The sequence below is a fragment of the Nocardia grenadensis NBRC 108939 genome, from assembly GCF_001613445.1.
Classification (GTDB): domain Bacteria; phylum Actinomycetota; class Actinomycetes; order Mycobacteriales; family Mycobacteriaceae; genus Nocardia; species Nocardia grenadensis.
Genome location: NZ_BDCJ01000013.1, coordinates 171222 through 256974 on the forward strand (window position 1 = coordinate 171222; position 85753 = coordinate 256974).

The following is an 85753-nucleotide window of genomic DNA, read 5'->3' on the forward strand; positions in this document are numbered from 1 at the left end:
CTTCTCGAGCATGTGGATATCGAACGTGTCACCGTAAGGGCCCGTATCGATTTCGGGATGGCGAACGGTGACCTTGCCCGCATCCAGCAGGTCCGCGACCAGAACCGTCGCGATACCGATCGGCAGCCGCAGTTCGGCCGCGATCTCCACCACCGCGGTGGGTTGCAGGCACATGGACAGGATCGCCGCGTGTTCGTACTGCATGGCCGGAGCGGGCGCGCATTCACTGACCACCAGGGTCACCGGATCGAATTCGTCGGTGGCGGGGGCGGCGCGACCACCGGTGAGCGTGTAGAAACGGTCGGGTTCGTCGTCGCGGCCGGGGCGGTTCACAACAGCCTCGCTCGACTCCCTCGCGGCGGTGCGGACAGATACTCCCCGACCTGCTCGATCAGCGCCGCCATCTGGGCGCCGACCAGACCGGCGTCGGCGTCGTCGTCGGCCAGCACCGCGATCTGGGCGCCCGCGCCGGCACCGACGATGAACAGGATGCCGCCGTAGAACTCGGTCATCGACTGGCGGACCCCGCCGCGGCCGTTCCCGAACTCGGCCGAGGCACTACCCGCCAGCGCCTGCACCCCCGAGGCGATCGCGGCGAGCCGGTCGGCCTGGTCCATGGAAAGTCCCGCGGTATGGCACATCTGGATACCGTCCGCGGCCAGCAGCACCGCGTGCCGCGCGCCGGCGGTTTCGCTCAGCAGCCGCTGCAACAGCCAATCCAGTTGCGCTGGATCCGATGTCATCGTCATCGATCGTTCTCCCAGTCGGTTGTCATGGAGTGCCGGGACGGTCGCGCGGCGCCGCTGCCGGGCGACTGGATCGGTCCGCCGAAGGGCCGGCCGTCCTCCCCGGCACGGCCGGTGACCGCCCGCTGGAAGGCTCCCAGCGACGATGCCGACGACCGGCGCTTCGGAGCCGGATCGTGCGTGGCGGCGCCCTCGAAGGAGTCGGGATCGGGCAGACCCCCCGGATGTGCGGCGGCCAGGGTGCTGCCCCGGCGCCGTTTGGGCAGCACGGTGGTGGCGGTCGCTTCGGTCTCGGCGGCGGCCACCGCGGGGAATTCGCCGGAACTGTGCTGCGGGACACCGTGCCGACCCGAAACATACTGCGGCGTCGACTGGTTCGTGTCGTTGTACCGGGCACGGTCCGCGGCGGCCGCGGCGGTTTCCGCCGGTGCGGCCCGGTACCGCGCGCCGGTTTCCGGAATCACGGCGAACGGACCGGAATCGAGTGCGTCCCCGGCACCCGGTGGAAGCCCGGCCTGGTCTGCCGAACGACCGGTCGGCAGAGCCGGGGTGGCCGGCGGCTCGATCCGGGCGGTGAGTTCACGCGGGATCATCACGACCGCCGCGGTCCCACCTATCGCGGACGGCCGGTAGCTGACGGTGAGACCGTGTTTACGCGCCAGCCGCCCCACGACCGCGAGACCGAACCGGGTGCCATTGAGCGAGGAGAGCCCCTCCGCCGCGTCCCCCTCGGCGCCGGAAACGGTGAGCTGGGCCCGCTGCAGCGACGATTCGCTCATCACCAGGCCGCTGTCCTCGATGGTCACCACCAGGCCGGCCGGGATCTCCGCGGCGTAGATATGCACCTCGGTGGTGGGCGGGGAGAACCGGCAGGCATTGTCGACGAGTTCGGACAGTGCGTGGATCACGCCCTCGGCCGCGTGCCCGGCAATGGCGATATCGACGATCGCCCGCAGCCGCACCCGCTGATAGCCGCCGACCCGGCCGATCGCGGCCCGCAGAATACGTTCCATGACGATCGGTTTGGCCCAGCGCCGGCCGGTACGGGCGCCGCTGAGAATGGCGATACTGTCGGCGAGCCGTCCGGCCTGGGCGGTGGCATGGTCCATTTCGAGCAGATCGGTGAGTACCGCCTGATCGGCGTAGCGGTGTTCCAGCTCCTGCAGATTCGCCAGCATGCTGGTGGTCATGGCCTGCATCCGGCCGGCGGCATTCGCCAGCGCCGCGATGGCCGCCAACCGGCGGCGTTCGCTGGTCGCGCTGACCTCTGTCTCCGCCGCCACCGCCTGTTCGGCGACCGCGGCCCGCTGCTCGCTGCGGGCGAGCAGTTCCAGCGCTTCGGCGGCGCGGCGCTGCTCGGCGGTGATCAGACCACGGAAGTAGACGGCGGTGGCGACGGCGGTACAGGCCGCCACCACGGGTATCGAAACCCAGACGGCGGTGACCATCCGGTCCCCTGGCGCGACCGACAGTATGGCGGCGGCCAGCAGCCCGATCCCCAGCGTGACCGAGACGCCCAGGGCCAGCGCCGGAGCCACCAGTTGTCTGCGGCCCGCCGCCCATGCCGAGGTCGCCGGCGCTGATTCGTACATAAGTCGGGTCCCCCCGCTCGCGCTTGGTCCTGCCGACCCAAACCCGAGCCCGCATATGGCACCACATCGTGCCCGTTACCGAATCGTCGGACGCAGAATGGTTTCACCCCGGCGGATTCGGGTACGGGCCGAAGCATATCGGCCTAGTCCAACCTCCGCTACTCAAAGAAGCTAAACCTCAGCTAACGTTCCGTGCCCGAGTGGGTGCCGACAGGCAGGCAGATCCGGTGCCGCCGGACGACGCGAGGCGCGGCGAAACCCGCCGCGACCGTCCGGAAATCCACCTCGAACAGCGGGGTTCCGATACGCCGACCGACCCTCAGAACCCCAGCTTGCCCAGCTGTTTGGGGTCGCGCTGCCAGTCCTTGGCGACCTTCACATGCAGATGCAGATAGATTCGGTTGCCGAGAATGTGCTCGATCTGTTTGCGCGCATTGGTCCCGACCTCTTTGAGCCGGGCACCCCCCTTGCCGATGATGATCGCCTTCTGGCTCGGCCGCTCCACATACAGCAGCGCGTGCACGTCGAGCATGCCCTCGTTCTCCTCGCGCGGCAGGATCTCCTCGATCACCACGGCCAGCGAATGCGGCAGTTCGTCGCGCACCCCCTCCAGCGCAGCCTCCCTGATGAGTTCGGCCATCAGGGTTTCCTCGGGTTCGTCGGTGAGTTCACCGTCGGGATAGAACGCCGGCCCCGGCGGCATCCGGGAGGCGATCACATCCACCAGGACCTCGACCTGCTCCCCCTTGGTGGCCGATACCGGCACCACATCGGTTTCCGGCCCGAGCAGCTCGGAGACCGCCATCAGTTGGCGCGCTATCTGGTCCTTGCCCACCTTGTCGATCTTGGTCACCACACCGAGCAGCGTCGTCTTCGGCGCCATCTGCCGCACCTGCTGCACGATCCAGCGGTCCCCCGGACCGATCTTCTCGTCCGCGGGAATACACAGCGCGATCACGTCCACCTCGGAGTAGGTGTCGCGCACCAGATCGTTGAGCCGCTGCCCGAGCAACGTCCGGGGGCGATGCAGCCCGGGGGTGTCGACCAGGATCAGCTGGGTGTGCTCGCGGTGCACGATACCGCGAATGGTGTGCCGGGTGGTCTGCGGCCGCGAACTCGTGATCGCGATCTTCGCCCCCACCAGCGCATTGGTCAGCGTCGACTTACCGGTATTGGGCCGACCGACGAAACAGACGAAACCGGAACGGAACTCACCCTCGGTGGGGTCAGGCATCGGTCGCCTCGTAACCCTCGGCGATATCGAACACCGCGCCCGAGGCATCGGCGAAAATGATTTTCGCTCCGGCGGACACCTCGCGGACCGCGGCCACCCCGGCATCCGCGAACTTCCCGCCGATCACCACCGCGGCCTCGAACCCCTCCGCGCCGCTGGAGATCGCGGCCACGACCGCGGACTGCAGGGCCGTGAGCCGCAACGTTTGCAACCCGACTTCACCGGCGGCGTAAGTGCGCCCGTCGGTATCACGGATCGCCGCTCCCGCCGCCCCGCCGGTGCGGCCGAGCGCGCCCCGGGCGAGCACCAGCAACTTGTTGTCCTCGGCATCCAGTTCACTCATCGGCTGCTCCCTTGTCGTGCCGGGCGGACGGGTTCTCCCGCGCCGGTCCCGGATCGGTCTCCGTATTGTGCTCGGGCGCCCGGCCCACCACCACGGTGTGCACCCGGACCCGCCCACGCGCGTCGGCGCCGCCCTCACCGCGCAACTCCAACCCGTGCGCGACGACCTCCGCGCCCGGCAGCGGCACCCGGCCCAGTTCGTGCGCGAGCAGCCCGCCCACGGTGTCGACTTCCTCTTCGTCGATCGGCAACCCGTACAGCTCACCCAGATCGGCGATCGGCAGCCGCGCCGACACCCGGAACCGGCCCGGTTCTATCTCCTCGATCGGGGGTGTCTCGTCGGTGTCGTATTCGTCGGCGATCTCCCCGACGATCTCCTCGAGCACATCCTCGATGGTCACCAGACCGGCGATACCGCCGTACTCGTCCACCAGCAGCGCCATATGGTTGCGCCGCCGCTGCATCTCGTCGAGTAGATCGTCGAGCGGTTTGGAATCGGGCATGAACACCGCGTCCCGCATGACCTCGCGCACCCGGACACTGCGCCCGCGGTCGGCGTAGGGCACCAGGTCCTTCAGATAGACGACGCCGAGAATATCGTCGACGTTCTCCCCGATCACCGGAATCCGCGAATGCCCACTACGCACCGCCAGCGACATCGCCTGCGCCACCGATTTATCGGCCTCGATCCACACCATCTCGGTCCGCGGCACCATCACCGCACGCGCGGCGGTATCACCGAGTTCGAACACAGACTGGATCATCCGGCGCTCGTCGTCGGCGACCACACCGCGTTCCCGCGCCATATCGACCACTTCGCGCAATTCGATCTCCGACGCGAACGGGCCGTTGCGGAACCCCTTACCCGGCGTAATCGCGTTACCGATCAGGATCAGCAGCCGGCTCACCGGGCCGAGCAGGGCGCCGATGAACTGCAGCGGCAGCCCCGCCGCGAGCGAGATGCTGTACGCGTGCTGACGCCCCAGGGTGCGAGGCCCCACTCCGATCACCACATAGGAGACCAGCACCATCACCACCGCGGTCACCAGCAGCGCCAACCCGCTGTCCAGGAAACTGCTCAGCGCGGCGGCGAGCAGCACGGTCGCGGTGATCTCGCACAGAATGCGCAACAGCACCATAAGATTGACGTAACGCGGCCGGTCGTCCACGATCCGGCCCAGCCGTACCGCCCCGGGACGGTCGCTGCGCGCCATATCGTCGAGCCGGGCCGGGGACAGCGTGTTCAGGGCCGAGTCCACCGCGGCGAAGACACCACCTACGGCAGCGAGCAAGACGGCGACCAGCAGCAGGGTCATCTCGTTCACGCGTGCGCGTCACCCGGCCACGAGCGGTCGCCCTCCGGGGCCGCGAACCCCGTCTTGCCCAGCAGACGGGCGTCCCGGGCGGCCAGTTCGGCCCGCCGCTGCGCCTCCCGCAACTCCTCGTACCACTGTTCGAGCAACCGGCCCTGCAGGGCGAACATCTCCTTCTCCTCGGCCGGTTCCGCATGGTCGTAACCGAGCAGATGCAGCACACCGTGCACGGTGAGCAGGGCGAGTTCGTGATCGAGGGAATGACCGGCCTTGGCGGCCTGGTCCAGGGCGAATTCCGGACACAGCACGATATCGCCCAGCATCGATGGACCCGGCTCGGGACTGTCCGGCCGGCCACCGGGTTCGAGTTCGTCCATCGGGAACGACATCACATCGGTGGGGCCGGGCAGGTCCATCCACCGCATATGCAGATCGGCCATGGTATCGAGATCCACCAGCACCATGGACAGTTCGGCGGCCGGGTGCACGTCCATCCGGTCGATCACGAACCGGGCGACGCCCACCAGGTCTTCTTCGGGCACTTCCATACCCGACTCGTTGGCGATCTCGATACTCACCTGGTCAGCCTAATGGGTGCGGCCGGGCCCGGCCCATTCGCACTCGCGCACGGTCGGGTCACCGCCTCGCGGTGCGCCCCGCCGCCCGCCGCTGCGCCCGGTTCCCCGACATATGCGGCGGTCCCACCGGCGGCCGGGTCTCGGCCTCGAACTTCTCGTAGGCGTCGACGATATCGGAGACCAACCGGTGCCGCACCACATCGCTGCTGGTGAGCTGGGCGAAATGGATATCCTCGATATCGCCGAGGATCTCGGTGGCCGCCCGCAGACCGGACCGGGCGCCGTGTGGCAGATCCACCTGGGTCACGTCACCGGTCACCACGATCTTCGACCCGAACCCGAGCCGGGTGAGGAACATCTTCATCTGCTCGGCGGTCGTGTTCTGCGCCTCGTCCAGAATGATGAACGAATCATTGAGCGTGTTGTGGGTGAGCAGGAAGTCCTCGGTCACGTACAGCGAATCCTGCGCGGCGACCTGGATGCAGACCGCTTCCTCGGTACCGGCGGGCTCGATGCGGTCGATGAACCGCATCGGCCTGCCTCCGCCGGTCGAGTACTTCGCGGCCTTACGCGCGAGCCGGAACGGTTCGATCCCGGCGGGCAGCCGAATATCGACATTGTGCGCGTTGTGCCGGTAGAGCACCGGACGGCCGTTGGCACGTCCGGGCTTGCGCCCCGCGGCGAGTTTGGTCCGCGCATAGGCGACACCACCCAGCGACCGCACCAGGAACATCACATCGTCGCGGAGCCGATCCGAGACGGTGGTGAACTGGATACGGCAGGTACGCCCCTCCTGCACGACCGGGCCGCCATCGGAATCCAACAGACCCTGGAGCACAGCCAGCCGCACCGACGCGTCGTTGTAGAGATACAGCTCCGGCACGAACTTCGTATTCGAGCGGGTGCCCGCGAGCCCGAGCCGGGGAGCGACTCCGGTGATCGGGTTCTCCAAGGTCACCACTTCACCCGGCTGCCGGTCCCGCGTCAACACATAATCGACCCGCGAGGTACGCCGCACCGCGATCCCCGGTACGGCTTCCACCAGCATGTCGACCAGCTCGGGGTCCTCGCTGGAGAAGGAGGGTGTCGTACTGCCGGTGAGGCAGCCGTCGCCGAGCAGGAGCCCGAGCGCATAAGCGTCCATCGGCACCGGACGTGACGGAAGACAGACCGGCTCGCTCAACAGCGGCAGCTCGTAACGGTGATAATGCGCCGCGCGCAGGTTCCCGACCATTTCCCTGGTCTCGAGCACACGCGGTGGTTTGTTCCGGCGGCGATCGGCGCGGGTATACACAGACCACAGATGATCTGCGGACGCGAGCGTCGACGCGCCGTCCTGGGTGTGGACGCGGTAGATCTCCTTCGGCCCCTGCGGGTAGACGCCCAGGACCGGTGTAGGACGGCCGTCCGAGCCGATCACCAGGTCCCCGACCTCCAGGTCACCGATCGGCCGGAAACCTTCCGGCGTCAGGACCTTGGTGAACAGCGGCTGCGCACGACCACGCATATACGCCAGTGGCGCGACCTCGATCACGCCGGCCGCCATCAGCTTGGGGATGGCCTCCGGGTCCATCATGTCGTGCAGCGCGTCGTAGAGCGGGCGCAGATACGGGTCGATCTTCTCGTTCAGGGTGCCCGGCAGGAAACCCAGCCGCTCGCCGGCCTCGACCGCCGGGCGGGTGAGGATGATGCGGTTGACCTGCTTGGTCTGCAGCGCCTGCACCGCCTTGGCCATGGCCAGGTAGGTCTTACCGGTACCCGCCGGACCGATACCGAAGACGATCGTGCTCTCGTCGATCGCGTCGACATACCGCTTCTGGTTCAGCGTCTTGGGGCGGATCGTCTTGCCGCGGCGGGACAGGATGTCCAGGCTGAGCACCTCGGCGGGCGCTTCGGAACTGCCCTCGGTGAGCATCGAGACCGTATGCCGCACCGCTTCCGGCGTGATCACCCGGTTGCGGCCGGTCAGCGCGACCAGTTGCTCGACGACCCGCTCGGCCAGCGCCACATCGGCCGCCGGACCGGTGAGCGTGACCATGTTGCCGCGCACGTGGATATCCGCGACGAGCAGACCTTCGAGCTCACGGAGATTTTCGTCCGCGGAGCCGAGAAAGGGGAAAACCGATTCGGGCGCGAGTTCGATACTGGAACGGACGGTGCGTGCCGCGGGCCCCGAGGCACCGTGCTCGCCCGCGGAGGAATTCTGGTCGCCGCTATCGCCTTGTGATCGCACGTAGTCGCTATGGCCTGCTTTCCGGTCTCGGAGCTGCGGTGATGCGCCGCTGGTGGAGAGGTAGCGAATGGGAGTCGCTGGCACGAGTCTAACTCCCGGCCCCGACACGTCCCAGTGGAATTCCGGCTCACCACGGCGTCACGGACCGCCGCGACCGGCTGTTCACCCGGTGGTCACCAGCGGGTGGTGAGCGCCCCCAGGGCCCCGAGCGCCACCGCGGCGGCCGTGGAGGTGCGCAGCACGGTGGGCCCGAGCCGGACCACCTCGGCTCCCGCCGCGGCCAGTGCGGTCAGCTCGGCATCGTCGAGGCCCCCCTCGGGGCCGACGATCAGAGTGACCGCCGCCGCGGTGCGCCACGGCAGCTCGGTGAACGCGCCCGCGCCCGATTCGTGCAGGGCCGCCACCACCGCGCCCTGGGTCTGCGCCGCGCGGACGGCGTCCACCACCTCCGGTGTCCGGTGCAGGGCGGTGACCTCGGGGATATAGGCGCGGCGCGACTGCCGGGCCGCGGCCTTCGCCGCCGACCGCCATTTGGCGACGCCCTTGTCCGCTTTGCCCTCCCAGTTCGAGACACAGCGCGCGGCCTGCCACGGTACGACCACATCCGCACCGGCCTCGGTCATCAGCTCGACGGCCAGCTCGGAACGCTCGGATTTCGGCAGCGCCTGGACCACAGTGACCGCCGGCGACGCCGGCTCGGCGCGGCGACGATCCCGGACCAGCAGTTCGAGCCGGTTCTTCTGCGCGGCGACGACTTCCGAATCGGCCAGTACACCGCGCCCGTCGGAGAGCGTGAGGGGTTCGCCGGGCCGGATCCGGCGCACGGTGGCCGCGTGCCGGCCTTCGGCGCCGTCGAGTACCGCGACAGCGCCCGGTTCCGGGATCTCGTCCAGGTAGAAGACCGTCGCGGCCATCGGGTCAGCGTCCGCTGAACGACGCGCGCAACCGGGCGAACAGGCCGCTGTTGTGCTCGGACTGCGCCGACATCACCTCAGCCTTGTCCTTGGCCCGCAAACCCTTGTACTTGCGCAGCAGATCGGTCTGCTTGCTGTCCAACTTGGTCGGCACAACGATATCCAGGTGCGCCATCAGGTCACCGCGGGAGCTGGACCGCAGCCGGGGCATACCGTGCCCGCGCAGCACCGAGATCTCCCCGGGCTGGGTACCGGGGCCGATGGTCAGTTCGGTGGGACCGTCCATGATGGTGTCGATCACCACCGTGGTGCCCAGGGCCGCGTCCACCATCGGGACCCGGACGGTGCAGTGAAGATCGTCACCGTCGCGAACGAACACGTCGTGCGGCTGTTCCACGATCTCCACGTAGAGGTCGCCGGCGTGCCCGCCACCGGGACCGACCTCGCCCTGCGCGGCCAGGCGCACCCGCATACCGTTGGCCACCCCGGCCGGGATCGGGGCGGCGATCTCCCGCCGCGCCCGCACCCGGCCGTCGCCGCCGCATTTGTGGCAGGGATCCGGGATGGTCTCGCCGGCACCGCGGCAGGTCGGACAGGGGCGCGAGGTCAGTACCTGACCGAGGAACGATCGCTGTACCGACTGCACCTCACCGGCACCGCCGCAAGTCTCACAGCGCACCGGGCTGGAATTGCCGTTGGTGCCCGCGCCCTGGCACAGGTCGCACAGGATCGCGGTATCGACGGTCAGATGTTTGGTGACCCCTACCGCGCATTCGGCGAGGCTCAGCCGGGTCCGCACCAGCGAATCCGCGCCCGGCTGCACCCGGCCACGCGGTTTGCGGGAGCCGGCACCACCGCCGCCGCTCATCCCACCGAAGAATGCCTCGAACACATCGCCCAGGCCGCCGAAACCGGCACCGCTGAAGCCGCCGGCGCCGCCACCGGCATCCAGCGGGTCACCGCCCATATCGACGATGCGGCGTTTCTCCGGATCCGACAGCACCTCGTACGCCGCGGAGACCTCCTTGAACCGGGTCTGCGCCGCTTCGTCCGGGTTCACATCGGGATGCAGTTCGCGAGCCAGCTTGCGATACGCGCGTTTGAGCTCTTGGTCGGAGGCGTCCCTGCCTACACCGAGCAATCCGTAGTAGTCCCGTGCCACTTGAGTTCTCTTAGTCCTTGGTCGCTGTCCACGGCTCCGGCTTCCCACGGCCGGCCGCGTGGCTCCTGATGGATTTGAGCCGCCCGCCCGTGAGCTTAGTCGGGTCGACTCAACTTTATCTCGGCGGAGAACACGAGCCTAACAGCGTGCCACGCAAGCCCCCTTCCGCGGCGGGCAGGCCGCGCTCCCGGCAGCCGAAATCCACCGGCCGCGCCCGGTGCGCAAGCACCCCGCTGCCGCATCTTACGAGGCCCTCAACGGGTCGAGGCCCGTCCCGCCCTGGCCGAAGGTGCTCGATGGTCGCCCGCTCTGGACGGCCCACCGCATATCGCATGCGGCGAAGCCGCGAGTCGCGAGGCCTTAACGACGGGACCTTCGGGGGTCTCGCCCCCGCGCCGCCGAAGGCGCCGCAAATAAGCACCGACCTACCGCTCCGCGAGAACCTCACCGATGTAGCGGGCGACCGCCGCGACCGAGGCGATGGTGCCCGGGTAGTCCATCCGGGTCGGGCCCAGGACTCCCATACCGCCGAGGACCGCGCCCGCGGCACCGTAGCCGGTGGTGACGACGGAGGTGCCGCGCATTTCCTCGACCTGCGTCTCCTCGCCGATCCGCACCGTCACCATGCCCGGCTGCTGGGCGGCGGCCAGGAGTTTCAGGACCACGACCTGCTCTTCGAGCGCTTCCAGCACGGTGCGCAGGGAGCCGTGGAGACCGAAGTCGCCGGCATTGCGGGTGAGGTTGGCGGTCCCGCCCAGGACGAGGCGTTCCTCGGGATGTTCGACCAGGGTCTCGACCAGAACGGTCGAAACCTTGATCAGCACGTCACGAAGTTTGGGCGGCGCCTGCTCGGGCAGTTCGGCGACGGCGGCGGAGGCGGCGGCGAGACGTTTTCCGTCCATGGCCGCGCCCAGCATGCCGCGCAGCGCGGCGAGGTCCTCGTCGTCGACGAGGGAGCCGAGTTCGACGATGCGCTGGTCGACGCGGCCGGTATCGGTGATCACCACCAGCAGCAAGCGCGCGGGATTGAGGGCCACCACCTCGAGATGGCGCACGGTGGACGCGGACACCGTGGGGTACTGGACGACCGCGACCTGGCGGGTCAGCTGTGCGAGCAGGCGTACGCCGCGGCGCAGGACATCGTCGAGATCGACCCCCGATTCGAGGAACTGCATGATCGCCTTGCGTTCGGCCGCCGACAGCGGTTTGACCTCGGCGATCCGGTCCACGAACTGGCGGTAGCCCTTATCGGTGGGTATGCGGCCGGAACTCGTATGGGGCTGGGTGATGTAACCCTCGGCTTCCAGGACCGCCATATCATTGCGCACGGTCGCGCTGGAGACACCCAGATTGTGTCGTTCGACCAGGGTTTTCGAACCGATGGGCTCCTTTGTGGAGACGTAGTCGGCGACGATCGCCCGCAGGACCTCGAAGCGCCGATCCTCGGTGCTCGACATCGACCCCACCTCCTAGCTCCGCTGCGCGTCGAGGTGGTCGCCCGGCGCACCGCTACCTGTGAACCCGGCTCACATACCGCTGGGTTCGTCACCCAGTGTAATTGCGCCCGACCTCTTGACCCGGTGTGCGTCACAGCATGCCGGTCGGCGTCGGGTTCACGCGGCCGCCACAGCTTTCCTCGAGATGACAAACCGGCCGGTGCGGCGCAGAATCCGGCCAGCCCGAGTACTTCAGAGAGGGGCACGGCCGTTATGTGGTCTGTCGCAGATATCCCCGACCAGCGCGGTCGCCGCGTCCTGGTCACCGGCGCGACGTCGGGGCTGGGCCGGTACGCGGCCCTGCTACTGGCCCGCGCCGGTGCGGCCGTGACGCTGGCCGGACGCGATGAACAGCGCCTCGCCGCCACGGCCGCGGAATTCGCCGCGGACAACGATGTCCGGAACGCGTCGGGCACGGTGGAGACACTGATGGTGGACCTGTCCACACTGGATTCCGTGCGGCGGGCCGGCGACGAATTCCGTGGCAGGCACCGGCGGTTGGATGTGCTGCTGAATACCGCGGGTATGCAGTCGTTCCGGTACGCGCGCAGCGCCGACGGTATCGAGCAGCACCTGGCCACCAACTATGTCGGTACCTTCGCCCTCACCGGGGCGCTGCTGCCGGTGCTCGCCGCGACGCCCGGCGCCCGGGTGACGACGGTGACCTCGATGGTCTACAAGTGGGGCGATCCCGGCGACCTCGCCGCCTGGTTCGATGCCGCGCCGGTGCCGGGCGCCGACAACGCCCCCTCGCAGCGGCTCCGGCACCGGTTCGCCTATTCCAAACTGGCGTACTCGAATTCGAAGCTGGCCGTCGTGCTGTTCGCCGTGGAACTCGACCGGCGGTTGCGGGAGGCGGGGTTGCCGGCGTCCGCCACGGTGGCACATCCGGGCACCACATTCACCGGCCTGCTCCGCGAATGGCCCGCTCCGGCAGCACGCCTCTATCTGGGCACGGCCCGATTGGCTCGCGCCGCGCATCCGATAGAGCAGGGTGTGCTGCCGCTACTGCGCGCTGCGACGGCTCCGGAAACCGACAGCTCGATAATCCACGCGCCCGGCGGCCCGATTCGGGAGCAGGCCGGTCCGCCCGCCACATTCCCGTTCGCCGGGAACATCGCCGAGGCGATCGCCGAGGGCGCGGCGGAGCGGTTGTGGGAGGTCACCGAGGACCGGATCGGGTACGCCGTACCGGTCCCGAGGTCTCCCGGCCGGTGACCACGTGGCCGGCGATCAGCCGACCAGATCCCGGACGACACCGTCGGCCAGCAGCCGCCCGCGATCGGTGAGGACCAGCCGCCCACCGGAGATCGTGACGAGTCCGTCGGCGGCGAGGCGCCGGGCCGTGGCGTTTCCGTCCGCGTCGAGATCGGCCAGTGGTAGCCCGCTGCGCAGGCGCAGGGCGAGCATGACGCGCTCGAGGTAGCGGTCGGCGGCGGTGAGGTGCTCCCAGTCGGCGGCGGGCAGGCCGCCGTGGGCGACGCGGTCGGCATAGCGCGCCGGATGCTTCACGTTCCACCAGCGCACGCCGCCGAGGTGGCTGTGCGCGCCCGGGCCGGCGCCGAGCCAGTCGCCGCCGTCCCAGTAACCGAGGTTGTGGCGGCAGCGCGCGGCGTCGCCGGCCGCCCAGTTCGAGACCTCGTACCAGGTGAGTCCGGCGGCTTCGAGTCGCGCGTCGATCCGCTCGTAGCGGGCAGCCAGCACGTCTTCGTCGGGTGCGGGCAGTTCGCCGCGACGCACCCGGCGGGCCAGCGCGGTCCCGTCTTCGACGATGAGCGAATACGCCGACACGTGATCGACGCCGGCGTCCAGCACCGCGTCCAGGCTGGCGTCCAGGTCGCTGTCGCGTTCACCCGGGGTGCCGTAGATGAGGTCGAGGTTCACATGGTCGAATCCGGCCGCTCGCGCCTCCCGGGCGGCGGCGACGGCCCGGCCGGGGGTGTGGGTGCGGTCCAGTACGGCCAGCACATGCGGAGCCGCCGATTGCATCCCGAGCGAGATCCGGGTGAACCCGGCCGCCCGGATCGTGTCGAAGAACGCCGGTGAAGTCGATTCCGGATTCGATTCGGTGGTGATCTCGGCATCCGGAGCGAGGTCGAACTCCGCCCGGATCGCGTCGAGCACGGCCGCGAGTCCGTCGCCATTGAGGAGCGAGGGGGTGCCACCGCCCACGAAGACCGTCGCCACCGGCGGCGTCGCGGTGGGAAGTACGGCGAATTCCCGGGCGGCGGTCGCCAGTTCCCCGCGCAGCGCCTCCGACCAGGACTGCGTGGACGCCGAAGTGCCCAGTTCGCCGGCGGTGTAGGTGTTGAAGTCGCAGTATCCACAGCGGGTCGCGCAGAACGGTACGTGGACGTAGATCCCGAACGGACCGCCGCCGAAATCACGCAGCACCGGAGTGGCGGCGTCGGTGTGCGAGGCGGTGGTGGCGGCGGGACTCACTCCTCCAGTGTGACCGGGCGTGGATCAGTCCTCGACGATCGGGGTGTTCTGGTTCGCGGTGAGCAGCCAGCGGCCGTCCTCCTTGGCCATGACGTACATGGGGGTGCCTTCGCTGTCGAGTTCGCCGGCGATGGTGAAGTAGCGCTGCCGGACCTTCACCGCGGCCACGTCGGGCCGCAGGAACAGGATGTGTTCGACTTCATAGGTGGCGTGGCCGTGCGTGGTCGCCCCGGGCAGGACCCGGGCGGTGAACTCGGCGACGGCCGCCCGCCCGTAGAGGCGTCGGCCGTGGCCGGTGGTCCAGATCGCGTCGTCGCGAAAGAGCCGGATGAAGCCCTCGACGTCCTCGTCGCGCTGGGCGCGCGCCACGGCCGCGACCACGGCGTGGAGGGCGGCGATCTCGGAATCGGTATCGGCGGGAGTGTGACCGGTGTGCACGGTGTCGATCGTCATGACCGAAGCCTGCAACCTCGAGTGGACTCGAGGTCAACTCCGCCGAGCCCACCCGGCACATCCCCGGATACCCCCACCACAGATAATATGACGACCGTCACAAATAGGCGCGGGGAACCAGGGGATTTCCCGTCTATTCGCGGAAAATACTGGTAGGGCCGTCGAAACGCGGACTCCGACATGGCACAATGAAGGGTATGCGCGCATCGGGAGTCCGGCTTGTGGCACGTCGCCACGTCGACTACAAGCGCGTCTGTAGCGCTTGTTGTCGGCCCGGCTTCGCCCGGTAGCTCAGCGCCCTCCCGGATTTCCGGCCCCCGTATTCAAGATTTCGGTCCGCTGACACCGCGGACGCGAGGCCGTTTCCTCGCGCCCTCAGCACGCCTATGCACCACCACACAGGAGCCACCTCATGACGTCGAGCGCCGACGCCGATCCCACCGCGAAGCCCGAGGCCGCCGCCCAGCGGCCCACGCGCGCCCGTACCGGCAAACCGGTGCGCCGCCGCGCCGAGGGCCAGTGGGCGCTCGGTTATCGCGAACCGCTCAATCCGAACGAGCAGTCCAAGAAGGACGACAACCCGCTCAACGTCCGCACCCGGATCGAGAACATCTACTCGAAGAACGGTTTCGACAGTATCGACAAGGGGGATCTGCGCGGCCGTTTCCGCTGGTGGGGTCTCTACACCCAGCGCGAAGAAGGTTACGACGGCACCTGGACCGGCGACGAGAACATCGACCTGCTCGAGGCGAAGTACTTCATGATGCGGGTGCGCTGCGACGGTGGCGCGCTGAATGTCGCGCAACTGCGCACGCTCGGTGGTATCTCCACCGAGTTCGCCCGCGATACCGCCGACCTGTCCGACCGCGAGAACGTCCAGTACCACTGGATCGAGATCGAGAACGTGCCCGAGATCTGGAAGCGGCTCGAGGGTGTCGGCCTGCAGACCACCGAGGCCTGCGGCGACTGCCCGCGCGTGGTGCTCGGTTCCCCGCTGGCCGGGGAATCCTTCGACGAGATCCTCGACCCCACGCCCGCGATCGACGAGATCGTGCGCCGCTACATCGGCAAGAAGGAATACTCCAACCTGCCGCGCAAGTTCAAGACCGCCATCTCCGGTCAGCAGGACGTGGTGCACGAGATCAACGACGTCGCGTTCATCGGTGTCGAGCATCCCGAGTACGGGCCCGGCCTGGACCTGTGGGTCGGTGGCGGACTGTCCACCAACCCGATGCTGGCCCAGCGGGTCGGCGCCTGGGTGCCGCTGGACGAGGTACCCGAGGTATGGGAAGGGGTCGTCTCCCTCTTCCGTGACTACGGGTACCGCCGGCTGCGCACCAAAGCGCGGCTGAAGTTCCTGATCAAGGACTGGGGTATCGAGAAGTTCCGCCAGGTACTCGAGGACGAGTACCTGAAGCGCAAGCTCATCGACGGCCCGGCGCCGGAACGGCCCAGCCGCCCCATCGACCATGTCGGCGTGCAGCGGCTGCGCAACGGGCTCAACGCGGTCGGCTTCTCCCCCATCGCGGGCCGGGTCTCCGGCAGCGTCCTCACCGCGGTCGCCGACGCGGTCGAGCGCGCCGGGTCGGACCGGATCCGGTTCACGCCGTACCAGAAGATCATCGTGCTCGATATCGCCGACGACAAGGTCGAGCAGCTCATCGCCGAGCTGCAACCGCTGGGCTTGCAGGCGCGTCCCTCGGCCTGGCGGCGCAATCTGCTGGCCTGCAGCGGGATCGAGTTCTGCAAACTATCCTTCGTCGAGACACGCAAACGCTCCCAGGTGCTGGCGCCGGAGCTGGAGCAGCGGCTGGCCGATATCAACGCCGAACTCGATGTGCCGATCACCATCAATATCAACGGCTGCCCGAACTCCTGCGGCCGGTCGCAGATCGCCGATATCGGTTTCAAGGGCCAGCTGGTCGACGACGGCGCGGGGAATCAGGTGGAGGGCTTCCAGGTTCACCTGGGTGGCAGCCTCGGCCTGGACAGTGCCTTCGGCCGCAAACTGCGCCAGCACAAGGTGACCAGCGCCGAACTCGGTGACTACATCGAGCGCGTGGTCCGCAATTTCGTCAAACACCGCGAAGGCGGGGAACGGTTCGCGCAGTGGGCCGTCCGCGCCGAGGAAGCCGATCTGCGATGAAACCCGCGAGCGTCGTGACGGGAGAACCCACTGTGACCACCGAGCAGAAACCGCTGCCCACCAAACTGAGCGCCGATGAACTCCGGGCGCTGGCCGAGCGCGGCGCCGCCGCACTCGGCCCGGATGCCACGGCCGACGAGCTGCTGCGCTGGACCGACGAGAACTTCGGCAGCGGCTATATCGTCGCCTCGAATATGCAGGACGGGGTGCTGGTGCAGCTGGCCGCCCAGGTCCGGCCCAGCGTGGACGTCCTCTTCCTGGACACCGGTTACCACTTCGCCGAGACCATCGGCACCCGCGACGCCGTGGAAGCGGTGTACGGGGTGAACGTGGTCAACGCCCGCCCCGAGCAGACGGTCGCCGAGCAGGATGCGCTGCTCGGTAAGGATCTGTTCGCCCGCGACGCCAACGAATGCTGCCGGCTGCGCAAAGTGGTGCCGCTGCGCAATTCGCTGGCGCCCTACAACGCGTGGGTCACGGGCATCCGCCGGGTGGAGGCGCCCACCCGGGCAGGCGCCCCGCTCATCTCCTTCGACGAAGGCTTCGGGCTGGTGAAGATCAACCCGATCGCGGCCTGGTCCGACGAGGAGATGCAGGCGTACATCGAAAAGCATTCGATTCTCGTCAATCCCCTGGTGGAGGAGGGATATCCGTCCATCGGCTGCGCTCCGTGCACGCGGAAGCCGGAGCCGGGTTCCGATCCGCGAAGCGGCCGCTGGGCCGGCCTCGCCAAGACTGAATGCGGGTTACACGCCTCATGACCGAAGCCATCACCACCGAACGCTCCGTCGGCCTCTCGGATTTCGACACCCTGGCCGCGCTGGAATCGGAAGCCATCCATATCTTCCGCGAGGTCGCGGGTGAATTCGAACGCCCGGTGATCCTGTTCTCCGGCGGTAAGGACTCCACCGTTCTGCTGCATCTGGCGTTGAAGGCCTTCTGGCCGGCGCCGCTGCCGTTCGCGCTGCTGCACGTGGACACCGGGCACAACCTGCCCGAGGTGCTCGAGTTCCGCGACCATGTGGTCGAGAAGTACGGTCTGCGCCTGCACGTGGCGAGCGTGGAGGACTATCTCGCCGACGGCCGGCTCACCGAGCGCCCCGACGGTATCCGCAACCCGCTACAGACCGTGCCGCTACTCGACGCCATCACCGAGAACCGTTTCGACGCGGTCTTCGGCGGCGGCCGCCGCGACGAGGAACGGTCCCGCGCCAAGGAGCGGATCTTCTCGCTGCGCAACGCCTTCGGCCAATGGGATCCCAAGCGCCAGCGGCCCGAGCTGTGGAACCTGTACAACGGCCGGCACGCGCCGGGCGAGCACGTCCGGGTGTTCCCGCTGTCGAACTGGACCGAACTCGATATCTGGCGCTATATCGCCCGCGAGAACGTGGAACTGGCCACCATCTACTACGCGCACCAGCGACCGGTGTACCAGCGCGACGGTATGTGGATGACCCCCGGTGTCTGGGGTGGCCCGCGGGACGGCGAAATGCTCGACACCCGTTCGGTGCGGTACCGCACCGTCGGCGACGGTTCCACCACCGGGGCCATCCTGTCCGACGCCGCCGACAACGAGGCCATCCTGGCCGAGGTCGCCGCCTCCCGGCTGACCGAACGCGGCGCGACCCGTGGCGACGACCGCGTCTCCGAAGCCGCCATGGAAGACCGCAAACGAGAGGGTTACTTCTGATATGTCCGACCTATTGAGGCTGGCCACCGCCGGTTCTGTCGACGACGGCAAGTCCACCCTGGTCGGACGCCTGCTCTACGACACCAAATCCGTACTCGCCGACCAGATCGACGCGGTGACCCGGGCATCGGTGGACAAGGGTCTGTCCACTCCCGACCTGTCGCTGCTGGTGGACGGTCTGCGGGCCGAACGTGAGCAGGGCATCACCATCGACGTCGCCTACCGGTACTTCGCGACCCCGCGGCGGTCGTTCGTGCTGGCCGACACCCCCGGGCATGTGCAGTACACCCGCAACACGGTGTCCGGGGCGTCGACCGCCCAGCTGGTGATCCTGCTGGTGGACGCACGTAAGGGCGTGATCGAGCAGACCCGGCGGCACGCGGCGGTGCTGGCGCTGCTGGGTGTGCCCAAGCTGGTGCTGGCGGTGAACAAGATCGACCTCATCGGTGGGGACGAGCCCAGCGAACAGGGCCGGCAGGCCGCGGCCGCCAAGGTCTTCGCGGAGATCTCGGCGGAATTCTCGCATCTCACCCGGACGCTGGGCTGGTCGGACGAGGATGTGCTGGAGATCCCGGTCTCGGCGCTGCACGGCGACAATATCGCCACCCGCTCGGACAAGACCCCGTACTACAGCGGCCCCTCGCTGATCGAGCATCTCGAATCGGTGCCGGTGGACGCGGACAACTCCGGCGAACACGCGGTGGGGCTGCGTTTCCCCGTGCAGTACGTGATCCGGCCGCGTACCCCGGAATACCCGGACTACCGCGGTTACGCGGGCCGGATCGCGGCAGGTTCGGTGGCTCCCGGCGACGAGGTTGTGGTACTGCCCTCCGGTATCCGCACGACCGTCGAACGGATCGACACCCCAGACGGGGAACTGGCCGTCGCGCAGGCCGGCCGCAGTGTGACGCTGGTGCTGACCGACGAGGTCGATATCTCGCGCGGTGACACCATCGCCTCGCCCGGCGACGCGCCGGAACCCGTCGACACCTTCGACGCCACCGTGTGCTGGCTCGGGGACAAACCGCTGCGTCCCGGCGCCCGGCTGCTGCTCAAGCACGGCACCCGCACCACGCAGGCGATCGTAGGCGCGCTCACCGAACGTTTCGACGAGCAGCGGCTGGCCGCCGAACCGAACCCGGAAACGCTGTCGCTCAACGATATCGGCCGGATCTCGGTACGGGTCGCGGAGGCGATCGCGGCCGACGACTACCGGACCAACCGACACACCGGCAGTTTCCTGCTCATCGACCCGGCGGGCGGGAACACGCTGGCGGCGGGGCTGGTCGGGGATGCGCTCACCGCGGTCGAGGTCGGAACCGAGGCCTGATGTCGGGCGGTCCCACGCTGGTAGCGGTGGCACACGGCAGCCGGGATCCCCGGTCCGCCGCCACCGTGACCGCGCTCCTGGACCGGGTGCGGGCCGCGCGTCCCGGGACTCCGGCCCACCTCGCCTTCCTCGATCTGAACGCTCCCCCGGTCGGACAGGTGCTGGACTCGGTCGCGGCCACGGGTGAAACCGCCGCGGTGGTCGTCCCACTACTGCTGGGCAGCGCCTTCCACGCCCGCGTCGACCTGCCCGCGCTGATGGCCGGTGCCGCCGCCCGCAACCCGCGGTTGCGGCTCACCCAAGCCGACGTGTTCGGCGCCGACCCGCGCCTGATCGGGGTGTTGCGGGAGCGGGTGCGGGCGGTACGCGACCGGCACGGCTGGGAGGAACCACCCGCGCGGCTCGGTATCGCCCTGGCCGCCGTCGGCTCGTCCGCGGCGGCGGCGAACCGCCGGACCGCTGGACTGGCCCGCCGATTCGCGGCCCGGACCGGCCATCCCACCGAAATATGCTTCGCCACCGCGGAGCCCACACTCGCGCAGGCGACAGCACGACTCCGGGCCCGGGGCGCCGACCGCGTGCTCGTCGCTCCGTGGTTCCTGGCGCCCGGCCGGCTCACCGACCGGCTACGCGGCCAGGATCCGCTGCTACCGCATGCCGAGGTTCTCGGTCCGGACCCGGTGCTCGCCGAGATCGTCTGGGACCGCTACGACGCCGCGCTCGCTCGCGCACTGCCGCTGTCCGCCTGAGGGCACCCGCCTACCGCTCCGGCCCGGCACACCGCCGCCGAGAGCGCCGCCGGCGGCCGCCACGCTCACTGCGGACGAAGCGAATCCGTCACCGTCACCGACCGGGTCGGCCACCACCTGCCGAGGCACACGACCGCTTCCGTCCGAGACGGCGTACCGCCGAAACCTGTGTCACATCGGGGCCAGGCCCGAGTGCGGATTCAGAACCAGCGCTCCAGCACCGCGGCCACACCGTCGGCCGCGACATCGTCGGTGACCTCGTCCACCAGGCCGTGCAGTTCGACCGGCGCGTTCGCCATCGCCACCGAATGCCCGGCCCAGGCGAACATCTCGCGGTCGTTGAAACCGTCACCGATGGCCAGGGTGGCCGGACGCGGGATATCGAGCAGGCGGCGCAGATGTTCCAGCGCCCACCCTTTGGATATCCCGTGCCGGGAAATGGTGAGCCAAGGGCCGAATTCGCCGTAGACCCAGCTGACCTCCGGTATTGCCAGCCCCTCCAGCAGCCGGTGCATTTCCTCCGGTGCGCCCCCGGGCCACCAGCAGTTGAGGCGCGGCGTGGGTTCGCTGCCCAGGGTGCGGTCGTCGACCACCACGTAGTCGCCGCCGGCATAGTACTCACCGGGGCTCATTCCGGTGGCCCAGAATCCCTCACCTACCCGTTCGGCGGTGAAGATCATGTCCGGGAACAGCCTGCGCAGCGCGGTGACCGCGGGCGCGGGGTCGAAATGGTGCACCGACACCGGGAGGGCCTGCTCGATATCGATGTGGACGGCGCCGTTGGAACAGATGGCGTGCCCCTGGACGAGGCCGAGTTCGTCGAGCACCGGGCGGGTCGAGATCACCGTCCGTCCGGTGCTCACCACGACGTGCGTGCCGGAGCCGACCGCTGCGCGCACGGCGGCGGCCACCCGGGCGCTCACCCGGGCGCCGGTTTGCAGCAGTGTCCCGTCCACATCGAGCGCGATCAGCCGCGGTGGGCCCCCGTCAGTGTCCACCTGATCGATTGTGCCGTGCCCGGACATCGGCCGGCACCGGGTTTTCCGGAACGGCCCGGCCGGTCGGTCGTGTCCCGGCGTTTCAGCGGTGCGATCCGCCCCGCGAGGACCCACCGCGGGAGTTTCCGCCGCGGGCGGACCCACCGTCGCCGCCCGAGGAGTTCGACCCCTTGGACTTCGACCCGCCGCTGGGCGAACCACCGGCGGAATCCGAACCGGCGGAAGCCGAACCTCCGCCGCCCCATCCCGAATGCCCGCCGAAACCGTGCGAGCCGGCGAACCCGCCGGACTCATCGGACCCACCGGAGGCGGAGGAATCGGACCCTCCGGAGTGACCGGGGGAGGTTCCGCCGCGATCGGCACCGGCCCCGGCGCCCCCACCGTCCGTGCCGCCGAAGCCGCCCGGGGACCCCGAACCGTATCCACCGTCACCGCTGGCACCCGAGCCCGCCCCGGGACCACCGCCGCTGTCGTCACCGGCCCCGGCGCCGCCCGGACCGTACCCACCGCCGGCGCCCGGACCGTACCCGCCGCCGGCGCCGAGGCCACCGCCGCTGTTGTCACCCGAACCGTAGCCACCCGGAACGGGCCGGCCACCACCCGGCAGACCCTCGGGCCGGCTGCCACCGGCGGAGTCGTCTCCGGAGCCCGGTATCTCGATACCGGGCGACCACCCGCCGGCGCCGCCGGATTCGTCCCCACCGTCGGCCGGACCGCCGCTATCCTCGTCGTCCACCGCCGGTGGATCGCTCGGTTCGGGAGCCGTCGGTCCGTCGTCACCGGGCGCGGGCCGATCCGGGCCGGCTCCGAGGCGCGGTGGGATCAGAACACCACCGTGGCCCGCGGGCGGATGGCCGAATCGCGCGGGATCGTCGTGCCGCGACCGGGTTCCGGGGTGTTCGTCCTCCCGGGTGTGGTGTGTGCCGGCCCCGGCGTCCGCGGGCGCTTCGGGAGCCGGCCCGGCCGGAGCGGGTGCGCGGCCGGGCATCGGTGGCCCGAACGGTCGGGTCAGCGCGGCCGGCGTGATCACCGCGGGAGCGCGCAGCGGTGCGTAGGACACCGTCCAGCCGGTGTCCGACCGTTCCACCCGGGCCTCACCGTGGATCTCGAACTGCACCGCCCCCGGGCTCTGCAGCGGAACCCGGTCCTGGTCGAAATGTTCGGTATCCGCCGGACCGCTACCGAGGATGGTGGCCGCGGACATGGCGACCGCCGAGAAGAGGGCGGCGCCGGAGAAGATCGGTGGATGTTTCATTCCGCGCGAGGCCGCCGGTGCCACACTCTCCGCGGCCATCGCCGCGGCGCCGAGTGCGACGCACTGCCCGGAATCGGCGGCAACGGTCACCGGCAGACCCAGTTCGGCCAGGGTTTCGGCCACCTGCGGGGGTCGCGCGGCGCCGCCGACCACCAGTACCCGATCGATATCGGAGAGCGCGACACCGGCCGATCGCACCGCGGACCGGACCACCTCGAGGGAATCCCGCACGTGTTCACGCCGCAGTCCCTCCGGGTTCACGAAGGACATGAGCGATACGGCTCCGGTATCGGGTTCGGCCGGGCCGATGGCCCGATCGCCGGCACAGCGCGCGATCATCGCGCCCAGGGGCCGGGCGCCGAATTCGTAGGAGCGGACCGCATTTCCGACCACCGGGTGATCGGGCCAGTCCGGCCCGGTCCGCACCACGGCGACATCGAGGCTGTTTCCGCCCAGGTCGTAGACGAGCACGAATCCGGTGTCCAACGGCCCGTGTTCGGTATCGAGCCAGTGCGCTGCGGCCACCGGTTCCGGAACCAGCTCGACGTGACCGACCCCGGCGAGATCCAGGCTCTGCCGCAGCAGACCGAGTTGTTTGCGGGTGTATCCGGCCGGGTGGGTGGCAACCACTCCGGCCGCCGGTCCGGCGGCCACCAGCCCCTGGACCACCGAGGCGAAGATGGTGGCCGGTGACCAGATCCGCCCGTCCACGTACACCGATTCCGGATTCCGGCCCAAATCGGCGAATTCGTTGACCGCCGTGGAGAACCGGGTGATCCCCCCGAGTCTCGCGGTGCCCCCGCTGTCGAATCCGACAGCGGTTCGTCGGGTGCGGACCACCGGCCGCGCGTCCTGTCCCCCGACCCACGCCGACACCACGTTCACCGTACCGATGCTGATACCCAGCCCAGAAGTCATCTGCCATCCCGTCAACGCACCGTGACCACGTCCTCGAAAGAGCCATGGGCGCGGTCGTCTTCCAAACAGCGACCACAGGTTAGCTGGAACTCCGGCCGAACACCGAATAATCGAGAAGTAAATCCGAAGTTACAGAGAAGCTTTCCCGCCGCGAGGCAGGGGCACCGACCGGGCGGAGTAGCGTCCGCAGCCCGAAAAGTTGCTTCTGATCAGCTCATATATGGGGCTATAGCGAGGTTTTCGATGTTCGTCCGACCCGCCGGATTCGTAAACCCCGGTGACACCGCGTTGACCGAAGACCGGCCCTACTCGCCGGTAACGGATCGGTAGCCGTACCCGAGTAAGCATTGTCCTGCCGGAATGCCCTCGGCGCCGATACTCTTCGGTCAGCGCACCACACGCCGGGCCATGGATGCCTTCAGACTCCGAATTCGTTGTGCCGGAAATTGTTTCGAGCCCTCCGAACCTGCGGATACGAGAACGTCGGAGTCCGGCGGCACCCTTTCTGATCTCGTGGAATCGGTCATGCTGGACAGTCTCGACCAGTGTTTGCTGCACGCTCTGCAGATTCCGGCCCGGCACGTCGACCCCCCGAGTTCATGGAAACCGCCGCCGAACGTGTCCATATCGCCTGGCTGGAACGAAATTACATGCACGCGCCGGCCGATCAGAGGTTGCCCTACGACCGACTCACCGAGGCGGAGAAGGAAAGGACCGGGTGGTCGTGCGCGCGGCACTGGAGCTGGTGCAGGAGCAGCTCGGCGGCGGAGAAGGATAGGGTGGCGTGGTCCGCCGCGCGGCGGGTTCAGGCGCGACCGAAGAGGCGGCGGCGGGCCGGCTGCCCAGCACGCAGTACCGCTCCGCCCGGCCGCGCCTGCGGTCGGCGGCCACGCAACAGGCCGTCGAATGCCTCCGCACCGCCCGCAGGTTCGGGTAGGCGGCCCGCATTGAAATCGTCGGCCAGTTGCTGCACCGTCTCCTGCGCACAGGACTTGTTGGTACCGATGAAACCTGTGGGCCCGCGTTTGATCCAGCCGGTGACATATGTGCCCGGGAGCACTGCCCCGTCCGGCGCCTCCAGTACCCGTCCGGCCTGGTTCGGGATGACCCCGCGCTGTTCGTCGAACGGCAGGCCGGGTGTGGGCACACCCCGGTAGCCCACCGAGGTGAGCACGAGCCCGGTCTCCAGGAGATCCAGATCGCCGGTGGGCACCGCGCGAACCCGGCCGTCGTCACCGGTCACCAGATCGGTACGTTCCACCTCGATACCGGTGACGGCATCGGGGCCGAGGATACGGCTCGGCGCACTCCGGTACCGGAAGACGATGCGCCGCCGCCCACCGGACGGCCGCTCGGCGGCCCGGCGCAGCAGATCCAGTTTGCGCTCCACCTGGTACGGCAGGCCCTCGGCGGGCGCAGGCACTTCGCCGTCCACGACGATATCCACCTCCGCGCCCAGCAATCCGACGAACTCCGGGACCGTGAACGCCGATTCGGCGGGGCCGCGCCGACCCAGTATCACGACCTCTTCCACCCTGCTGCGCCGCAGCGCCTCGAGCGCGACCGGCGAGATCTCGGTCCCGGCCAGCCGTTCGGGATCGCTGGTCAGAATGCGCGCCACATCGAGCGCGACATTGCCGTTGCCGACGAGGACGACCCGGCGCCGGGAGAGATCGAAATCGTGGTGCTGATGGTCGGGATGACCGTTGTACCAGGCCACGAAGTCGGTGGCGGAGACATTCCCAGCCAGTCCCTCGCCCGCGATACCGAGTTTACGGTCGGTGGACGCGCCGACCGCGTAGACGACCGCGTGATGGTAGGCGAGCAGTTCCTCGTGCGAAATGTGCTTGCCTACCTCGACGTCGAAGTAGGATCCGAATCCCGGCTGCTCCGACATCACATCGAAGAGCTCGGCCACTTGCCGGGTCTTCGGATGGTCCGGCGCCACCCCGTACCGGGCCAGGCCGTACGGGACCGGGAGCCGGTCGAACACTGTCACCTGCACCTCGGGTTGGGTGAGCAGTTCATCGGCCGCGTACATGGCCGAGGGGCCCGAGCCGACCACGGCCACCCGCAGTGGTCCGCGGCCGGTGGTGTCGATCGCCGGCGCCGGCACCGGTGGCGCCAGCAGCGGACGCGGGCGCGTCTGCCGGTAGAAATCGGCGTTGATCGCGATGAACGGCTGCTGCTCCGCGGTCAGCTTCTTCGAGGAGGTGATGGCGTCCACCGGACACGCCGAGGCACAGGCGCCACAGTCGACGCAGGCCGCCGGATCGACATAGAGCATGTCCGCCGTCCGGAAGTCCGGTTCGTCCGGAGTGGGATGGATACAGTTGACCGGACAGGCGTACACGCAGGAGGCGTCGCTACAGCACGACTGGGTGACGACATAGGGCATCGAACCGCTACCCGCCGCTCAGGCCGCTTTGCCGGAGACCGCGCGCAGCGGCTCGGAGCGGTACCGGGTGGTGTGGCCGTCGATTCCCAGCGCCTTCCACACCCGCTTGGCGATCGGGTTCATGAGGCCGATCTCCTTGGCCAGGGCGCGTACATCGCCGAAATAGTCGCTGAAGGTCTGCTTGGCGTCGTCGGACCCGAAGAACAGCTCCTTGCGCACGCTCTCCGGAATATCGAACTCGTCGAAGAACGCCTTGGGCGGCGTCACGATGGCACGGCCGAGGATCCACATGACGATCGGCATGGCCAGCGACAGCACGAACTTGTTGCGGGCCGAGGATTCCGGTACGTGCTTCTTGAGGAACTCGTGGGCGAAGGAGATGTGCCGCGCTTCCTCGGCCACGTGGATGGCCATCACGCCGCGCATGATCGGGTGGACTTCCTCGCCGGAGCGCAGCACTTCCTTCTGGATGTGGTCGATCGGCTCTTCGCCGCCGAGTACGGCCATGAAGAACAGGTTCGGGAAGGCCACCGCCACCGGGACGGCGATATGCCGGATCTGCCGCACCAGCGGTCCCATACCCGGGACATCGACCCCGATCCGGTTCACCATCTCCTGGAACATCAGGGTGTGGTTGTGCTCCTCGATCATCTCGTGGGAGCAGTAACGGAATTCGGGGTCACCGTTGGGCAGGCCGAAGATGTGCTGCATCATGCCGCTGATCAGGATGGCCTCGAACTGAAGGCCCACCTTGGCGACATTGGCCTGTCGGTACTTGCCGAGCGCGATCTTCTTGTCGTGCGACAGCGCCCGGTACCAGGGATGGCGGCCGACCGTATCCCCGGAGACCGGCAGGATCCAGCGTTCCGGCCGGGCATCGGCGGCGAAGTCGGGATTGTCCCAGTCGATATCGGTGAACGGATCGAAGTTCCGGTTGACCGAGCCCTCCGACAGCAGTAACAGCTTCTCCGCGTATTCCTGAGCCTGCGCGACCAGTTGGTCGTCGGAGACCGTGGTGGCTGAAGACGTCATCGTCACTGCCTCTCGTCGATGATTCGGGCTTACCTGTTTCCCATAGTTACAGCTACGTCCAGGTACGTCAACACGGCTACCCGCGGCGGCCGGGTCACACCGGGGACGTGGCGAGTATCACTCCAGCTCAGCACCGGGTGGACAGTGGCCGAACAGGCTCAGCGGTACGGAGTAGAGGTGGCGGCCCGCGCCGAACACCGCGCCCACTCCGGCTGATCGGCGCCGGTGGGCCCACCTGTCCCGGAGCGACCGAGCGGGGATGATGCGCGAAGCCGTCCAGGGGTCGGCGGCCAACGGGAGCTACCGAGCAGAGGCCTGTTCGGGTTGATCGAGGCGGATATCCGCGCGCCTTTCCGGCCGGGCCACGCTCGCCTGTCCGGCACATACGGGCGGTGCGGTGCGCCCTACGCCGGATGGCCGGCGTCCGGGGCCCACCTCGGCCTTGGGGGCGGCCGGGCGAAGAAAGGCGGCGACTCCGGTACCGGAGTGAAGACCCGGGCTCACGAGCGACCCGAACCGCGCGGCGCCGGAGACGACGCCCTCGATCATCGCACCGGCAGCTGCGGAATCCGGGTCGCGCGGGCATAGACCGTCTCCCCCTCCGCCAAGCGCAACGCCTCGGCGTCACCGCGGGTGACCTGGGCGGTGAACAGGTCACCCGTGGCGGCGTTGCGCAACTCCACCCGGACCTCGAACCCGAGCCGCACCACCCGTTCGACCGTCGCCCGGGTGACGCCCGCCGATTCCGCGGTCCCCTCGTAGGCGGCCAGCGCCATATTCGCGTCCCGGCCCACCCGGATATCGTGCGGCCGCACCAGATGCCCGTTGAGCCGCGCCACCGCGCCCAGGAACGACATGACGAACTCGCTGGCGGGCCGGTCGTAGACGTCCTCGGGGCTGCCGACCTGCTCGATCCGGCCGGCGTTCATCACCGCGATCCGGTCGGCCACGTCCAGGGCTTCTTCCTGGTCGTGGGTGACCAGCACGGTCGTCACATGCACTTCCTCGTGCAGGCGGCGCAACCAGGTCCGCAGATCGGCGCGGACCTTCGCGTCGAGCGCGCCGAACGGCTCGTCCAACAGCAGCACCTGCGGGTCCACCGCCAGTGCTCGGGCCAGCGCCATCCGCTGTCGCTGCCCACCGGACAACTGCGCCGGATACCGGTGCTGGAAACCGTCGAGACCGACGATGCCGAGCAGTTCGTCGACCCGTTTCGCGGTCTCCGGCTTCGGCCGCTTCCGGATGGTCAGCCCGAAGGCCACATTGTCGCGGACGGTCATATGTTTGAACGCAGCGTAGTGCTGGAAGACGAAACCGATATCGCGCTTCTGCGGCGGCACCCGGGTCACATCCCGGCCGCCGATGGTGACCACCCCGGCATCGAGATTCTCCAGCCCCGCGATCGACCGCAGCAGCGTCGACTTCCCGGACCCCGAGGGACCCAGCAGCGCAGTCAGCTCCCCGGCGGGAATGTCCAGACTGACGTCGTCGAGCGCGGCGAACGAACCGTAGTTCTTGCGCGCATTGGTCACGGTGATCACGGGCGGCCTCCGGCATACACAGTCGAGGTGTCCTTCTTCGAAGCTGGGCCATGCGGCTCGCGGCGGCCGAGGCGTAGGCGGAGTCGACGCATCATGACGCTTTCCGCTTACGTTCCAGCAGCGTCATCAACAGCAGGGTGATGAGCGCGAGTCCCATCAGCAGAGTGGCGGCGCAGTACGCGCCGAAATCGTTGTGATCGTTGATATAGCGTTCGTGCACCAGCAGCGTCAGCGTCTGCGATACACCCGGGAACCCGGACGACACCATGATGACCGCGCCGAACTCGCCCAGCGCGCGGGCCACGGTGAGTACCACGCCGTAGGTCAGCCCCCAGCGGATGGCGGGGACGGTGATCCGCCAGAACGTCTGCCAACGCGACGCCCCCAGCGTCGCCGCCGCCTGTTCCTGATCGTCGCCGATCTCATGCAGCACCGGTTCCACCTCGCGCACCACGAACGGCATGGTGACGAAAATGGTCGCCAGCACCATGCCCGGCAGCGCGAAGATCACCTGGAAACCCCAGTCGGTGACCACACCGAACCAGCCGTCGACACCCCACAGCATGATCAGCGCGACACCCACCACCACCGGCGAGACCGCGAAGGGCAGATCCACAACGCCCTGTAGCAACCGGCGGCCGGGGAAATCGCCGCGTACCAGCGCCAAAGCGATCACCACGCCGAGGATCACGTTCACCGGCACGACGATCACCAGGATGATCATGGAGAGATTGAAGGCCGAGATGGCGGCGGGCGTACTGATCTGGTCGATAAACGCCCCGATTCCCTGGCCGAACGCCCGGTACAGGATGATCCCGAGCGGCAGCACCAGCAGGACGAACAGGTAGCCGAGACCGAGCACGCGCAGTGTGATCCGGCCGGGAGCGGACAGTTTCATCGGGCCTCACGTTCCTTGCGCGCCGTCCGCTCGGCGAACACCCGCAGCACCAGCAACGCGACGAACGCGATCACCAGCAGCGCCACCGAGACCGCCGCCGCGTTCACCGGCCGGTCGATCTCGATCTGCTGCTGGATGTACTGCGAGGCCACCTGCGTCTCACGCGGGATATTGCCGCCGATCAGCACCACCGAACCGAATTCACCGATGGCGCGCGCGAAGGCCAGGCCGCCGCCGCTGATGATGGCCGGCGCCAGGGTCGGCAGCACCACCCGACGGAAGGTCGTCCAGTTGTCGGCGCCCAGTGACAGCGCCGCCTGTTCCACCTCGCGATCGGCCTCGATGAGTACCGGCTGCACCGAACGCACCACGAACGGCAGGGTCACGAAGGCCAGGGCCACCACCAGGCCCGGCCGAGTCGCGTTGAGATGGATATCGACCGGACTCCGCGGTCCGTACAGGGCCAGCAGCACAATGCTGGCGACAATCGTGGGCAAGGCGAACGGCAGGTCGATCAAGGCGTTGACCAGGCCCTTGCCCGGGAAATCGTCCCGGACCAGGACCCAGGCGATCACCGTGCCCATCACGACGTTCAGCAGCGCCACCGCCAGCGAGACCAGCACCGTCACCCGCAGCGACGCCAGTGCTGTCGGATCGGCGACCGCGCCCCAGAACCCGGACCAGCCGTCGTCGAACGCACTGAAGGTCAGCGCGGCCAGCGGCAGCAACACGATCACGCTGAGCCACAGCATCGCGGTGGCGATACCGAGCGGGCCCACCGAACCGGTGAACCGCAACCACGACCCGAGCGGCCGGCGGGTGGACACGTCCGGGCCGGCGGGCGCGGGTTCGGTGGCAGTACTGCGTTCGGTCACGAGTATCGAGTATCGCGTGTGGGCCGGGTCACCCGGCTACTCGGTCGCGTTGTCGTAGGCGACGGCGATGGTGCCGGAGTCGGGTGCGAACAGTTCCGCTTCCACCGTCTCCCAGCCGCCGAGGTCGGCGACGGTGTACAGGATGGACGGCTGCGGGAAGGCGTCGGTGTACTCGGCGGCCACCCCCGGGTCGACCGGACGGAAGCCCGCGTCGGCCCAGGCACGCTGCGCTTCGGTCGTATAGAGGAAATCGCGGAAGGCGATCGCCTTCTCCGGGTGTGGGGCGTGCTCGAGCACCGCGACCGGATTCTCGATCTTGAAAGTCGTGTCCGGAACGATGTGCTCGACCGGGTCGCCGTGCCGTTCGGCGAAGATCGCCTCGTTCTCGTAGCTGATCAGCACATCGCCGGTGCCCTGCAGGAAAGCCTCGGTGGCCTCGCGCCCCGACTTCGGCTGGACGCGCACATGGGTCAGCATCCGGTTCAGATAGTCCACACCCGCCCGCGGGTCCTGCCCACCCGCGCTGGCCGCGGCATAGGGGGCGAGCAGGTTCCATTTCGCGGAACCGGAACTGAACGGGTTCGGGGTCACCACCTCGACATCGGGGCGCAGGAGATCGTCCCAGGTCCGAATGTTCTTCGGGTTCCCGGAGCGCACCACCAGCGCCACCACCGAGCCGAAGGGCACCCCGCGGGTGGCGTCGGCATTCCAGTCGGGGTCCACCAGTCCGGCGTCGACCAAGCGCGTGATGTCGGGTTCGAGGGAGAAACTCACCACATCGGCCGGCGCACCGCGCGCGATCTTGCGGGACTGGTCCCCCGATGCGCCGTAGGACCGGCGCACCTCGACGCCCTCGCCCACCTCGGTGTCGTTGAACTTCGGGACCACCTCGTCGTAGCCGGGCTTGGGGATGGCGTACGCGTACAGATCGACGGTTCCGCCGCTGCCGTCGGCCCCGCCGCCGCCGACCTCGTCGCTGGATCCGCCGGCACACCCGGCCAGCAGCATCGGCACCGCGACGAGCACCAACAGCAGGCGAGGAACCGGCCGGCCGCACCGCGTGCCGGCCCGCTCACCGAACCCGCGCCCACCCGATACGGACCGGGCACCGGCACGCACGACAGCCCGCGTCACCGGGTGAACAACCAGGCGACGATCACCAGCACCAGCAGTGCCAGCAGTGCCAGCTGCACCCGTGAGCGCGGCATCAGTACACCTCGTTTCCGGCATCGCGGTCACCGTCGGCGTCGTCGCGACCCAGCGCGACGCCCGCCACATGCAGGAGCCGGTCGATCAGGTAGGCGATTGCGAAACTGATCGGCACCATACCCACCAGCACCACGAGGAACTGAGGGATGAACGGCAGACCCGCCACCCACATCTCGAACCCGTCCCACCAGTCGGCAATACGCTCCACGGCGACCAGCGTAGAACACCGCACGGTGGCCACCCCGACCCGCGCCTTGACCTCAACCCGACTCGAGATTGCAGGGTGGGGTCATGACACAGGCACCAGAGGTATGGAACTCCGCCTACGACAACGACACCGCCCCGTGGATTATCGGCGGGCCCCAGCCCGCGATCGTGGAGCTGGAACGCGCCGGCCACATCCGCGGCCGCGTCCTGGACCCCGGAGCGGGCGCCGGTGAGCACACCATCGCGCTCACCGCACTCGGTTATGACGTACTCGGCGTCGATCTGTCCCCGAGCGCGGTCGCCTACGCCCGCCGCAACGCCGCCGCCAAGAATGTGCCGGGCGCGCGATTCGAGGTGGCCGATATGGTCGCCCTGGCCCGTTCCGGCGACAACCCGCTCGGCACCTTCGACACCATCGTGGACAGTGCGCTGTTCCATGTCTTCCTCGCCGATGCCGCGGCCCGGGCCGACTACGTCCGTACGCTGCACCGCCTGTGCGTGCCGGGCGGCCATCTGCACGTCCTGGCGCTGTCGAATGCCGAGGAAGGCTTCGGCCCGCGGATCGGCGCGGAGATGATCCGCGACTCTTTCACTGCGCCCGGCTGGGCGATCCAAGACCTGCGATCCGACCGCTACTACGGCCGGATCACCGAGACGATCGCCGAGCAGGCCGGCGACCTCACGCCCGACGCCGCGGGCCGGGTCGAGGCCGCCGCCTGGCTGGCCCGGATCCGGCGCATCGGCTGAACTGTGGTGGACGGCTCGGGACCGCGCGACCCATGATGGGGTATGCCGAGTCCCGAGCACGCACCGTCGGCCGACGGAAAACCGGGCACCTTCCCGGCCATTCCGCCGGAGACCAAGTTGCCGCAGAGCAACTTCCCGGTCATCGACGACTATGCCTTCCTGTCCGACTGCGAGACCACTTGTCTGATCGCCAGCAACGGCTCGGTCGAGTGGATGTGTGTCCCTCGACCGGATTCGCCGAGTGTCTTCGGTGCCATCCTGGATCGCAGTGCCGGTCATTTCCGGCTGGGCCCCTACGGTCGGACCGTGCCCGCCGCCCGCCGCTACCTGCCCGGCGGGATGATCCTGGAGACCACCTGGCAGACCGAAGCGGGCTGGCTGATCGTCCGGGACGCGCTGGTACTGGGTCCGTGGCACAACACCGACCAGCGCAGCCGCACCCATCGCCGCACGCCGACCGATTGGGACGCCGCCCATATGCTGCTGCGCACGGTGAAATGTGTGAGCGGCACGGTCGAACTCGAACTGAGTTGTGAACCGTCGTTCGACTACCACCGGGCCTCGGCCACCTGGGAATACACCGGCAAGGTGTATGAGGAGGCCTCGGCGGTCTGTGCCGCCGACCCCACGGCCGGGCCCACCCTGGTACTCACCACAGATCTGCGGCTGGGCCTGGAGGGGCGCGAGGCCCGGGCGCGGACCCGGATGCGCGAGGGTGACTGCGCCTACGTCGCGCTCACCTGGTCGGTACTGCCCGCGCCGCGAACCTTCGCCGAGGCCGCCGACAAAATGTGGACGACCATCGAATGCTGGCGGCAGTGGGTCACCCTCGGCGATTTCCCGGACCATCCCTGGCGACGCTATCTGCAACGCAGCGCCCTCACCCTGAAGGGCCTCACCTACGCACCCACCGGCGCTCTGATGGCCGCCGCCACCACCTCGCTGCCCGAGTCCCCCGGTGGGGAACGCAACTGGGACTACCGCTACTCCTGGGTGCGCGATGCCAGTTTCGCCCTCTGGGGTCTGTACACCCTGGGCCTCGACCGCGAAGCCGACGATTTCTTCGCCTTCCTGCACGACGCCACCACCGGACCCGACGGCGAAGCGGTACCCCTGCAGGTGCTGTACGGGATCGGCGGGGAGCGTGAGCTCACCGAGCGCACCCTCGATCATCTGTCCGGGTACGGCAACGCCCGGCCGGTCCGGATCGGCAACGACGCCTACAACCAGGAGCAGCATGATATCTGGGGCACCATGCTCGACGCGGTCTACCTGCACGTGAAATCCCGTCAGCACGTTCCGGAAACACTGTGGCCCATGCTGGAACGCCAGGTCGGCGCCGCCATCGACCACTGGCGCGAACCCGACCGCAGCCTCTGGGAGGTCCGCGGCGAACCCCAGCACTTCACCTCCTCGAAGGTGATGTGCTGGGTGGCGCTGGACCGTGGGGCACGAATCGCCGAGCTGCACGGTCAGTCGCATTCCGCCCAGGAATGGCATCGGATCGCCGAAGAGATCCGGGCCGATGTGCTCGCCCACGGCGTGGACGACCGCGGTCGCTTCACCCAGGTCTACGGTGGCAGCACCCTCGACGCCTCCCTGCTGCTGGTAGTACTCACCCGGTTCCTGCCCCCGGACGACCGGCGGGTCCGCGCGACGGTGCTCGGTATCGCCGAGGAGCTCACGGAGAACGGACTGGTGCTGCGCTACCGCAACGAGACCACCGACGACGGGCAGGTCAGCCCCGAGGGCAGCTTCACCATCTGCTCGTTCTGGCTGGTATCGGCGCTGGTGGAGATCGGCGAGATCGGTCGCGCCCGCAGACTGTGCGAACGGCTGCTCACCCATGCCAGCCCGCTCAAGCTGTACGCCGAGGAGATCGACCCGTCCACCGGCCGGCATCTGGGCAACTTCCCGCAGGCGTTCACCCACCTCGCGCTGATCAACGCGGTCACCCATCTGATCCGGGCCGAGGGCTCGCAGGAGACCGGAACGTTCCAGCCGGCCCACAGCAAGACCGGGGGCGGCACCCCGTGGCGCAGCCGCCCCCGGCGCTGAACCGGCCCGGTCAGGCAGCGACGAAACGGTCGGCCTGTTGACGCAGGTCGCGCAGTTTACCCATCTCGCTGTCCAACCGGGCGAGCCGTTCCGCACCCCGGTCGCCGTACTGGGCGCCCGCTTCCTCGGCGACCCGCAGCGCCTCGTCCGCGGTGCGCAACGCGTCGGTGGCGATATCGGTGAAATGATCCCGCAGCACCCGCTGCACCTCGCGCAGGCGGGTCCGGGATTCCTTGCCGACCTGGAACACCACATCGTCCATCAGCCGCGCCAGCGCCACCTTGGCCTCGGCCTGCCGCCGCTGTCGGCGGGTGCGCCGGCCTTCCCACAGGGCATGCAGGCCGAGCAGAATGCCGGCGCCCGCCGAATACCAGTTCACCAGGGACATACCGAGCAGACTGGTGACCAGGCCAACCATCAGGATACCGCCGTAGGAACCGCGCAGCGCGGACAGGAACTGCTCGGTGACACCGGCTTTCGCGCTCTGGAGCGGCTCCAGCGGCGCGACGTTCTCCAGCAGTTCGGCGGGATACTGCGGACGGATATCGGGCAGATCCGGACGGCGGTGGTCGGCGGGGAACCGCGCGGCCACCTGTTCGCCCAGTTCCTCGGCGCGATAGTTGGCCGTCTCGAAATTCTCCGCGATCGCCTCGGCGATCCTGGCCTCCAGGTCGGTACCGAAGCGGGCCCAGCGGACCGCCGGGTCGGTACGTGAGATCTCGGCCTCGGCGTCGCGCACCAGGATCCGCAGCCGGTGCCGGAGATCGTGTTCGATATCGGCCATGAGTTCGGTACTGCCGTCGGCCAGTGTGATCTGCCAGGTCGCGGTGCGCTGGCGCAGCTGATCGGCCTGGTCCCGGGCGGTGGCCAGCTGCTGGGTGACATGTGCCCGGCGGCGCGGATCGCGCAGCGCGTCGGCCTCGGTGCGCAGCGTGACACCGAGATGGTCGCCGACCAGCCGGATATCGCGCACCGCGGACTGTACGGCCGTCGCGTCGGCGTGGGCGACCACGTAGGCGCGCAGATGTTCGACCAGTTGCGGCAGACCCGATTCGATCGCCCGCTGCTGATCGCCCGACTGCTGCGCCTCCTGGTGGATGGCGGCCGAGACCGGCGCCACCGCGAAACCCAGACCGGCGGCGTCGAGCAGTTCGCGATTGCGTTCCTGCACATGCGTCCAGTTCGGGTTCCGGTCGATCTTGTTGAGCACGCAGATCACCGTGGGGCACACCTGCCCGATCCGGCGCAGATGCTCGATCTGCTCCCGGCTGTACTCGCTGTCGGCGTCGCTCACGTAGAGCACGGCGTCGGCGGCCGCGATCATCGACCAGGTACTGCGGTCCTGCACGGCCGCGCCGGGCGCGTCCATCAGGACGATCCCTTCGGCCAGCAGCGGGCTGGGCTGGGTGAAATCGGCCCGGATCACCCCCTTCGCCATGAGCGCCGGAGCCGGATTCAGCGGATCGACGTGCTGCCGGCGGATCCGCCCGCCGCCCTCACGGCGGATGAGGGTGGCGGAAGGTTCCGGGCCGTACTCCACTATCGCCGGCACGCTGATCGCGCTGTCGGTGGCGCTGATCGGTGCCCCCGCCATGGTATTGACCAGGGTGCTCGTCCCGCTCTTCGGCGGACCGACCACCACCAGCCGTACCCTCGTATCGGCCACCCGGGCCCGCACCATTCCGAGCCGTCCCCGCAGATCGTTACGGCTCGCGGTGCGTGAGACATCCCGCAGCTCATCGATGATCTGGACGAGGGGGGCCATCACCTCCGGGTTCTTCACCGTGGCGGCCCGCGGTCCGGCTACGGCAGACAAGGCCTGCTCCTCACTCTCGGTCACAACATCCCGTCATCGACCGCATTCGGTCGAATCTCCCCCCGTACGACCGAACAGCCCCCCGCCGGTCGTGCATTGTCACATGATTACCCAGTGGCCGTGATCGGCAATCGGGTCCTCGGTCACCGCCACTGTATGTGGCAGCGATCCGCCGGACAGATCACCGGTCAGCCCACCGCCCGCGATACCGAACGCGGTGTGCTCGGTATACGGCGTGACGGCCACCGCGTGCACATCGTACGGAACCGGCGAAATGTGGTCGGCGATCGGCTGCACCTGGGGCGCTACCGGGAGCGGTGTCGGCAGCGGATGTGGCGTCACCGGCACCGGGGCGTCCGGCAGCGTCGGCTGCTGGGTCGGCACGCTCACGGTGGGCACCGGGGCCGACGGTTGATCCGCGGTGGGAACCTGCTGCGTGGGCACCTGCTGGGTGGGGACATCCACCGTGGACGGGGTCCCGTCCGGTGTCGGGTCGCCCGTGCCCGGGCCGTTCGGGTTGGTCCCACCGATCGGGTCGGTGGTGGTACCGCCGGTCACCGTCTCACCGGTGGAGGACCCGGGGCTCGTGGTGGTGACGCCGGTCGATTCGCCGGTGCTGCCGGTGGACCCGCCCTCGGAGGTGGCGGTTTCCGGCGACGTGCTCCCGGTGGTCGGTCCCTCGGTGCCGGTGGTGGTCTCCGGCGAGGTGGTCGATCCGTCCGGCGACGTGCTGGTGGTCCCGCCGATCGACGGTGTGGTGCTGCCGTCCACCGTGGTGCTGCCGTCCGGGGACGTGGTCGTACTGCCCTCGGGGCCGGTGGTCGTGGGACCGGTGGTGGACGTGGCGTCGCCGGTGGTCGTCGGCACGGTGGTCGTCGGCACGATCGGCGTGGCGGATCCGGGGAGGGTCGGCTCGGCCGGCGACTGCCGGTCCGGCGTCGGCGCCTGCGGCGGCCGGTGGAACAGATCCGGGAGTTGTGCCGCGGGCGCGGTGAGCGGCGACGGTCCCGCCGGCGCATGGAGAACATTGGCCATCGGGGTGGTCGCCGCATCGGGCTGGACTGTGGTCTGCAGCGGGGTCGCCGCGACCGGCTGCACCGCCGGTGCCATGGCGGCCGGTGCGACGACCGGCGGCGGGACGGGCGCGGGAGCCACCGGGGCCGGCGCGACCGGGGCTGCGGCCATCGGCGCGGGGGCGACCGGGGCCGGAGCGACCGGGGCGGGTACGCCGGGGCCCGGGGCCATCGCGGCGGCCGGGATCGAACCGGGAGCCGCCACACCCGGCGCCACCGCTGCCCCGGTGCCGGAGACCGCACCGGTACCGGAGGCCGCGCCGGGAACAGCGGCGTCCGCCGCGACACCGGGCTCTGCCCCGCGAGTCTCCGCACCCGCGTTCGTCCGAGCGGCGGCGTCCAGCGGATCACGCCCGGCCGAATGCAACGCATCGGATGCGGCGGCGCCGGACTGCGCCCAGTCCAGGTACTGGTCCAGCCGGTCGTCGAGCAGGTTGCCGTCACCGACGGTGATATCGAGGTCCCAGTCGCTGGCGGCCCAGAACCCGTCGGCTCCCGCCGAGATGTCCAGTCCCATATGCGAATCGATGGCCACCGCATGGCCGAAACCGTCCGCGAAGACCATCCCGCCGCCGACTCCGTAGTCGATGATCAGCTCACCGGTCGGGCCTCCCGCGGAGTCTCCGTACCAGCCGGACGCCGGATCACCGGCCGGGCGGGCCAGGAGATCGGCGAGATCGAAACCCCAGTCGCCGTCGTCCGCGCTACGCGCTACCGACTGCGCCGAGGAATCGGGGCTCAGGTTGAATCGGGGCAGGTCGAAGATATCGGTCTGGAAGGCATCGCCCGGTTCGGGCAGTTCGAATTCACCCGGGGCACCGAAACCTTCGTTACCGGGCAGCGAAAAACCCTGCCCCCATCCGGGGATACCGTCGAAACCCGGGATGTTGTTCGGCGGCAGACCCGGATCCTGCGCGCCGAACTCGGGCATACCCGGGATCTTGGATTCGGGTACCCCGGTGCCCGGCATGAACTCCGACCCGGGCACGCCACCTTCGGGCGCGCCGGGTACCAGTGTCAGTCCCGGTATGTCCTCGGTGTGGACACCGGGATAGTAGTCGTCGAGATCGAAATCGCCGGGCCGGCCGACCTGGATATCGAATGTAGAGCCGTGCGGGAGCGGCATGGTCGTGCTCGCGTCGCCGGCGGAACCCGGCGCTGCGGGCAGCACCGGCTCCGGATCCGGGAAGGTGACCACCGGACTGGGGACATCGGGATCGGGATCGGCGCTGTAGGCCCAGCCGGCGTTCCGGCTGTCCAGTTCACTGGGCGGCGCCGGAACCCCGCCGCCGTTGTTCGCGATCAACGCGCCGCCGGTCACATAGGCGCCGCCGCGGGCGACTCGCGATGTGGCGCTGGCAATGCGATAGGCGGTGTCACCACCGCGTTCGGTGACCTCTTCGTCGCCGTCGAACGGCAGATCACGCGCCATTCCAAACTCCACTCTCGCGTTCAACAGCAACCGCGCCGGGGCCGCCTCGGCGCGGATCGGCTCTCAGCCTATTGTCGACATCTGCGGCTGTCACATTTTCGTTATCAGCCGATTCCGTGGACCGGAGGGGGTCGCCGGAACAGATCCCGCTATCGCACAGCGATATTGCCGTGAGCGGGCGCGTGCGCCGCTACTTCTTGTCCTTCGGCTTATCGGACTGCGCGTCCGAGGACAGCGCCGCGACGAAGGCCTCCTGCGGGACGTCGACCCGGCCGATCGTCTTCATCCGCTTCTTGCCCTCTTTCTGCTTCTCCAGCAGTTTGCGCTTACGGCTGATGTCACCGCCATAGCATTTGGCCAGCACGTCCTTACGGATGGCGCGGATGTTCTCGCGGGCGATGATCTTGGACCCGATGGCCGCCTGGATCGGCACCTCGAATTGCTGGCGCGGGATCAGTTCGCGCAGTTTGGTGGTCATCTTGTGCCCGTAGGCCTGGGCGGCGTCACGGTGCACGATGGCACTGAACGCGTCGACCGCCTCGCCCTGCAGCAGGATATCCACCTTGACCAGCTGCGCTTGCTGTTCTCCGGACTCCTCGTAGTCGAGTGAGGCGTAGCCGCGGGTCCGCGATTTCAACGAATCGAAGAAATCGAAGATGATCTCGGCCAGCGGCAGGGTGTAGCGCAGCTCGACCCGGGTCTCCGACAGGTAGTCCATCCCGCCGAGGTCGCCGCGTCGCGACTGGCACAGCTCCATGATGGCGCCGATGAATTCGCTCGGCGAGATGATGGTGACCTTGACGACCGGCTCGAAGACGTCGCGCACCTTGCCTTCCGGCCAGTACGACGGATTCGTCACGATATGTTCCGTATCGTCTTCCATCACCACCCGGTAGACCACGTTCGGCGCGGTGGAGATCAGGTCGAGGCCGAATTCGCGTTGCAGGCGCTCGCGGGTGATCTCCATATGCAAGAGACCCAGGAACCCGCAGCGGAAACCGAACCCGAGCGCCACCGAGGTTTCCGGATCGTAGGTCAGAGCGGCATCGTTGAGCTGGAGTTTGTCCAGCGCGTCACGCAGATCCGGATAGTCCGACCCGTCCACCGGGTACAGGCCCGAGTAGACCATGGGACGCGGCTCGCGGTAGCCGGTGAGCGGTTCGATCGCGCCGTTGCGGGCGGCGGTCACGGTATCGCCGACCTTCGACTGCCGGACATCCTTCACACCGGTGATCAGATAACCGACCTCCCCGACCCCGAGGCCCTGGGTGGGCTTGGGTTCCGGAGAGACGATGCCGATCTCGAGCAACTCGTGCGTCGCGCCGGTGGACATCATCTTGATCTTCTCGCGGGGCGTCAGCTTGCCGTCCACCACCCGGACGTAGGTGACCACACCCCGGTAGGTGTCGTAGACCGAGTCGAAGATCATCGCCCGCGCGGGGGCATCCGCCTCCCCGACCGGCGCCGGAACGCGCTCGATCACCCGATCCAGCAGTTCGGTCACGCCCACCCCGGTCTTCCCGGAGACGCGCAGCACATCCTCGGGCTCGCAGCCGACGATATGGGCGAGTTCGGCCGCGTAACGCTCCGGATCGGCGGCCGGCAGGTCGATCTTGTTCAGGACCGGGATGATCTCCAGATCCTTGTCCAGCGCCAGGTACAGATTCGCCAGGGTCTGTGCCTCGATCCCCTGCGCGGCATCGACCAGCAGGATCGCGCCCTCACACGCCTCCAGTGCTCGCGACACCTCGTAGGTGAAGTCCACGTGGCCCGGCGTATCGATCAGGTGCAGGACGAAATCCTCACCCTCGTGTTCCCCGGACTTCGGTGTCCACGGCAGCCGCACGTTCTGGGCTTTGATGGTGATCCCGCGCTCCCGCTCGATATCCATCCGGTCCAGGTACTGCGCACGCATCTGCCGGTCCTCCACGACACCGGTGAGCTGCAACATCCGGTCGGCCAGCGTCGACTTGCCGTGATCGATATGCGCGATGATGCAGAAGTTCCGGATCCGCGATGGATCGGTGAACGTCGTATCGGCGAAGCTGGCGGGCACTCCACTCCTCATGGGGTATCGGGCGTACTGACGACCATCGTCCCATGCTGGACCCCGCCCGCCGCCGCCCAGGTCCCGCCGCGGCCCACCGGAGGCGATATCCCCGGCGGCGCCGTGACGTTATCCTCCTGAGATGGCCCGCAGTTGGAACAGTCTCGGCAAGCAACTCACCGCGATCGCGAAACAACAGGGTCCGAAGATCGTCAAGCGGCAGGCGCCGCGACTGGTCGGGGCCCTGCTCGACCGCCGGGGTACCCGCGACGGCTCGGGCCGCGGTCGGCGGCCCGCCGCGCCCGGCGGCGTCCCGGTCCGGCCCGCCGCCTCCACTCCGGTACCGACCGCCCACCGCGCGCGGCGCGTGGTGTACGCCCCCCAACTGGACGGCCGCGCCGACCCCGGCGAAATCGTCTGGACCTGGGTCCCCTTCGAAGAGGACCCGAGCAACGGCAAGGACCGTCCGGTGCTGGTGGTCGGCCGCGACGGGCATACGCTGCTCGGGCTCATGCTCAGCTCCAACCCGGTGCGCGCCGACGATCCGGACTGGATAGGGATCGGTGCGGGCACCTGGGATCATCAGGGCCGGGACAGCTGGGTCCGGCTGGACCGGGTGCTCGATGTCCCCGAGGACGGGATCCGCCGCGAGGGTGCCATCCTGCCGCGCAAACTGTTCGACCTGGTCGCCCACCGACTCGTACGCGAGTACCACTGGAACTGACGGCGCCGGGTCAGACCTCCAAGCTCCGGGAGCGGCCGAAGAGCAGCCGGTACACCAGCGCGCCCAGCACCCCGCCGATCAGCGGGAACACGATGAATGCCCACAGCTGCCCCATCGCACCGACCTGGAAGGGCGCGACCGCCAGGCTCCGGGCGGGATTCACCGAAGCACCGTCGACCGGGATCGCGATCAGGTTGATGACCGCGAGAGTGAAACCGATGGCCAGGCCCGCCTGCGGAATCTCCGAAATCCGGTCGGTCGAGGCCAGCACCACGAAGACCAATAGCGCGGAGAGCATCACCTCCACGATGATCATGGCGGCCATGCCGTATCCGTCCTGGATCACCGCCTGCCCGGTCGGGCCGGTGACCGCCGACGGACTGTGTGGACCCCAGCCGTTGGCACCCAGGCCGTCGGCCGCGCGATCGTAGGAGGGCAGGTTCTTCGCGATCGCGAACAGCACCACACCCGCCACCAGACCGCCCACCACCTGCGCGACGATGTAGCCCACCGCGCTGACCGGGGCCAATCGGCCCATCAGGAACTGCCCCACGGTGACAGCCGGATTGACATGGCATCCGGATACCGGCCCGATGGCGTAGACCAGGAGCAACAGGGACAAACCGAAGGCCAGCGCCACACCCAGCGGGCCCACCTTCTCTCCCGCCAGTACCGCGGTTCCCACTCCACCCATCACCAGGACGAACGTGCCGAGCGCCTCGGCGGCCCATTTCTTGGGATCGGATGGCACCGCCGGTTCGACGCCCTCGAGGATCGCTTCCTTTTCCTGCGCAGTGGGAGACATACTGGTCCGCCTTCCGAGAGGATCGCCGCCCCGCCTGGTGCCGGGGCGCACACCGGGAAACACCTGGGTCCTGCTGGGAAAACCGCTCTGCCGATCGTTGGGGACGTTACGCGGGGCGAATGACGCGCACAACGACATCGCCTCGCCCGCAATGTGACGATCCGCCCACGATTTCGTCGCGCCGCCACGTGCTGGTAACCTGGCCAATCGGCGTTGCCTACCCCGTGCCCGGCCGTTCCCTTGTATGGACGAGCACCAGGGCGGGGGTGCACACAGACTTTCCGACCGAACCAGACAGGAACCAGAGGATACCGGCGTGGCCAATATCAAGTCCCAGATCAAGCGGATCCGCACCAACGAGGCGGCGCGGCAGCGCAACCAGTCGGTCAAGTCCGAACTGCGCACCTACATCCGCGCCTTCCGGGCCGCCGCCGCGTCCGGTGACAAGGAATCCGCCGCCGAGCGCCTCCGTTTCGTGAGCCGCAAGCTCGACAAGGCCGCCTCCAAGGGCGTTATCCACGCCAACCAGGCCGCCAACAAGAAGTCGGCGATGGCGACCGCGCTGAACAAGCTCTGACCAACTGATCCCCTTCGACGACCGGCCGCCGCGGCATTGAGGACCACGGCGGCTTTTGGCGTTCCCGGCCCCCGGTCAGCGCGGCTTTTCCGGCCGTTCCCGGATGGCGCCGGACCGGTTGCGCGCTTCCTGCCGTAGCATGCGGCCCATGGTTACGGTGTATGCGAACCAATCGGTAGTCCAAGCCGAGGACCTGCCCGGTGTGATCCGGGCCGCCGAAGTCCTCGGTATCGGAGTCAAGATCGAGAACGTGCTGGTCTCGGCCGATGATGACGGCGGCCCGGTGGTGGTCTGGATGGTCACCCGGGACGAGGAGACCCCCGTCTACGAGGAGTGGGACGGCCGCTACGACGAAGCGGCCGAAGAGGCACTGGGCCTCAGCGCGGTCGAATAGCGGCCGTTCGCTCGCCGGCTCCTCAGCTGCGTCCGTGCAGGGCGAGCAGCTTCAGTACGGCGTCCTCGAGTGCGAAGCCGGAATCGGCGGCGCCTCCTTTGACATCAGCGTTCAGCGTCGCCACGACCTGTAGCGCCGATCCGATCGTGGCCGGGGTCCAGCCCCGGGCCTGCGATTGCGCCTTCTTCACTTTCCACGGCGGCATACCCAGCGGACCCGCCAGTTTGAACGGATCCCCGCGCCCCGCGGATCCCACCTTCGCGATGGTGTGCACGGAATCGGCCAGCGCGTCGGCCAGCACCACATGCGGAACCCCGCGGTCCTGCGCCCAGCGCAGCGCCTCCACCGCGCCCGCCCGGTTCCCGGCCACGGTCAGGTCCGCGACCTCGAAGCCGGATACCTCGGCCTTGCCGGAGTAGTACCGGCGTACCGCCGCGACATCGAGCTTGCCCCCGGTATCGGCGACCAGCTGCGAGCACGCCGCCGCCAGGTCACGCAGTTCCGACCCCACCGCGTCGAGTACGGCCTGCACCACATCCGCCGACACCCGCGCCCCGGCCCCCCGGAATTCGGCCCGGACGAATTCGGACCGCTCCGAGGCCTTGGTGAGCTTCGCGCATTCGTGTACCACCGCGCCGGCCTTCCGCAATTCGGGGACCATGGCCTTGGCGCGGCCCCCGCCGGAGTGCACGACCATCAGTACCACCCCCTCGGGTGGCGCCGCGGCGGCTTCGGAGATCACCGCGACGGCGTCCTTACCGGCCTGATCCGCCGCCTCCAGAATGATCACCCGGTCCTCGGCGAACAGCGAGGGACTCAGCAGTTCCGCCAATTCCGCACTGCTGGCATCACCGGCCCGCAATCGGTCGACCGGGACCGCGTCCGGGTCCGGCGCGACCGCCCGCACCTGCCCGGTCACCCCGGCCACCGCACGCTGGATCAGCAGTTCCTCATCGCCCAGCACCAGGTGCAGGGCCGCAGGTCGCTCGCTCACGGCTCCGATCGTACGGCTGCCCGCCGGCCACCGGTCGCAGCCCGGGCGGTGCGGACGCCGAGGGCCCGGCGATCTCGTAGGAACAGGGCGAGGGCGGGTCGATAGCAGGGCGGAGTCCACGGCCGATTGCGTCGCGACGCGGTCGTCCGGTTTCGAGCTGCGCGAACATGGCGGGCGCCCGATTCCACGACGGGGATACGGCCTGCCACGGGTCCATGGGGGTGGTTCCGGCCGGAGCCGGGAAGGCTCATCAGCCGGGAAAGAAAACCAGTAGTAGGTACGCGGCGAGGATTCCGAGGGATGCGGCCGACAGGACCCGCCGGACCCGGGCCGACCGCAGGGCCGCGATTCCGCCGGCGACCACCACTGCGGCGATCACACCGCCCGGTGCACCGCCGGGGACCGGGACGACCGCGCCCGGTACGGCGGCCGCCTCGGTCGCCACCGTGAGCAGCCACCACATCGGCAGCCCGATCGGGCGCAGAACGAGGTGCGCGAGGGGGTCCCAGCAGGTGGCCGCCGCGGCCGCCAGCGCTCCGCCGACGGTGATCGGGGCGATCACCGGGGCCACGAGAATATTGGCGGCCACGGCCACCAGGCTGAGCTGCCCCGATATCGCAATGGTGAGCGGCGTGGTGACAACGAAGGCCGCGGCCGCCACCGCGACCAGTTCGGCGGGTAGTCGCCACCAGCCACGGGCCCGCAGATGGTCGGCCCAGCTGGGCGCGAGCAGGAGCAACGCACCGGTCGCGAGGACCGAGAGCGCGAAGCCGGCTTGAACGGCGAGCGCGGGCCGCAGCGCCAGCAGGGCGATCACCGCGGCGCAGAGGGCGGGCAAGGCTTGTTTCCGGCGGCCGGTCAGCAAGGCCAGTAGCGTCACCGACCCCATGGCCGCGGCTCGGAGCACACTCGGATCGGGCCGGGCGATGATCACGAACGACACCAGCGCCACCGCGGCACAGAACAGCGACAGACGCGGACCGAGGGTGAGCAGCCGGGTGGTGGCGAGCACCGCGGTGAGCAGGATCGAGAAGTTCGCACCGCTGACGACCGTCAGATGCTGGAGGCCCGCGGCGACGAAATCGTCGTGCACCCGGTCACTCAGCGCCGAGGTGTCTCCCGCGACGAGCGCGGGCAGCAGGCCGGCCGGATCCGGTGCGAGTGCCCGGCCGGCGGCCGCGACCAGATCCGAACGCACCGAATCGGCGGCCGCCTGCCACCACGGCAGCGGGCCCGCGGTGCTCGGTTCGCCCACCGGCCGCAGGGTGACCACCGTCAGATCGTGACTGCGCGGGGGCGCGGGCCGGGCCCGGAATTCGATCGGCTGCCCCGGCAGCATTTCCGCCCAGGTCGGCCCCGCAGCCAGCACGACCACCGCGCCACCGCCGCGTACCACCTGGTCGCGATAGCGGAACTCCCGGAGTTCGCCGCGCACCACCCAGAGCCGGCCGCGTCCGGAGCCACTGCTGCGCACCGGTTTCGGGTCGTCCCCCGGCACCATCACCACCTCGACCGTCGCCGCGGCCGGTACCGAGCGCAGCGGATGCGCACCGACCTGATGCTCCCGCCACGCGCCGGCACAGGCGAACGCCGAACCGATCAGCGCGGCACCCAGCACCACCGTCGCCACGACCCGGCGGCGTTCGCTGCGATGGGCTATCCCGGTCCACAGCAGTGCCCAGGCCGCCAGGGCGAGCACAGCCAGCGCGAGCGCGACGGCCACCCCCGCGACCCACCCGGCGCCGACCGCGAGGACGGTGGCGAGCCAACAGGACAGAGTCGCCGGCAGCAACCGCGCATCCAGCACCGTATCCGGACCCGCCGTATCACCTTTCGCTCCCGCTGCGCGCCGCCGGCCTTCGGTGCCCGGCGGCGCGCTCACCGGCATACCCGCCCCCATTTCCGCACGAGGCGCCAGAGCAGCCACCGATCTCGCCTGCGGGACGGGCAGCTGGTGAAGTCATCGATGAGGGCGGTCGCTACCGTGCGGATCGCACCCGCCCCCCGTGTGTGGCTCCGCCGCCTCGGCCGGGCTCCGGGCTCCGGGCCGCCGAGTCGGCGCCGCGGGTTTGGTTGACGACCACCCGGTGTGTGCCCGGTGCGCCGACCGCCGACCACCTGCGCGTGGCACCGGCTTCGTATCGACATCTCACCGTGGCCCGGCACCGGTTCGGCGCCCACGCCGCTCGTCCGCACGGGCAGCGTCTTCATACCTTCACCAGTTCGCGCAGGCGCGCGAGCCGGGCCGGGCCGATACCGTCCACCTCGGCCAGCTGATCCACATCGGTGAACCGCCCGTTGGTTTCGCGCCAGGCGATGATCGCCTTCGCGGTCACCGGGCCCACTCCGGGCAACGCGTCGAGTTCGGCTTCGGTGGCGGAGTTCAGATCCACCGGTGTACCCGCCGGGGCCCCACCACCGTTCGTGCCGGGATCGGGCGGAGGTCCCGCGGAGCCGCCGCTGATCGTCACGCTGCCCGGTAGCGGCCCGCCGGGTTCGCCGGGACCGACCCGGACCTGGTCGCCGTCGGCCAGCCGCTGGGCCAGGTTCAGTCCCGTCAGATCCGCGCCGTCGAGCGCACCGCCCGCCGCCGTTATCGCGTCGGCGACCCTGGCGCCGGGTGGCAGCCGCACCAGACCTGCCCGGTGCACCAGACCCACGACACTCACCACCAGTTCGGCGGGCTGCGTTCCGGTCGGCGCCGGCTCTGCCGCGCGAGGCACCGGCCCGGCTTCCGCGGAATCCACCGGCAGCGCGGCGGATTGGACCGCGGGCAGCGGGGGAACCGATTGCGCGACCGGACGATCCCACAGCACCATCACGACCGTCAGCAGCGCGGCGAGCAGGCCGATACCCGCCATGGCCGCCACTCCGCGCCGCCCGGTGTCCAGGCGCGCGCCGCGGAACCGGTCGGGGATCAGTCGGTCCCACCGGCCGGCCGGGGCAGGTTCGTCGTCCAGCCAGCGCGGGGTGCGTACGGCATCGGCCTCGGCGAACGCGGAGTCCGGCCACGGACGCACCCGGGGGTCCGTGTCGTCCCGCGGTAGCTCTGCGAGGTGCCCGCCCAGTTGTCTGCGTACCCGTTCGCGCTCGTCGTGTGGTGCCATGCCCGCGACGCTAGGCCCGGCCGGACGCCGAACGCATGGACCCACCTGGGGTTTCGATAGACCTGTGGACAACTCCGGCCTGTGGACGGCCGGTGGCCGCGACAGATACCGCGACCGGTCAGCCGCACCCGCCGGGGAGTACCAGTACCCCGACCGCGCCGACCCCGAGATGGACCGCCAGCGCCGGCCCGAACTCGGCGACGACAACCTCGTCGACCTGCGGGAGACGTTCGCGCAGTTGGTTCGTCACCGTCTCGGCGGCCTCGGCGGCCGCCAGATGCTGCACCCCCACCGCGGCCGGGCCCGCACCCGCGGCCTCCTCGGCGGCCGCGACCAGCTTCGCGAACGCCTTCGACCGGGTACGTACCTTGTCCCGTAGTTCCAGCCGCCCCTGTACCAGTTGCAGCACGGGCTTGCTCACCAGCTCGCTGCCGAAGAAACTCGCTGCCGTACTGAGCCTTCCGCCGCGACGCAATTGCTCGGTGCGATTCACCACGAAGAACGTGTGGGAACCCGCCGCCGCCCGCACCGCGGCCTCGTACACGGCCGCGAGCGTGCCGCCGGCAGCCGCGCACCGCGCGGCGGCCAGCGCCGGGAAACCGGTCGCCAGGCCTGCCCCGAGCGAATCCACCAGCAGCACCGACTCCGCGGCGTCCATATCCCGGACGGCCTGCCTTCCCGCCTCCCAGGTCGCCGAAAGCTGCCGGGACAGATGTACCGCGACCACACCGTCGCCGCGGCTGCGCCGCAGCGCCTCGGTATAGGCGTCGCGCAGTTCACCCGGCGACGGCGCCGACGTGGTGACGTCGTCGGCGGTGTAGTCGACGGCGAGCTCGTCCACACCCTCCCGGATCTGCGCATCCCCCACCAGCACGTGCAGGGGCACCACCTCGACACCCAGCTCGCCGATCACCTCCACGGGCAGGCTGGCGGACGAATCGGTGACGACCACGACCGCCATGTCTCACCCCACCTCTTGCAGCGTTTTCACCATCGCCTTGGCGACCTCGGTGTGCCCGTCCCACCCCCAGTGGATCCCGTCGGGATTGGCGTCGCCGGAGAAAATGTTGTCGTGGACCGCCGCCTTCAAGTCCACCAGCGGCACACCGCACCGCCGCGACCAGGCCCGCAGGGCGCGCACCGCCGGTTCGCGGCCACTGTGCACCCGGCCGTAGGCCGCGCAGTCGTGCACCGACGGCAGTACCGCGACCACGGGCAGCTCGGGCCGGAGCCGGTTCAGCGCCGTCCGGCACTGCTCCAGATAGTCCACGCTCACTTCGGGTGGAAGCGCCACCGGGCGACCGAGTTTCGCCGCCCGGGGCTGAACCCACTGGTAGGCCGAGCGCACCACCCGGCGCAGCCCCGACGGCCGCACATAGCGGATGAGTTCGCGCAGTGCGGTGGGCAACGGTGAGGGCAGCGAATCCATACCGCCCACCGCGAAGACCACGGCACCGGCGCGTGGGACAGCCGCCCAGACCCGCGGGTCCCCGATCAACGCCCAGTAGGCGTCCCGGCAGGTCCAGCCGATCCGGGCGACGAGTTCGACATCCCAATCCAGTTCGGCCGCCACCAGATTCGGCCAGATCCGGGGGTGATCGGCCGGCAGTCCGCCCCGTGGGCCGAAATAGGACAACGAATCGGCGATCACCAGCAGTACCGGTCGCGGGGCACCGGAAGCCGCGGATCCGGTGGGCACCGCGGGATCCGGCGTGACCTCCACATTCGGCGCGATCCGTGGCGCGGTACCCGTCTCCGCGACCGAACCCGTGTCCGGGCCGGTCGTTCCCGGTTCGCTACCCGGACCGGGCGCATGTGTACCCGCGGACGTGGCTGTCACTGCGGAATCCTCCTGAGGTCAGACTGCCTTCCGGACGTCGCCGTCCTCGGCGGCCGCGGTGTCGTCGGCGGTCTCGTCCGCCTCCCGTTCGGGCGCCGGGCCGAACAGGGCGTCCGGTAGCGCGCGCTCCGGTTTCGCGGATACCTTCTGGAACAGTTCGTCCGGTATCTGGCGGTTCAGGTCTTCAGATGACATCGGGTGCTACTTTCGCCGCTGCGTTCCACACATCGAGACGCCAACCGGGCTTTTCCGGGCTCGGGCCGTGGCTGCTCAGCTGCACCCAGCTGGCATTGGCCAGGCCACCGAGGGCCGGCCAGTTCCGAGGCGGCAGATCGAGCAGCGCGGCGGTGAGCGCGGCGATCAGCCCGCCGTGCGCCACGAGAATCATAGTGGCGCCGGGCCAATCCCGCCGCTCGTCGAACAACTCCTGCACCACCGGCAGAGCGCGGGCACCGACCTCCAGTTTCGATTCCCCACCGGGCGGGGTGAAGGTGGCGTCCATCCGCCACTCCAGCCGGGCACCGGGATAGCGGGAATCGACCTCGACATCCCCCATACCCTGCCAGTCCCCGAGATGGGTCTCCCGCAGCCGCGGCTCCCGGACCACGTCGAGTCCGGAGTGCTCCGACAGCGCCAGCGCCGTGTCGTAGGCGCGGCGGAGATCGGAGGAGATCAATCCGACCGCCTGGTGGGAGACCAGTTCGCGCGCCGCCTCTTTCGCCTGTCGCCGTCCCAGATCGGTGAGATCGGTGTCGATCTGCCCCTGCATCCGGTCGCCTGCGTTCCATTCGGTCTGCCCGTGGCGCAACAGGATCAAGGTGCGCACACCGGTTTTATCTCTCACTCGGTTCTCCAGCACTTTCGTCTCCGGCGGCCGGTGGCGCGCCGTGTTCACGCGGCATGAGCGAGGGCCCTGCGTGGTCACGCTCCACTCCTTCCGCCGGGCCCGACTCGCTCATTCCGATCCCCTCGACCGGAACGATGGGGCAGTCTTTCCACAATCGTTCCAGCGCATAGAAATTACGTTCGTCGTTGTGCTGGATGTGCACCACCACGTCGACGTAGTCCAAGAGCGCCCAACGGCCCTCGCGGGTCCCTTCCCGGCGTACCGGTTTATGTCCGGCCGCGCGCAGTTTCTCTTCGACATTATCGACGATGGCATTGACTTGGCGCTCGTTCGGCGCCGAAGCGATCACGAAGCAGTCCGTGATCACGAGTTGTTCGGAGACGTCCAGCACGACCACATCGGCGGCCAGCTTCTCGTCCGCGGCCAGCGCGGCGACGGTCGCCATCCGCACCGCCTCTTCCGTCGCGCTCATGCTGCTACCTCCGGGCGTGCGCCGCTCATGCCAGCACCTCGTTCACGTTTCCATCACCTTCCGCTCGAGCGGGCACATAGAGATGCCGCTTCGATATGTACTGCACGACCCCGTCCGGTACGAGATACCAGACCGGCCGCCCCTCGGCCGCGCGACGGCGGCATTCACTCGACGAGATGGCCAGCGCGGGGACCTCGATCATGGTGACCGCGTCGTCGGGCATACCTCGCAGATGGTCGGCCAGATGGTCGATGTTCAGCTCGTACCCCGGCCGGCTGACCCCCACGAATTTCGCCAGCTCGAACAGTTCCGCCCAATCCTGCCAGGTGAGGATGCTGGCCAGCGCGTCGGCCCCGGTGATGAAGAACAGTTCCGCGCCCGGGTACTGGGCGTGCAGATCGCGCAGGGTGTCGACGGTGTAGGTCACTTTACTGCGGTCCACATCCGCCCGGCTCACCGAGAACCGCGGGTTGGAGGCGGTGGCGATCACCGTCATGAGATACCGGTCCTCGGCCGGGCTGACCTGGCGATCGGTCTTCTGCCACGGCTGTCCGGTGGGTACGAAGATCACCTCGTCGAGGTCGAACCGGTGCGCGACCTCACTGGCCGCGACCAGGTGTCCGTGGTGGATGGGATCGAAGGTGCCACCCATCACACCCAGCTTGCGTCCACCCCGGCCCGTTCCGTGCATGAGTGTCGAGCTTAACGGTGGGGTCGCGGCGGGTTCCGGTCAGACCGGTAGCAGCCGGGACACCACCGCCGTGAGCTGCGCCGCCGACCGGCATTCGTGCATTTCGATGACCTGCTGGTACCGGTCGGCGGCCGAATCCCCGGATCCCCAGTTGGTGCGCGGTTCCGGGTTCAGCCAGTGCGCGTGCTTGGCGACCTCGACCAGCTCGCGCAGGGTGGCAAGCTCGGGGTCGCGGTAGTTGGTGCGGGCATCACCCAGGATCAGCAGGGAACTTCGGCTGGTGACAGCGTCGCGGAACGTCTCGGCGAAGCTCGTCAGCGCACTGCCGTAGTCGGAGTGGCCGTTGAAGCCGACGATATCGGCCTCGGCGAAGATCCGCTGCATGGCTTCGTCGAGCTGGGTGTGCGGATCGAAGAACCTGGTCACCTCGTCGGTGTGATCGACGAAGGCGAAGATCCGGACCTTCGAGAACTGTTCACGCAACGCGCTCACCAGCAGCAGGGTGAAATTGCTGAAACCCGCGACCGAACCCGATACATCGCAGAGCAGGACCAGCTCGGGGCGGCCGGGCCGGGGTTTGCGGTTCACCAGATCGATCGGTACCCCACCGGTGGACATGGACTTGCGCAGGGTTTTGCGCAGATCGATCTCACCCCGCTTGGCGTGCCGGCGGCGCACCGCGAGCCGCGATGCCAGGATCCGGGCCAGCCGCTGCGTACTGCGCCGCAGTTCGGCCAGCTCCGCCTGCGAGGCCCGCAGGAAATCGACTTCCTCGGCCTGCCGCGGGACCCCATAGGAGGCGACCCGTTCCTTACCGATGCGTTCGGCAACCCGCCGCCGGGTCTCCGCCTCCACGGTGCGCCGGAACCTCTCGATGCGGGAGCGAGCGGCCCGGCGCGCGATCTCGGTATCGAAATCGCTCATCCCGGGCGTGGCCATGGCAGCCAGGATCTGCGCGAGCAACGTCTGCGGCTGCACCTCCTTCAACGCCTGATACGACGAGAAGGACGCGCCCCGCGCCGACTGGTACTGCCCCAGCTGTTCGACGAGCTGTGCGGCCATCAGCGCCTGTTGTTGACCCGAACCCTCGTCGGCGAGCATTTCGGCCAGCATGCGCCGCAGTCCGGGGATATCGACCTGGCCGTCGTCGCGGTACGGGATCTCGGCCTCCGCGGCGCCGGCGCGGTCTCCGATGGCCACCGGGAACCACAGGTCGAAGAGTCCGTCGTAGGTGCCGCGATGGGTGGTGCGCCGCAACAGGGCGCAGGCCAGTCCCTCGCGAACCGACTCGCGGTCCAGCAGGTCGAGCACCGACAGCACCCGACCCGCGTCCACCGTCTCCGACGGGCCCACGGGTATCCCCCGCGCCCGCAGCGCCTCCACGAAACCGACCAGATGCCCCGGCAGACCGTGCGGGGCGAGGGGCTGGTCGTCGGTGGCCACCACGGTCAGGCCGGTTTCAGATCGGCCAGCGCCCGCTGGTGGTCACTGCGGTGTTTGAGCACCACGCCCAGCGTTTCCCGGACGGTGGTGTCGTCGAGTTCGGTGTGCCCGAGCGCGAGCAGGGTGCGGGCCCAGTCGATGGATTCGGCGACCGAGGGCAGTTTCTTCAACTGCATTCCGCGCAGCACGTGCACGATCCGCACCAGCTGGGTGGCCACCGCCTGGGGAAGTTCCGGGACCCGGCTCGCGAGGATCCGCCGTTCGAGATCCTCGTCCGGGAAGTCCAGGTGCAGGTAGAGGCAGCGCCGCTTGAGTGCCTCGGACAGTTCCCGGGTGGCGTTGGAGGTGAGGACCACGAACGGTCTCCGGGTGGCGGTGATGGTGCCCAGCTCCGGCACGGTCACCGCGAAATCACTCAGTACCTCGAGCAGCAGACCCTCGATCTCCACATCGGCTTTATCGGTCTCATCGATGAGCAGGACCGTCGGGTCGGCCCGGCGGATCGCGGTGAGCAGGGGCCGGGACAGCAGGAATTCCTCGGTGAATACATCCGATTTGGTCTCGGCCCAGTCGTTCTCGCCGGCGGCCTGGATCCGCAGGATCTGTTTGGCGTGGTTCCATTCGTAGAGCGCCCGCGCCTCGTCGACACCCTCGTAGCACTGCAACCGCACCAGTTCGGCATCCGCCGTCTGCGCCACGGCCCGCGCCAGTTCGGTTTTTCCGACACCCGCCGGACCTTCGATGAGCAGCGGTTTGCCGAGCCGATCGGCGAGGAAGACCGAGGTCGCGGTGGCCTTGTCGGCCAGGTATCCGGTCTCGGCGAGGCGGTGCACCACATCATCGACCGATGCGAAGATCGGCTCCTGAACCGGCGGGGAGGGGGTACTCGCGGGCTCCATCGGGCCGTCCTTCCGTTGAACTCTCCACCCCACGCTACCGGGCGGTTACCCGACCGGCGTCGCCCCCCGGGGCCGCGAGAGATCCCGCCCCCGGCGCAACGGGACCGGAGGTGAGACGCGAGGCCCCGCGTTCTCGTCGCCGGGGTCGTCAGGCGGGGCGGATCTGCCCCGAACCCCGCACGACCCACTTCGAGGAGGTGAGTTCCGGCAGCCCCATCGGGCCGCGGGCGTGCAGCTTCTGGGTGGAGATGCCGATCTCGGCACCGAAACCGAACTGCTCGCCGTCGGTGAAGGCGGTGGAGGCGTTCACCATAACCGCCGCCGCGTCCACCCGGCGCGAGAATTCGTCGGCCGCGGCCAGTTCCCCGGTGACGATGGCCTCGGTGTGCCCGGTGCCCCAGGTATTGATGTGTTCGATCGCGGTGTCCAGATCGTCGACGACCTTCACCGCGATATCGAGGGTCAGGTACTCCTCGCCCCAGTCCTTGTCGGTGGCCGGGACCATCCCGTCGAGATCGCCGTGCAGGGTGACGCCCTTGTCGGCGAGTGCCTTGCTCAGCCGTGGCAGCGCGGTATCGGCGATGGCCGCGTCGATCAGCACCGTCTCGGCCGCATTGCACACACTGGGGCGGCGGGTCTTGGCGTTGACGAGGATCTCTTCGGCCATATCCAGATCGGCACCGGAGTGCACGTAGACGTGGCAGTTGCCGGTACCCGTTTCGATGGTCGGCACCCGGGCGTCGCGCACCACCGCGTTGATCAGGCCCGCGCCACCGCGCGGGATGACCACGTCCACCAGGCCGCGGGCCTGGATCAGGTGGGTCACGCTGGAGCGATCCGAACTCGGCAGCAGCTGGACCGCGTCGACCGGGAGGCCGACCCCGTTCAGCGCGTCCCGCAGTACGGCGACCAGCGCCGCGTTCGACCGCGCCGCCGAGGACGAGCCGCGTAGCAGCGCCGCGTTGCCGGACTTCAGCGCCAGTCCGAACGCGTCGACGGTGACATTGGGCCGCGCCTCGTAGACCATGCCCACCACGCCGAGGGGCACCCGGACCTGGCGAATCTCGAGTCCGTTCGGCAACGTCGATCCGCGCTCCACGACACCCACCGGATCGGGCAGTCCGGCCACCTGGCGCAGCCCCGAGGCGATGCCGTCGATCCGGTCCTTGGTCAGCCGCAGCCGGTCCAGCAGCGAATCCTCGGTGCCGGCGGCTTTCGCCGCGACCAGGTCTTCGCCGTTGGCTTCCAGCACGGTGTCGGCGGCGGCGAGCAGCGCGTCCGCGGCGGCGTGCAGCGCCTCGTTCTTCCGATCGGTGGTGAGCTGGGCGAGGACCCGGGAAGCGACCCGCGCCCGGCGGGCGGCTTCGTGCACGGCCGCACGCATATCGAACTCAGCGGTGGTCTCTACCGTCATGGCCTACAGCCTACGCAGCGGAAAAATCGGTTCTACCGGCACTCACCGCGCTAGGTTTTCCCCGTGACCATCCCACTGATCGCCGTACTCGGCAGTATCAACATGGATCTGGTGACCACCACCGATCACCGGCCCGCACCCGGCGAAACGGTCCTGGGCCGCGGCTTCACGATGGTGCCCGGCGGGAAGGGCGCCAACCAGGCGATCGCGGCGAGCCGGGCGGGCGGGCAGGTGATGTTCCTCGGCGCGATCGGCACCGATGTGTTCGCGCCGCGATTGCGCGCGGTGCTGACCGGGTCCGGGGTCGATACCACCGGGTTGCGCACGATCGAAGGCCCCAGCGGGGTCGCCTCGATCGTGGTCGATGCCGGTGGCGAGAACTCGATCATCGTGGTAGGCGGTGCCAATACCGGGCTGCGCCGCCTGCGCGCCGGCGATCTCGCCGCCGTCGCCGCGGCCGATATCCTGCTGTGCCAGCTCGAGGTCCCGGTCCCGACCATCGCGGAAGCGGTGCGGCACGCCCGGGACAATGACACCACTGTGATACTCAATCCCTCTCCGGCCCAACGCCTTCCGGCGGGTTTGTGGAGCCGGGTGGATGTGGCGGTGGTGAACCGGGGCGAGGCCGAGGACCTGGGCGGCACGCTCGACCGGGTGCCGCACCTGGTGGTCACGCTCGGCGCGGACGGCGCGCGCCACCGGGGGCCGGACGGCGTGGAGACGACCGTCGCCGGACCGGCGGTCGATGTCGTCGACACCACCGGCGCGGGTGACACGTTCGCCGGCGCCCTGGCCGTCCGCTGGTCGCGGGGCCCGGCCGCGGCATTGCGTTTCGCCTGCGCCGCGGGGGCGCTGGCCACCACCGTGCTGGGCGCCAGCGCCGCCATTCCGTGGTGCGCCGATATCGAGGCCGCCCTGTCCGCCGGGCCGGGCGAACCCCCTCCGTGAGACGTCTTCGCTCCCGCTGCCGTCGGCGCACGCCACGACCCCGGACAGCCTGCCGGCACCCCCCGGAAATTCGATCGCCTCCTCGTATCCGGCGGCCTACCGTGGAATTACGGCGGCGGATATCGGTCCGCCCCGGAGGGAAGGAACGAGACAATGTTTCCCGTCGAGCTGTCCGGCACCCGGGCACGGACGTTGATGTGGGCCCACGAGCACGAGATCGAGGCGCAGGCGCTGCAACAGCTGCGCAATATCGCCCGGTTGGAATGGGTCCACGGCGTCCGGGTCATGCCGGATGTGCACCTCGGGAAAGGCGCCACGGTCGGTTCGGTGATCGCCATGCGTGACGCCGTCGCTCCGGCCGCGGTGGGCGTGGACATCGGTTGCGGGATGGAGAGCGTGCGCACCGATCTGACCGCCGCCGACCTCCCCGATGATCTGCGCGCCCTGCGATCGGCGATCGAGGCGGCGGTGCCGGTCGGTTTCGCCGCGCACCGGCACCCGGTGCCGGTGAACAAGCTGGCGCCCGGACCATCCGGAGTCGCCACCGCGACCCTGCGCACCGGCTGGGACCGGTTCTGGTCGGCGTTCGGCGACCTCGACGATGCCGTGGGGTCGCGGGAGTCCAAGGCGCACAAGCAGATGGGTTCGCTGGGCGGCGGCAACCATTTCATCGAGGTGTGCCTGGACCAGGACGATCGGGTCTGGATCCTGCTGCATTCGGGGAGCCGCAATATCGGCAAGGAGCTGGCCGAACGGCATATGGCGGTGGCGCGCAAGCTGCCGCACAACCAGAACCTGGTCGACCGCGACCTGGCGGTATTCCTGGCGAACACCCCGGAAATGGCCGCCTACCGACACGATCTGACCTGGGCCCAGGAGTACGCGGCCCGTAACCGCGCCGTCATGCTCGCACTGGTGTGCGAGGCGGTGCGCAAGCAGTTCTCTACCCGGGAAGTGCTGTTCGATACGCCGGTGTCGTGCCACCACAACTATGTGGCGGAGGAGAAGATCGACGGCGTGCCCATGCTGGTGACCAGGAAGGGCGCGGTGCGGGCGGGAACGGGCGATATGGCGCTCATTCCGGGCTCGATGGGCACCCGGTCCTATGTGGTGCGCGGTAAGGGTAATCCGGATTCGTTCCAGTCCGCGTCCCACGGCGCGGGCCGCCGGATGAGTCGTAACGCGGCCAAGCGGCAGTTCAGCGTCGCGGATCTGATCGCCCAGACCGAGGGTGTGGAGTCACGGAAGGACGCGGGTGTGGTGGACGAGATCCCGGCCGCGTACAAGGACATCGACGAGGTGATCGACGCCCAGCGCGACCTGGTCGATGTGGTGGCGACGCTGCGGCAGGTTTTGTGCGTGAAGGGCTGAGACCGGGATGAGCACGGACTCGATCCACGGTGCCGGCCTGCCCCGGTAGGTCGAGTAGCGGCACCGGACCGAACGGCGGATGCGCCCGGGTAGCGGCGCGGGCGTTTCCGGTTGCCCGATACCGGGCGCGGCGCCGGTTCGGATATCGCGCGCGGACAATCGCGCAGTGCTCCGTCCGGGCGCGACGCCGGTCCGGACGACGCGCACCAACGATCCCGCACCCGCTCCACCACCCGGGTGAACGTGCAGCGGGATATCGGCGGCGGGTCTCAGCCGGGCAGTCCGCGTCGGCGTAGCGCCACGGCGAGCCCGGCCCCCGCCAGCAGGACGCCGACCAACAGCATCACCCCGCTCGACAGCCAGGTGTGCAGCACCCGGGAGAGGTCGGCAGACAGGCCGGGCAGCGACGAGATCAGCCGATAGGTCTGTCCCGGCGCGGCGATCTGGACGGCGGCCGGCAGTGCGCCCCAGATCAGCCCGGCGATCACCGCTGCCGCGGGTTCGTACGCGGCCAGTCCGGCGACGATCAATAGCAAAGCCGCCCCGAGCAGCGACTGCGCGGGTGAGAGCCAACGGTCGGTGGTGTCCCACCATCGGCCGGCGGTCGCCGCGCCGTTGGCCGCGATACCGACCGCAACCGGGGTGATCACGACCGCGAGCAGCGCGGCGAGCGCGGTGCGCCACGACTCCCGCTGCCGGTACCGCGTGGCACCCGGCCTCCCCGGCTTCCGTCCGGCGGCATCGTCGCCCCGCGGTCCCTGTGCGATTGCGCCCTCGGGCCGCAGCGGCGCATCGTTCTCATCCGGCCGCGGCCGCTGTGCGGCTGCAGCCGGTCGGGGTCGCTCGCCCGGCGGTGACGGCGCGGTGGGCTGTTCGGGTCGAGAGGTCATTCGCACTCCTCCGGGCCGGTCGGCGGGTGCGGGCGGTCCGGTTCCACACCGCGCGCTGCCCCGCACCCTCGCATATCCGAGGTTCGCCGACCACTACGCCGTCCGGCGAACCGGGTGTCCAACCGCCGGAGAGCAGCGGGCCGACAAGCCGCCGAAGGATTGCAGGGCACCACGGCGGAGCTACATATTGACTAGTTATCAGTCGATGCATACTATCTTGTTGTTATCAGTCGATAACAACAAGAATCTGCCCGGCGCCGTGCGACCGGACAACCGACTCCCGCCTCGGAGGAACCGCATGTTCGACACCCTGATGCTGTTCGTGGTCCCCACGCTGGTCCTGCGGCTACTCGGCCGGATCGGCGTCCGCCGCTTCGACACCTGGCGGGTCAGCGCCGCGCACGGGCTGGCATTCCTGTTCACCATGACCGGACTGGCGCATTTCATCCCCGACTCGGTCACCGTGATGCCCAGCCACGATGACCTGACGGCCATGGTCCCGTCCTACATCCCGTTCGCGGACTTCGCGGTCTACGCCACCGGCGTCCTGGAACTGGCCGGTGCCGTGGGGTTGGTGGTGGCCGCCACCCGCCGCTGGGCCGGCCTGGGTCTCGCGGCGCTGCTCGTGATCATGATCCCGGCGAATATCCATGCCGCACTGAACGATATTCCGCTCAATGGTGAAGCGGCCACGCCGCTGTGGTTCCGGATACCCGAACAGATCGTGTACTTCACCCTCGCCCTCTGGGTGGGCGGATTCCTACCCGCGGTACGCCGGGATCGCGGCACCGAGCGGTCGCTCGCGGCCACGGCGCGCTGACCCCGTCCCCTCGGTCCCCGTTGCCGCGCAGCCGCGGGAACGGGGGCCTTCAGGGAGCAGAGATCAGCCCTGCTGCGTGGGCACCAGGACCAACTCGGCCACATTCAGCCGCGGTGGCACCGCGGCGCCGATTCCGCTGGAAGCTCCGATAACCACTGCCACCCGTCCGTTCGGATTCTCGTTGTTCGTCATGCCCTCAACCCTCGGCCCGAGCCGGGCGGGCTGCCAGGTCGCGGACTTCCTGGTAGTCGGAGGGCCACCCGGCCGGGCCGGGTCCGCACCTACCCTGGAACACATGCATTCGGACAACCGCCTGGGCGCGTTCCTGTGGGCCCGTCGTGAACTGGTCCGGCCGGAGGATTTCGGGCTGCCCGACGGCGGGCAGCGGCGGGTCGCCGGTCTGCGGCGAGAGGAGATCGCGTTACTGGCGGGGGTGAGCGCGGACTATTACATCCGGCTCGAGCTGGGCCGGGACAAACATCCGTCGGAACAGGTGATCAGCGCCCTGGCCCGGGTGTTCGCGCTGGACGACGAAGGCACGGCCCATCTGCGGGAGCTGGCTCGCCCGGCGCCGGCCCGGCCGAAGCGGTCCCGGCGGCCCGAACGCGTGGCGTCCGGACTGCTGCGGCTCATGGATCTGTGGGAGCGGACGCCGGCCCTCGTCCTGGGACGCAGCCTCGACGTCCTGGCGGCCAACCCGCTGGCGGTCGCGGTGAACGCGTGCTCGGTCCCCGGTATCGATCAGGTGCGGATGGTCTTCCTCGACCCGCGGGCACGCGATGTGTATCCCGAATGGGGCTCGATCGCCGCGGATACGGTCGCCAGCCTGCGGGCGACGGCGGGCGCCGATGCGGAACCCGGTTCACCGTCCGAACGCGCGTTGTCGCTGCTGGGCAGCCTGACGGCCGCGGAACCCTGGGGCGCCGGCCCGCCTCCGCCGCCCGCGACGCAGCCGGGCCGGGCCATCGATACGACGCTCGGGTAGCGTGCTGGGCACGTCGGCAGCAGAGCTCCCCGGTACGACGTTCCCGATACCACGCGCCGCGCCGGCCGGGACAGGTCATGTGGGGTCGGTGCGGAGCAGTTCGAGAGCCGCGGCGGTAGCGGTGCCGGTTCCGGCCGAGTAGACAACGACCGTCTGATCCGCTTCCGGCGCCGACAGCACATCGCAGTCCAGCGTGAGGGTTCCCAGCTCCGAATGGACGACGGAAGCGGTGCGACTACGCAGTCGTCCGGAGCGCCCGTTACGCCACAACTCGTCGAACCGTGCGCTGCCGGAGCGGAGTTCGTCGATCAGCCCGGCAAGACTGGGATCCTGTGGGTATCTGGCCTGCGCCGTACGCAGACAACCGACGCAGTCTGCGGCCCCGGTGTGATCTCCTGTCTCTACCGCTCGGTCCGGTCCGACCCCGAGAAAGCGCTGCCGGACAAGGTTTCGCTGCTCGGGGGGCTGTGCGGACCAGTCGCCGAGCAGCGCAGCCGCCGACGGGTTCCAGGCCAGCACATCGGATTTGGCGGACAACACCAGCGCGGGCAGGCCACCCAGTCGGTCCAGCAGCCGGCTAACACTCGGCCGGACCGACATGAGAATGCGTCCGATCCCCGGCGGCTCGGACCCGGCGAGCCGGAAAATCAGATCACGGTCGGATTCGCTCAACCGCAGCGCCCGCGTCAAAGCGCCGAGCACCTGATCGGAAGGTTTGGAGCCGCGGCCCTGCTCGAACCGGACGATGTAATCGACGCTGAGCCCCGCCAGTTGCGCGACTTCCTCCCGCCGGAGCCCGGGCACTTGCCGGCGGGATCCCGCCGCGAAACCCCAGTTCGTATACCTCAGATCGGAGGACCACTCGATGGAACGACCGGAATCGGACGGGACGACCGTACTGTCGATCGGCCTCGATCCCGGAGCCGTGGACTACGGCCGCCATCCGCACATCGACGCGGCGGCCCTCACCGCACGGATAGCCGCGGGCGAGACGGCTCTGCGTGACGCCGGATTCGACCTCGTGTCCTGACGGGTACCCGCGGATCCGGACGCGGCCGAGGCGAAATTACGCGAATGCGCGGCGGGCCGCTCGTTCGGGGTGGCGATGATCGGCGCGGGCGTACGCATGGCGACCGAGCACACGCTACTGTTCGAACGCTTGGTGAACGTCATCGTCGAGCTCGTGCCCGGCATACGGTTGTGCTTCAACACCTCCCCGGAAACCACCATCGACGCTTTGCGCCGCTGGGTGGCGCCCGTCGTCCACTGAGCAGCACCGCAACGGGACCACGGCGGCGGCCGGCAGCCGAATATCGGTACCCACAGAGCGGCCGCGCGACCGACGCGCCCCGGACAACCGACCCCGAACCGGTTGCGGCGGCTAAGGTCGGACCATGGCTGGCGGCGCGGGCGCGGCGGTGGAATTGACGGTCGGAGAACGCGAGGTGCGTATCTCCAACCCCGACCGGGTCTACTTCCCGGAGTCCGGCGTGACCAAACTCGATCTGGTGCAGTACTACCTGAGCGTGGGCGACGGGATCGTCAACGCGCTGCGGGATCGGCCCTGCATGCTGCACCGCTTTCCGAAGGGATTGACCGGCGGGAAAGTGCACCAGAAACGGCTGCCCGCGGGCGCACCGGACTGGGTATCGACCGTGCGGGTGTACTTCCCGCGCTACGGCCGGCACGCCGATGAACTCTGTGTCGGCGAACTGGCGGAGGTCGTGTGGGCGGTGCAGATGTCCACGGTCGAGTTCCATCCGTGGAATTCGCGCCGGGCCGATACCGAGAGTCCGGACGAATGGCGGATCGACCTCGACCCCATGCCGGACTGTCCCTGGTCACGGGTGCAGCGGGTGGCCGGGGTGGTCCGCGAGGTGCTCGACGAGATCGGCGCGGTCGGCTGGCCGAAGACCTCGGGCGGCAAGGGATTGCACGTCTATGTGCGGATCGCGCCGGAGCACGGATTCCAGCAGGTGCGCCGCGCCGCCCTGGCCTTCGCCGAAGAGGTCCGTCGCCGGGCTCCCGACGATGTGACGACGACCTGGTGGCGGCGCGACCGCGATCCGGGCCGGCTGTTCATCGACTACAACCAGAACGCGCGCGATCACACGATCGCCGCCGCGTATTCGGTGCGCGGCAACCCCGCCGCCACGGTCTCCACCCCGGTGAGCTGGGCGGAGATCGACGATATCCACCCCCGTGATTTCACCGTCGCCACCGTGCCCGCCCGGTACCGCCGCCTCGGCGATCTGCACGCGGGCATCGACGACGCAGTGTTCGATCTGCGGCAGCTCATCGAATGGGCCGACCGCGACGAGGTGGAGCTCGACGAGGAGCCGGTACCGGAATCCTGACCGGTCCCGGCCCCGCGCCGGTCACCGCCGCAGGATCATTTCCAGGGTTCCAGCAGTCGTTTCGCCTCCACCGCGAGCGCGGCCTGCAGGAACGGCCCGAAGCTCACGCGTGCCGCCCCGGCCTTCGCGAAATAGGCCTTGTCCGCCTGCTCCGGCACGGTGACCGCGTTGACGGGCAACGGCAATTCGGCACACAGCCGGGCCAGCACCTCCGGCCCGTAGCGGCCGACCGGATACAGCACATCGGCCCCGGCCGCGGCCGCCAGCCGCAGCCGTTCGATCGCCGGGCCGACGAGTTCGGCCGGATCGCCGGATGGCGCGAGCAGCAGATCGGTGCGGGCGTTCACGACGACGTGCACACCGCTGTCGTCGGCCGCCTGCCGCAACCGGCCCACGAGATCGGCGTGCTCCTGCGGTTCGCGCAGCCGCCCGCCCTCCTTGTGTACGGTGTCCTCGAGGTTGAAGCCGACCGCGCCGGCCCGCAACAACCCATCGATGAGCGCCGCCGGCTCGACACCGTATCCGGATTCGAGATCGACCGAGACCGGTACGTCCACCGCGGAGGTGATCTCCCGGACGCGGCCCAGCACATCGGTGAAGGCCATACCCTCGTGATCGGATTTACCGAGCGAATCGGCGAGCGGATGGCTGCCGACCGTGAGCGCCGGAAAGCCGGCCTGCTGGACGAGATCCGCCGACCAGGCGTCCCACACCGTGGGCAGGATCACCGGGTCTCCGGGGCGATGGAGTGCGAGGAATGCGTCGGCCTTCTCGGGCAATGTGGTCACCGCATCGATCCTGCCGTACCCGTACCCGGATACGCATCCGCTGTCGCGTGTCGCCGGTCCGGGCGCGGCCGGCGACGGCAGGATGGACCGGTGTGAACGCGCATATCCGGCCGGCCGGCCGCGCCCCCGCGGCCGATTTCGCCGCCCGAGCCTGCCATCTCGCGATCGCCCTGGTGATCGCGGCCGCATTGGTCACCCAACTGACACTGCTGTTCACCGGCGGCCCGGACACGAACTCGGGACGCGCGGAACCGGACGCCGGTATCGGAACAGGACTCGTCCGACTATTCAGCTATTTCACCATCCAGAGCAACCTGTTCCTGCTGGTCGCCTCGGCGGGACTGGCTCTGAATCCCGTACGGGACGGGCGCCTCTGGCGGGTGTTACGGCTGGACTCCCTGCTCGGGGTCGTGATCACCGGCCTCGTCTTCGTCCTCGTGCTGGCGGACGAGGTACATCTCACCGGCGCGGCGTGGTGGGCGAATCTCGGCTTCCACTACCTCGCCCCCTGGGCCGGTCTGGCCGCCTGGCTGGTGTTCGGGCCCCGGCCCCGGATCGACCGGCGCACCATCGCCGCCGCGTTGGCCTGGCCGGTCGTCTGGATCGGCTACACCTTCGCTCACGGCGCGGTGACGGACTGGTACCCGTATCCGTTCCTCGACGTCGTCCGGCAGGGATACCCGATGGCGATGATCAACACACTGCTGGTGGTCGTCCTGGCGATGGTCCTGATCGGCCTGTTCGCACTGCTCGACCGGGTGCCCACCGTCCGGGGGCGAACCCGGCCGGCCCCGGTCCCGGACGCGCCGGTCAGGCCGGAGTCGCCAGGGCGAACGGGAGAACCGCCGGGGCGCCCGCCCGGCGTAGCGCCCACGCCGCGACGGTGAAGGTCCAGCCGGTGTCGGTGAGGGTGTCCACCAGCAGGATCGGACCGTCCGCCGCGCCGAGGTCGGGGACCTCCCACCCGTCGTACAGTGCGGCGACCCGGTGGGCCGAGTTGACGGCGGATACCGGTGGCCGGTCCGGACGAATGCGCAGGGTGCCCAGGTTGCGCAGCCGGCCGATCCCGGCGAGGCGTTCGGCCAGCGACCCGGTGAGGACCGGATGCGTCTCGGATTCCAGGGCCAGGACCGCGGTGGGCCGAACGGCCCACTCCCATTCGCGCAGCACCGGAATGCACGCGTCGACCACCTCGTCGGGCACCGGACCGTCGGGACCGTCCAGGATCGGGCGCAGTCGCCGGCCCCAGCCCAGCGAGTTGAGCCGGCCCAGCACCCGGCCGGTCTCGGCACCCTCGGCGATCTTGCCGGACAGCGGCACACCCAGTTTCGCCATCCCGGTCGGCCACTGTTTACGCGGCGCGAGATCGATACCGGGCCGGTCGAGCCGGGCCCGGGTGGCGGCCACCGCCGCGGTATCGACGGTGGTCTCGCGATACTCGCCGGTGCAGTTGTCGCAGCGGCCACAGGCGCCCGTACCCGGCGCGGCGGCCAGCAGCGCCGGATCGTCGAGCTGGCGGCGCAGGAATTCCATCCGGCAACCGGTGGTTCGCTGGTAGTCGAGCATGGCCTGCTGTTCGGCCGTGCGGGCGGCATCGAGTCGCTCGTACCGGTCGGCGTCGTAGGTCCACGACTCGCCGGTGCCGAGCCAGCCGCCACGCACCCGGCGGACCGCCCCGTCCACATCGAGCACCTTCAGCACCATGTCGAGCCGGGAGCGGTTCAGTTCGACGAGAGGTTCCAGGGCGGCGGTGGACTGTGGACGCTCCAGGTCCAGCGCTTCGAGGACCGACCGGACCACATGTTCGCGGGGGAAGGCGACCGAGGCGAAGTAGCTCCAGATGCGGGTGTCTTCGGGACCGGGCAGCAGCACCACCTCGGCTTGTTCGGTCGCGCGTCCGGCACGGCCGACCTGCTGGTAGTAGGAGATCGGCGAGGACGGCGCACCCACGTGGACCACGAAACCCAGATCGGGCTTGTCGAAACCCATACCCAGCGCGGACGTGGCGATGAGAGCCTTGACCTCGTTGTTCAACAGCGCGGCCTCGAGCGCTTCCCGTTCGGTCGGGTCCGTCTGGCCGGTGTAGGCGGCGACCTTGTGGCCGTGCGAGTTCAGCACATCGGCGAGGTCGTGGGCGCCGGCGACGGTCAGGGTGTACACGATCCCGGAACCCGGCAGCCGGTCCAGCTGATCGCCGAGCCAGGTGGTGCGTTCCACCGCGTCGTCGAACCGGACCACCGACAGGTGCAGCGACTCACGGTCGAGATCCCCGCGCAGGACCAGGGTGTCGGTGCCGATCTGCCCGGCCACATCGGTCACCACCCGGTCGTTGGCCGTGGCGGTGGTGGCCAGAACCGGTACGTCGGCGCCGAGGTCGGCGATCAGTGTGCGGATGCGGCGGTAGTCCGGACGGAAATCGTGGCCCCAGTCGGACACGCAGTGCGCTTCGTCGATGACCACCAGCCCCGCGTCGGCGGCCAGCCGGGGCAGCACCTGATCCCGGAAATCGGGGTTGTTCAGTCGTTCGGGGCTGACCAGCAGCACATCCACCGAACCGGTCGCCACCTGCTGGTGGATCTCATCCCATTCGGTGACATTGCCGGAGTTGATGGTGGCCGCGACCACTCCGGCCCGCTGGGCCGAAGCGACCTGGTTGCGCATCAGGGCCAACAGGGGCGAGACGATGACGGTGGGCCCGCGCCCCTGCGCGCGCAGCAGTTTCGCCGCGATGAAGTAGACCGCCGATTTACCCCAGCCGGTGCGCTGCACCACCAGGGCCCGGCGTTTACCGACCACGAGCGCTTCGATCGCGGTCCACTGGTCCTCCCGCAAGCGGGCGCCCGGCCCGGCGAGCTCCCGTAGCAGTGCCTCCGCGTGCTCCCGTAGTTCGCCGGCGACTTCGCCGGCCCCGCCCATGGTGCTGCCCGGTGCTGTCGACATGGCGCCCATACTGCCGCAGGCCACCGACAGCAGTCGGTCCGCCCGCTCCCTGGTTCTCCCGACAGCTGCCGGGATCACTCCTGGTCACCCCGGTGACAGGCCACGACGCGATCCCGGAAACCGGCGGGTGGCGCCGTTCGCGTCACCGGGCACGGCGGCCGCGGGACGGTTCCGGTAGCCCGGTCACGACGCCGATACGGGTCTGTGCGGATCAGCCCAGAAGTTCGTCGACGTAGCACCACCGCCACGCCTCGCCGGGCTCCACACTGCGCATGACCGGATGATCGGTCGATGTGTAGTGCCGGGCCGCGTGGTTCCCCGGCGAGGAATCGCAGCAGCCGATATTCCCGCAAGTCAGGCACATGCGCAGGTGTACCCACGTCAAACCCTCCGCCACACACTGCGCGCACACATCCGGCCTGTCGGAATCGCACACCAGCGGGGCCGCCCGCAGATGCGCGCAGTCCTCGGCCGCGCCGCCGGGAACCGCCAGCGGCTCCTGCCGCTCCTCCTCGTCGCCCTCGTCGAACCGGTCGATCATGGACTCCTCGAGGTCCAGCCGGGCCAGTACGTGCTGCAGGATCTCGTAGTCCACCCCACCCGAGTCGCGGACCCGCAGCACCGTCTCCCGTTCGGCCCGCAACATCTCCAACCGCAACCGGCGATATTCGGCGGTGGGGGTCGCCAGCTCGGATTCCGGCCGGCCCAGCCGCTCCCAGGCGGCGTTGGTCCGCCAGGTGACCCGGTCACGTAGGGAGTGCACGACCTCCTCCGGAGTGTCCGGACCGACCGCCGCGTCCAGCGTGGCGAGGCCCGCGTTGGAGGCCTGGGTCAGCAGATTCGCCTTCTGCAACGCGTCCTCGGCCCGGCTCGGCCCACGCAGCCGCAACCTGCGGACCAGCCACGACAGCGAGGTGCCCTGGAGCAGCAAAGTGCCCGCGACGACGACCAGGGCCAGCAGTTTCAGTACCGGCAGCTGCGGAGTGTCCGCGGGTAGCAGCAGCACGGCGGCCAGGGTCACCACCCCGCGCATCCCGGCCCAGGAGACCACGGTCGAATGGGCCGCGGGCGCCGGCGACCGCCCGAATACCGGTTGGAACAGGGCATAGCCGAAGATCCAGACCGGCCGCGCCAGGATCACCGCCAGCAGGACCGCGATCGCCGTGACGATCAGGGTGCGGTGATTCAGCCCGCTCGCCCACGCATCCCGGACGATCGTGTTCACCTGCAGCCCGATGATGAGGAATACCGCGCTCTCCAGGATGAACTGCACGGTGCCCCAGTTGATGCGTTCGGCGGTACGCGAGGCCGCGCTCTGCCACACCGGCGCCCCGTGCCCGAGGATCATCCCGCAGGTGACCACGGCGATCACCCCGGAGGCATGGATCTCCTCGGCCGGCAGATAGGCCAGGAACGGCGCGAGGAAGGACAGGGTGGTGTCCAGGACGGGGTCGGTGATCCGCCGCCGCAACAGTGCGAGCGCGTAGGCGACCGCGATCCCCACCACCGCGCCGCCACCGGCGGCGAGCAGGAAATCGCCCCCGGCATTCCATACCGATACCGCTCCCGCCGACGCCGCGATCGCGGTCCGCAACGCCACCAGCGCGGTCGCGTCGTTGAACAGCGACTCGGCTTCGAGGATGGAGACGATCCGCCGCGGCATCCCGATCCGCCGCGCCACCGCGGTCGCGGCCACGGCATCCGGCGGCGCCACCACCGCGCCCAGCGCCACGGCCACAGCGAACGGCACCGGCAGCAGCCACCAGACCACCGCGGCCACCGCGAACGTACTGAACAGGACCAGCCCCACCGACAGCAGCGCGATCGCGCCGATATTGGCCCGGAAATCCACCAGCGAGGTGCGGATCGCCGCGGTGTACAGCAACGGCGGCAGCAAGCCGAGCAGCACGACCTCCGGTTCCAGATGAACCTCGGGGACGAACGGCAGATATGACGCGGCGACCCCGGCCAAGGTCAGGGCGAGCGGCTCGGAGATACCGGCCCGGCGCGCCAGCGCCGCCACGGCCGCCGCCGAGGCCACCAGGACAACCAGGCCGATCGCGATGTGCATTCGCGAATTCTCGCAGGTGGCCGCTTACCGCTGACACGCTCGTCGGCGCGCGCCGGGGGATCAGCGCGCGCCGGTCCGCCAGTCGGCCGCGGTCACCGGGCGCAGGGTCCGTGGCCCGGTACCGGCCCGCATCGGCAGCACCTCGGCACCCAGGACGATCGCCGACCACGGGTCGATATCCAGTCCGGACCCCAGAGCCCGGGTCAGCAGCGCGGCGCAGGCGTCGGGGGATCCGGCGTCGAAATCCGCCGGCGCGGCAGCGCCCACCCGATCGAGATCACGCAGGATGCGATCGAGCGCGACGGTCGTGTCGAAGGAACGGCACGGTGTTCGGGCGTAGAGGGCGTCGGCGAGGGTCCGGGCGGTCTCGGCGCTGTCGGCGCCGGTGTAGGCCCGGGAGATCACCTCGGCCCGGCGGGTCTCGGGGAAGAAGACGGCCAGTTCCCGCACCACATCGGCGGGGTCTTCCGGAGTGTGCACGGGATCGAGCATCGTGCCGCGCTGTCCGAGCAGATAGTGCAGCTGTCCCGGGCGCCGCAGCGTCGGATCGTCGGGACCGGCGCCTTCGGCCAGCCGCACCGGGGCCGGGAACTCCCCGTCGGGTCCGGTGACGACCAACAGCAGCGCTTCGGATATCCCGGCCAGCAGATCGGTGAGCCGGCGCCGCTCCGGCGAAGCGGTATTCCAGCTGTAGCGCCACAGGGCGCGCACCAGATGCCGGTTCAACGGCACGGCGGCCGCGTCGACCACCCGGAAGCCGTTACCGGACAGCCATTTCAACGTGGGCTCCACCGCCCGGGAGACGATGGCGCCGGGCGTCAGCAGCAGCAGCGAATGGCGGGACGCGAACGCGGCGGGGTCTATCCGCAGCCCCCGCAGCTGATCTACGCATTCGAGCACATAGGTATCGCTGCGGTAGGCGCCGGCCTTGTCCTCGGCCGGGGTGAGCGCCGCCAGCAGCGCCGCCAGCGGGTCCGGTGGTGGCGGCGCGGCAGGTCGCGCGGTCTGCGGATCGGTCATCTGTTCCACCTCATCTCCGGCCCACCCCGGACAACACCGTCACCGTGCCCGCGGATCCGTCCACCCGCAGGCGCATACCGGTCCGCAGTTTCGCGGTACATCCCGGCACCCGTACCACCGTGGGCACACCGAGTGCCCGGGCGACGGTCGCTACCACGGTGAGCGGGCCACCGTGTTCGATCACCAGGGCCGACGCCGATGGCAGGGCCGCCACCCAGTGCGGATCGGCATCCTCGGTGACCAGCACCCCGGGGGCGGGGGCGCCCGATCGGTCCGCCACCACCGCGGTCCCTTCGGCCACACCCGCGGCGGACGCCGTCCCGGTGAGCACATCACCTTCGCGAGCGGCCGCGATCCGGGCGCGTGGCACCCAACCCTGTTCCGCCAGTTCACTATCCGAGAAATCCGGTCCTTCGGTACTGAAACGTACCGGAGCCGAGAGCTCGCCGCTGACGTGGGCCGCCTTTCGTGCCGCGATCCGGGCCCGCAGATCCGGTATCGGCACCCGGTCGTAGCAGTCGCGCAGTTCGCCGGCGGTGAGATACCGGATATCGGCGGAATCGTCGAGAAGCGCGCGTCCGGCGAGGTCGCGGGCCATCACCCGGATCATGGCCGCGATGAGACCCGCCGCCCGGGCCCGGCTCGACCGGATGGTCTCCCGGTGCGCGGTACAACGCGCCGCCCGCACCCGCACCAGGTCGTAGAGCCATCGGCGCGGACCGCCCAGGGTCCGGTCGAGATAGGCCACCGGGTCCGCTCCGGTCACGACCGGCTCCCCGGCGACCGGCTCCCCGGCGACCGGGGTCTCGGGTGCGCCGGGTGATCCGGTGTCCACGGGCGGCCGCAGTGCCATGTACCGGAACGACGCGGGTGCCTCCGGCAGATAGGCATCCGTCAGCGCGGCCACGGCGCCGGTGAGGATCAGCGCGAGGGCGTCCAGCACCGTCACCGGGCCCCACAGCAGAATCAGCTCCCGGTCCAGGCGCCGGTACTCCGCGTAGGCGTGCTCGCCGTGCACGTAGTCCATCGCCTCGTAACGGTCACAGACGCGGTCGAACTCGGTGCGGAACTCCCGCATCATCGATTCCATCCGCAATGCCCAGTGGACGAAGGCCCCGGTTGTCCGGATCCGCGATCGGATCCGGCGCCCCCGCGACTCGAAGGTGAAGGGTCGCAGGGTTTCCGCGATCTCCGCGAGCAACGGGTCGGCCGCGCCCAGCGCCGCCTCCAGCCCGCGGCGATTCAACCGGTGGCCGGGCCCGATCGCCGCCAGCCGATACCAGTGCGGCAGATCGAGATAGACCCGCCCGTGGAAACTACCCAGCAGATAGGGCGTCCACGCGTCCAACTGCGCCAGCTGGTCGGCCGGGACACCGAGCGAACGCGCGTATTCGCGGCACACCCGCCCGTGGATTCCGGCGGCGAGGGTGAAGGTCAGCGGCGCGGTGGCCCCGGGGAAGGTCTCGGCGGTGGTGGCATCGTCCCAGATCCGCGGTTCACCGGGCGCCACCGGCTCGCCCGCGCCCCGGATCACCCCCGCCATCGCCCGCTCCCACGGCGGAAAGCGCCCGCGGCGCCGGCCGCCGCACATCCCGGTAGTCGTACCCCCGGCAGGCAGGGCCGGCGGGCCGCACCACGCCGCGCCACGATCTCAGTCTCGGTGTCGTCCGTCCCGAGCACCCGCAAGAACCGACCTCCAACCCCGTCTGCCACAACAGGACATCGTCGTCCGTGCCGACGAGTAAACCCGAGAACGACCTCGTCCACCGGGTATTCGGGTTTTGTGTCCGGCCGCGGGGTCACGGTCCCGGCCGAGCCGGGGTCGGGGCAGCCCGGAACAACCGATAGTCTGAGAGGGCCCGCGCAGGTTTCGGTGAGGATGTGATTCCGCGTGAGTTGGAGCCTGACCCCCGACGAGTTCGCGCATGTATGGCGGCGCGCCGACCTGGACCGGATCCCCTATCCGCTGCGGGTACTCGAATCGCCGCGCACCGAACGCGACGCCCGGCTCCTGCGCGCCGAACTCGCCCAGCGGTTCCCACCCGACCCTGATCTCGACGCCTGCCTGCGCATTCTCGCCATACCGCAGACTCGGGTGATCGCCATCGGCGGTACGCCCGGGGGCCGGGAACTGCGTGTACTGGGCTGCGTCGTCTACGATCGCGCGGTCCTGGCGGTCCAGGCACCCGGACGCACCCGCGAATTCGGTGGACCGGTCCAGCTCTCGATCGGGCACAGGACGAAACTCGGCGCCCGGCTGGCGGCCCTACTGCCCAAAGCACCCGCCGGTCGCTACCCGGCACGCACCGCCTCGGCCGCGGCGGTCCGCGATACCGAAACCGTCATCCAGGAAGAACGCGCCGCACCGCTGATCCGGAAACTGCTGTGCGCCCCACATACCGCCGACGGCCACATCCGGATCGAACCCCATCTGGACCGGCCGAATCCGCCGCCGCCACTGCACTACACCTGGCTCGACGTCGAGAACGACGGCCGCTATCTGCTCAAGGCCGAGGAGAACGTGCACATGGTGCCCGCCTCCCCCGAACAACTGGCCGCGCATCTCCAGAAGCGGATACCCGGCTGAGCCGATATCGCACCGGACCGGCTGCCCCGGGCGACCGCTTCCGGCTACGCTGGGCCTGACCGACGGAGGGGACGCCAGTCATGAAGATCGAAGAAAGCCGCGCCGAGATCGTCCGGTTCCGCCAGGCAGCCCATGCGGGAACGGTCAAATTCGATCCGGAGGCGGCACGCCGCTGCGCGGAACTCTACGACCGTCAAGCCGATCGGCTCATCTACTTGCGACAGCGCCTGGAAGACGCCTCGGATCCGCATGGTTTCGGCGGCCTGATCTCGGCCCAGCAGCTCCAGGCCGGGTTCGGGCACAAGGCTCGCGCCGCCGCCGCCCTGCTCGATCACTACATCGAAGCAGCCTATCGGATGAAGGAAGCGTTCCTGGTCAGCGGCGGGCTCTACGACGAGGCCGACGCCGCGAACGCCGCCGCGGTACGCGCCCTCGAAGCGAGGCTCGACCGATGATGCGATACCTCCGCCGCGGCTCCGGCCTCCGCGGACCGCGTGTACTCGCTTCGAAGGAGGCGTCATGACAGGGACCGATCCCGATTACATCAGCGCCATGGAGCATTTCGAGGCCATGCGCCACGAGGACATCTATCGGGCCACCCAGCAGATCGATGCCGCTGAGATCCTGCGGATGTCCGGCACCTGGGTGCACGCCGCCACCACTTTGCAGACCTCGCTGCCGCTGACCCGCGCCGGCGCGGACCGGGTGATGAACGCGATGGAATGGGACGGGGAGGCCGCCGACGCCGCCTTCGCCAGCACCCGCGGTTTCGCCGATTCGGTGGAGGAACTGGCCGGTGTGCTCGGTCAGGTGGGGTTGCGCCTGGGTGCGGTGGCCGCGGCCGCGGAAGCGGTGAAGATCGCGGTGGTTCCGCCCGGTGATTCCGGCCCGGTCGGCGCGCTGGCCCGGCTGCTGGAGGCGGCCAAGGTGATCGACGCGCAGATGGTGCAGGAGGTGCTGCGCCAAGAAGCGATCCTCACCATGAATATGGTCTACAAACCCGCCTATCTGGCGGCGGGTACCGCGGTGCCCGCGCTGCCCGAACCGCCGGCCGCCCCGGGTCCGCTGCCCCCGCTCGGTCCGCCGCCGGCACCCCGCGACCGGATCGATTCGGCGGTCGGCGCGGACTCGGCCCCGGCCGTGGGGGATTCCACCGCACCCGGCGGCGAGGCCACCGAGTCCGGGGGCGCCGCCGATCAACCGGCGCCACAGAGCGACTCGGCCCCGGCGGCTCCCGCGCCGGGAAGTCCCGCGCCGGAGGCGGATTCCGCGCCGGACGGCCCCGCGGCACCGGACGGTGACCCCGCGCCGTCCCCCGGAAACGACGGCGGGCCCCCGCGGCCACCGGCCCGCGAGGTTCCGGAGCCGACCGACGGCTCGGCGCCCCCCGCGGAGCCTCCTCCCGGAGATACCACACCGGCACCGCCCGCTGCCGAACAACCGCCCGCTCCCGCGAATCCGGCCGAGCCGGAGCCGCCCGCGCCACCGGGCCCGACCGCGGCGCCGCTCTCGGATCCGGCCGGTCAGCCCGGTATCACGGGGCCGGTGCCCGGACAGCGCGCCCCGGATCAGCCCGGGGTCATTCCACCCCGATCTTGAGGCGGGGCCGCTGTGCCCTACCGGGCGGGATAATCCTGCACCCAGTGGAACCGCGGGCCGTTCAGCGGGAAGGCACCGGGATCCACCGCTCGTAGCTCGACGGTCACCGGCCGTCCGTCCAGTTCTCCGGCCAAGCGCAGGACGCCGGGTTCCGGACGGGTATAGGCGAAGTCGGCGGTCGGCATGCCCGCCGGATCGGCGCCGACCGGGGCGGCGACCGTGAGGGTGTGCGCGGTCGCGTCGACCTGGGCGGGCACCGTCACCAATGCCCCGTCCATCCGCTGCCACGACACCGCACCCTCGGTCTCGATCACCAGCCGCTGCCAGCGGTCCGGGTCGGTGAGCAGCGGGGGTACCGGCCGGCCGTCCATCCGGAACTCGGTGACCTCCCACAGCCCGTACAGCTCGGGCTTCGGCGCACCGCCGCCGTAATCCCGCCAGCTCGACCAGCCGAGTACCGCCACTCCGACGACCAGCCAGATGCCGACCGCCGCCTCGGCGAACCCCACGATCCGCGTGCCCCGCCGACTGGTGCACAACGGCGGTTGCACGGCGGGGTCGGCACGGCGGGCGAGCAGGAAGAAGTCCGCGAAACGGCGGGCCTGTGGGAGGAGCAGGAGCAGCGAGAAGACCAGCAGATGGAACGACACGATCTTGACCGGCACATCGAAGGTCATGTTCAGCACGAACACCTGCGCCATGCTCACCACACTCAGCATCGCGCCGAGGGTGGCCGTGCGCGGTACCAGCAACAGCAGACCACCGAGCAGTTCCGCCACCCCGAGCAGGATTTCGTACACCGGCGCGCTACCCACCTGCAACCACAGCACCGCCATCGGAGTGAGCTGGCCGTAGGGCTGGACGAGCGCCGAGAACGGGGGCGGCGGCATCTGGGTCGGCACCGCTTTGGCGATGCCGTAGAACAGCATCTGCCCGGCGACGCACCACCGCAGGAGCATCAGGAACCACGCGCCCGCCCGCGGATACGCGAGGCGCCGCCGGTCGAGCACCGACCACAGCGTCGCCGCCAGGGCCGCCACCACCAGCGCGGTGAACACCATCACCCAGATGATCGCCTGGTCGCCACTGCCGGAGTCCCGGTGCAACTGCACGTCGATGCCGAATACCGTCCGTCCCACCCAGTTCAGCACCGACTCCGCCGCCAGCAGTGGCCACATCGGTGCGGTATCGGGCAGGAACTGGTGGGTGAACCCGGTGAAGACGAACAGGATCTGCCCGATCATCACGCAGAAGATCACGCTGTAGACGACGCCGAACCGGAACGCCACCCGCGCGGGCCACGACCAGCGCACCGGCCGCGGGTTCTCGGGTTCGGACAGCTCTCGCCCGGCACCGGTGACCGTCCGAACCGCACCCATACCACGACCTCGCTGTTCCGATTTGTTCGACGACCCACCCCGACCCGGAGCCCCACTCGAACCTAGACCACCTGCCGGGCCCGGCGCCTCCGTGACAACCCCTATTCTCCGATCCTCCCTTCGCACGAGTTCGCTTACTGCGACGAGGCCTTTCAGGGGAACCCGCAACCGAACCGCGGGCGCTGTCTTCGGCGTGATACCTCCCGGCCCCGCTCGTGCCCGGCCGCTGTCGGCACCTCGCCGCCTATCGTGGATCCGTGCCCACACCACCTACCGGTCTCGGCGCGGACACCGGGCCGATCACGCGAATCGTCACCGATCTGTTCGGCGCCGATCTACTCGGCCTGTACCTGTACGGGTCGGCGGTGACCAGCGGTCTGCAGTACGACAGCGACCTCGATTTCCTGGCGGTCACCGCCGTCGCCCTCGACGGCGACCTGCGTACGCGTCTGTCCGAGGGACTGCTCCGGCAGTCGGGACGGTGGCCACGCACAGGCGGGGCCAGACCGGTGGAACTGACCGTGGTGGCCCGCGACGCCGTCGTACCGTGGCGCTTCCCGCCGCGCGGCGAGTTCGTGTACGGCGAATGGTTGCGGACGGAGTTCGAGCACGGCGCGGTCCCGCCGCCGGCGCCCGACCCGGATCTGGCGATACTGCTCGGTATGGTTCGCGATTCGTCCGTGGCGTTGGCCGGACCGCCCGCCGGTCGGTTACTGGATCCGGTACCGCCGGAGGATCTGGTTCGCGCGATCACGGCGAGCCTGCCCACATTGATCGCGGGCGTGGACGGTGACGAGCGCAATACTGTCCTGACGCTGGCCCGGATGTGGGTCACCGCGGAGACCGGGGCGGTGGTCTCCAAAGCCGAAGCTGCCCAGCGCATCGCCGCCCGGGCGCCGGCCCCGCACGCCGCGCTGCTGCACCGCGCGCGGGACGGCTATCTCGGTGTGGCGGTGGACGACTGGACCCGGTATCGCGACGAGACCGCGGCCTTCGTGCGGTATGCCGCCGCGGGGATCACGGCCGCCGCCGCGGTCACCGGCCGCGCACAGCGCTGAACGGTCCGCGCCACACCGGGGCCCCGGATCGGGGCGGCACGTACGCGGGCCCGGAACCGGAGCGGCGGATCGGCGGCGACCGGCACCTCCTACCAGGCGATGGCCCCCTGCGCACCGACGAAGGAGCCGTCGGTGCACACCTGCGGCGATTCCGCCGCCGCGAGGACGACCTGGGCGGCCTGTTCCGGCGTCGTCGGCGCGTCGGCCGCCGCGGGTGCCAGTTCGGTCGCGACGAAACCGGGGCATACCGAGATCACCCGGACGGCGGTATCGGCGAGCGATTTCGCCAGGCCTACCGTGATGCTGTTCAGTGCCGCCTTCGACGCCTGGTAGCCCGGGACCACCATCGAGTAGTACGCCGACTCCGGGTTCCGCTGCTCGGTGAGCGAGCCCATCTCGCTGGAGATGTTGACGATCCGCCCGGCCGGTGCGCGGCGTACCAGCGGCAGCAGCGCTTCGATCACATTGGCGGGGCCGAAGGTGTTGGTCATCAAAGTCTCGGTGAACGCGCCGGGGTGGGCGAAGTTCACCGTGCCGGTGGCGGTGGCCTCGGGCAGGATGCCGGCATTGTTCACCAGCACATCGATGTGGTCGTACCGTTCGCCGAGGGAATCACGCAGGCACCGCGCGCTGTCCGCTGAGCACACGTCGAGGATTTCGCCCTCGGCCGCCGACCCCGCCGACCGCAGTTCGTCCACCACGGCGTTCACCGCCGGCGCGCGGCGCCCGGTGACGATCACCCGGTAACCCGCGCGGGCGAATGCCGTCGCGGTGGCGCGTCCGAGCCCGCGGGTCGCTCCGGTGACCACCACGATCTTCTCCGACATGTCGTTCCTTTCGTGATTTCCGTTCGTGCCCTATGAGCATCGGTGAGGGCATGGCGTGCGCGCTGGCAGAAAATCGCCGTCGCATTCGCCTGCGGCCGATTCGAACCGGTCGAACGTCCAGTTCCCTGTCGGATAGCATGGGCGATGGCCGCTCTGCGGTCACGACGTGATGAGGGAACCCGGTGGAAATCCGGGACTGGCGCGCAACGGTGACACCCGCGGGTGAAGTCCGATCACTCATCCGCCGAGCTCGGTTCCCGGCCTCGCGCACAGGCCCAGACGCAAGGAGTCCACGCCGTGACGCGGTCCTTTTCCCTGGCGGTCACCGCCGTGGTATCCACCCTCCTGCTGGCCGCATGTGCCGGTACACCCGATTCGGGCGGTCCGGCCGCCGGGTCCATCGCCGGCTATCCGCTGACAATCGATAACTGCGGCGTCGAGGTCACCGTGGCGGCACCGCCGCAGCGGGCGGTCGCGCTCAATCAGGGGTCGGCGGAAATCCTGCTGTCGCTCGGTCTGGCCGATCGGATGGTCGGCACCGCCACCTGGACCGATCCGGTACGAGAGAACCTGGCCGCCGACAACACGCGCGTGCCGCGGCTGGCCGACAATCGCCCCTCCTTCGAAGTGGTCCTGGACAAGGAACCGGATTTCGTGGCCGCCTCCTTCGGCGGCACCCTCGGTCCCGGTGGCGTGGCCGACCGGCAGCAGTTCACCGAGCTGGGCGTACCCACCTACCTCTCACCGACCGATTGCGCCGGCAAAACCGATATCAGCGTCAATGCCGACGGCGCCCGTACCGCACCGCTGACCATGGATTCGGTGTACGGGGAGATCCGCGACCTGGCCGCGATCTTCGATGTCCCGGACCGGGGTGAGCGGCTGGTCACCGACCTCCGCGACCGCTACGCTGCCGCGTCCGGTCGGATCGCGGCGGATCGGGTCTCGCTGGCCTACTGGTTCGCCGATACCGCCACGCCGTACGTGGCCGGCTGTTGCGGTTCGTCCGGGATCATCACCGACGCGGTCGGCGCGAACAACGTATTCGACGACACCACCGACGAATGGCCGCAGGTCAGCTGGGAAACCGTCCTCGACCGCGACCCGACCGCCCTGGTCCTGGCCGACCTGAGCCGGCGCAGCCTCGCCGGGGACGCACTGGACAGCAAGATCGCGTTCTTGGAATCGAATCCGGTGACGGCGAAGCTGACCGCGGTCCGCGAGCGGCGCTACATCGTGGTCAATGGCGCCGATCTGAACCCCTCGATCCGGACGGTCGACGGGATCGAGAAGGTCGCCGACGCCCTGGCGCGGTGGGGTTACGGTTCGTGAGGTCGGCGGCACCGAGCACCACGGTCCGGCTCGCCCGCGCTCCCGCGACGGTGGCGCTGGTGGTGTCCGGGGTGGTCGTGCTGGTCGTCTCGATGGCCTTCACCATCACGATCGGTCCGGCCGAGCTGTCGGTCGGCGAGGTCTACGCCGTGCTGTTCGAGAAACTCGGTGCCGGTACCGCGGCCGTCTCGCCTATCCGCGAAGGCATCGTCTGGCAGTTGCGGCTGCCCCGGACCCTGCTGGCCGCGATCTGCGGGGCAGGTCTGGCGGTATGCGGAGTCGTCATGCAGTCGCTGTTGCGTAATCCGCTCGCCGATCCGTTCGTGCTCGGGATCTCCTCCGGCGCCTCGACGGGTGCGGTACTGGTGGCGGTCCTCGGTGTGGGCGGCGGCCTGATCTCGTTGTCCACCGGCGCTTTCCTCGGCGCACTCGTCTCGTTCGGGCTGGTGCTGGTGCTGGCCGCGGGAGCCGGGGGTGGCACCGCGAAGGTGGTGCTGGCCGGGGTCGCCGGAACCCAGCTGTTCTCCGCGCTCACCTCGTTCATCGTTCTGTCCTCGGCCGATGCCGAACGGACCCGCGGCATCCTGTTCTGGCTGCTGGGTTCGCTGGCGGGCGCCGGCTGGACCGATGTGGGCACGACCGCGGCCGTCTGCGCCGCCGGGCTGGCATTATGCGGGTGGTATGCCTCCGCGCTGGACGCGTTCACCTTCGGCTCGTCGACCGCCGCGACCCTGGGCGTCGCGGTCGGCCGGACCCGGCCGATCCTGCTCGTGATCACCGCACTGATCACGGCGGTCCTGGTCAGCGCGGCCGGGGCGATCGGTTTCATCGGCCTGGTGCTACCGCACGCCGCGCGGTTCCTCGTCGGGCCCCGGCACAGCCGGTTGATCCCGGTGACCGCGGTCCTGGGCGCGATCTTGCTGGTCTGGGTCGACGCGCTCGCCCGGACCGTGTTCGCGCCGCAGGAGGTACCGGTCGGCGTCGTCACGGCCCTCATCGGCGTGCCCGCCTTCGCCCTGTTGCTGTTCCGCACCCGGAGCGCGCCGTGACCGGCCGGACAGTCGAATACCGGACCTCGACCCCGCGGAGCGCACGGTGACACTGCACGCACAGGACCTGTCCTGGACCCGCGGCGGCAACCTCGTTGTCGACGCGGTGACCGTCCACCCGGAACCCGGGCAGACAGTGGGGCTGCTGGGACCCAACGGTTCCGGTAAATCGTCGCTGCTACGCCTGCTGGCCGGTGTTTCCCGGCCCGATCGCGGCAGCATCACCCTGGACGGAACCCCCCTGCACCGCCTCGGCCGCCGCCCGCTGGCCCGCCGGATCGCGATGGTCGGGCAGCACGCGCACACCGAGGTCGATATCACCGTGCGAGATGTGGTGCGGCTCGGGCGTATTCCGCACCGCGACGTGTTCGGCCAGGACGGCGATGAGGAAGCGGCGATCGACCGGGCCCTGCGCGATACCGGGCTCGCCGGCCACGCACACCGCTACTGGAACACCCTCTCGGGTGGTGAACGGCAACGCACCCAGATCGCCCGGGCGCTGGCCCAGGAGCCCGGTGAACTACTGCTCGACGAGCCGACGAATCACCTCGATATCGCCCATCAGCTCGATATCCTCGATCTCGTCACGCGGTTGCCGCTCACCACCGTGGTGGCCCTGCACGATCTCAATCTCGCCGCGATGTTCTGCGACTATCTGCTGATCCTGGACCGGGGCCGGGTCGCCGCGCACGGCAGCCCCACCGAAACCCTCACCGAACGACTCGTGCGCGACGTCTACGGTGTGGACGCCACGATCGCGATCGACGGCGGTGTGCCGGTCGTCCGCTATCGGCGCCCTGCCGTCACCACTCGGCCCGGCCGACGGACCCGATACGGAGCCGACGGTTAGTTCCCGCGGCGCTGATGTTCCTCGGCGTAGGGGCCTCCCACGGAGCGATATCGATCTACCTGGAACCCCAGCTGTTCCGGATACCGCGCGACGTTCTCCCGATGCCCGCGGCGGTCGAATCGGCGCGCTCGGTCCCGTACTTCGATGCCGATAGCGTGGGCACCCACCTCGCCACCCTCACCGTCTGGGGTGTGGTCTCGCTGATCGTCGTGACGCTGATCGACCGGTTCCGGCCGCCGCGGACGCTCACCCCGGTCTCCGTCGCAGCCTGAACCACGCGAACATCTCCCGGCCGGTACTCGCGGCGCGATACGCCACGAGCACCGGCCGGGACGGAGACGCGAGGGCGGGTCCGGGGCCGAGCCGAGCGGTGACGCACAGACGACACGGTGCGCGAGGCGGAGTTGCCCTTCGATTGCCGATATCATCGCAGGCGCCCGATCGAATCTGAAGTACAGGTAGTACCGATGACAAGCCAGCCGCACACCGTATCCCCCGCGAAGCCGAACGCCGTTGCGGGACCGGACGCGGTGGCCGATCCGCGACCTGTTCCGGACCGGGACTATTTCCCGCCCCCACGGGAGCTGTGGGGCAACCTGAACGGCTGGACCTATCCGGCGGTGTTCCTGGTAGCCGTACTCGCCACTTTCCTGCTGGCCCAGGCCGCGCTCGCGCTGGACTCCGGGCAACCGTTGCAGCCGGCGTTCCATATTGCGGCCGCCGCCTGGGTCGCCTCCTACCTGCCGATGCTCTCGGCGACCTCACGGGGCCGTTCGCGAATCCGGATCGAAGGCGCGCGATTCGCCAATGAGCAGGACACGCTGGTGATCCGCCGGTCCCTCGGTTACGAGGTCGCCCTGGTGGTCTGTTTCCTCGGCCTGGCGACCCTGTGCGCGATCTTCGGTATCGGCACCTGGACCGGCACGCTCACCCTGAACCCGCACCCGCCGATTCCACCGTGGGTGGCTCTCACCGCTGCCGGGCTGGTGCTGCTCTATCTCTGTGTGTACGCGCGACGTCCGGAGATCCGACGGCTGGTGCTCACGCCGATGCATATCGTGTTGCCCACCAAGACCTCGGTCGCGAACATGGTGAGCTGGACTTCGATCGAACAGATCGAGGTGGTGTCGCGCAACAATTCCAAGGGCACCATCCGCATATCCCGCCCCGGCCGCAAACCCGGTCGCCGGGTCACGAAATGTATCCACGCGGAGAAACTCTCGATCGGGTCGGCGGCCACATACTGGCTGATCCGCTTCTACCACGAGAACCCCGACCTGCGCGCCGAGCTCGCCGACGAACGGGCCGCCGAACGGTTGCGTACCTACGCGGTGGTCCCCGAGGCCGGATAGGCTGCCGGCATGGTACGGGTCCGGCAGATGCACGAATGGGCGGTCAGCGCGGACGAGGCCGTCGCCGTGCAGCAGCGCTTGCGCGACCGGGTGCGGGTGCTCGACGAGCACGGCCCGGTCCGGCGGGCCGCCGGACTGGATGTCGCCTACCGCGATCCCGATATCGCGATAGGCGTGGTCACCGTGCTGGATGTGGATTCGCTGACCGTGGTGGACCGGTCCGTCGTCCGGGAACGTATCGAGTTCCCCTATATCTCGGGTCTTTTCGCGTTCCGGGAGATCCCCCCGCTCACCCGCGCGCTCGAAGCCCTGCGCATCGAGCCCGATGTGCTCGTCTGCGACGGTCACGGGCTGGCCCATCCCCGCCGCTTCGGTCTCGCCGCGCATCTGGGTGTACTCACCGACCTGCCGAGTGTCGGTGTCGCGAAGAAGGCCTCCGGCGAATACCACGAGCCCGGCCCGGACCGCGGTGATTCCGGCCCGGTCACCGTGGACGGGGAGGTCGTCGGCCGCGCCCTGCGCACCCAACCCGGAGTCAAACCACTGTTCGTCTCGGTCGGGCATCGCTTCACCCTCGACTCCGCCTGCGCGCTGGTGCTGCGGCTTGCCCCGCGCTACCGGCTCCCGGAAACCACCCGCACCGCCGACCATCTGGGCCGTATCGCCTGACCCGGCGGCCGGACCCGCACCGGCGAAGCCGTTCCGGCGGGTCAGACGCGCACCAGGTCGTCGGCGTGGATCACCGGACGCTGCATACCGTCCGGCAGCTCCCGGGTCGATCGGCCCAGCACCGTCGCGAGTTCGGCGGCGTCGTATTCCACGACTCCCCGCGCCACGACCGTGCGATCCGGGCCCACGAGATCCACCACATCACCGCCGTGGAAACGACCGCGGACGCCGATGATTCCGGCGGCGAGCAGCGAACGCCGGGCATTGGCCACGGCCTCGACCGCCCCGGAATCGATGAGGATCGCGCCCCGGCTGTCGGCGGCGTGCCGGACCCAGAACCGGCGCGCTGACAACCGCACCGGGCGGGCGGCGAAAGCGGTACCGACCGTGCCGGTCCCGAGCGCTTCGGCGGCTTCGGCGGCCGCGGCCAGCAGGACCGGGACGCCGGCGTCCGCGGCCAGCCGAGCGGCCGATAGTTTCGAAGCCATCCCGCCGGTGCCGAGCACGCCGCCGCTCCCGGCGATCACACCGTCGAGATCGGCGCTGGTGCGCACCTCACCGATGAAATTCGCATCGCCCTTGCGCGGATCACCGTCGTAGAGCCCGGCCACATCGGAGAGCAGGAACAACGCGTCGGCACCCACCAGATGAGCCACCAGCGCCGCCAGCCGGTCGTTGTCGCCGAACCGGATCTCCTCGGTGGCGACGGTATCGTTCTCGTTCACCACCGCCACCGCGCCCAGCGAACGCAGCCGGTCCAGGGTGCGCTGCGCATTGCGGTGATGTTCCCGGCGGGCGAAATCGTCGGCACTGAGCAGGATCTGACCGACGGTGCGGTCGTACCGGGCGAACGAGGTGCCCCAGGCATGGACCAGCGCGAGCTGACCGACGCTGGCCGCGGCCTGTTTGGTCGCGAGGTCCTGGGGCCGCCTGGCCAAGCCGAGCGGGGCCAGCCCCGCCCCGATCGCGCCGGACGATACGACCACCACATCGGAACCGGCCCGCATTCGGGCCTCGATGGCATCGGCGAGCCGGTCCAGCCGGGCGATATCGAGTCCACCGGTCAGGCTGGTGAGCGCGGACGAGCCGATCTTCACCACCACCCGACGGGCCCCGGCGATCGCGCGCCGGGCGTCGCTGAGTTCTGCGGAGACCTGGGTCACGGCCGTGCCCCTGCTCCGTGGTTGCCCTGGTTCACCCGCCTACTCCTCGCTTTCCTCTTCGACCAGACCGCGCCGCACCCGCGACGCGTGTTTACGTTCGGCCGCACTGACCCGGTCGGTCTGTTCGAGCCGGATATCGGTACCGCGGCCGGTCGGGACCATATCGGTACCCGCAGCGATCAGCGGCTCCCACTCGAAGGTCACCTCGCCGATGGTCACCGGCGCGCCCGGCTCCGCGCCCAGCCGCACCAGTTCGTCCTCCACACCGAGCCGCGCCAGGCGGTCGGCGAGATATCCGACGGCCTCGTCGTTGTCGAACTGGGTCTGGCGCACCCAGCGTTCGGGCCGGACCCCGCGCACGATGAACCCGCCCGGCTCCTCCGGGTCGGCGCGCACCGTGAACCCGGAATCGTCCACCGGGACCGGGCGGATCACCGGCCGCTTCGGTGCGGCCGGGGGATGTGCGTCGCGGTAGGCCTGCACCAATTCGGCGAGTGCGAAGGTCAGCTGCCGCAGTCCGGAATGGGCGACCGCCGAGATCCGGAACACCGGCCAGCCCCGCTCGCGCAGTTCGGGTGTGACCAGATCGGCGAGGTCGTCCGCCTCGGGCACATCGGCCTTGTTCAGGATCACCACCCGCGGCCGGTCGGCGAGGTCGCCGAGGCCCACATCACCGCGCAGGGCGGGTTTGTAGGCGGCGAGTTCGGCTTCGAGGGCGTCGATATCGGAGAGGGGGTCGCGGCCGGGTTCCAGCGTCGCCAGGTCGACCACATGGGCCAGCACCGCGCAACGTTCCAGATGCCGGAGGAAGTCCAGGCCGAGGCCGCGACCCTCACTGGCGCCGGGAATCAGTCCCGGGACGTCGGCGATCGTGAATGTCGTATCACCCGCGTTCACGACGCCGAGGTTCGGCACCAATGTGGTGAAGGGATAGTCGGCGATCTTCGGTTTGGCGGCGGACAGCACCGAGACCAGCGACGACTTCCCCGCGGACGGAAACCCGACCAGCCCCACATCGGCGACGGATTTGAGTTCGAGGACCACATCGTGGGCCTCGCCCTCTTCACCGAGCAACGCGAAACCGGGTGCCTTCCGGGCCCGGGACACCAGGGCGGCATTTCCCAGACCGCCCCGGCCACCTTTGGCGACGACGAACCGGTTACCGGCCCCGACCAGGTCCATCAGGACCTCCCCGTCGGCGTCCAGCACAACAGTTCCGTCGGGGACCTTCAGCAGCAGTTCCCCGCCCTTCTTCCCGTCTCGGTTGCCGCCCTCGCCCGGTTTGCCGTTACCGGCCTTGGCGTGCGGATGGAAGTGGAAGTCCAGCAGGGTGTGCACATTGGCGTCCACCTCGAGGATCACATCTCCGCCGTTGCCCCCGTTACCGCCGTCGGGTCCGCCCAGCGGTTTGAACTTCTCCCGGTGTACCGACGCGCAGCCGTGCCCGCCTTTGCCGGCACGGACATGAAGAACGACACGGTCGATGAACTTGGCCATGGCCGGATCATCCTCCTCAGGGGTTCGGGGGTGGGATGGACGCTGCGTTCGGGGGTGGGATGGACGCTGCGTTCGAGAGTGCGTCCCGGGATCGGGAAGGCACAGCGCCGGAAACGATGCCGGGTCCGGCCCGCGCGGCGCCGGGGGTGGAAACGCGAAAAGCGGGCCGAGGGTTTATCACCCTGACCCGCTCGCTGTGGTGGAGTCGTCAGCCGGTCAGGCTTCGACCGGCTCCGGGACCACGATGTTGACGGTCTTGCGACCCCGCTTGCTACCGAACTCGACGGCGCCCGCCTCGAGCGCGAACAGGGTGTCGTCCCCGCCACGGCCGACATTGACGCCGGGGTGGAAGTGGGTGCCACGCTGCCGCACCAGGATTTCGCCGGCCTTCACCGTCTGCCCGCCGAAACGCTTCACGCCGAGCCGCTTGGCATTGGAATCGCGGCCGTTCCGGGAGCTGGATGCGCCCTTCTTATGTGCCATTGCTGATACTCCTTCAGCGCGGGCCTGCGCGGCCCTGCGGGGTGGTTACTTGATGCCGGTGACCTTCAGGACCGTCAGCGGCTGACGGTGTCCCTGGCGCTTGTGGTAGCCGGTCTTGTTCTTGAACTTGTGGATGCGAATCTTCGGGCCCTTGGTCTGCTCGACCACCTCGGCCGAGACCGAAACCTTCGCGAGCGCGTCGGCGGCGGTGGTGAGCTCGGCGCCATCGACGACGAGCACCGGCGACAGTGCCACAGAGGTGCCCGGCGCACCCTCGATCTTCTCGACCTTCACCAGGTCACCGACCGCGACCTTGTACTGCTTTCCGCCGGTCTTGACGATCGCGTACGTTGCCATCGGTCGGCTGCCCTTCTTCCTATAGTGCTCGGCACTCGTTCACACGGTAGTACCTCGGTTTCGCACCGGGGTCCACCGCACGACTGGTCTGGTAATCCGCCGCCTCGGCCACTGGTGGCTCTCGGTATCGGGAACCGGCCACGGAACAGCACATGCTGTCGCCGGGCAGCGACTGCCAAGATTACAGGATGCCGGTACATGCGACCAAACCGGTCCCCGCGTCGCGCCCC

The 85753-nt window shown here is 69.4% G+C and carries 82 protein-coding genes and 1 riboswitch (1 of these 83 running past the window's edge); of the genes, 30 read left to right on the forward strand and 52 right to left on the reverse strand.

Annotated features, from left to right (window positions below):
* From NGR01S_RS16835 to hrcA, 11 genes are all read right to left on the reverse strand, one after another.
* Positions 1–333, reverse strand: partial view of a DUF742 domain-containing protein gene (locus NGR01S_RS16835; RefSeq protein WP_063037835.1) — the 5' portion only. The gene continues 27 nt to the left of window position 1, outside the view; the window shows 333 of its 360 coding nt (coding positions 1–333); its start codon is at positions 331–333; the stop codon falls past the left edge of the window.
* Entirely contained in the window at positions 330–749 is a 420-nt protein-coding gene (locus tag NGR01S_RS16840; protein WP_198165423.1) for a roadblock/LC7 domain-containing protein, read from the reverse strand. Before NGR01S_RS16840 ends, NGR01S_RS16835 begins: the two co-directional genes overlap by 4 nt.
* Positions 746–2338, reverse strand: a complete 1593-nt coding sequence (locus NGR01S_RS16845; RefSeq protein ID WP_084481201.1) for a sensor histidine kinase — start codon at positions 2336–2338, stop codon at positions 746–748. Before NGR01S_RS16845 ends, NGR01S_RS16840 begins: the two co-directional genes overlap by 4 nt.
* 319 nt (positions 2339–2657) lie before the next feature.
* Positions 2658–3572: a GTPase Era gene (gene era / locus NGR01S_RS16850; RefSeq protein ID WP_063037837.1), complete on the reverse strand. Its 915-nt coding sequence runs from the start codon at positions 3570–3572 to the stop codon at positions 2658–2660.
* Complete coding sequence (locus NGR01S_RS16855; RefSeq protein ID WP_063037839.1) at positions 3565–3915, reverse strand: cytidine deaminase-like protein; 351 nt, start codon at positions 3913–3915, stop codon at positions 3565–3567. The genes era and NGR01S_RS16855 overlap by 8 nt, the downstream gene beginning before the upstream one ends.
* Positions 3908–5230 carry a hemolysin family protein gene (locus tag NGR01S_RS16860; RefSeq protein WP_063037995.1) on the reverse strand — a complete coding sequence of 441 codons (1323 nt, stop codon included), beginning with the start codon at positions 5228–5230 and terminating at the stop codon, positions 3908–3910. The genes NGR01S_RS16855 and NGR01S_RS16860 overlap by 8 nt, the downstream gene beginning before the upstream one ends.
* Before the next feature lie 5 nt (positions 5231–5235).
* Entirely contained in the window at positions 5236–5805 is a 570-nt protein-coding gene (gene ybeY / locus NGR01S_RS16865; protein ID WP_030523158.1) for an rRNA maturation RNase YbeY, read from the reverse strand.
* A gap of 58 nt (positions 5806–5863) precedes the next feature.
* Entirely contained in the window at positions 5864–8038 is a 2175-nt protein-coding gene (locus NGR01S_RS16870; protein ID WP_063037841.1) for a PhoH family protein, read from the reverse strand.
* Positions 8039–8211: 173 nt separating this feature from the next.
* A complete protein-coding gene (locus NGR01S_RS16875) occupies positions 8212–8952 on the reverse strand; it encodes a 16S rRNA (uracil(1498)-N(3))-methyltransferase (RefSeq protein ID WP_063037843.1) in 741 nt (246 codons plus the stop codon).
* 4 nt (positions 8953–8956) lie between these two features.
* Entirely contained in the window at positions 8957–10114 is a 1158-nt protein-coding gene (dnaJ, locus tag NGR01S_RS16880; protein WP_063037845.1) for a molecular chaperone DnaJ, read from the reverse strand.
* Between the two features lie 425 nt (positions 10115–10539).
* Positions 10540–11571, reverse strand: a complete 1032-nt coding sequence (gene hrcA / locus NGR01S_RS16885) for a heat-inducible transcriptional repressor HrcA (protein WP_063037847.1) — start codon at positions 11569–11571, stop codon at positions 10540–10542.
* Positions 11572–11823: 252 nt separating this feature from the next.
* Here hrcA and NGR01S_RS16890 point away from each other — a divergent pair, with 252 nt between their 5' ends.
* Positions 11824–12828 carry an SDR family NAD(P)-dependent oxidoreductase gene (locus NGR01S_RS16890; protein ID WP_063037849.1) on the forward strand — a complete coding sequence of 335 codons (1005 nt, stop codon included), beginning with the start codon at positions 11824–11826 and terminating at the stop codon, positions 12826–12828.
* 15 nt (positions 12829–12843) lie between these two features.
* Here the strand turns inward: NGR01S_RS16890 and hemW are convergent, their stop codons facing one another.
* Positions 12844–14052, reverse strand: a complete 1209-nt coding sequence (hemW, locus tag NGR01S_RS16895; protein WP_084481204.1) for a radical SAM family heme chaperone HemW — start codon at positions 14050–14052, stop codon at positions 12844–12846.
* 24 nt (positions 14053–14076) lie between these two features.
* Entirely contained in the window at positions 14077–14505 is a 429-nt protein-coding gene (locus tag NGR01S_RS16900) for an SgcJ/EcaC family oxidoreductase (RefSeq protein ID WP_063037851.1), read from the reverse strand.
* 197 nt (positions 14506–14702) lie between these two features.
* Between NGR01S_RS16900 and NGR01S_RS33210 the strand changes: the two genes are divergently transcribed.
* From NGR01S_RS33210 to NGR01S_RS16925, 6 genes are all read left to right on the forward strand, one after another.
* Positions 14703–14795 carry an Ms4527A family Cys-rich leader peptide gene (locus NGR01S_RS33210; protein ID WP_373861427.1) on the forward strand — a complete coding sequence of 31 codons (93 nt, stop codon included), beginning with the start codon at positions 14703–14705 and terminating at the stop codon, positions 14793–14795.
* Positions 14796–14917: 122 nt separating this feature from the next.
* A complete protein-coding gene (locus NGR01S_RS16905; RefSeq protein ID WP_063037853.1) occupies positions 14918–16651 on the forward strand; it encodes a nitrite/sulfite reductase in 1734 nt (577 codons plus the stop codon).
* Positions 16648–17412 (forward strand): phosphoadenylyl-sulfate reductase, encoded by a 765-nt coding sequence (locus tag NGR01S_RS16910; RefSeq protein WP_084481207.1) that lies wholly within the window; start codon positions 16648–16650, stop codon positions 17410–17412. Before NGR01S_RS16905 ends, NGR01S_RS16910 begins: the two co-directional genes overlap by 4 nt.
* On the forward strand, positions 17409–18341 hold the full coding sequence (gene cysD / locus NGR01S_RS16915) for a sulfate adenylyltransferase subunit CysD (RefSeq protein WP_063037856.1): 933 nt from the start codon (positions 17409–17411) through the stop codon (positions 18339–18341). Before NGR01S_RS16910 ends, cysD begins: the two co-directional genes overlap by 4 nt.
* Before the next feature lies 1 nt (position 18342).
* Positions 18343–19671: a sulfate adenylyltransferase subunit 1 gene (locus NGR01S_RS16920; RefSeq protein WP_063037858.1), complete on the forward strand. Its 1329-nt coding sequence runs from the start codon at positions 18343–18345 to the stop codon at positions 19669–19671.
* Positions 19671–20420, forward strand: coding sequence for a sirohydrochlorin chelatase (locus tag NGR01S_RS16925; RefSeq protein ID WP_063037860.1), 750 nt, complete (start codon positions 19671–19673; stop codon positions 20418–20420). Before NGR01S_RS16920 ends, NGR01S_RS16925 begins: the two co-directional genes overlap by 1 nt.
* 200 nt (positions 20421–20620) lie before the next feature.
* Here the strand turns inward: NGR01S_RS16925 and NGR01S_RS16930 are convergent, their stop codons facing one another.
* The 9 genes from NGR01S_RS16930 to NGR01S_RS16970 form a co-directional block, all read right to left on the reverse strand.
* A complete protein-coding gene (locus NGR01S_RS16930) occupies positions 20621–21418 on the reverse strand; it encodes an HAD family hydrolase (protein WP_063038001.1) in 798 nt (265 codons plus the stop codon).
* 82 nt (positions 21419–21500) lie between these two features.
* Positions 21501–23591 carry an Hsp70 family protein gene (locus tag NGR01S_RS32835; protein ID WP_063037864.1) on the reverse strand — a complete coding sequence of 697 codons (2091 nt, stop codon included), beginning with the start codon at positions 23589–23591 and terminating at the stop codon, positions 21501–21503.
* 805 nt (positions 23592–24396) lie between these two features.
* Entirely contained in the window at positions 24397–25989 is a 1593-nt protein-coding gene (locus NGR01S_RS16940) for an FAD-dependent oxidoreductase (RefSeq protein ID WP_063037866.1), read from the reverse strand.
* Between the two features lie 18 nt (positions 25990–26007).
* The gene (locus NGR01S_RS16945) at positions 26008–27021 is read right to left on the reverse strand and encodes an AurF N-oxygenase family protein (protein ID WP_084481210.1); all 1014 of its coding nucleotides are present in this window, start codon (positions 27019–27021) and stop codon (positions 26008–26010) included.
* Positions 27022–27566: 545 nt separating this feature from the next.
* A complete protein-coding gene (locus NGR01S_RS16950; RefSeq protein WP_063037870.1) occupies positions 27567–28562 on the reverse strand; it encodes a sulfate/molybdate ABC transporter ATP-binding protein in 996 nt (331 codons plus the stop codon).
* Positions 28563–28653: 91 nt separating this feature from the next.
* Positions 28654–29460 carry a sulfate ABC transporter permease subunit CysW gene (gene cysW, locus NGR01S_RS16955; protein WP_063037872.1) on the reverse strand — a complete coding sequence of 269 codons (807 nt, stop codon included), beginning with the start codon at positions 29458–29460 and terminating at the stop codon, positions 28654–28656.
* Positions 29457–30335, reverse strand: coding sequence for a sulfate ABC transporter permease subunit CysT (gene cysT / locus NGR01S_RS16960; RefSeq protein ID WP_063037873.1), 879 nt, complete (start codon positions 30333–30335; stop codon positions 29457–29459). Before cysT ends, cysW begins: the two co-directional genes overlap by 4 nt.
* A 36-nt stretch (positions 30336–30371) precedes the next feature.
* Positions 30372–31343, reverse strand: coding sequence for a sulfate ABC transporter substrate-binding protein (locus NGR01S_RS16965; protein WP_063038003.1), 972 nt, complete (start codon positions 31341–31343; stop codon positions 30372–30374).
* A 199-nt stretch (positions 31344–31542) separates the two neighbouring features.
* Positions 31543–31752 carry a hypothetical protein gene (locus tag NGR01S_RS16970; RefSeq protein WP_063038005.1) on the reverse strand — a complete coding sequence of 70 codons (210 nt, stop codon included), beginning with the start codon at positions 31750–31752 and terminating at the stop codon, positions 31543–31545.
* Positions 31753–31835: 83 nt separating this feature from the next.
* Here NGR01S_RS16970 and NGR01S_RS16975 point away from each other — a divergent pair, with 83 nt between their 5' ends.
* Both NGR01S_RS16975 and NGR01S_RS16980 read left to right on the forward strand, forming a co-directional pair.
* Complete coding sequence (locus NGR01S_RS16975; RefSeq protein ID WP_063037875.1) at positions 31836–32498, forward strand: class I SAM-dependent methyltransferase; 663 nt, start codon at positions 31836–31838, stop codon at positions 32496–32498.
* Between the two features lie 42 nt (positions 32499–32540).
* Positions 32541–34556 (forward strand): glycoside hydrolase family 15 protein, encoded by a 2016-nt coding sequence (locus NGR01S_RS16980; protein WP_063037877.1) that lies wholly within the window; start codon positions 32541–32543, stop codon positions 34554–34556.
* A gap of 10 nt (positions 34557–34566) precedes the next feature.
* Here the strand turns inward: NGR01S_RS16980 and NGR01S_RS16985 are convergent, their stop codons facing one another.
* The 3 genes from NGR01S_RS16985 to lepA all read right to left on the reverse strand — a co-directional run bounded on the left by NGR01S_RS16985 (position 34567) and on the right by lepA (position 40945).
* On the reverse strand, positions 34567–36372 hold the full coding sequence (locus NGR01S_RS16985; protein WP_063038007.1) for a dynamin family protein: 1806 nt from the start codon (positions 36370–36372) through the stop codon (positions 34567–34569).
* A gap of 99 nt (positions 36373–36471) precedes the next feature.
* A complete protein-coding gene (locus NGR01S_RS16990) occupies positions 36472–38877 on the reverse strand; it encodes a hypothetical protein (protein WP_063037879.1) in 2406 nt (801 codons plus the stop codon).
* A 190-nt stretch (positions 38878–39067) separates the two neighbouring features.
* Complete coding sequence (lepA, locus tag NGR01S_RS16995; RefSeq protein ID WP_063037881.1) at positions 39068–40945, reverse strand: translation elongation factor 4; 1878 nt, start codon at positions 40943–40945, stop codon at positions 39068–39070.
* Positions 40946–41066: 121 nt separating this feature from the next.
* On the opposite strand from lepA, the gene NGR01S_RS17000 reads away from it, so the two are divergent.
* Positions 41067–41648: a type II toxin-antitoxin system PemK/MazF family toxin gene (locus NGR01S_RS17000; protein WP_063037886.1), complete on the forward strand. Its 582-nt coding sequence runs from the start codon at positions 41067–41069 to the stop codon at positions 41646–41648.
* 10 nt (positions 41649–41658) lie between these two features.
* On the opposite strand, the gene NGR01S_RS17005 is transcribed toward NGR01S_RS17000, so the two are convergent.
* Positions 41659–42453, reverse strand: a complete 795-nt coding sequence (locus NGR01S_RS17005; protein WP_063037888.1) for an aquaporin — start codon at positions 42451–42453, stop codon at positions 41659–41661.
* Between the two features lie 316 nt (positions 42454–42769).
* Here NGR01S_RS17005 and rpsT point away from each other — a divergent pair, with 316 nt between their 5' ends.
* Together rpsT and NGR01S_RS17015 are read left to right on the forward strand one after the other, a co-directional pair.
* On the forward strand, positions 42770–43030 hold the full coding sequence (gene rpsT, locus NGR01S_RS17010; protein ID WP_063037890.1) for a 30S ribosomal protein S20: 261 nt from the start codon (positions 42770–42772) through the stop codon (positions 43028–43030).
* Positions 43031–43178: 148 nt separating this feature from the next.
* Positions 43179–43424, forward strand: a complete 246-nt coding sequence (locus NGR01S_RS17015; RefSeq protein ID WP_063037892.1) for a hypothetical protein — start codon at positions 43179–43181, stop codon at positions 43422–43424.
* 22 nt (positions 43425–43446) lie between these two features.
* On the opposite strand, the gene holA is transcribed toward NGR01S_RS17015, so the two are convergent.
* The 12 genes from holA to NGR01S_RS17070 all read right to left on the reverse strand — a co-directional run bounded on the left by holA (position 43447) and on the right by NGR01S_RS17070 (position 55131).
* Positions 43447–44418 (reverse strand): DNA polymerase III subunit delta, encoded by a 972-nt coding sequence (gene holA, locus NGR01S_RS17020; RefSeq protein ID WP_084481212.1) that lies wholly within the window; start codon positions 44416–44418, stop codon positions 43447–43449.
* A 250-nt stretch (positions 44419–44668) separates the two neighbouring features.
* A complete protein-coding gene (locus NGR01S_RS17025) occupies positions 44669–46345 on the reverse strand; it encodes a ComEC/Rec2 family competence protein (RefSeq protein WP_218020782.1) in 1677 nt (558 codons plus the stop codon).
* A gap of 280 nt (positions 46346–46625) precedes the next feature.
* Positions 46626–47525: a ComEA family DNA-binding protein gene (locus NGR01S_RS17030; RefSeq protein WP_063037893.1), complete on the reverse strand. Its 900-nt coding sequence runs from the start codon at positions 47523–47525 to the stop codon at positions 46626–46628.
* A gap of 118 nt (positions 47526–47643) precedes the next feature.
* The gene (locus NGR01S_RS17035) at positions 47644–48486 is read right to left on the reverse strand and encodes a DegV family protein (protein WP_063037894.1); all 843 of its coding nucleotides are present in this window, start codon (positions 48484–48486) and stop codon (positions 47644–47646) included.
* 3 nt (positions 48487–48489) lie between these two features.
* Positions 48490–49224 (reverse strand): diglucosylglycerate octanoyltransferase, encoded by a 735-nt coding sequence (gene octT / locus NGR01S_RS17040; protein ID WP_063038013.1) that lies wholly within the window; start codon positions 49222–49224, stop codon positions 48490–48492.
* A gap of 159 nt (positions 49225–49383) precedes the next feature.
* Positions 49384–49560, reverse strand: coding sequence for a hypothetical protein (locus NGR01S_RS30985; RefSeq protein WP_157107294.1), 177 nt, complete (start codon positions 49558–49560; stop codon positions 49384–49386).
* The gene (locus NGR01S_RS17045) at positions 49550–50209 is read right to left on the reverse strand and encodes a histidine phosphatase family protein (protein WP_063037895.1); all 660 of its coding nucleotides are present in this window, start codon (positions 50207–50209) and stop codon (positions 49550–49552) included. Before NGR01S_RS17045 ends, NGR01S_RS30985 begins: the two co-directional genes overlap by 11 nt.
* A complete protein-coding gene (rsfS, locus tag NGR01S_RS17050) occupies positions 50199–50684 on the reverse strand; it encodes a ribosome silencing factor (protein ID WP_084481214.1) in 486 nt (161 codons plus the stop codon). The genes NGR01S_RS17045 and rsfS overlap by 11 nt, the downstream gene beginning before the upstream one ends.
* 25 nt (positions 50685–50709) lie before the next feature.
* Entirely contained in the window at positions 50710–51375 is a 666-nt protein-coding gene (gene nadD / locus NGR01S_RS17055) for a nicotinate-nucleotide adenylyltransferase (RefSeq protein WP_063037896.1), read from the reverse strand.
* 39 nt (positions 51376–51414) lie between these two features.
* Positions 51415–52821: a vWA domain-containing protein gene (locus tag NGR01S_RS17060; protein ID WP_373861428.1), complete on the reverse strand. Its 1407-nt coding sequence runs from the start codon at positions 52819–52821 to the stop codon at positions 51415–51417.
* 2 nt (positions 52822–52823) lie between these two features.
* On the reverse strand, positions 52824–53717 hold the full coding sequence (locus tag NGR01S_RS17065; RefSeq protein ID WP_063037899.1) for an AAA family ATPase: 894 nt from the start codon (positions 53715–53717) through the stop codon (positions 52824–52826).
* Between the two features lie 148 nt (positions 53718–53865).
* Positions 53866–55131, reverse strand: a complete 1266-nt coding sequence (locus tag NGR01S_RS17070; RefSeq protein ID WP_063037901.1) for a glutamate-5-semialdehyde dehydrogenase — start codon at positions 55129–55131, stop codon at positions 53866–53868.
* A gap of 63 nt (positions 55132–55194) precedes the next feature.
* Between NGR01S_RS17070 and NGR01S_RS17075 the strand changes: the two genes are divergently transcribed.
* Positions 55195–56079: a ribokinase gene (locus NGR01S_RS17075; RefSeq protein ID WP_084481216.1), complete on the forward strand. Its 885-nt coding sequence runs from the start codon at positions 55195–55197 to the stop codon at positions 56077–56079.
* Positions 56080–56232: 153 nt separating this feature from the next.
* Positions 56233–57450 carry an RtcB family protein gene (locus tag NGR01S_RS17080; protein WP_063037903.1) on the forward strand — a complete coding sequence of 406 codons (1218 nt, stop codon included), beginning with the start codon at positions 56233–56235 and terminating at the stop codon, positions 57448–57450.
* A 269-nt stretch (positions 57451–57719) separates the two neighbouring features.
* Here NGR01S_RS17080 and NGR01S_RS17085 read toward each other — a convergent pair whose 3' ends face one another.
* Entirely contained in the window at positions 57720–58340 is a 621-nt protein-coding gene (locus NGR01S_RS17085) for a hypothetical protein (protein WP_063037905.1), read from the reverse strand.
* 298 nt (positions 58341–58638) lie between these two features.
* On the opposite strand from NGR01S_RS17085, the gene NGR01S_RS17090 reads away from it, so the two are divergent.
* On the forward strand, positions 58639–59160 hold the full coding sequence (locus NGR01S_RS17090; RefSeq protein WP_063037907.1) for a DoxX family protein: 522 nt from the start codon (positions 58639–58641) through the stop codon (positions 59158–59160).
* Between the two features lie 63 nt (positions 59161–59223).
* Here the strand turns inward: NGR01S_RS17090 and NGR01S_RS32840 are convergent, their stop codons facing one another.
* A complete protein-coding gene (locus NGR01S_RS32840) occupies positions 59224–59352 on the reverse strand; it encodes a hypothetical protein (RefSeq protein ID WP_281179762.1) in 129 nt (42 codons plus the stop codon).
* 103 nt (positions 59353–59455) lie between these two features.
* Between NGR01S_RS32840 and NGR01S_RS17095 the strand changes: the two genes are divergently transcribed.
* Entirely contained in the window at positions 59456–60145 is a 690-nt protein-coding gene (locus NGR01S_RS17095; RefSeq protein ID WP_084481218.1) for a helix-turn-helix transcriptional regulator, read from the forward strand.
* A 75-nt stretch (positions 60146–60220) separates the two neighbouring features.
* Here the strand turns inward: NGR01S_RS17095 and NGR01S_RS17100 are convergent, their stop codons facing one another.
* Positions 60221–60949, reverse strand: a complete 729-nt coding sequence (locus tag NGR01S_RS17100) for a helix-turn-helix transcriptional regulator (RefSeq protein WP_063037909.1) — start codon at positions 60947–60949, stop codon at positions 60221–60223.
* Between the two features lie 61 nt (positions 60950–61010).
* Between NGR01S_RS17100 and NGR01S_RS31990 the strand changes: the two genes are divergently transcribed.
* The 3 genes from NGR01S_RS31990 to ligD all read left to right on the forward strand — a co-directional run bounded on the left by NGR01S_RS31990 (position 61011) and on the right by ligD (position 62502).
* Complete coding sequence (locus NGR01S_RS31990) at positions 61011–61175, forward strand: hypothetical protein (protein ID WP_218020783.1); 165 nt, start codon at positions 61011–61013, stop codon at positions 61173–61175.
* 96 nt (positions 61176–61271) lie between these two features.
* Positions 61272–61415, forward strand: coding sequence for a hypothetical protein (locus NGR01S_RS31995; protein ID WP_218020784.1), 144 nt, complete (start codon positions 61272–61274; stop codon positions 61413–61415).
* Positions 61416–61539: 124 nt separating this feature from the next.
* Positions 61540–62502: a non-homologous end-joining DNA ligase gene (gene ligD / locus NGR01S_RS17110; protein WP_063037911.1), complete on the forward strand. Its 963-nt coding sequence runs from the start codon at positions 61540–61542 to the stop codon at positions 62500–62502.
* A gap of 35 nt (positions 62503–62537) precedes the next feature.
* Here the strand turns inward: ligD and NGR01S_RS17115 are convergent, their stop codons facing one another.
* A complete protein-coding gene (locus NGR01S_RS17115; protein ID WP_063037912.1) occupies positions 62538–63290 on the reverse strand; it encodes an isocitrate lyase/PEP mutase family protein in 753 nt (250 codons plus the stop codon).
* 92 nt (positions 63291–63382) lie between these two features.
* Here NGR01S_RS17115 and NGR01S_RS17120 point away from each other — a divergent pair, with 92 nt between their 5' ends.
* Entirely contained in the window at positions 63383–64177 is a 795-nt protein-coding gene (locus NGR01S_RS17120) for a Pr6Pr family membrane protein (protein WP_169811923.1), read from the forward strand.
* Here the strand turns inward: NGR01S_RS17120 and NGR01S_RS17125 are convergent.
* The 4 genes from NGR01S_RS17125 to NGR01S_RS17140 form a co-directional block, all read right to left on the reverse strand.
* The gene (locus NGR01S_RS17125) at positions 64101–66230 is read right to left on the reverse strand and encodes a RecQ family ATP-dependent DNA helicase (protein WP_245664637.1); all 2130 of its coding nucleotides are present in this window, start codon (positions 66228–66230) and stop codon (positions 64101–64103) included. The genes NGR01S_RS17120 and NGR01S_RS17125 overlap by 77 nt on opposite strands.
* A gap of 211 nt (positions 66231–66441) precedes the next feature.
* Positions 66442–68301, reverse strand: a complete 1860-nt coding sequence (locus tag NGR01S_RS17130; RefSeq protein WP_063037916.1) for a Na+/H+ antiporter — start codon at positions 68299–68301, stop codon at positions 66442–66444.
* Positions 68302–68361: 60 nt separating this feature from the next.
* Positions 68362–69321, reverse strand: a complete 960-nt coding sequence (locus NGR01S_RS17135) for a nucleoside-diphosphate kinase (RefSeq protein WP_063038019.1) — start codon at positions 69319–69321, stop codon at positions 68362–68364.
* A 10-nt stretch (positions 69322–69331) separates the two neighbouring features.
* Positions 69332–70864 (reverse strand): PEP-utilizing enzyme, encoded by a 1533-nt coding sequence (locus NGR01S_RS17140; RefSeq protein WP_063037918.1) that lies wholly within the window; start codon positions 70862–70864, stop codon positions 69332–69334.
* A gap of 348 nt (positions 70865–71212) precedes the next feature.
* Between NGR01S_RS17140 and NGR01S_RS17145 the strand changes: the two genes are divergently transcribed.
* From NGR01S_RS17145 to NGR01S_RS17155, 3 genes are all read left to right on the forward strand, one after another.
* Positions 71213–71908, forward strand: coding sequence for an ESX secretion-associated protein EspG (locus NGR01S_RS17145; RefSeq protein WP_063037920.1), 696 nt, complete (start codon positions 71213–71215; stop codon positions 71906–71908).
* A gap of 80 nt (positions 71909–71988) precedes the next feature.
* Positions 71989–72363 (forward strand): hypothetical protein, encoded by a 375-nt coding sequence (locus tag NGR01S_RS17150; protein ID WP_063037921.1) that lies wholly within the window; start codon positions 71989–71991, stop codon positions 72361–72363.
* Positions 72364–72427: 64 nt separating this feature from the next.
* Complete coding sequence (locus NGR01S_RS17155; protein ID WP_063037923.1) at positions 72428–73507, forward strand: hypothetical protein; 1080 nt, start codon at positions 72428–72430, stop codon at positions 73505–73507.
* 17 nt (positions 73508–73524) lie between these two features.
* On the opposite strand, the gene NGR01S_RS17160 is transcribed toward NGR01S_RS17155, so the two are convergent.
* Positions 73525–74886, reverse strand: coding sequence for a hypothetical protein (locus NGR01S_RS17160; RefSeq protein WP_063037925.1), 1362 nt, complete (start codon positions 74884–74886; stop codon positions 73525–73527).
* A gap of 257 nt (positions 74887–75143) precedes the next feature.
* On the opposite strand from NGR01S_RS17160, the gene NGR01S_RS17165 reads away from it, so the two are divergent.
* Positions 75144–75944 (forward strand): aminoglycoside adenylyltransferase family protein, encoded by an 801-nt coding sequence (locus NGR01S_RS17165; protein ID WP_169811926.1) that lies wholly within the window; start codon positions 75144–75146, stop codon positions 75942–75944.
* Between the two features lie 89 nt (positions 75945–76033).
* Here the strand turns inward: NGR01S_RS17165 and NGR01S_RS17170 are convergent, their stop codons facing one another.
* Positions 76034–76771, reverse strand: coding sequence for an SDR family NAD(P)-dependent oxidoreductase (locus NGR01S_RS17170; RefSeq protein WP_063037929.1), 738 nt, complete (start codon positions 76769–76771; stop codon positions 76034–76036).
* 128 nt (positions 76772–76899) lie between these two features.
* Positions 76900–77050: riboswitch (cobalamin riboswitch) on the forward strand.
* A gap of 69 nt (positions 77051–77119) precedes the next feature.
* Here NGR01S_RS17170 and NGR01S_RS17175 point away from each other — a divergent pair.
* The 6 genes from NGR01S_RS17175 to NGR01S_RS17200 all read left to right on the forward strand — a co-directional run bounded on the left by NGR01S_RS17175 (position 77120) and on the right by NGR01S_RS17200 (position 82023).
* Entirely contained in the window at positions 77120–78103 is a 984-nt protein-coding gene (locus NGR01S_RS17175; RefSeq protein WP_063038021.1) for an ABC transporter substrate-binding protein, read from the forward strand.
* The gene (locus tag NGR01S_RS17180; protein ID WP_373861429.1) at positions 78100–79152 is read left to right on the forward strand and encodes a FecCD family ABC transporter permease; all 1053 of its coding nucleotides are present in this window, start codon (positions 78100–78102) and stop codon (positions 79150–79152) included. Before NGR01S_RS17175 ends, NGR01S_RS17180 begins: the two co-directional genes overlap by 4 nt.
* A 46-nt stretch (positions 79153–79198) precedes the next feature.
* A complete protein-coding gene (locus NGR01S_RS17185; protein ID WP_063037931.1) occupies positions 79199–80002 on the forward strand; it encodes an ABC transporter ATP-binding protein in 804 nt (267 codons plus the stop codon).
* A gap of 101 nt (positions 80003–80103) precedes the next feature.
* The gene (locus NGR01S_RS17190; protein ID WP_157107295.1) at positions 80104–80274 is read left to right on the forward strand and encodes a hypothetical protein; all 171 of its coding nucleotides are present in this window, start codon (positions 80104–80106) and stop codon (positions 80272–80274) included.
* A 195-nt stretch (positions 80275–80469) separates the two neighbouring features.
* Entirely contained in the window at positions 80470–81354 is an 885-nt protein-coding gene (locus NGR01S_RS17195; protein ID WP_063037936.1) for a hypothetical protein, read from the forward strand.
* Between the two features lie 9 nt (positions 81355–81363).
* A complete protein-coding gene (locus NGR01S_RS17200; protein WP_063037938.1) occupies positions 81364–82023 on the forward strand; it encodes an endonuclease V in 660 nt (219 codons plus the stop codon).
* A 41-nt stretch (positions 82024–82064) separates the two neighbouring features.
* Here the strand turns inward: NGR01S_RS17200 and proB are convergent, their stop codons facing one another.
* From proB to rplU, 4 genes are all read right to left on the reverse strand, one after another.
* Complete coding sequence (proB, locus tag NGR01S_RS17205; protein ID WP_063037940.1) at positions 82065–83186, reverse strand: glutamate 5-kinase; 1122 nt, start codon at positions 83184–83186, stop codon at positions 82065–82067.
* Between the two features lie 39 nt (positions 83187–83225).
* Positions 83226–84683, reverse strand: coding sequence for a GTPase ObgE (obgE, locus tag NGR01S_RS17210; RefSeq protein ID WP_063037942.1), 1458 nt, complete (start codon positions 84681–84683; stop codon positions 83226–83228).
* A 216-nt stretch (positions 84684–84899) separates the two neighbouring features.
* Positions 84900–85166, reverse strand: a complete 267-nt coding sequence (gene rpmA / locus NGR01S_RS17215) for a 50S ribosomal protein L27 (protein WP_063037944.1) — start codon at positions 85164–85166, stop codon at positions 84900–84902.
* Between the two features lie 45 nt (positions 85167–85211).
* The gene (gene rplU, locus NGR01S_RS17220; protein ID WP_030523233.1) at positions 85212–85523 is read right to left on the reverse strand and encodes a 50S ribosomal protein L21; all 312 of its coding nucleotides are present in this window, start codon (positions 85521–85523) and stop codon (positions 85212–85214) included.
* Between the last annotated feature and the right edge of the window lie 230 nt (positions 85524–85753).

Excerpts from the sequence above, each read along its gene's own strand:
- NGR01S_RS16840 (WP_198165423.1), bottom strand. The coding sequence starts at position 749 with ATGACGATGACATCGGATCCAGCGCAACTGGATTGGCTGTTGCAGCGG.
- NGR01S_RS16845 (WP_084481201.1), bottom strand. The coding sequence starts at position 2,338 with ATGTACGAATCAGCGCCGGCGACCTCGGCATGGGCGGCGGGCCGCAGA.
- era (WP_063037837.1), bottom strand. The coding sequence starts at position 3,572 with ATGCCTGACCCCACCGAGGGTGAGTTCCGTTCCGGTTTCGTCTGTTTC.
- NGR01S_RS16855 (WP_063037839.1), bottom strand. The coding sequence starts at position 3,915 with ATGAGTGAACTGGATGCCGAGGACAACAAGTTGCTGGTGCTCGCCCGG.
- NGR01S_RS16860 (WP_063037995.1), bottom strand. The coding sequence starts at position 5,230 with ATGACCCTGCTGCTGGTCGCCGTCTTGCTCGCTGCCGTAGGTGGTGTC.
- NGR01S_RS16875 (WP_063037843.1), bottom strand. The coding sequence starts at position 8,952 with ATGGCCGCGACGGTCTTCTACCTGGACGAGATCCCGGAACCGGGCGCT.
- hrcA (WP_063037847.1), bottom strand. The coding sequence starts at position 11,571 with ATGTCGAGCACCGAGGATCGGCGCTTCGAGGTCCTGCGGGCGATCGTC.
- NGR01S_RS16890 (WP_063037849.1), top strand. The coding sequence starts at position 11,824 with ATGTGGTCTGTCGCAGATATCCCCGACCAGCGCGGTCGCCGCGTCCTG.
- NGR01S_RS16900 (WP_063037851.1), bottom strand. The coding sequence starts at position 14,505 with ATGACGATCGACACCGTGCACACCGGTCACACTCCCGCCGATACCGAT.
- NGR01S_RS33210 (WP_373861427.1), top strand. The coding sequence starts at position 14,703 with ATGCGCGCATCGGGAGTCCGGCTTGTGGCACGTCGCCACGTCGACTAC.
- NGR01S_RS16905 (WP_063037853.1), top strand. The coding sequence starts at position 14,918 with ATGACGTCGAGCGCCGACGCCGATCCCACCGCGAAGCCCGAGGCCGCC.
- NGR01S_RS16910 (WP_084481207.1), top strand. The coding sequence starts at position 16,648 with ATGAAACCCGCGAGCGTCGTGACGGGAGAACCCACTGTGACCACCGAG.
- cysD (WP_063037856.1), top strand. The coding sequence starts at position 17,409 with ATGACCGAAGCCATCACCACCGAACGCTCCGTCGGCCTCTCGGATTTC.
- NGR01S_RS16920 (WP_063037858.1), top strand. The coding sequence starts at position 18,343 with ATGTCCGACCTATTGAGGCTGGCCACCGCCGGTTCTGTCGACGACGGC.
- NGR01S_RS16925 (WP_063037860.1), top strand. The coding sequence starts at position 19,671 with ATGTCGGGCGGTCCCACGCTGGTAGCGGTGGCACACGGCAGCCGGGAT.
- NGR01S_RS32835 (WP_063037864.1), bottom strand. The coding sequence starts at position 23,591 with ATGACTTCTGGGCTGGGTATCAGCATCGGTACGGTGAACGTGGTGTCG.
- NGR01S_RS16940 (WP_063037866.1), bottom strand. The coding sequence starts at position 25,989 with ATGCCCTATGTCGTCACCCAGTCGTGCTGTAGCGACGCCTCCTGCGTG.
- NGR01S_RS16945 (WP_084481210.1), bottom strand. The coding sequence starts at position 27,021 with ATGACGTCTTCAGCCACCACGGTCTCCGACGACCAACTGGTCGCGCAG.
- cysW (WP_063037872.1), bottom strand. The coding sequence starts at position 29,460 with ATGAAACTGTCCGCTCCCGGCCGGATCACACTGCGCGTGCTCGGTCTC.
- NGR01S_RS16965 (WP_063038003.1), bottom strand. The coding sequence starts at position 31,343 with ATGCTGCTGGCCGGGTGTGCCGGCGGATCCAGCGACGAGGTCGGCGGC.
- NGR01S_RS16975 (WP_063037875.1), top strand. The coding sequence starts at position 31,836 with ATGACACAGGCACCAGAGGTATGGAACTCCGCCTACGACAACGACACC.
- NGR01S_RS16980 (WP_063037877.1), top strand. The coding sequence starts at position 32,541 with ATGCCGAGTCCCGAGCACGCACCGTCGGCCGACGGAAAACCGGGCACC.
- NGR01S_RS16990 (WP_063037879.1), bottom strand. The coding sequence starts at position 38,877 with ATGGCGCGTGATCTGCCGTTCGACGGCGACGAAGAGGTCACCGAACGC.
- lepA (WP_063037881.1), bottom strand. The coding sequence starts at position 40,945 with ATGAGGAGTGGAGTGCCCGCCAGCTTCGCCGATACGACGTTCACCGAT.
- NGR01S_RS17000 (WP_063037886.1), top strand. The coding sequence starts at position 41,067 with ATGGCCCGCAGTTGGAACAGTCTCGGCAAGCAACTCACCGCGATCGCG.
- NGR01S_RS17005 (WP_063037888.1), bottom strand. The coding sequence starts at position 42,453 with ATGTCTCCCACTGCGCAGGAAAAGGAAGCGATCCTCGAGGGCGTCGAA.
- NGR01S_RS17015 (WP_063037892.1), top strand. The coding sequence starts at position 43,179 with ATGGTTACGGTGTATGCGAACCAATCGGTAGTCCAAGCCGAGGACCTG.
- NGR01S_RS17030 (WP_063037893.1), bottom strand. The coding sequence starts at position 47,525 with ATGGCACCACACGACGAGCGCGAACGGGTACGCAGACAACTGGGCGGG.
- NGR01S_RS17035 (WP_063037894.1), bottom strand. The coding sequence starts at position 48,486 with ATGGCGGTCGTGGTCGTCACCGATTCGTCCGCCAGCCTGCCCGTGGAG.
- NGR01S_RS30985 (WP_157107294.1), bottom strand. The coding sequence starts at position 49,560 with ATGTCATCTGAAGACCTGAACCGCCAGATACCGGACGAACTGTTCCAG.
- rsfS (WP_084481214.1), bottom strand. The coding sequence starts at position 50,684 with ATGAGCGCGACGGAAGAGGCGGTGCGGATGGCGACCGTCGCCGCGCTG.
- nadD (WP_063037896.1), bottom strand. The coding sequence starts at position 51,375 with ATGCACGGAACGGGCCGGGGTGGACGCAAGCTGGGTGTGATGGGTGGC.
- NGR01S_RS17065 (WP_063037899.1), bottom strand. The coding sequence starts at position 53,717 with ATGGAGCCCGCGAGTACCCCCTCCCCGCCGGTTCAGGAGCCGATCTTC.
- NGR01S_RS17070 (WP_063037901.1), bottom strand. The coding sequence starts at position 55,131 with ATGACGGTAGAGACCACCGCTGAGTTCGATATGCGTGCGGCCGTGCAC.
- NGR01S_RS17080 (WP_063037903.1), top strand. The coding sequence starts at position 56,233 with ATGTTTCCCGTCGAGCTGTCCGGCACCCGGGCACGGACGTTGATGTGG.
- NGR01S_RS17085 (WP_063037905.1), bottom strand. The coding sequence starts at position 58,340 with ATGACCTCTCGACCCGAACAGCCCACCGCGCCGTCACCGCCGGGCGAG.
- NGR01S_RS17090 (WP_063037907.1), top strand. The coding sequence starts at position 58,639 with ATGTTCGACACCCTGATGCTGTTCGTGGTCCCCACGCTGGTCCTGCGG.
- NGR01S_RS32840 (WP_281179762.1), bottom strand. The coding sequence starts at position 59,352 with ATGACGAACAACGAGAATCCGAACGGACGGGTGGCAGTGGTTATCGGA.
- NGR01S_RS17095 (WP_084481218.1), top strand. The coding sequence starts at position 59,456 with ATGCATTCGGACAACCGCCTGGGCGCGTTCCTGTGGGCCCGTCGTGAA.
- NGR01S_RS31990 (WP_218020783.1), top strand. The coding sequence starts at position 61,011 with ATGGAACGACCGGAATCGGACGGGACGACCGTACTGTCGATCGGCCTC.
- NGR01S_RS31995 (WP_218020784.1), top strand. The coding sequence starts at position 61,272 with ATGGCGACCGAGCACACGCTACTGTTCGAACGCTTGGTGAACGTCATC.
- ligD (WP_063037911.1), top strand. The coding sequence starts at position 61,540 with ATGGCTGGCGGCGCGGGCGCGGCGGTGGAATTGACGGTCGGAGAACGC.
- NGR01S_RS17125 (WP_245664637.1), bottom strand. The coding sequence starts at position 66,230 with ATGTCGACAGCACCGGGCAGCACCATGGGCGGGGCCGGCGAAGTCGCC.
- NGR01S_RS17130 (WP_063037916.1), bottom strand. The coding sequence starts at position 68,301 with ATGCACATCGCGATCGGCCTGGTTGTCCTGGTGGCCTCGGCGGCGGCC.
- NGR01S_RS17135 (WP_063038019.1), bottom strand. The coding sequence starts at position 69,321 with ATGACCGATCCGCAGACCGCGCGACCTGCCGCGCCGCCACCACCGGAC.
- NGR01S_RS17140 (WP_063037918.1), bottom strand. The coding sequence starts at position 70,864 with ATGGCGGGGGTGATCCGGGGCGCGGGCGAGCCGGTGGCGCCCGGTGAA.
- NGR01S_RS17150 (WP_063037921.1), top strand. The coding sequence starts at position 71,989 with ATGAAGATCGAAGAAAGCCGCGCCGAGATCGTCCGGTTCCGCCAGGCA.
- NGR01S_RS17155 (WP_063037923.1), top strand. The coding sequence starts at position 72,428 with ATGACAGGGACCGATCCCGATTACATCAGCGCCATGGAGCATTTCGAG.
- NGR01S_RS17160 (WP_063037925.1), bottom strand. The coding sequence starts at position 74,886 with ATGGGTGCGGTTCGGACGGTCACCGGTGCCGGGCGAGAGCTGTCCGAA.
- NGR01S_RS17170 (WP_063037929.1), bottom strand. The coding sequence starts at position 76,771 with ATGTCGGAGAAGATCGTGGTGGTCACCGGAGCGACCCGCGGGCTCGGA.
- NGR01S_RS17190 (WP_157107295.1), top strand. The coding sequence starts at position 80,104 with ATGCCCGCGGCGGTCGAATCGGCGCGCTCGGTCCCGTACTTCGATGCC.
- NGR01S_RS17195 (WP_063037936.1), top strand. The coding sequence starts at position 80,470 with ATGACAAGCCAGCCGCACACCGTATCCCCCGCGAAGCCGAACGCCGTT.
- NGR01S_RS17200 (WP_063037938.1), top strand. The coding sequence starts at position 81,364 with ATGGTACGGGTCCGGCAGATGCACGAATGGGCGGTCAGCGCGGACGAG.
- obgE (WP_063037942.1), bottom strand. The coding sequence starts at position 84,683 with ATGGCCAAGTTCATCGACCGTGTCGTTCTTCATGTCCGTGCCGGCAAA.
- rpmA (WP_063037944.1), bottom strand. The coding sequence starts at position 85,166 with ATGGCACATAAGAAGGGCGCATCCAGCTCCCGGAACGGCCGCGATTCC.
- rplU (WP_030523233.1), bottom strand. The coding sequence starts at position 85,523 with ATGGCAACGTACGCGATCGTCAAGACCGGCGGAAAGCAGTACAAGGTC.